Here is a 115,343-nt window from a genome sequence, read left to right as displayed (position 1 = left end):
CATCACCGTCCGCCTTGGTCAGAATGACACCGGTCAGCGGCAACGCATCGTTGAAGGCGCTGGCCGTATTCACGGCGTCCTGACCAATCATGGCGTCGATAACGAACAGGGTCTCGACCGGATCCAGCACACCGTGCAACTCGCGAATCTCGTCCATCAGCTGCTCATCGATGTGCAGGCGGCCTGCAGTGTCGACAATCAACACGTCAGCAAACTGCTTGCGCGCAGCATCCATGGCACCGCGGGCAATATCTACCGGCTTTTGATCCGCTTCAGATGGGTAAAATTCGGCACCCACCTCACCGGCGAGGGTTTCCAGCTGCTTGATAGCCGCGGGACGATAGACGTCCGCACTCACCACCATGACCTTTTTCTTCTCCCGCTCTTGCAGGTATTTGGACAGTTTGGCCACGCTGGTGGTCTTACCCGCCCCCTGCAGGCCGGCCATCAAGATCACCGCCGGCGGCTGCACCGCCAGATTCAGCGGCTCAGCCGCCTCCCCCATCACCTTGACCAGCTCATCTTGCACAATCTTGACGAACTGCTGACCCGGGTTGAGCGCCTTGCTGACCTTCTGACCAACGGCGGCAGTACGCACCTGCTGCACAAACGCTTTGACTACCGGCAACGCCACATCCGCTTCCAGTAGCGCTTTGCGCACTTCCCGCAGAGTATCGCGGATGTTTTCGTCGGTCAGCCGCGCCTTGCCTGTAACCTTCTTAAGCGCGGACGATAAACGATCACTCAGGCTATCGAACATATCTCATTCTCGGTCGAAATTTGATCTCTGAAACTTGATCTCTTGATCTCTTCTAAGGGACCTGGAGCCCCAAAAACGCGGCAGTATAGCTTAGTGTGATGCCAGGTACTAAGCCGATCTGCCCAAGACCCACATCTCCCCTCCGGTCTTGCCCGCGCTGCGGGCGTGCCCGGCTACACCCTTTCCAGCGCCGACGCGCTGTGACACACTCCCCGCCTCCACAATAAAGGATGGAAGTATCAATGGCGGCGCTTGCCCACTGGACGGCTATTGCCCTGTATCTCGCCACAACGCTGATGCTGGCGACCAACCTGATTCGCCACAAAAACACCTCCGGCGACCGCCTGGCGCTCGCCCTGCTGGCCTGCGCCCTGGTCGCCCACGGCATATCGCTCTTTTTCACCCTGCACACCGCTAACGGGTTTCGCCTCGACCTCCTGGCCATGATGTCCCTGATCAGCTGGTTGGTCACCCTGCTGCTATTACTGCTATCCGGCCGCCACCAGTTGACGCTGCTGATCCTCGCCATGGCGCCACTGTGTGCTCTCAGCGAGATCGCCGCCGCTCATACCGCGGGCGGGGCGATTCCCAGACAACAGATTTCAGCGGGTATCGCTGCGCATATTGTGCTGTCAATTACCGCCTACTCCCTGCTCACGCTAGCAACCCTGCAGGCGCTGTACCTTTACTGGCTCAACCAGCAGCTGCACAACCATCGACCCGGTGGCATCAGTCGTTTTCTGCCACCGCTGCAAACCATGGAAAGCCTGCTGTTTGGCCTTATCGCGCTGGGGCAAATACTGTTGACCGCGGCCCTGATCACCGGCTTTATCTTTGTACAGGATCTGTTTGGACAACACCTGGTGCACAAGACCGCGCTCTCCATCCTCGCCTGGCTACTGTACGGCGTGCTGCTCTGGGGGCACTGGCGCGAGGGCTGGCGGGGCAATACTGCGGTGCGCTGGACACTGTGCGCTTTTGCGGTACTGATGCTGGCCTTTTTCGGCAGCAAACTGGCACTGGAAGTCATTCTGCAGAAAGGCTGATTGCATCGCACAGCTTGCTAGCACTGACAATCTGATCCAATATCGCCCTGATTTCACAGAAAGAGCTTAGCTTTGAACGAGATACCGCCCGGCCTGCTGTTTGCATTGCTGGCTTTACTGATTGTCATTTCCGCATTCTTTTCCAGCTCCGAAACCAGCATGATGGCGCTCAACCGCTATCGCCTGCGCCATCAGGCGAAGAGTGGTCACCGCGGCGCCAAGCGCGCCATGTCGCTACTGGCGCGCCCGGACAAGCTGATCGGTGTCATCCTGATCGGCAACAATCTGGTCAACATTCTCGCCTCCGTAATCGCGGGGGCTGTTTTCACCAAGTTGTATGGAGATGCCGGCCTCGCCTACGCCACGATTGTGCTCACTCTGGTGGTACTGATCTTTGCCGAGGTCACCCCGAAGACCATCGCCGCCCTGCACCCGGAAAAAATTGCCTTTCCCGCAACACTGGTGCTGCGACCACTCCTGTGGCTGCTGGCACCGGTTGTCTGGCTGGTCAGCAGCATCTCCAACCTGCTGGCCAAGCTGGTGGGCGTGGAAACCTCGGATCAGGGTGGCGAGGCGGAACACCTCGCTCCGGAAGAGCTGCGTTCAGTGGTATTCGAATCCGGCGCCCTGCTGCCCACAAAACACAAAGGCATGCTGCTGAACGTGCTGGATCTGGATCAGGCCACCGTGGAAGACATTATGATCCCGCGTAATGAGGTAGTGGGTGTCGACCTGGACTGTACGGCTGAGGACATCCTCCAGCAGCTGGCGGAAAGCAGCTTCACGCGCCTTCCGGTGTTTCGTGGAGATATCAATCAGGTGGTGGGCATTCTCCACCTGCGCCGCGCCGCTCAGATCCTGCGGGACGGCCCGGAAGAGCTCACCGCAGAGACGCTGAAGTCCCACCTGATTGAACCCTACTTCGTGCCCGAGGCCACCCCTCTACCCACACTGTTGATGAACTTCCAGAAACAGAAGCGCCGTATGGGACTGGTAGTGGACGAATATGGTGAGGTTATGGGGATCGTGACTCTGGAAGATCTGCTGGAAGAAATTGTCGGCGACTTCACCGCCAGCCCGGTACCCAGCGAAGATGAGGAGATCATTGAGCAGGGGGATGACTGGTTCCTGGTGGAAGGCGGTACTTCGATCCGCGATATCAACCGCACACTGGACTGGGAGCTGCCCACCGACGGTCCCAAGACCCTGAACGGGTTGATCATGGAACACCTCGAAAGCATTCCCGAAGGCAATATGAGCCTCTACCTCAAAAACTACCTGGTGGAGATCATTGAGGTCTCTGACAAGATGATTACCCAGGCCCGGGTGAAGAAGATGGAGCGCTGAATGCGCTCCGGGGCGCACCTGATAAGACGCCCAAAAAGCCTGTAGCGATCAGATCAGCTCCAGCTGGCGCCGGACCGGCGCAAAACTCTTGCGGTGCACCGGACTCGGCCCCAGCGTCTCCAGTGCAGCCATGTGCGCCTTGGTGGGATACCCCTTGTGCCCGGCAAGGCCGTAACCCGGGTACTGCTGATCCAGCACCACCATCTCCCGATCGCGGGTCACCTTGGCAAGAATGGACGCCGCGGCGATGGCCGCAACCCGATCATCTCCCTTCACCACCGTATCGCAGGGATAATGCCACTGGGGCTTGCGATTACCATCCACCAGCACAAACTCCGGCTGCACCTGCAACGCCTCTACGGCGCGATGCATGGCCAGCAAGCTGGCATGCAGAATATTCAATTGATCGATCTCTTCCACCGTCGCACGTGCGACCGCGAAACTCAGTGCGTGCTCGCGAATTTCATCGAAAAGATAATCGCGTTTTTTTTCACTGAGCTTTTTCGAATCCGCCAGACCTGAAATGGGTTTCTCCGGATCCAGGATGACCGCTGCAGCAACCACATCCCCCGCAAGGGGGCCGCGCCCCACCTCATCGACACCGGCGATCAAATCACCGCGAAAAGGACAGATGTAGGGAGGGAGCTCTGCTTTTTTTGTCATGGAATACTCGGATAGACATACCGGGAATCACCCGAAGAAAAATTCTGATTTTAGGCGGGCGCTGCACCAATCAGGCGACAGACCGCTTCTGCGGCGCGCTCGGACGCGTCCCGTCGCAGCACCTGGTGCAATTCACGAAACTCCCGCTGCAATTGATCCTGCGCAAGCGGATCTTCGAAATAGTTCAACAGCGCAGCGCCCAGCGCCTCCGGTGTCGCATCATCCTGCAAAATTTCCGGCACCAGCTCTCGCTGCGCCAGCAGGTTGGGTAACGACACCCAGGGTGTATGTAACATGCGAGAGAATATCGCGTAGGACAGGGAAGCCATTTTATAGGCCACCACCATCGGCTTATTCATCAACATGGTTTCCAGAGTCGCTGTTCCCGAAGCAATAAGCACCGCATCAGCCGCTGCCAGCGCGGTCTGCGATTGACCATCCAGAACAGTCAGCGGCAATTGCTGCACGCCGGAAATTTCCTGTAGCTGCGCCTCAATCTGAGCCTTGCGCTCGGCATTCGCGGCAGGCAGCACAAATTTGATGGACGAATCGCGCTGATGGCACCACATCGCTGCACGTATAAACAGGGGGCCGAGCAACCGAACCTCACCACCGCGACTTCCAGGCAGCAACGCGATCACCCGATCATTGGTATCCAGACCTATTTCCCTGCGTGCAGAGTCCGTATCAACTTCCAGGGGAATATCATCAGCCAGGGGATGGCCGACGAACGTCACGGGAACATCATGTTCCCGATAAAAGTCTGCCTCAAATGGCAGAAGCGTCAGCATATGGTCTACGGCACGGGCAATTTTTTTAATACGCCCCCGACGCCAGGCCCAGACCGAAGGGCTCACATAGTGAACAGTGGGAATCCCCGCACCGCGCAGCGCTTCCTCCAGGCCCAGGTTGAAATCCGGGGAATCGATACCGACAAAAACGTCAGGTGGGTTCTCGATAAAATACTGACGCAGGCTACGTCGGATTTTCAGCAGTTCAGGCAGGCGCCTGAGCGGCTCAACAAGCCCCATAACGGACAGGCGCTCCATCGCAAACAGCGACTGTGCCCCCAGTGCCTGCATACGCGGACCGGCAATACCAACCACCTCAATCCGATCAAACCGCTGCTGTAGTGCAGCGATTAAACCCGCCCCCAGAATATCTCCGGAAGCTTCGCCGGCGAGCATCCCGATGCGCAGTGTTTTCTTTTCAGGTTCTGTCACAGAGCTATTGCCACCACCAGATCAGCGAACGATGCCACGGGAGGATGTACTGAGAGAATCAATCCAGGGCTGAATCACTGCGGACTCTTGACGCAGATCACGCAAAGATTCCAGCGCCTCCTCCGACGTCAGGCCGCGGCGGTACACTACCTTGTACGCGCGATTGATCAGGGCAATTTCCTCCCGGGAAAAACCGCGACGGCGCAACCCCTCCGCATTGATGGTTTTGGCTTCCGCCGGATTTCCGGCCACCATGACATAGGCCGGTACATCCTTGCCGATGCCCGCTCCCATACCGGTAAAAGCGTGCTCCCCAATGGTGCAGTGCTGGTGTACCAGGGTATAGCCGCTGAGAATGGCCCAGTCCTTCACATACACATGGCCCGCCAGTGCCACGTTATTGACCAGAATGGTGTGGTTACCGATGACGCTATCGTGACCGATATGCGCGTAAGCCATCAGAAGGTTGTCATTGCCGATGGTAGTCTCTCCGCGGTCCTGTACCGTCCCACGGTGGATGGTGACCCCTTCGCGAATCACATTGCCATCGCCTATGACCAGTGTTGTCGGCTCACCCTGATACTTCTTGTCCGGCGTATCCTGGCCAACACTCGAAAATTGATAAATCCGATTGTTTCTACCGATACGGGTCGGCCCGCTCAATACAACATGCGAAGCGATGTCACAGCCATCGCCAATTTCGACATCGGGACCAATAATAGTATATGGGCCGACCTTCACCTCGTCGCCGATGGTTGCCGAAGGATCGACAATCGCTGTTGGGTGGATATGGGTTGGCATTCTGTGACTCACTCCTTACCGGCCGACACTCGGAGAGGACAATTCCTGAATTTCAATCCTGGATGCCCCGCCCCGATCAATGACCCGGAGCGCTCCCCGGACCAAATAAAAGAACACCCCGAATCAGGGCTGCATTCAAACCTTTTTCACTGCACAGAGAATATCTGCCGAGGCAGCCAACTCCCCGTCCACACTCGCTCTACCGGCGAACTTCCAGATGCCGCGGCGCTCTGATACCACCTCGGATTCCAATACCAGCTGATCGCCAGGCACCACTTGACGCTTGAAGCGCACATTATCAATACCCGCAAACAGGTAGAGGTAACCATCTTCCGGCTTTTGCCCCAGGGTTTTGAAACCGAGGATACCCGACACCTGCGCCAGTGCCTCGACGATCATCACACCCGGGAAAATGGGCATCTCTGGAAAATGGCCATTAAACACCTCTTCATTTACCGAGATGTTTTTATAACCCTTGATCCGCTTACCCTCTTCCAGTTCAACCACACGGTCTACCAACAGGAAAGGATAGCGGTGTGGCAAATATTGACGAATTTCCCGAACGTCCATCATGGCGAATTATCCCCAGAAACCACTTCGGGGCGTAATAACGCCCCGAAACAACTAACATAAATTGTTTACGATTTTATTCAACCCGGACTATATATCATCCGAGCCGGAACCCTTGGTGTGCAGCTTGTGTTCCAACTTTCTCTCCAACTCTCTCAATTTGCGCGACATCTGATCAAGCTGGCCAAAGCGCACAGCATTGCGCCGCCAGGAACGACTATCAGAGAAAGGAGTACCACTGGAATAGGAGCCTGACTCCTCAATAGATTTGGTAACCAGGGTCCTGGCGGTCACATGGCTGAAATCGGCCACGCTCACATGCCCTACGATACCAACGCCGCCGGCGATGGTGCAGTGTTTACCAATGGTGGCACTACCTGCTACGGCCGAACATGCGGCCATGGCCGAATAGTCACCAACTTGCACATTGTGCGCGATTTGCACCATATTGTCGATCTTCACCCCGCGTCCGATCACCGTATTGCCAAGTGCACCACGATCAATACAACTACAGGCCCCGATTTCCACCTCGTCAGCAATCTCCACGCCCCCGAGCTGATGAATCTTGATCCACTTGTTGTCATGGGGGGCAAATCCGAAACCGTCTGCGCCGATGACTGTGTTGCTGTGCACCGTACAATCGGCGCCGATATAACACCCATGATAGACGGTGACACTCGGGAACAAGCGCGAGCGAGCCCCGATCTCACTTCCCGCACCAACAAAACTGTTGGCGCCGATCACCGCGTCTTCTGCCACTTTCACATCTGCTTCGATGACCACCCCAGGGCCAATGTGCACACTTTCATGCACTTCCGCATCGGGGTGCACATCGGCGCTGGGAGCAATGCCCGGAGCATATTGCGGTGCCGTCTGATAGATCGCGGTGGCGCGTGCAAACGCGTGGTAGGGATTGGAAACAATCAACGCCGAAACGGGGCAATCTTCTGCTGACTCAGAGGTAACAAGCACAGCGCAAGCCCGGGTATTTTTCAGAAATCGACGGTAATTGGCACTGGCGAGGAAGGAGACTTCGCCCACATCTGCATCCTGCAGGGTATTGAGACCGGATGGGACCTGAGCTTCACTGGCTCCCGGTGCCAGGCGCAACTCTGCACCCAGCAACCCAGCCAACTGTGCCAGCGTCGGCTGGGCACTCTTCATTTTCCAACCTGCCTGTTACTTGGCAGCGTTCATACGCTTGACCACTTCCGCGGTCAGGTCAGTGCTCGGGCCGGCAAACACTGCGGAGTTGGCATCCAGTACCAGATCAAGTTTGCGCTCTTTGATCACCTCTTCCATCGCTGCCTTGGCTTTCGGCACCATGGTTTTCTGGATTTCCTGAACTGCCTGGGATTCCATTGCGCGCAGCTTCTTGACAGCAGTTTCAAAGTCGGAGCGCTTGAACTGCATTTTGCGCTGATGCTCTGCTTTCTGTTCTTCGGACCAGGTTACGCCATTCTTCTGCGCATCTTCCGCCATTTTTTGCACTTCCGCGCGAATACCTTCCGCACTGCTCTGAAGTTGCGAGTACTCCGAGCTGGTTTTCAGTGCATTGATGCGGGTTTTGGCCTTTTCAGTGCTCATGATCGCAGCCTGAAAATTCACAACAGCTACTTTGGTCTGCGCCAGCGCCATTCCGGAAAACATCAGGCCGGCCAGCAGAACTGCGGTCACTTTTACTGATTTAAACACGTTCTTTCTCCGTATTTCTGTTTATACCCAGTGCTCGTCAGGAACACTCATTATTATCGTATGTGCGTTCACGTGATCAACGCGAAGCACAGTGATCAGAAGCTGTTGCCCAGTGAGAACTGGAACACTTCGATTTCATCATCTTCGTTTTCACGCAGCGCTTTCGCGAGACTGAATGTCAGCGGCCCAAACCCGGTTATCCAAGTCAAGCCGATACCGGCAGAAACGTTGATATGATCGAGGTCGACATCGTAACAGTTGAGCTGTGAAATGCCACAGTTCGTATCAAACACGTTACCCGCATCCACGAAGAAAGCAGACTGCATGGAGCGCTGATCCTTCACAAACGGAATAGGGAAAATCACTTCCGCACTCCCTTCGACCAGAATGTTACCACCGAACGGGTCTGGTCTTCTTCTGTTGGTAAGCTGCGTAGTTTTCAACTCACCGGTTTCCTCATCCAGTACATAGGAAGCGGTTACTTCACCATCATCTACAACGCCATTGTCGTTGGTATCCTGCCATGCAGAAGGCGCTACGTCATAGTCAACGGCTGGCGTAGACCGCGGCCCCAGAGAGTTGCGTTCAAAGCCGCGCACCGAACCGAAGCCACCGCCATAGAAGTTCTCAAAAAACGGCAACTGATCGAGATCACCGTATCCTTCCGCGTAACCAAGGCGCGTACGCAATCTCAGGGTCAGGCTTTTGGTCAACGGACGGAAATACTGCCCGGTGTAAATCAACTTGTAATACTCGAGATCACCACCCGGCAAGGCGACTTCGATAGATGCACGTTGCGAAGCGCCGCGAGTGGCGAGAATACCGCGGTTCAAGGTTGAGCGCGCGTAAGAGGCCGTTACAGAGAAGGTGTCAAACTCATCCCCGTAAAGGTCAACGAACCCGTCCGGATTGGTATTCAGCAAACCGGGGGGGATAGGCTGCTGAGTAAAGTCAAATTCAAGCGGGTCCGGTATCCGGGCACCATCTGGATCATCTGGATCCTTAACGGTATTCTTAAGAGCGGCATCTGCGGCAGCCACATCATCAGAATTCATAAAGGTGTCGATATTAGGGTCAGGAACCGGACTGCCCTTGATCTCTTGCACCGAGGTCCTGTGAGTACTCAGCTCCAGGTGATTGAAACCCAGGTTCAGGCCAACCCGGGAGATCTCAGAAATCGGGTAACCGAAACTCAATCCTGCACCATACGTGGTGGTGTTGTAATCAGACACACCCAGTTCGGAGTAATCGCGCTCCTGGTAGAACACGTTGAAACCGCGACTGACCCCATCCGGGGTAAAATAAGGATCGGTATAGGAGAAGTTCAGCACAGACTGGTATCTCGACGTATTTACCGCAAACCCTACGGACTTACCGGTACCCAACCAGTTGTTTTCCTGAACATTGGCGCCGAGTACGATGCCGCTATTCTGCGCATAACCAACGGTGCCGCCGATGGTACCGGAGGGCTGCTCTTCTACCGTGTATTCCACATCAATCTGATCCGAGGTGCCGGGCACTTCGGTGGTTTCCACCTGCACTTCCTTGAAGTAGCCGAGACGCTCGAGGCGCACCTTGGACTGTTCAATACGTGCAGAAGAGGCGGAAGCCGATTCCATTTGACGCATCTCACGGCGCAATACATCGTCAGAGGTACGTGTATTGCCGCGGAAGTTGATCCGGCGCACATAAGCCCGCTTACCCGGATCAATAAAGAAGGTGACTTTTACCGTTTTATCTTCCTCATTGGCTTCGGGCATACCGTTTACTTCGGCAAAGGTATAACCCTCATTACCAAGGCGCTTGGTAATGTAATCGGAAGTGGTGGTCATCAGTACCTGCGAAAATGTCTGCCCGTCGCGAACCAGCAGCAGGCGACGAATTTCCTCTTCGGAGACAACGGGATCACCGGCCAACTCAACATCGGAAACGGTATAGACATCCCCTTCACTGACATTGACGGTGATGAAAACGCTCTGTTTGTCCGGGCTCAGGGATACCTGGGTAGACTCGATCTGGAATTCCAGGTAACCGCGGTCAAGGTAGTAGGACTCCAAGCGCTCAAGGTCGCCGGTAAGCTTCTCTCGGGAGTACTTATCGTCACTGTTCAGCCACGACAACCAACCGGTGGTCTGGAGCTCAAAAATCTCCCCCAGTTCTTCGTCAGAAAACGCCTGATTGCCAACAATATTAATATGTTTGATGGCGGCGACGGAGCCTTCGTCCACTACGACTTTGAGCTCCACCTGATTGCGGGGCAGCTCATTGACTTCCGTACTAACGCTGGCACCGTATCGGCCTTGAGCCACATACTGACGCTGTAGCTCCTGCGCCAACCCTTCCAGAGTAGCGCGCTTGAAGATCTGCCCTTCCGCAAGACCGTTATCGTTCATGCCCTTAAGCAGATCTTCGGTCTTGATCGCCTTGTTGCCGGTAATTTCAATTTTTGAAATGGCGGGCCGCTCGCGCACGGTAATGACCAGCACGCCATTCTCACGACCGATCTGGATATCCTGGAAATACCCAGTACGAAATAGCGCGCGAGTGGCACTCTGGATGTCCAGACTCTCGATCTGGTCACCCACTCGAACCGGCAGTGCCGCAAATACAGAGCCGGCGGAGACTCTTTGCAATCCTTCTACCCGGATATCGTTGACAACAAACGATTGGGCATAGGCAGCAACCGGCAGGGCCAGGCCAAGCGAAGCCGCTTTGAGAAAATCTTTCATCTACTAAATCCGAGTTTTTATTCGCAATTCCAGTTGGGCCATCGGCCCTCGAGGCTGTACAGGTCAGACCGCAGAATGTCCGCGGCATTCCGTACTACAGTCGTAAAATGTCGTTATATAGCGCCAGCGCCATGATACAGAGCACCATCACCATCCCCACCTGCAGGCCGATCATCTGCACCCGCTCGGAAACCGGCGACCCTTTGACCGCCTCAATACCGTAGTAAAGGAGATGACCACCGTCGAGAACCGGGATGGGCAAAAGGTTGAGAACCCCGAGACTGATACTCAGCAGAGCCAGTAATGACAGAAATGACTGCCAGCCGGCGTCCGCCGAAGTGCCGGCCACTTTAGCAATGGTGATAGGGCCACTCAAGTTCTTGGTGGAGACCTGCCCGAACAGCAGCTTCTTCAGGCTACTGAGGGTAAAGAGCGTCTTGCTCCAGGTCTCCTGCAACCCCTTCACCAGGGCCGCGCCAATCCCATAGTGATAGCGGCGCACCATCTCTTCCGGCCAGGAAGCCCCAATCGGAGCAACGCCGATCCGGCCAATTTTCTCACCAGTATCGAGTGTAGTTTCTGCCGGCGTCACCGCGAGCGTCTGCCGCTGACCGTCGCGCAATACCGTGACATCGATCTGCTCACCGGCCCGCGCACGCACATAGGCAGTCCAGGCATCCCACGTCTCAAACGCCTGCCCGTCCGTTGCAACAACTTCGTCCCCGGCCGCAAACCCGGCCTCAGCAGCAGGGCTGCCCGGCACCACCTGCGAGAGTTTCATGCTCACCGGCGGCGTCCACAATTTGACCCCGATCTCTTCCAGCGGATCCGGCACTTCTTTGCCAGACAACCAGCGGTCGACATCTGCGTACATATGGTACTCAAGAGACGAGTCTGGATAGTGTACGGAGAATTTGATTTCACCGGAGTCGCCAAGGCGGTTAGCCAGGCGCCAGTTGAGCGCCTGCCAGGTTGGCGTCGGCCGATCGTCCACAGCAACGATCTCCTGGCCCGATTCCAGGCCAGCCATCGCCGCGAGACTGCCCGCCTCCACTTCACCAACCACCGGTACAGGGCCGGAAGTGCCGCCGAGGAATACCCCCCAGAACAGCACGATAGCGAGCAGAAAGTTGGCCACCGGACCGGCAGCAGCAATGGCCATGCGGGCCCACACCGACTTGCGGTTGAACGCCTGATCAAGCTCTTCCGGTGACACGTTCCCCTCGCGCTCGTCCAGAAACTTGACGTAGCCTCCGAGCGGAATGGCGGAGATAGTAAACTCGGTTCCATGGCGGTCGTAGCGGGAGACCAGCCGGCGCCCGAAGCCGACAGAAAAACGCAGCACCTTGACGCCACACAGGCGCGCCACCAGAAAGTGACCAAACTCGTGGAAACTTACCAGGACACCGAGTGCAACCAGGGCCCAAATCGCGGTCTGTAGAAAATCTAGCATGTGGTCCGTTTTATATTGATCTCGATTCGGAGCGTTGCCCACTCGCCGGCTGAGGCGAACCTGCCTGAATCCTCGCCAGTACCTGCTGAGCCAGGTCACGGGCATTCCGGTCAGCCAGTTCGACTGCTTCCAGGCCGGTCAGTTCAACAACTTCCGTGGATTTCATCACCTCATCGATGATGGTGGGAATTTCGGTAAATGCCAGCTCACCGCGCAAAAAGGCCTCCACAGCAATCTCATTGGCGGCATTGAGGCAGGTTGGCGCGCTGCCACCCGCTTCAACGGCTTCACGAGCGAGACGCAAGCAGGGAAAACGCGCCTCATCCGGGGCCTCAAAATCCAATCGCCCCTGGGCAATCAGGTCAAGCGCGGGCACTCCACTGTCTATGCGCTCGGGGAACGCCAGCGCATGGGCGATGGGCGTCCGCATATCCGGGTTGCCCATCTGCGCCAGCAGAGAGCCATCCCGGTACTGCACCATGGAATGGATAATGCTCTGAGGATGCACCACCACCTGAATTTCGGCTGGTTGAGCGTGAAACAGATAGCACGCCTCGATAAACTCCAACCCTTTGTTCATCATGGTGGCAGAATCCACGGAAATCTTGCGCCCCATGGACCAATTAGGGTGAGCACAGGCCTCATCTGGCGTGACCGCCCCCAGCTCTGAGACAGGACGAGAACGAAATGGTCCCCCGGAGCCGGTCAACAGAATACGCTCGACACCGGCGGCATTCAGGTCTTCGCAGGGAAACGGAAGGCACTGGAATATGGCATTGTGCTCACTGTCGATGGGCAACAACTGCGCATCGCTCTCTGCCAACGCGGACATGAACACCGGGCCAGCCATCACCAGTGACTCTTTATTCGCCAGCAGCACCTTTTTACCTGCCTCGACCGCCGCCAGTGTAGGACGCAGCCCCGCTGCACCAACGATGGCCGCCATTACCACATCCACCTGAGAGTCTGCCGCCACCTGGCAGAGCCCTTCAACCCCGGAAAGCACTTCAGTGGGTAACTCCGCCTCGGCGAGCAACCCCCGCAACTTTTCCGCTCGCCCCTCATCCAAAACCACCGCATATCGGGGAGTGAACTGCCGACACTGTTGTGCGAGCTCCGCAACCCGCTCGCGGGCAGTTAATGCAAATACTGAGTATTGCTGTGGGTGGCGGGCGAGGACATCCAGAGTACTCACACCGATAGATCCGGTGGAACCCAGCACACAGACGCGTTGCACGGAGGGGGTTTGCATGAATTTATTTACCTCAGAAAGCGGGGCACTGCGACCAACAACCCGTATCTGTCACAGGTTTCACAGAGGTCCCTCACAGATACTTGGGCAGCTCACTGGCCAATGCGGCCATGGTGAACACCGGTAACGCCGCGGTCAGGCTGTCCAGGCGATCCAGGATACCGCCGTGCCCCGGCAGAATTCGGCTGCTGTCTTTGATACCGCGGTGGCGCTTGAACATACTCTCCACCAGGTCACCAATCACCGATGCCAGTGCCGTCACCAACACGCCAAAGGAAAACAGCACCGTGTTTTTCATCGGCAGCTCAAACAGAATCGACACCGTCAGCGCCAGAACCAGGCAGGCGCCCAGGCCTCCGAAAAAGCCCTCCCAGGACTTACCGGGGCTCACTTCGCGCGCCAACTTGCGTTTGCCGAACTTGCGACCGACGAAGTAGGCCCCCACGTCGGCGAATACCACGACCGCAACCACGAACAGCACCAACCAGGCACCGTGATCGAGACCGCGCAGAATCACCACGGACAACCAGGCCGGTACCAGGACAACCAGGCCAATCAGGCCACGCACCCAACGATTACCCCACAGCATGGCACTGGCGGGATACCCCTGCACCCAAAGGAACGCGAGCGCCCACCAGCCACAGGCCACCGCCAGGATCTGCCGGGTATGGCCAATATCCGGATGGGCAAAATCCATCTGGAACACATAATCCGCAGATCCCACTAGGGCTGCACCGAGCACGGCAAGAAACACAAACCGCAACGCACGATTGAGATTGGAAAGGTTGGCCCACTCCCAACCACCGAGAAGAATGATGGCCGCTACCGCAATAGCGAACCATTGGATGGGCACCAGAAACAGCAACCCCAGAAAAAGGACTACCAACACCAGCGCGGTAATTATTCTTTGTTTTAGCACCGTTTTACCCTTATTCGTTCGCGCAGCCGCGGTTTCAGGCTTGCGCTTCCAGCCCACCCTCACTGCGCCCGCCCTCATCGCGACCGCCGTAGCGGCGATCCCGTTTGCGGTAGGCTGCCAGCGCGGCATCCAGTTCTTGTTCTCCGAAATCCGGCCACAGGGTTTCAGTAAAATAGAACTCGCTGTACGCCGCCTGCCAGAGAATGAAGTTACTGATACGCTGCTCTCCACTGGAGCGAATCAACAGGTCCACCGGTGGTAAATCCGCCAATTGCACCCGCTCGGAGAGCGCCATCTCGTCTATGGAATCGATGTCTCGCTCACCCGCGGCAACCTCGGCTGCCAGCGACCTGGCCGCCTCGGCAATATCCCACTGACCGCCATAGTCTGCGGCGATCACGAGGGTTCCGGCAGCGCCATCCGCGGTCATCTCCTCCGCTTCGGCAATGGCCCGCTGCAGCCGGGCAGAAAAGCGATCCCTGCGGCCGATCACACGCAATCGCACCCCCTGCTCTTTCATCTTGCGCGCCTCGCGGCGCAGATAAGAATGAAACAGGCTCATCAGCAGCTCTACTTCCTTCGGCGGCCGCTGCCAGTTTTCACTGGAAAATGCGAACAGGGTAAGCACTTCGATACGCCGACTCTTACACGCCTCAATCAGGTCGCGAATTCGCTCCACGCCGGCTTTATGCCCGGAGGAAGGTGGCAGCCCCCGGCGCGCCGCCCAGCGACCATTACCATCCATGATAATGGCAATGTGGCGCGGCCCTTGCGGTGCTGTCACACTACTACCTCCAGCACTCATCAGATTTCCATCAGATCCTTTTCTTTTGCCGACAGCGCTTTTTCAACTTCGGCTACGTATTTGTCAGTCAACTTCTGGATCTCATCTCCCGCGCGACGTTCGTCGTCTTCGGAGATTTCTTTGTCCTTGAGCAGTGCCTTGACTTCAGCCAGGGCGTCGCGGCGATTGTTGCGAATGGATACGCGCGCATTTTCCGCTTCACTTTTCGCCTGCTTAATAAAGTTCTTGCGGGTCTCTTCCGTCAACATAGGCATCGGAATACGGATCACCGCGCCCGCGGTGCTGGGATTCAACCCCAGATCGGATTTCATGATCGCTTTTTCGATTTCCGGCACCAGTTGCTTTTCCCACGGTGTCACCGTAAGAGTGCGTGCATCTTCCACGTTGATGTTCGCCACCTGAGAAAGCGGCGAGTCGGCACCGTAGTAGGAAATGTGGATACCGTCGAGAATGCTCGGGTGTGCCCGACCAGTACGGATTTTATTGAAGTTAGCGCCCAGGGCGTCCAGAGCTTTTTGCATGCGCCCTTCGGCTTCTTTCTTGATATCGTCAATCACTGATTCACATCCTCTTCAATAAGTGTGCCCTCTTCTCCACCCACTACGATGTTGAGCAGAGCACCGGTTTTATCCATGCGGAACACACGCACGGGCAGATTGTGCTCCCGGCAAAGGCAGATTGCAGTTAAATCCATTACACCGAGTTTTTTATCCAGCACCTCGTCGAAAGTGAGGCGGTCATAGCGGGTTGCATCCGGCACCAACACCGGATCCGCGGAGTAGACTCCGTCCACTTTGGTGGCCTTCAGAACCAGCTCCGCATCGGTTTCGATACCGCGCAAACAGGCGGCAGAGTCCGTAGTAAAGAAGGGGTTACCGGTGCCAGCGGCAAAGATCAGAACTTCACCACGCTCCAGATAACGGATCGCGGCGCGACGGTCATAGTGGTCGACGATACCGCTCATTTGAATAGCAGACATTACCCGGGAAGAGATATTCGAGCGCTCCAGCGCATCGCGCAGGGCCAGCGCATTCATCACCGTAGCCAGCATTCCCATATGGTCGCCGGTCACGCGATCCAGTCCTGCCGCGTGCAGCGCGGCACCGCGGAACAGGTTACCACCGCCAACTACCAGACCCACCTGCACACCGATCCCGACCAGCTGGCCGATTTCCAGTGCCATTTTATCGAGCACTTTGGGGCTGATTCCAAACCCCTGTTCGCCCATCAGCTCTTCTCCGCTGAGTTTTAGCAGGATTCTCTTGTACTTGCGGTCTTTAATACCTGGCATCCTTTGTTCCTCAACCATTCATGGGCCAATAACTGTGCTGAGACGGAACCACCAATCCGGTTCACGCCCGCCGAACATTACAACAAATTCGACGTTTTACCTAGCAGACTGCCGAATAACCCTGAGCACGCAAAAGGTTATTCAGCAGCCTCCTGTCCAGAAGGCCCCACCACTGTATATTCGACCTATCCATCAGCCGGTCGCACACTTTTTGTACAAAACAACATACAGATTTTACCGGAGGCCAGATACTACAGCGGGGCGCCCCGATGGCATTCCAGAGAACACACCGGGAGCACCCCGCTGAACCGACTGCGATGCAGCCGGTTATTGAGCATCAGGAGCTGGATTTGACCTGTGCTGCTACTTCTGCAGCGAAATCCACTTCTTCCTTCTCGATGCCTTCGCCTACTTCGAAGCGAACAAAACCGGATACGTCGGCACCGGCGTCTTTAACCAGCTTGCCGATGGTAACATCCGGATTCTTGACGAAAGGCTGTTCCACCAGGCTGTTTTCCTTCAGGAACTTCTTGATACGACCGCCCATCATCTTCTCGACGATTTCAGCAGGCTTGCCTTCCATGTCCGGCTGCGCCTTGATGATGTCTTTTTCTTTTTCCAGCACATCAGCAGGCATATCTTCCGGTTTGGTAACCTGCGGGTTAACCGCGGTTACGTGCATGGCAACATCACGAGCCACTTCGCCTTCACCGCCGCTCAGGGCAACAATGGCAGCGATACGGTTATTGGAGTGCACATATGCACCAACATTCGCCGCTTCAACCAGTTGAATACGACGCACACCGATGTTCTCACCGATTTTCTGAACCAGTGCTTCACGGGCATTTTCCAGCTCGCCTTCCATCAGCGCAGCGACGTCTTGCTGGCGATCAGCGAAAGCCTTGTCGACCACCTGGGCAACAAAGGCCTGGAAGTTTTCATCGCGGGCAACGAAGTCAGTTTCAGAGTTCACTTCAACCAACACGCCGTAGCTGCCATCTTCAGCAACTTTGGCTGCCACAACGCCGTCTGCGGCGGTACGACCAGCCTTTTTGGCAGCCTTCAGGCCGGAAGCCTTGCGCAGATCTTCGATCGCTTTTTCGATATCACCATCGGCCTCAGTCAGTGCTTTCTTGCACTCCATCATTGGCAGGCCGGTACGCTCGCGCAGTTCTTTTACCATTGACGCGGTAATCGCCATGATTAAATCCTCGGGTTCAAATTCTTTGTTGGATTTGAAAAAAAGGGGCCAGTATCACGGCCCCTTTTCCCTGCAGCGTAACTCAGAATTGTTACACCGCCAGCAGCCTGTGGCTGACACCTGAAAATCAGGAGTCCGCAGCTGCCTGGTCGTCTTCGTTGGCTTCAACGTATTCGCTCTGAGCAGCGCCGCCACCAGCTTCTGCAGTGCCCGCCACAACGGCGTCAGCTACGGCAGTGGTGTACAGCTTGATGGCGCGAATGGCGTCATCGTTGCCGGGAATAACGTAGTCCACACCTTCCGGGTTACTGTTGGTATCGACAACGCCGATTACCGGGATACCCAGTTTGTTGGCTTCCTGGATAGCAATACGCTCGTGTTCAACGTCGATCACGAACAGCGCGTCAGGCAGACCACCCATATCCTTGATACCACCGATAGAGCGCTCAAGCTTATCCATTGTGCGGGTGCGCATCAGGGCTTCTTTCTTGGTCAGCTTCTCGAAGGTGCCGTCCTGAGACTGCGCTTCGAGGTCGCGGTAACGCTTGATGGAAGCGCGGATGGTTTTGTAGTTGGTGAGCATGCCACCCAGCCAGCGGTTGCTGACGTAAGGCTGACCTGCACGCTCGGCCTGCTCTTTGATGGATTTCTGCGCAGCGCGCTTGGTACCAACAAACAGAATTTTCTTCTTCTGAGCGGCCATGCCCCTGATGATTTGCAGGGCATCATTGAACGCCGGAACAGTGTGCTCCAGGTTGATGATGTGAATTTTGTTACGGGCACCAAAGATGAATTGACCCATCTTCGGGTTCCAGTAGCGGGTCTGGTGACCAAAATGGACACCAGCCTGCAGCATATCGCGCATGCTGACTTGCGGCATAATTAACCTCAGTTTGTATCGGAAGTGACGCCAGATTGCGGCTGTCAACTTCCCGGGTTACATCCTCCACATACCCCATACGCCAATCCCCCGGAAGCGGCCTCTCGGGCCGGGTCACGGAAGACACCCAGGCGAATGTGCCGGTATATGTGCGGCATTTGTTTAGAGCGCGACCTGCGCCGGCTCCGGTTTGAATTTGCCCGGGACATGCCCGAGCGGCGCGCTTTATACCATATCACCGACCCCGCTGGAAGCCTCGCGCGCGCCACACGCCATACCTACCCCGCGCCGGGATCACCCCAAACCCACTGGGGTAATCGGCAGCCGCCCCCCGGCGTGAGTCGCAGCCGTGATGTCGCCGCAGCGCAATTCCGCTACAATACCGCGCCGCAAGAGCCCTCCGGCGCTGATTCAGCGCTGTGGCGGCCTCACAAAGAGCTTGTAAACCATCGACACAATCGGGACCCTTCATGAGTAACGCCGTAAAGACACCGGAACAAATCGCAAAAATGCGCACCGCGGGCCGCCTGGCCGCGGAAGTACTCGAAATGATCGAAGAGTACGTGGTTCCCGGGGTCACCACCGAAGAGCTCGACCGGCGCTGCCACGACCACATAGTCAATGCTCAGCAGGCAATCCCCGCCTGCCTCGGCTACCGGGGCTTCCCGAAATCCATCTGCACCTCGATCAATGAGGTGATTTGCCACGGGATACCGTCCGAGTCCAAAGTGCTGAAGAAAGGTGACATCATCAATATCGATGTCACCGTGATCAAGGACGGCTGGTATGGCGACACCAGCAAGATGTACTTCGTCGGCAAGGCCGCCCCCCACGCCAAGCGCCTGGTGCAGGTGACCCAGGAGTGCCTCTACAAGGCCATCGAAATCGTGCGCCCGGGCACCACTCTGGGAGATATCGGTCATATCATTCAGCAGCATGCCGAAAAGAACTACTACAGCGTGGTCAAAGACTTCTGCGGCCACGGCATTGGCGACGTCTTCCACGAAGAGCCCCAGGTTCTCCACTATGGCAAGCCGGGCACCGGCCAGGTGCTGGAAGAAGGTATGACCTTTACCATTGAGCCCATGATCAATGCCGGCAAACCCGGCAGTCGCGTACTGCGCGACGGCTGGACCGCGGTCACCGTGGACCGCCGACTCTCCGCCCAGTGGGAGCACACCATGGCAGTAACCAGTGACGGCGTGGAAGTGCTTACCGCGCGCAGCGAAGAATCCTTTTAACACTCCGGGGGACCGCTCCCACTGTCTGCAGCGGTGTTCGCGAGCAGGCAAAGCGGTACCCTAGCGAAACAGGCTCCCCATGCAGCTGGTCAATACTCCGCAATTCGAAAAACCACTGTTCTTTTTCGATCAATCGCGCTTTCGCCGCGCCCTGGCCGAGGCCGACAAGCCGGCACTGGAAGTATTCAAAGACGCGATTGGCGCCGCCGACACCCATATGGCGCGACGCTTCAGCGAGGGCGAAGACGTTCGCACCCTGGTCTATGAGCGGGCACTGTTCCTGGACTGCCTGCTGCACTATGCCTGGCACCAGTTTTCCTGGCCGGACAACATCAGCCTGCTGGCCGTTGGCGGTTACGGTCGCGGAGAGCTGCACCCCCACTCGGATATCGACCTGCTGATCCTCACCGGCGAACAGCCGGACGCGAACGCCATTGATAATATCGAGCGGCTGGTCGCCTTCCTCTGGGATCTGAAACTGGATATCGGCCACTCTGTGCGCACCATAGAACACTGCCTGGAGATGGCCGCGGAGGACATCACCGTGGCCACCAACCTGATGGAATGTCGCACGGTAGTGGGCAACCCCGCACTCGGAGAACAGCTCGCAGAGCGTATGACACCGGAAAACCTCTGGCCGGCGGAAGCGTTCTTCAGTGCCAAGTATGCGGAACAGCAAGAGCGTCATGGAAAGCAGCAAGGGGCCGAATACAACCTCGAGCCCAACATCAAGAACGCGCCTGGCGGCTTGCGGGATATCCAGACCATCAATTGGGTAGCCAAACGCTTCTTCCAGGTGCGTACCCTGAAGCAACTCCAGGGCAAGGGCTTTTTTACCGAAGAGGAGTTCGCCATCCTGCAATCCGGTGAGGACTTCCTGTGGCGCGTGCGCTACGGGCTGCACCTGCTCGCAGGTCGCCCCGAAGAGCGCCTGCTGTTCGACTACCAGCGCGAACTGGCGCGGAAATTCGGCTACAAGGACAACGACACCCACCTGGCCGTCGAACAGTTCATGCACACCTATTACCGCATCGTGATGGCGCTGCGGGAACTGAACGATGTGCTGCTGCAGTTTCTCGATGAAGTCATCCTGCAACGCGGCACTCACCTGCCCGTCACCCCCATCAATGAACGTTTCCAGTTGCGCGGCAATACCATTGAAGCCACCGTCACCCGCACCTTTACCGAACACCCCTCGGCACTGCTGGAAATCTTCGTACTGATGGCGCAGAACCCGAAGATCCAGGGTGTACGCGCCTCGACCATTCGCCTGATTCGCGAACACAAGCACCTGATCGACGATCAGTTCCGCACCAATCCGGAAAATACCAGTCTGTTCATGCAGTTGCTGCGCAGCCCCCGTGGCCTGTCCACGCAACTGACCCGCATGACTCGCTACGGCATCCTCGGGCGCTACCTGCCAGAGTTCGGTCGCGTTACCGGCCAGATGCAGCACGACTTGTTCCATATCTATACGGTGGATGCGCACACACTCCAGGTTGTACGCAACATGCGTAGCTTCCGCGGCGACGATGCCTGGGAGAAATACCCACTGGCGGCGGAAATCATTGCCCGCATGCGCAAACCCGAGCTGCTGTATATCGCCGGTCTCTACCACGATATTGCCAAGGGCCGCGGCGGGGACCACTCCAAGCTGGGGGTTGTCGACGCGGATGCCTTCTGTCGCCGCCACGGCCTGCCCGCACGGGATCGTCGCCTGGTGTGCTGGCTGGTGGAAAAGCATCTGTTGATGAGCGCGGTATCGCAAAAGCAGGACATCTCCGACCCGGAAGTGGTACACGAGTTTGCGCGCACGGTCGGTGATCGCGAGCATCTGGATTACCTGTACGCGCTCACTGTGGCCGACATCAATGCAACCAACCCCGACCTTTGGAACAGCTGGCGCGCCAGCCTGATGCGCCAACTCTACCAGCACACCCAACGCGCCCTGCGCCGCGGCCTGGAAAACCCCATCGATCGCGATGAGATCTACGTTGAAACCCAGGCCCAGGCACGCAACATGCTGCGCGCCATGGGGCTGCCCAGCAACGCGGTGGAAGATATCTGGTCGGAAATGGGCGAGGACTATTTCATTCGCGAGAGTGCCGACAATATCACTTGGCACACCGCCGCGATTTACCAGTTGCACGAGGACCCCCAACGCGACCCCGACCGCGACACGCTGGTACTGACCCGAAACTCCGGCCCCGGAGAACACGACGGCGCCACCGAAGTGTTTGTGTACACCCAGGACAGGCCCAATGTGTTCGCAGCCGTGGTGACCGGCCTCGACATGCTCAACCTGAACATTCACGACGCGCGCCTGTACAGCTCCGCCGGCGGGTACACCCTGGATACGTTTTACGTGCTGGACGAATCCGGCCAACCACTGCTGGACGAACCCCACCGCCTGGAGCAGATCCGCAATACCCTGCAGGAAGAGCTGGCACTGGTAGAAGACTACTCGAAGGTCATCAAGCGCCGCACACCGCGCCGCCTGAAAATGTTCCACCTGCCGAGCCAGGCGCATATTTCCACCGAGCCGGAGGACATCCACAGCACACTGGAAATCATCAGCGCCGATCGCCCTGGGCTATTGGCACGGATTGCGCGTATTTTCCTGACCCACGATCTGCGGCTACACAACGCCAAGATCTCCACGTTGGGCGAGCGGGTAGAAGATATTTTCCATATCACCGGGGCGGACGACGAACCCATTACCGATCCGCAGTTGATTGAAACCCTGGAACAGGCCATCTGTCAGGAACTGGACGCGCATCAGGCCACGTTGCCACCGCAACCCTGATCAACAACCGTACGGACACAGACCAATAATATGAATCCGAATTTGCAACAACTGCAGCCCTACCCCTTTGCCAAGCTGGCAAAACTCAAGGACGGACTGCAACCACCGGAGAGCCTCGAGCATATCGCCCTCTCCATTGGCGAACCCAAACACACGCCGCCGGCCTTTGTGCGTGACGAACTGATCGAAAACCTCGACAAACTCGCCGCCTACCCGGTGACCAGGGGGCTGGAAGCGCTGCGGGAGACTATTGCCCAGTGGCTGCAGACCCGTTTCAAACTGCAAACGATCGATGCCGAACGGGAAGTAATCCCGGTCAATGGTACCCGTGAGGCCCTGTTCGCCTTCGCCCAGGCAGTGGTTTCCCCCGGCGCAAAAGTGCTGATGCCGAATCCGTTTTACCAGATCTACGAGGGCGCCGCGTTTCTGGCCGGTGCCACCCCGCACTTTATCAACTGCAGTGTGGAAACCGGGTTCAAACCGGACTTCGCCGCCGTTCCAGAATCTGTCTGGCAACAGTGTGACCTGCTGTACCTGTGCACTCCCGGCAACCCTACCGGCGCATTGCTGGATATTGATGATCTGAAACACCTGATCGCACTGGCAGACCGCCACGATTTCACCATCGCCTCGGACGAGTGCTACTCCGAGCTCTATTTCGACGAGGACAATCCACCGGTGGGACTGCTACAGGCCTGCGCGGAACTCGGCCGCGACGATTATCGTCGCTGCGTGGTATTCCACAGCCTGTCCAAGCGCTCCAACCTGCCGGGTTTGCGCTCCGGTTTTGTCGCCGGTGATGGGGACATCCTGGAAAAATTCCTGCTCTATCGCACTTACCACGGCTGCGCCATGCCGGTACCGACCCAGTTCGCGTCCATGGCCGCCTGGCAGGATGAGCAGCATGTTAAAGAAAACCGGGCGCTCTACCGTCAGAAGTTCGACGCAGTGCTGGAGATTCTCGACGGCTGTCTCGAGGTAGAAAAACCACAGGCGAGCTTTTACCTTTGGCCCAGGGTTGGCGACGGTGAAACCTTTGCCCGCGAACTGTTCCGCCAGCAACACATCACAGTATTGCCCGGGGCCTATCTCGCGCGGGAATCGGAAGGCGTCAACCCAGGCTCTACCTATGTGCGTATGGCCCTGGTAGCCACCCTGGATGAATGTATTGAAGCGGCGAAGCGGATCCGCCGCTTTTGTCAATGAGACACAGCCCCGATGAGTGAAGTGCAAACCCCACCCAGAAATCTTCTCAAGGCCGAGCGCGTGGAATACGTGCTCAACCGGCTGGAAGCGCTGTACCCGGAGACTCCGGTCCCCCTGGACCATTTCGATGCCTACTCATTGCTGGTCGCCGTACTGTTATCCGCGCAGTGCACCGACGAGCGGGTTAACCAGATCACTCCCGGGTTGTGGGAGCTGGCAGACAATCCGCACGATATGGCAAAGGTGCCGGTGGAGAAAATTCGCGAGGTCATTCGCCCCTGCGGACTGTCACCGCAAAAATCCAAAGCTATCCAGAAACTGTCGGAAATCCTGGTCAACGAATACCATGGTCAGGTACCGGAAAATATGGCGGCACTGGAAACACTGCCCGGCGTCGGTCACAAGACCGCGAGCGTGGTGATGGCGCAGGCATTTGGCCACCCGGCATTTCCGGTGGATACCCACATTCACCGCCTCGCCCAGCGCTGGGGACTGACCTCCGGTAAAAATGTGGCGCAGACAGAAAAAGACCTGAAGCGCCTGTTCCCCAGAGATAAGTGGAACAAGCTACATCTGCAGTTCATTTTCTACGGCCGAGAGTACTGCTCGGCGCGCGGCTGCGATGGCACTGTGTGTGAGATTTGCACCACCTGCTATCCCGCACGTAAAAAACCCAAGAAAACCAGGAAGGCTTGAATCTATTCAGCCCGAACGCCAGTTTTACCCGAACAAGACTCACAGAAACAAGAATTACAGGAAGCACGATGATCACCCTTTACGGCATCAAGAATTGCGACACCGTAAAAAAGGCCCGCAAGTGGCTGGAGCAGAATGACGTGGCGTACACCTTTCACGATTTCCGCGAAAACGGTATGGAGAGTGTTCCCCTCGCCCAATGGCTCGAAGCATCCGGCTGGGAACAGGTATTGAATCGGCGCTCCACCAGCTGGCGCGCACTCAGCGACGAACAGAAAAATACTATGGACAATAGCAGCGCCCTGACACTCGCCACGGAAACGCCCACCCTGATCAAACGCCCGGTAATGACCAGGGGCAGCGAGACCCTGTTCGGTTTCAAAGCGGATCTCTACGCCGACTTTGTCCGGTAAGCGCGCCCGATAATTCCCTGAACAAATTCAGACTCACGACAAGGAAACAACATGAGTAACGTATACAGCATCGGCTTCGGCGTCGGCACCTGCAACAGCAAGGGCGAATGGCTGGAGGTCTATTTTCCGCAACCGCTGCTGAACCCGGCAGAAGAAATTGCCAGCGCCGTCACCGGTGCGCTGAATGTCAATGAGGGCAACCACGCCATCGCTCTGGAAGAAGCCCAGCTACAACCGCTGGCCGATCAACTGGAAAGCGCCGGTGCCAGTGAGCAAGCAACCATCCTGCGCCAGTTTGCCGGTAGCCAGCGCCCGCTGGTAGCCGTCGTACTGCACACCGATGATGCCCCTCAGTCCGTGCCAGAGGCCTACCTGAAGCTGCACCTGCTCTCGCACCGCCTGGTCAAGCCCCACGGCACCAAGCTGGACGGCGTGTTTGGTCAGCTGGCTAATGTAGCCTGGACCAACCAGGGCGCAATCGATCTGGAAGAGTTGCCGCAGCGCCAGCTGGAAGCCCGCCTGAAAGGCGAACTGCTGGAAGTTTCCTGCGTGGACAAGTTCCCCAAAATGACCAACTACGTCGTGCCCAAGGGTGTACGTATCGCCCATACCGCCCGCGTACGTCTCGGCGCTTACCTGGGTGAAGGCACCACCATCATGCACGAGGGCTTCGTGAACTTTAATGCGGGCACTGAAGGCCCGGGCATGATTGAAGGTCGTATTTCCGCGGGCGTTTTCGTGGGTGCGGGCTCCGACCTCGGCGGTGGCAGCTCCACTATGGGCACCCTCTCCGGCGGTGGCAATATCGTGATTTCGCTCGGTGAAGGCTGCCTGCTGGGCGCCAACGCCGGTACCGGTATTCCCCTGGGTGATCGCTGCACGGTGGAATCCGGTCTGTACATTACTTCCGGCACCAAGGTGGCGGTGCTGGATGACAAGGGTGAGGTTGCAGAATCCGTTAAGGCGCGCGACCTGGCCGGAAAATCCGACTTGCTGTTCCGTCGCAATTCCTCCACCGGCGCGGTGGAATGCCTGACCAACAAGAGTGCGGTTGAACTTAATTCAGAGCTCCACAAGAACTGAGTGGCACGCTAGGGTGGGTATGTGCCAGTGCATCCACCCTTTCCCCTGTAATACCTTCCCACCGGGCTCGCGGCATCCTCGCCCAGTGACGACAAAGCGCCAGGGGGAATATTTCGGAAACGCTGTGAATACATCCCTGTACGCTCCGGCGGCGACGTCCCTGTCGCCGACGGTTCCGAAACATTCCCCCTGGCGCTTTGTCTTTGCCCCGGCAATTTGGCTTCGGCCTCTACCACCGGGTCTGTACTAGCGAGACTGGAAAATAATGTGAAATTTAGCGCGAAGGTTTTGCTGGCGATGGCTTCTCGCGAGACCTTCTAAAACAGGGACGTTTTAGAAGAGCCCCCATGGATGGGTTCACGGCGTGTCTCGCGAGAAGCCATCGCCAGCAAAACCGCCCCCCAACAGGAACAGTGCTTCCCAAAACCTCAGGGCCATAGAATGACTCCAACAATAGAACTGACCAAAGAACTGATCCGCCGCCGCTCCGTCACACCGGAAGATGCCGGCTGTATGGAACTGATGCTAGAACGTCTGGAAAAAATCGGCTTCAAAACCGAGCACCTGCGTTTCGGCGATACCGACAACTTCTGGACCGTACGTGGCGAAGAAGGTCCCCTGTTCGCCTTCGCCGGCCATACCGACGTCGTCCCCACAGGCCCCGAAGAGAACTGGCAATACCCACCTTTTGAGCCACAAATCGTCGACGGCATGCTGTACGGGCGCGGCGCTGCCGATATGAAAGGTTCTCTCGCCGCCATGGTCGTCGCCTGCGAAGAATTTGTCGCCGCCCACCCCGACCACAAAGGCCGCATCGCCCTGCTGATCACCAGTGATGAAGAAGGCCCCGCAAAACACGGTACCGTGAAAGTCGTGGAATGGCTGGAGGAAAGAGGCGAGAAAATCGACTGGTGCCTGGTGGGCGAACCTTCCAGCACCACCCTCGCCGGCGACGTGATCAAAAACGGCCGTCGCGGTTCTCTGGGTCTCGAACTGACCGTATCCGGCATTCAGGGCCACGTGGCCTACCCGCACCTGGCGGAAAACCCCGTCCACAAGCTCGCGCCGGCACTGGCGGAACTCGCCGCAGAAGAGTGGGACCAGGGCAATGACTTCTTCCCCGCTACCAGCTTCCAGGTCTCCAACATCAATGGCGGCACTGGCGCTACCAATGTGATCCCCGGTGACGTAAAGGTAGTATGCAACTGGCGCTTCTCCACCGAAACCACCGCCGAACAACTGGAACAACGCGCCCGCGCCATCTTTGACAAGCACGGCCTGAAGTATGAAGCCCACTTCAATCTCTCCGGCCAGCCTTTCCTGACCGCAGAAGGGCCTCTGGTGGAATCCGCACAGGCCGCGATCAAAAAGGTCACCGGCCGCGATACCGAACTCTCCACCGCCGGCGGCACCTCAGACGGCCGCTTTATCGCCCCTACCGGCGCACAGGTGGTGGAGCTCGGCCCGGTCAATGCCACCATTCACAAGGTGGATGAGTGCGTAAAAGCCGAAGATCTCGACCTGATAAAAGACATGTATCGGGAGATACTCGCGGGTCTGCTGGCCGAGTAAACACAGCCAATCACCACAAACGTGAGATGTTTCACAAACTTGTCGCCCGTAGTATTCTCCAATGGGACACGGGCGGCATGGAGGCTATCCCCTTCCCGCCCATACCATTAACCAACGCCGTATTACATGGAGTGTTTATGCGTCTGGCCACAGTCCTCTGTTTCTTCTTCTCCCTGACCGTCACTGCAGTCGCCGCTGCTACGGTCCCCCTCGAAGACCTGATCCGCCACCCGGAAGTCCACCAGGTCAAAATTTCCCCAACCGGTACTCATCTGGCGGTACAGCGCAAGTTCGAGGGGGAGCGGGTGCTGGTCATCATGTCCCTGTCACCACTGAAAATTACCGGCCGCCTGCGCTTTCGTGGGCAAGAGGAAGTGGGCAATTTTTATTGGGCCAGCGACGACCGAGTGGTAGCGGAAGTCATTACCAAAAAAGCTGCGCTGGAAGCCCCGGTAAACTACGGGTCTCTATATGCCATCAATGCAGATGGTACCCGCGGCAAGAATATTTTTGGTTACGCCGCCGGGGAGCGGCAAACCGGTAGCCGTATCAAGAAAGCGGAAGACACCTACGCCCACGCCACCATCATCGACCCGCTGGCGGACGACAAAAACGAGATTCTGATATCCACCTATCCCTGGGCGAGAGACTGGGAAACCCATGGGGATGTCTATCGCCTGAATATCTACACCGGTGTGCGTCGATCCGTTATCGGGCTACCTCAGGTCGGAGGGCGCGCTTACACCGACGGCCGCGGCAACCTGCTGTTTGCCAATGGCACCAACCGCGAAAACGAGTACGAGCTCTACACCAAAGCGGAAAATGGCTGGGAGCAGGTTACGCACCCGGTTTTGCGCCACGGCGCGCCAGTCGGTTACGACCACGAGCGCGAGCTGGCCTACCTGGTGGCAGATATACCTGGCCAGACTGAAACACTGATTGCCTGGGATCGAGAAAAGCAGGAAGTGAAAAAAATTGTGCAGGATGAAATCGCCGATATCAGTGATGTAATTCTGCAACCGAGCAACCAGCGCCCTATCGGTGTTTACCTGAATCCCGACTACCCCACCGTTCAATTTTTTGATGAAGGCAATGGCTTTGCCCCCCTGTATCGCGGCTTGAAAAAAGCCTTTCAGGGTTACCATATCAACTTCACCAGCTTTACCCGGGACGGTAAAACCGGTGTTTTGCAGGTCTCGGGTGACCGCCTGCCCGGAGACTTTTTCCTGGTGGATATGGCGTCCAAAAAAGTCGACTTTCTGCTTTCATCGGCAGAGTGGCTGGATCCCGACAACCTGAATCCCATGCGCGCAGAGCACTTTGAATCCTCCGACGGCCTGCGTATCAGCACCTACCTGACCTTCCCCGCCAACACAGAGGATTCCGGCAAGCTGCCCATGGTGGTCATGCCCCACGGCGGCCCCCACGCGCGGGATTTCTGGGGCTACACCCGGGATGCACAGATACTCTCCCAGAATGGTTACCTGGTGCTCCAGGTCAATTTTCGCGGCTCCACCGGGTTCGGCGACCATTTTCTCGATGCCGGAAAAAATCAATGGGGCGGGAATATTCAGCGGGATATTGCCGAGGCGGTGAAATGGGCCGTGGCTGAGGGACATGCAGATCCAGAGCGGGTCTGTATCTATGGGGCAAGCTTTGGCGGTTATTCCGCGCTGATGAATCCCATCCGCTACCCGGATCTGTACCAGTGCGCCGCGGGCTATGTCGGTGTCTATGACCTGGAACTGCTCTACAAGGAAGGAGATGTTCGCCGCCGGGACCGCGGCATCGCCTACCTCAGTGACACCGTTGGCCAGGATCAGGAACATATGCGAGCCAATTCCCCGCTCTACCACACCGACAAACTCAACCTGCCGCTGTTTATCATTCACGGTGAGGAGGACGAGCGCGCGCCAGTGGCCCACGCCGAGGCATTACTGGAAAAGCTGGAAGAGAACGGCAAACCCGCACAATCCCTGATTGTGAAACACGAGGGACACGGCTTTTACAACGAGGACAACCGCAAACTGCTATATACCCAATTACTGGGCTTCCTCGATACACATATTGGTGTCGGTGCAGCGGAAAAATGATTTGCGGCACCGGGAAGCCGGAAAAGCCAGAGAAACCAAAACCAGAAAACGCGGTTTGCAAGCCGCGCTTTCTGGTTTTCAGCGATCCCGCTCAGTGCAACCTGCCGTGCCGGGCGGGAGCTACCGCTGGTTCACGCTCATCAAAACCATGCGCCATCACGAAGTAGTACAGCACCTGTTCTTCTCCATCGGCCTGCGCCATCAGATCAAAGATGGTGCCATCTTTATCTCCGGGAGAAATACGGACGGAAGTGACCAGATCAGGCTCCACAAACATCTCGCCCACCAGGCGTTTGCCGCGCATCAGCTGGACCAACAGGGTTTGTGGGCTTTCGTGGGTAAAGCGCCAGTAGAAATCGTCGTCATCGTAGAGAATGACATCGGGAGATCCCGCCCGCAGAATGCAGTTCGCATGCTCTGCAAGCCAGGGCCAGAAATCTTTGAGCGCCAGGGAGTCGGTCACAGGCATCAGTCCTCGAGTTGCTCGACGCCGTCCGCTCCGCCTTCGAGCCCGAACTCGTCGGCGATCTGACGACACCATTCGTTGAGACGCTTTGCCGTCATTTCTTCCTGCTGATCTTCATCAATGGCGAGGCCAACAAAGATGCCCTGCCCTTCCACTTCCGCCTTGGAGGCTTCGAAGTCATATCCTTCTGTCGGCCAGTGACCAATGATATTAGCGCCGTTGGCGACGATCACATCGTGCAGCATGCCCATGGCATCGAGGAAGTAGTCACCGTAGCCGAACTGGTCGCCCAGCCCGAACAAAGCCACGGTTTTTCCGGTAAAGTCGATTTCCTGCACATCTTCCCAGAAATCTTCCCAGTCAGACTGAATCTGCCCGAAGTCCCAGGTAGGAATACCGAAAATCAGCTGATCGTAGTCGGCGATTTCCAGCTGGGTCACATCCGCAATATCGTGGATTTCCACACGGTCTTCCCCCAGGCGCGCCACAATACGCTGGGCAACGCCTTCGGTATTGCCCTCGTCACTGCCGAAAAACAGGCCGATCTTGCTCACACTCACTCCTCAAACTGCCAGTCGACGGGCGCAGGCGGCCCGACAGGGGCCGGCATTTTCCCAACAAAGGGCGGGTGCGGCAAGCACTGGGGCAAGACGGGGACCCGACCTCAAGCGCTCCGACATAAAAAAGCCCCCGCAAAGCGGAGGCATCAGGGGTGAAAGCTTGCCGGGCGTTGGGGTAGATGCCGACGAGCGATCCGTGACTGACTGTTCAGCGGGAGGGCTTACTCGTCGCTGTCAGCGCGATCGCGCCAGCGCTGCTTGCGCTTTTGATGGCGCTCCATACGCTCCGCTTTCATCTCGTTCAGTGTCGCCTTTTGCTCATCGGTCAGGATGGCCTCAAACTGCGAACGCTGCTGTTCCATATCCTGGGCCCTCTGTACCGCGAGGGCGCCAATACGTGTACCGAGGCTATCCAAAGTCGCCTGGTCCGCACCCGAGCGCACCGCTTCATGCAATTCCTTTCGCAACTCTCTGGACTCCTGCCGGCGAGCCTTGTAGGCCTCTTTACTGGCATCCCGGTTCGCCTTCAATTGGGCTTTCTGGCCTTCCGTGAGATCCAGCTTCTCGGCGATATGCTCAAACATGCGGTGCTTGTGGTGGCGCGGGCCGTGATCGCCATGGGGGGGAAGCCATCACCATTGCCGGTGCAACCATCGCACCACTCAGTACCAGACTGCCTGCAAGCGCTTTCCATCGGTTCATAGATCTATCCTCTCGTGATGATGCCCGTCTCCAGGCGGTGTCGGGTTTCGGACTGACAAATTGTCAGGGCCCGTTTTCTGTTTCAGTAGGTGCATACTAGGCTCGCACTGTGTAAATAGGGGCTAAGGGTGGTAAACATTTGTTAAGAACGGTAAAAGCCGCCATTCTCATCCTCACGGAAGCGAAACCCCGCGCATATAATGCTGATCAAGCAATCCAAGGCGGCTGGAAGTGACCTGAGCCGGTACTTTTAAACTGCCATTGAATAACCTGATCCGAGAGACTCGCGCCCATGAGCCATATCCTGCTGGTAGACGACGACACAGAACTGACTGAGCTGCTGGAAGAATTCCTGGTGGGCGAAGGTTTTTCGGTTACCGTTGCCAATGACGGTGGCCGCGGGCTGGAGCTGGCACGCAGCCAGCCGTTCGATGCTTTAGTGCTGGATGTGATGCTCCCGATCCACAACGGGTTCGATGTATTGCGTAAGTTGCGTGAGGAATCCGGGGCAAACAGTCAGTCCCTGCCCGTGCTAATGCTGACCGCAAAAGGCGACACGGTGGACCGGATCGTCGGGCTGGAAATGGGGGCCGACGACTATCTGCCAAAACCCTGCAACCCCAGAGAACTGGCAGCGCGCCTGCGCGCGGTACTCAGGCGCGGGCGCTCGGAGGCGGAAGCCGTATCCGACAACCTGTCGTGCGGTCCCATCGTCCTGCTTCCCAGAGAACACCAATGCACCTGGGAGAGCCAGCCGGTCAACCTGACAGGGGCGGAATTTTCTGTACTCAAAGTCCTGGTCGAGCACGCCGGTGAAGTTGTCAGTAAAGAAGTGCTGACGGAAGAAGCCCTGGGTCGGAAACTGATGCCTTACGATCGCTCCATTGATGTACACGTCAGCAATATCCGCAAAAAACTCGCCGGGCACGGTGCCAGCCGGGAGTTGATCATCAACATCCGCGGCGCCGGCTATATGCTGACCAAGAGCCAGGGTTAAGCGGAATGAAGTTCATCAGCAGCCTGTTCGGGCGCATGTTTATCGGCGCCTGGCTGACAGCCATCCTCATGGTATTTCTGGCGGTTTACATTACCCACTTCCGCGAATTTGGCGATCCGCGCCAGAAAGACCGCTGGGAGGGCGCAGAGCTCTTTCGGGAGATTACCGACAACCTGCGTATTTCCCGCCGTCACGGCCCTGAGCATTTTCACCACTGGCTGGAGCGACTGCCAGCGGATTTACAAGAGCGCATCTACGCGCTGGATCACAGCGGCCACGAGCTGCTCAACCGCCCGATCCCCCAGTCCATGGCACCGCTGATCGCCGCCCTCAATTTCCGCAATCGCGAAGAGCATGCCCTGGTCGATAAAAAGCCCACCATTGGCTTTTTTGTTCCCCAGCGCGGCGGCGACAGCCTGCGGGTGGTTTTCATCGCCGGCAGAAGCAAGGAAGAGTTGCTGGTTCGCTTCCTGTTGAACAACTTCTGGCCGATTCTGGTGCTCGCCACCCTCGCATCCGGCCTCGCCTGCTATTTTCTGGCCCGCTACCTCAGCAAGCCACTGGATAACCTGCGCGTTGCCAGCCGGCGTGTCGCCGCCGGCGATCTGGGTTACCGGGTAACCCCGGTTTTGAAAGGCCATAGCCTCGAGCTGGGCGAACTGGCTGCCGACTTCGATTCCATGACAGCGCAACTGCAAGAGTCTATGGCGGAACAGCGCCGGTTGATCAAGGATGTGTCCCACGAACTGCGCTCCCCCCTCGCCCGCCTGCAGGTCGCGCTCGGCATCGCACGGCAGAAGAATGTTGGCGCTCTGGATCCGGAGCTGGACAAAATTGGCAAGGCGGCCGATTACCTGGAAGACATCATTGCCGATATCCTGTCGCTACCAGTCAATAGCAATGACGACCGACCGCTGGACGATGTGGTGGAAGTCAACAGCCTATTGCAGGCACTGACCGAAGAGTTGCAGGATGAAGCCCAGGCTCAGGGGGTGCAGTTTGCTCTCAGACAGGGCGAACGCGAATTCCTGGTCGCCACCCGGGGCAGCTCGTTGACCGCCGCGCTGGAGAACATTCTGCGTAACAGCATCAAATACAGCCCCCGAGGTAGCGCGGTCGAACTCACGGTGACGGCGCAGCCCGAACAGCGCTGCCGTATCCAGGTGATCGACGCCGGCAGCGGCGTGCCGGAAACGGAGCTGGAAGCCATATTCCGCCCCTTCTATCGTACCGATGAAGCGCGCACCCGGGAGAGCGGAGGGTTCGGCCTGGGACTGGCGATCGCCCAGCGGACGGTGGTGCAGCACGGCGGTGTCATCACTGCGTTCAATCCAAAACACGCGGGACTGGGCATTAGCATTGAATTACCCCTATTGGACGATGCCTTCTGACGCGGTTGGCACAGCCGACGCATACTCTTTTTCGCTGCGATACCCTAAACTGGCAACGGTCTTGCACTGACAAACTTTGCATAGACAGATTCTGCACAGACAAGCTCTACACAGATAAGGGAATACCATGCGCTGGATTCTGTACATTCTGATCTTCCTCGCCCTGCTGGTGCTGGCAGGCTTCCTGTTTCCCCGCGTCGCTACCACCGAGCGCAGTGTCTACATCGCGGAACCACCAGCGGTGGTATTTCCCTATGTGAATGATTTGCGCAAGTTCAATCAGTGGTCGCCGTGGTTCCAAATCGACCCGGAAACGCAGTACTCCTATGACGGCTTTGCCGAGGGTGTTGGCTCTTCCATGAAATGGAAAAGCGACGATCCCAATGTGGGTGCCGGGGCGATGGCAATTACCGCCAGCGAGCCCTATTCCCGGGTAGCGATGGATCTCGATTTCGGCTCCCAGGGAACCGCCAGATCGGAGTTCCAGCTGCAGCCTCAGGGCAGCGGTACCAATATCACATGGTCGTTCTCGTCCGAGATGGGAGCTGGCCCTATAGCGCGCTGGATCGGCTTGATGGTATCGAGAATGGTTGGCGCGTCGTACGAGCAGGGGCTGCAGAAACTGAAGACCGTGGTGGAAGATGCCCCGGGCAGTGCGCCATTATCCAGCGAGAACAGTGCCACGTCCTCTGATTCACAGCCCCTGCCCCAGGCTCCGGAAAGCGCCGACCCGGGCACCATTGAACCGGCGCCGGTAGACCCCGGAATGGAAAGTCCGATTCTGGACGACGAAGAGGCAGGCGAACTGCCCGGCAACGATGAAGATGCCCTCGAAGAGTTTGATTCAGAGCCGAACCCCGAATCGCACCGTGAATAAGCCCCCAAATCACACGCATTAAAAAGGCGGCCAACAACAGCCGCCTTGTCTTTGATGCGCCAGGACATTTACATCTGCGCCACAACAGCTCTACTTTCTTCCCTTCCGCGTGGGCCTGGTATTTCTCGCCTTGGCTCTCGAGGGCGCTGCCTTGGAAGGCGGCTTTGGGCTCGATTTCGGGGTTGGTTTACTCGGAGCAGTCTTAAGCGTCGCTTTCGAAGGCGCTTTTCGCAGCTTTCGACGCTGGCGTTGCAGAGTCTCTTTCTCCGACTGAGTCAGAGGTCGCTGACCCAGTTTCGGCAGCCCCGCAGTAATACAGAGGTCATCAATCTCTTTCGGTTCCATCTCTATCCACTGCCCCACACGCACATGAGACGGAATAAAGACACTGCCGTAACGCACGCGCTTAAGCCGGCTAACCCGCACGCCCTGGGACTCCCACAAGCGCCGAACTTCCCGGTTACGTCCTTCCATCACCACACAATAGAACCAACGATTGGTGCCTTCGCCACCGCTTTCCACAATATCGGTAAAGCGGGCCTGACCGTCATCCAGTAATACGCCGGAAGTCAGACGTTTCTTGACTTCATCGTCGACGTGCCCCTGGATTCGCACCAGATATTCCCGATCGATAACCGATGACGGGTGCATCAGTTTGTTGGCCAATTCGCCGCTGTTGGTAAACAGCAACAGGCCACTGGTATTGAAGTCGAGTCGGCCGACAGAAATCCAGCGGCCACTTTTCAGGCGCGGTAGACGATCATAGACCGTGGGCCGGCCCTCCGGGTCATGTCGGGAACAGATTTCCCCAATGGGTTTGTTGTAAAGGATGACCCGCAGGCGGTTCTCTTCAATACCCGGCAACCGGCGGCCATCAAATTCGATCTGGTCGTCATCGGTAACCCGCTCGCCCAATCCGGCGACTTCGCCATTGACGGTGACACGGCCAGCCTCGATGGCCCGCTCCATTTCCCGGCGAGAACCCATTCCCGCTCGAGCCAATACTTTCTGCAATTTTTCGCCCGCAGGCACGGATTCGTTACTCATGTATCCTGGCTTTCCCGCACTTGGGGTTCGTCGGCGTCTAAATCGCCGGATGGCGTTTGTTCGGATTCGGCAGTGGTTTCAGACTGCAACTCGCTCACTGGCGCGTCGTCATTTTCGGCTGTCTGCACTTCCTGCTCGTTCCGTTCCGCCAATTGATTAAAAGAATCGTGATCTGACTCGATGTCAGCTTCAGGGGTAGACTCTGCTTCAGCATAGTCCGCGTGGACGGCCGGCAGGCTGTCTTCGGCCTCCGCCGCCTGAGGCTGTTGCCCGTCATCGGCATCTTCGGCCGACAGGTCCGATGGCGCCTGTGATTCGTCGATCGGCGCTTCCGGGGCGCCTTGCCCCCCGCCGTACGCCTCATCACTTTGATCTGCCGTCGGTTCCTGATCTTCCGCGGCGCCCTCGCCCGCTGAACCATCGCCTGCTGTCCCCTCAGCCGAGTCGGTATTGGCCGCCTCTCCGAGATCCAGCGCCGCATTCAGGCTGTCGATATCGCGGATTTCCGCCAGGGTAGGCAGATCATCCAGGCTGCGCAGATTGAAATAGTCGAGAAACTCCCGGGTAGTCGCATACAGCGAAGGTTTACCGGGGACATCCCTCTGGCCAACAACTTTAATCCAGCCGCGCTCGGTCAGGCTTTTAACAATATGTGAGCTGACCGCAACGCCGCGGATCTCTTCGATATCGCCGCGGGTAATCGGCTGGCGGTAGGCGATGATCGCCAGTGTTTCCAGTGTCGCGCGCGAGTATTTCTGCGGTTTCTCTTCCCACAGCTTGTTAACCCAGGGCGCCAGGTCTTCCGGCACCTGAAAACGCCAGCCGCTGGCGACCTGCTTCAGTTCAAAACCACGTCCGGCACCATCTTCTATAATCTGCTCCAGTACTTCCCTGAGCAGGGCTTTTTCCGGCCGTTCCTCTTCATCAAATAGCGACAACAGACGATCTTCCGACAACGGCTGTGCCGCCGCCAGTAGCGCCCCTTCCACAACCCGGCGTAATACTTCCGGAGTAATACTCATTTCGTTCGGTTCACTCAATTAATTAACCCAGCGCCGGCTCTACATCGGCGGCGCTTTGCGTTGGTTCGTCTTCAGCTTCAGTGTCGTCCCACTCGCTTTCTTTGTTATGCGCCCGCCCATCTTCATTTTCTGCCGCCTGATCGGCATTCTCAGCCACGTCGCCCCGCGCCCGGATATGGATAGCGCTGAACGCATCGTTCTGGATCAGTTCCACCAGAGACTCTTTCACCAGTTCCATCACCGCAAGAAAGGTCACCACGACGCCCAGACGCCCCTCTTCCGCGCGGAAGAGGCTGACAAAGGGAACGAACTGGCGGTGGCGAATTTTGTCCAGTACCTCGGTCATACGCTCGCGGGTGGACAGCTTTTCTTTCTCCACCTGATGGCTTTCAAACATGTCCGCACGCCGCAGCACATCCGCCAGTGCCACCAACACTTCCTTCAGGTCCACCTCGGGTTCAGGGCGGGTAAGCTTGCGATCCGGACCGGTGGCATTGGCCTGGTGGATATCCCGCCCCACCCGGGGGAGTTCATCCATATCTTCCGCAGCGGACTTGAAGCGCTCGTACTCCTGCAGGCGGCGGATCAGTGCCGCGCGCGGATCCTCGCCCTCCTCTTCTTCCGCTTCCGGCGGACGTGGCAGCAGCATGCGGGATTTGATCTCCGCCAGCATCGCCGCCATCACCAGGTATTCGGCAGCCAGCTCGAACCGCATTGCGGTCATCATTTCCACATACCCCATGTACTGGCGGGTAATGTCGGAAACGTTGATCTCGAGAATATCCAGATTCTGGCGACGGATCAGGTACAGCAGCAGGTCCAGGGGCCCTTCAAAGGCCTCGAGGATGACTTCCAGCGCATCCGGGGGAATGTACAGGTCAGCGGGGAGATCGGTGAACGCCTTGCCTTCAACCAGAGCAAAGGGCATCTCCCCCTGTCGCGCGCCGTCGCCGGACACCGACTGGTCGGCACCCGATCCATCACTCTCGCCGGCTTCGGATGTAACGCTCTCGTCGTCGGACGCCTGAGTCGACGCTTCCGCCTTCAGGATCTCTTCCGCCGCGGCCGCTACATCATCCTCGGTGGCCGGCTCGCACCCGGTACTATCGGCAGCATTTTCGGGGTCTGCAGCCTCCTCTTCAGGGCCTGCAGACGCCATTACTACTTCTTCAAAATCGTCACTGGACACACGGCAGTCCTTCCGGAAATGCAAACGGGCGATTATACATCAGAGTCAGCCGATTATTTCATCAATTGTGCCGCATCCCTGACGCACCAGCTCGGGCTCGTCGCCAGTGAGATCCACCACCGTGGTCGCTTCCAGACCACAGAACCCACCGTCGATAACCAGCTCCACCTGGTGCTCCAGGGTGTCGCGGATATCGTAGGGGTCGGTGAGCGGCTGCTCCTCTCCGGGCATGATCAGGCTGCAGCTCATCAGTGGCTCGCCCAGGGCCTCGATCAGCGCCAGTGCGATGGCATTTTCCGGCACCCGCAGACCAATGGTCTTACGCTTGGCATGTGCCAGCCGACGCGGCACTTCCGAAGTGGCCGGCATGATGAAGGTGTAGGGGCCCGGGGTATGATTTTTAAGCAGGCGGAACATCTGATTGTCGACCTTGGCGTAGCTGGCCAGTTCCGACAGATCCCGGCACATCAAGGTAAAGTTATGATGCTTGTCCAGTTGCCGCAGCGCGCGGATACGCTCTACGGCGAGCTTTTCCCCAAGCCGACAGCCAATGGCGTAGGCTGAATCCGTGGGAAATACGATGATACCGCCGGCGGAGACGATCTCAGCGGCCTGATTGATCAGCCGTGCCTGCGGATTGTCCGGATGAATCTGGAAAAACTGTGCCACAAATACCCCCTGATACCCCGATAAAGTACTGTTACGACGGTCGCACCTCACTGGCAGCACGTAACCGCATGCCCAGAACTGTGTTTACCAGGATGACTGTCTGAAAGACGACGCACGGCCATGTGGCGCCAACACCACACGACCGCCCGGTCCAGACAGATACCTCTAACCTGAGACCATCTCTGCATCAGTTTGCCACAGATTCCAGATTGGCTCGACGCCCGCGGGCAGTCTTACCGAACCCAGTTCTCGCCAGGGCTGGTCCGGCTGGTGAAAATCACTGCCGAGGGAAGCCAGCAGTCCGCGCCCGTCTGCGGCCACCCGCTCGAGTAATGAGAGGACTTCCCGGGTCTGTACCGGGTTCTGGCGCCCGCAAACCACTTCTGCGCCCTGCCCACCGGCGTCGCGAAAGTCCGTCAACAAGCCCAGCAGGCGGGTGCGTGTCAAACCGTATTTCAGTGGATGGGCCAGAACCGCTGCGCCACCCGCTGCGCGGATAGTCGCCACAGTCTCTGTGAGATCGGGCCAGGCCACCGCCACATCACCGGTCTTCCCGGCACCCAGGTAACGCTTGAACGCTTTCGCGGTATCCGGCACATGTCCAGCTTCCACCAGCCAGCGCGCAAAGTGTGGGCGCCCGATCACCCCGTCGCCGGCAAAAGACCTGGCCCCTGACAGAGCGCCCGTAAAACCGCGTTTTTCCAATCGCAGGGCAATCTGCTCCGCGCGCTCGGCGCGCAATCGGTCACGGACTGCAACACCTTGCTGCAACGACATGGACGAGCAGTCTACGTTCAACCCGACGACATGTACGCTGCGCCGCCCCCAGCAGGCGGTAAATTCGATACCGGGTAAAATGGAGACCCCGTGCGCCTCTCCGGCGTGTTCAGCCTCGCGTACGCCAGCCACTGTGTCGTGATCGGTCAGCGCCAATAGCGTGACATCCTGTGCTTTCGCTCTCGACACCAGCTCGGTAGGGCTTAAAATACCGTCAGAGGCGGTACTGTGGCAGTGCAGGTCTATTTGCCCGGAGAATTGACCGGAAAATACTGTATCGGTCATTTTGCTAAACTTTCCGCCATATTGGTTGGATTTTGTTCACTTTACCGTCACTATTGAACCCATTACACCGGCCAATGTCTCAGGCCGACCAGTTTGCCGGACCAGCGTGCCGGTTTCAGGGATAAGGCCCCGAGCGCGGGGATCCATTTTCGCCGCTGACAGCTGTAGCGTCAGCCAGCGGGCATTATCACCGGAACAGACCATGACAGATACCGATCACCCCAAGGCCCAAGCGCCGGAAGCGATCAGCACTGAATCCACGGCAGACAACGCGGCCCAGACCGCGCCTGCGCAACAGCCTCACAAAGAGAGCCTGCTGGCCAATCTGCTGCTGAATATTGTCATCCCCACGGTGATTCTGACCAAACTGTCCGGCGATGACTGGCTGGGCACAAAGTGGGCCATTGTGGTCGCGCTCGCCTTTCCCATTATTTACGGTCTGCGGGATTTGCAGCGCTCCGGCAAGGTCAACTTTTTTTCCGCACTGGGCATCTTCAGCATCCTGCTCACCGGCGGTATCAGCCTGTTGGAGCTGGAAGCAAAATACATCGCCATCAAGGAAGCCGCGATTCCCGGCTTGCTGGGCATCGCCACTGTAGCTTCCCTCTACACGCGCTGGCCACTGGTGAAAACCCTCATTTACAACGACCGCATTCTCGATACCGGCCGCATCGCGCGCGCCCTGCGAACCAGGGGCAATGAGAGCGCGTTCGATCGCACCTTACTGCACGCCTCCTGGATGATTGCCGGTTCGTTTTTCATGTCTTCTGTATTGAACTACCTGCTTGCAGAGATGCTGCTGAAAAGCCCCCCGGGCACGGAAGCGTTCAATGCAGAGCTGGGCAAAATGACCGCGCTCAGTTTTCCGGTAATCGCTCTCCCCGCCACCATCATCTTGATGTTGGTGCTGGTGTTTCTGTTCCGCCGCATTACCACGTTAACGGGCCTGAAGCTGGAAGAAATCGTCAACGAGCAGTAATACAGCCGCCAAGCTGTCCCGGGTAAAGCACTTGAAGAGAACTACCTGAAAACAAGAACGCGCGAACAATAAACAACACACGTTAAGGAATCACGGATTTATGTGGTACGCCATCATCAGCGAAGATGTCGAAAACAGCCTGCCATTGCGCAAAACTGCGCGACCCGATCATATTGCCCGGCTGAACAGCCTGAAGGACCAGGGTCGCCTGCTGATTGCGGGCCCTCTGCCCGCCATCGACAGTGAAGACCCGGGGGAAGCGGGGTTCACTGGCAGCCTGGTGGTCGCGGAATTTCCATCGCTGGAAGCGGCAGAAAAATGGGCGGACGCGGACCCGTATGTTGCCGCCGGCGTTTATGCCTCGGTAATCGTTAAGCCCTACAAACGCGTTTTGCCCTGATTGCTACCGGCTTCACACCAGAAGCGGCAATTTTTCGCCATTATAACAACGATGTTTCAACCGATGTTTTGACCGAATGATGAAAGCACTGCTAAAAAACCTGACCGCCACCGCCCTGGCCTTTGCCGCTGCCAGCAGCCAGGCAATCAGCTCCGAACGCTATATTACCGACGAGCTGCATGTCCCCATGCGCTCCGGGCAGGGCAATGAATTTCGCATCCTGCACCGCGGCCTGCCCAGCGGCACCAAGCTGACATTGCTGCAGGATTCCCCCGATACCGGATGGGCCCAGGTTCGCACACCGGGCGGCGAAGAAGGCTGGATACGTCGCCAGTACCTGGAGTCTGAACCAGTAGCCAAGATCAAGCTGGAAAAAGCCGAAGCGCGGCTGCAGCATATTGAAAGTCTGCAGGGTAACCTCGGCGTAGAAGTTCGCCGCCTGGAAAAGGAAAACAATGAACTGACTGCAGCCCTGCAAGCCGCAAAGGAGCGTGCGGAAACACTGTCCAAAGAGCTCAAGGAACTGAAGACACTCTCTGCTGACGCCGTATCCCTGAACCAGCGCCACCAGAAGCTGCTCAACCAACACGAGCTGCTGAAACAGAAACAGGTTATGGACCAGGCTGAGATTCAGCGCCTGAGCAGCAGCGACACCCAGAAGTGGTATATGTATGGTGCGCTGTCGGTTCTGATGGGAGCGTTCCTGGCCATGGTCGCGCCACACTTCCGCCCACGCAAACGCAATTCAGAGTGGGCCAACTAACCCCCTCACTAACGACAGCGGTTTCCACCCTGCAAGGCTACCGTTAGAATCCTACATTCCGGAATCCAATCGCCCGGTCCCTGACCGGGCGATTGCGTTCTGCTGGCACCACCACTGCTGGTACAATTCCAGACACATAAATGCCATTTCGGAAACTTCTCCACGGATGAAGCCATACAGGTAACCGGAAGCTCATGAAGAAAGTTCACCAGCTATACACCATCATCTCCGCGCTTGTCCTCTGTGCCCTTGCCTCGCAATCGGCATTCGCCCTCAACGCCCCCCGCGTGGAGCTGGAAACAGATCTGGGCACGATTGAACTGGCCCTCTACCCTGACAAAGCCCCCGAGACCGTAAAGAACTTCCTCACCTATGTGGACGCCGGCTTCTATGACGGCACCATCTTTCACCGGGTAATTCCCGGTTTTATGGCGCAGGGAGGCGGTTATACCTTCGACTTTTCCGAGAAAACCAACCGCGATCCCGTGGTCAATGAGTCCGATAACGGTCTTTCCAACGAGCGCGGCACCATTGCCATGGCCCGCACCAGCGACCCGAACAGCGCCACATCCCAGTTTTTCATCAATCTGGCGGATAACAGCCGCCTGGACGGCAGCGCACAGAAACCCGGATACACCGTATTCGGCAAGGTTCTACTGGGAATGAGCGTGGTGCAACGCATTGCGGCGGAGCCCCGCGGACAATACAAAGCCTTTCCAGACGCACCCAATACGCCGGTGCGTATACTGAAAGCTCGCAGAAAAGAACTCGATACCGGAGGCGCCGGCCAGTGATCGCTCTCAGCGTCAATCTCAACAAAATTGCCCTGATTCGCAACTCCCGCGAAGGGAACTATCCGGACGTGGTCGCCCACGGCCGCACCTGTCTCGATGCGGGGGCCGACGGCATCACAGTCCACCCCCGCCCGGACCAGCGGCATATCCGCCCCGACGACGTGCGCGGCCTGGCTGCGCTCTGCGCCAGGCGCCAGGTGGAATTCAATGTAGAGGGGAACCCCTTTGCCGGCCCCCAGGGGAGCTACCCCGGCCTGCTGCCTCTGGTGTTGGAAACCGCGCCCCAGCAATGCACGCTGGTGCCGGACAGCAATGATCAGCTGACTTCCGACCACGGCTTTGACCTCGAGCGTGACGGCGCGCGCCTCGAGCCCATAATCCAGCAACTCAAAGATGCGGGTATTCGCGTCAGCCTGTTTATGGATCCGGACAAGGCTCAGATCACCCGCGCCCGCGAAGTCGGTGCCGATCGCATCGAACTCTATACTGGCCCGTTCGCAGACGCTGTCTTGCAACAGAGCCCCGAAGTAGATGATATTTTTGCCGCCCACTGTGCGGCCGCGGAACATGCACTGCAGTTGGGGCTGGGCGTCAATGCGGGCCACGATCTCAACCTGATCAACTTGCCGCGCTATCGCACCCTGCCCGGGCTACAGGAGGTCTCGATCGGCCATGCGCTGACAGTAGATGCCATCAGCATGGGGCTTTCCGATGCCGTTGCCGCCTACGTCAATTGCCTCTCCGGCAAATAATCGGGGCAATGAGCAGACAATGCCACCCCCAATACCACTCAGCCTCAATATCGTCGGCGCCGGCCGTTTGGGAAAAACCCTCGGCCGTCTCTGGCATCGCCGCCATTCTTTTGAAATTTCCGGCATCTGCAACCAGACCCTGCAATCCGCCAGGGCGGCACAAACATTTATTGGCGCCGGAGAAGCCTGTGCTTCCCTTGCAGACTTGCCCGCTGCCGATTGCTGGCTGATTGCAACCGCTGACGACCAGATTGAAGACGTCGCACGGCAACTGGGGCCACTTTTACCCACTGATCGAACCACACCGCCGATGGTGTTCCATTGCAGTGGCGCCCTGCCCGCAGCCGCACTGGCAGATTGCGCACCCGCACAGATCGCCAGCGCCCACCCGGTGCACAGCTTTGCAGAACCCGCACAGTCACTGGAAACATTCACCGGCAGTACCGTGGCTCTGGAAGGTGATAGCGGCGCTTGCGAACAGCTGCGGCAGGCATTCGTGCAGCTGGGGTGTAAAACGCTGACACTGACGGCCCCGCAAAAGGTGCTGTACCACAGCGGCTCGGTCATTGCCTGCAACTACCTCACCGCCCTGATGGACTTGAGCCTCCAGGCATTTTCGGGCGCCGGCATTGATGAAAAGACCGCGCGCGAATTGCTGGAACCCATCGTACTGCAAACCGCGCGCAACAACTTCGCCCTGGGCCCGGGGCGCGCACTGACAGGCCCCATTGCCCGCGGCGACAGTGAGACCGTGCGCAAACAGCTGGACGCCCTGACAGCGTTGCGCCCCCTTCTGGCAGATAATTACCGCGCTCTGGGCCTGGCGGCCGTCGATCTCGCCCAGCGTACCGGGCTCACCAATGCACAAGCACAGCGACTGCAAGCAGTGCTGAACCAACCTTCCAAGTGACAATGACACCGTGATCGATTCCCCCGAATACCTGAAAAAACGCGCCTTCTTCGACAGCCTGTTGACCATTTATGGACGCAAACCGGTGCTGGAGGCACTGGAAGATCCCGACTTACCAGTACACAAGCTGCACCTCGCAGAGAGCAACCGCAAAGATGCGCTGATCAGCCGAATCGAAGCACTGGCAAAAGAAAGAGCGCTGGAGATCGCCTGGTGGGACCGAAAGGGACTTTCACGAATTTCAAAGAATACCCGCCAGGATCAAGGAGTAGCGCTGGATCTGGCCCTACCCAAATACGGGCGTGCAGAAACTTATCTGCAGGAGCATCAGGGCAACAATTACCAGCTACTGGCGCTGGATGGCATCACCAATCCACAAAACCTGGGGATGATTATCCGCTCCGCATGCGCAGGCGGCATGGATGGCATCATCCTGCCACAAAAAGGCTGCGCCCAAATCGATCCACTGGTGATCAAAGCAAGTGTCGGCACTTTATTCAAGACCCGCATCCTGCGCTGTGAGCGATTGGCCCCGACCCTGAAAGCATTCGCCAAAGACGGTGCCAAAGTATGTGGCCTCTCTTCCCACGCCCGGGATACGCTGGCTGATATGGACAGCGATCGCGCCACTGTTTTTGTCTTGGGCAATGAAACCCACGGCGTCAGTGAGGCAACCGCCGCGGCCTGCACCCACAGCCTGCGCATCCCGATGCACAACGATGTGGAAAGCCTGAATGTGGCGGTAACCGCCGCACTGATCAGTTTCCGCAATCGTCTCTAAGTCAGCAGACCACTACATATGTAGCGCTGGGGAGATCTGCCCCCCAGCACCTCTTTCCGATTCCCCGCTACCCTTCCCGGTCCTCCCTTTCTTTACCTCTCTCCGAATGCTGATTTTCTATCGCGCCCGGTGACCAACGAGCGCTCCCTGCAGCCCGATATCGCCCATATTGATCACTCTTTATCCTCTCGGGCCCCAAAATGACAGGTGCCGGAGACTTTCGCGCCAACAATTATTCCCGCGACTGGAAAAGTCGCACAGATCAACTAAACACTATCGGGACAGCGCGTTTTCGGTGAACATTTAGAATTTCCACCCAATAACACTTTCATTCCAGGAAAACCTTTTTCAAAGTCGATTCCGCGGAAAAATAACGCAAAGGACTTGTTATGCAATCAATCAAATACTGGGGCATCCCCTTGATCGCCACACTGGCCGTCAGCACCCAGGTCCAGGCTCAGGAAGACCGCTACGTTGACGTGATGCCCTTCCTCACCCGAGTTGATAAAGACCGCAATACGGAACGCCAGGGAGCCGGCCTGCGCGGCACATATGGCTGGCAGACTGACGGAAACTGGTTTACCGAAGTTCAGCTGTTTGGCGCTCAACTGGATGAAGACAAAAACCTGGCCCGCTTTCCGGACTCCATTGTCACACCGGATATGGACACAATCTCAAACGGCGGTGTCATACACACCGGTGACGGAGCCTACGCCGCCAGCCCGTACCGGGAACCCAGTGGCGATGTGGAGCTCTCGGGCCTGGGGATGGACGTGGTCTATCACTTCAACGGCCGGAAAGGATACTCACCCTTCCTGCTTGGGGGCATTGGCGTTGCCCACAACAACACCAAGATCGATTACGATGGCCAGGACAACAACATGTTCATCAATGTCGGGGCCGGTATCGTCTCGGGTGCCATTGCCGACAATGGGCTCAAAGTTCGCGCGGAAGTACGCTATATGCGGGATTTCTTCGCCACCGACATGAACGACCTTCAGTTCGGCATTGGCTTGAGCATTCCCCTCTCCTGCCCTCCGGCGCCAGTTCAAGTTGCCGCCGCGCCACCACCCGAACCCAAACCGGAGATCATCAATACGGACGGGGATGGAGATGGCGTGCTCGATCGCAATGACAAATGCCCCGACACCCTACCCGGCGCGGAGGTGGACAGCACAGGCTGTGTGGTGAAGGCTCAGACCATTACCCTGGAAAACATCCAGTTTGAGTTCAATTCCGCACGGCTGACACCGAACGCGGAAATGGAATTGGATCAGGTGGTGCGCTCCCTGCGCTCCCAGCCGGGAAGCCGGGTCGAAGTGGCCGGCCATACCGACAGCAAGGGCAATGACGGATACAACCTGCGCCTGTCCAGGGAACGTGCGGAGTCTGTGCGCAAGTATCTGGTGCGCGGCGGTATCGACAGTGCCCGTATCAGTGCGCGGGGTTATGGCGAAACACAACCGATCGCCACGAACGCCACGGAAGAAGGTCGCGCAATGAACCGCAGGGTGGAAATGCGCTTCGAATAATCCACACTGATTCCGTATTTACGGGATTTGACCATCCCGGTAGCAGAAAACCCGGCTTTTGCCGGGTTTTTTATTCACAATTCACAGAAACTGTGGATATCTCTGTGCACAACCATCGGGAAAACGCCGCCAGGGCGCATGACACCGTTGTAACCCGTTTGTGAAGAAAATTTAACCAATTATATTTTCCCTTTAAAATCAAAAGATTAGAAAGGTTTTCAAAACGGTGTTGACAAATACCTGAGCTAAATGCAGGTGACAGCTTAAAAAGCCTTCGCTGTGGAAAGCTTTTTGCGATAGCCCTTTCTAGCCAGTGTTTCTGCGCGTCAACGGCTTGACAGAACCTCCAAAAAACACGTCAGCACCCATTCAGGACGCAGAATCGTCAGACTTCTCTGGAGAACGCTGCCAGTGGGTGCGTAGTCGTTATGGCCATATGTACGCGATCTCCGGGTCTCGCCCGCACTTCGTGACTGGCACGCACCTTCAGCTGTGCGCCGCCATCCACCGTCACCGCATACAGACGGGAGCAGCCTTCGTATCGCACCCAGTCGATCACACCATTTCCCGACGCCATTGGCGTGAGTGACAGATCGTCCGGGCGCAGCAAGAGGTCGACCTTCCCGCTGGCACCATTGATGGCAATCCCCGGTGCCGGGCCAAGGCTAGTGGAAACCTGCTCCTGTACCAGCTCTCCGGGCAGGAAACTCGCCTCACCCAGGAAACGGGCTACGAACCGGCTGGTGGGCTCGGAAAAACAATTCTCGGGGGTATCCAGCTGCTCCAGGCGTCCGCCATTGAGAATCCCGACCCGATCGCCTACCGAGAGCGCCTCCTCCTGATCGTGGGTCACCCAGATCGCGGGTACTCCAGCGGTTTTCAGTGCTTCGCGAATTTCCCAGCGCAAATTGTCTTTAAGTGCTGCATCGAGATTGGAGAGTGGTTCGTCCAGCAGGACAAATGCCGGCTCATGCGCCAGCGTTCGCGCCAGCGCGACACGCTGCTTTTGACCACCGGAGAGCCTTGCGGGCTTCGCTTCGCGAAACTGATCCAGCCCCAGCAGCTTCAGCCAGTGATCTGCCGGCGCCTTGTCGGCAAGCCGGAAACAGACGTTCTGCTCTACCGTCAGATGCGGGAACAAGGCGAAGTCCTGAAAAACCATGCCCACATTGCGCTTCTCAGGCGGCACAGTTTTAGTAGGCGTGGACTGCCAGCCCCCCAGCTGTATCTCTCCACCGGAAATCGGGATCAGGCCTGCCAGCGCTTGCAGGATGGTGGTTTTTCCGCAGCCGGTGGGGCCCACCAGCATCAGGATTTCGTCTTCCGCCAGTGCCAGATTGAGGCTATCTACCACGCGGGTGGAGCCGTAATTCACTGACAGGTTGCTAACTTTCAGCATTAACTGTGTTGATTCTCTGTTACATCGAATTCGCCCCGGCGCTCACCGGACAGCATCAGGGCGAGCCCCAGTGCCGACATCAGTACCAGCAACAGGCCGGGAATGGCAGCGCGGCCAAAATACCCTGCTTCGTACACCCGCCACAAGTAGGTAGCGAGGGTTTCAAACCCGGTAGGGCCCAACATCAGGGTCGCGGGCAACTCACGCATGGCCTCCAGGAACACCAGCGCCGCACCGGCAACCATTCCGCGCAGGGTCAACGGCAGAGTGACGCGCTGGAACGCCTCGCGGGGGCTGGCTCCCAAAACACGCGCCGCTTTGACCAGACTCGGATCCAGCCCCTCTGCGGTGGAGCGCACACTGCCAACCGCGAGCGGCAAGAAGCGCAACACGTAAGCCAGCACCAGCAGGCTCAGTGTCTGGTACAGAAACGGTAACTGCAGGCCGATATAAACCAGCGCGGTCCCCATGACGATACCGGGCACCCCAAAACCGAAATAGGTAACCCGCTCCATCAAGCGGCCGGCCTTGCCGGCAATCGCTGCGTGGGCTACGGGAATCGCCAGCACCACGGCCACCACGGCAGCCAGGAAAGAAGCGTGGGCTGAGTTCCACGCGTAACGGAAGTCAAATCCGCCGGTGCCTTCGCGTATCAGCCAGATCCCGAATACCGATAGTGGCAGTACAATCGCCAGGATGGTTACTGGCGCCACCGCCAGTCCCATTGCGACTTTCTGCCAGCGCTCAGGCCACAGGGTCAGATGTCGACCCGGTTTTTCCTGGCTGCCGCGCACGCGGGATTCCAGAAACAGGACCAATCCCACGATGACCAACAGCTGCAGCGACAGCATGGCCGCCTGGCTCAGACCGAAGGCGTTGTACTCCACGAATATCACACGGGTAAATGTATCCAGCCGCATAATGGCCGGAGTACCAAAATCTGACAGCGTGTACAGGGCCACCAGCAATGCGCCGGCAGCGATGCCCGTTACCACCCGCGGCAATACCACTCGCCACAGACTGACACCGAGCGTCATACCCAGCGTCCGCGCAGCATTGACCAGGCTGGCGTCGAGACTGAGAAGAGAGGCCCGGGTAGTAAGCATTACAAAGGGATAGGAGTAGAGCGTCATCACCAGGGTCGCCCCGGCCAGGCCATGTACCGCCGGCGTCGGCAACCCGATCAGGTTTTCGATCTCACCACCGGAACCAAAGGCAGCATACAGGGTAAAAGCACCGATATAGCTCGGAATCGCCAGGGGCGCGGCGAGGAGAATCAGCCACAGCCTGCGCCACGGCAGTTGTACATAAGCCGTGATCACCGCCAGCGGCACGCCGATCAATACCGCCCCGAGCACCGTAAATACCATCAACAACAGCGTATTGGTAAGCACCCTGAGGTTGTGGGCATCAAACAGTTCTGCGGTATCGGATGCCAGCGCAAACAAAACGCCCACCGGCACCAGTGCCACCAGCGCGATGACCAGCGCCAGTGGGTAGGATCGGGGCCAGCGGGACATGGCACTCAGACTCATAGAACGCCGACACTGCGCATCAGCTTCAGTGTCGGACGGAGATCGGCCAACTCGGTCAGATCGACTTTCGGGGGCGATATGCTACCCAAAGGTGGCAACCCCTGTGGCGGCTGCACACCGCTGACCAGGGGAATTTCATAGGCCTCAGAAGCCAGGTATGACTGTACCTCCCGGCTCAACAGGTAACGCATAAAGTTGATCGGCAGATCCCCTTCACTCAGCGCCAGAATGCCGGAAGCATTCACCAGGCAGCCCGCGTCGTTTCGCGTAAAGGCCAAATCCACACTGGCATCGGGCTTACCGTTTTTCAGCCGCAGAGTGTAGTAGTGGTTGGCGAAGCCCAGATCCACTTCTCCGCGCTCTACCGCCATGACCACACCCAGTTCACCTGCATAACTGGTGGCGTGCTTGCTCACACCACGCAGCCAGTCCGCCGTCGCTTTCTCGCCTTCCAGCAAGCGCATGGCAGTCACAAAAGACTGGAATGAGGCATAAGCCGGTGCCCAGCCGAGCGTCAGGTCACTGTCGGCCAGTGCCATCACGCTGTCCGGAATCTGCTCCGGGGTAACGCGCTCGGTATTGTAGGGCAGCGTCCTTATGCGACCGGTCACCGGCGCCCACCGGGGATACCGGAATCCGCTCTTGAGTTGCCCGGTAAGGTCTGCCGGCAGCGCCCGCGCCAACCCAGCGTCCGCAACCAGGCCGATTGCACCGGAGTCGACCGCCCAGAACAGGTCTGCACGACGCACACCGGCCTTGGCCTCCGCTACGATGGAATTGGCCAGTGCCGCGGTCGATCCACGTCGAACCTGCAGGTTCAGCCCGGGATTGCGCTTGCGGATAGCTTCGAGCACATTCTCGTAGAGCCCGCCCTCGCCGCGTCCCAGATAGAGCGTGAGATCCCCCTCGAGTGGGGGCAACTGATCCACCGACACCGCGCCGGAATTTACAGCGACGCGGCCTTGGTCAGCCGCTGCACCGGCCGCAAAACTGCGGCTGACAGAAAGCGGCAGGCTGCCCAATGCACCCACCGCCGCTAGAGCATTTAAAAAGTTTCTGCGCTGCACGTAATGTCCTTACTGCCTTAGAAGACATCCTTACGGTTTTTTTCCGCTTCCACCAACAGGGCCTTGGCTTTATCCAGCTTCACCTGCATGGCTTCCACAACTTTGCGCACACTGTCGACACTGGATTCACTTTCCAGCGCCTTGGGCAGGGTCACGTTGAAATCTTTCTCCAGATCTTCAACCAGTGCGGCATCCTGTTCGATCAGCGCACCTTCAACGCCTTCGAAGCGGTTCAGGTAAGTGTCATGCACGATAGTGGTGGCCGCCTCCGGCAGTCGCTCGGCGTACTTGGCCACAACGCGATCCAGGCGGTGTTTAATATCTTCGAGGGTTTCCGGCATGGTGGTGGGTTCTGCCTCGGTGGTCTGCACCTTGGCCAACAGCCCCTTCTCCTGGTACTGGGACGCCAGCTTTACCGCGCCCAGCGCCTGCCAGAATGCGCTGTTTAACTTTTCCTGCTCAGCGCGCACTTCGGCAGCCGGCTTGCCGGCTTCAATTGCCTGCTTGATACCGTAGATGCCCTGCCAGATATTGGCGTACACCGGTACATAGTTGGTTTCGATCGCGGAGTGGAAATCCACCTCTTCCCAGAAATCCACGAGATCCTGCGTATCAACCGCTTTCTGCCCCTGCTTCTCATAGGTACCAACGACACCGTCATACTTGCCGAGGAGCCAGTTGACCTCTTCGGAGTACTGCGCCAGATGCCCTTTCAGATCATTGACGTGGTCGCCGATTGCGCCATTGGCGGATACCTGCCCCGCAGCCAGCAGTGCAAACAAACCGAATACCAGTCCGAAACAACGAGGTTTTGGACCTTGAGATAAAGATTGCATAGAGATTCTCTTCAGTTCCTGAAAGCTTGAGCAAACGATACTCATTATCAACAACTTAGTAAAGCACCTGCCAGTCGGGTGGCCGCAAGCACTACGTAAAGTATCGTAAAGCGCTCGCACCAGGCTCAGGCAGAAAGACGTGGCGCAAATCCATCAAACTTTTACGCGCAGTCAGCTATATACCGGGGGGCGGGAATAGTTTCCCGTCAGGCGGCGCATGCTACCAGCACGGGGCCGGTTTTTCACTCTCGAGAACGGGAGGCCGGCAATAGCGGACGAGTGCTGTGCTCATGGCCTGACCAGACAGGCGCAGGCCCGGTCTTACCGGCGCGCAAGAGCTGGTATAGTTAGCCGATCAGCTTCCAGTTCCTGGATCACATTCTCGCGCTCACGCGCGAATCGGTGAATATTATCAAAATCAATGGAAAACCCCGCGTTGTCCAGTAAGACCACATCAAAGCCCAATCCGGATCTGCGGCACACCGCAGGCGGCCTGCAGCAGGGACTGACCAGGCTGATGCCCGACCACGTGCCTATCGCGTTCAAGCTGGCACTGGTCATGACCCTGCTACTGGTAGTGGGGATGGCGAGCCTGGGTCTGTTTATCAGCGACAACCAGAACCGCCTGATCCGCACGCAATTACACGACTTCGGTGACACCATGGCGCGACAGTTGGCCAAACTGGCCAGCGAGCCGATTCTGTCGGAGAACAGCCTGAACCTGCGCATGCTGACCACCAACCTGGGCCAGGATGACAAAGTTCTGGGCGCGGGCATTTATGCCCATGATGGCACCCTGCTATCGGCCACCGGTGTCCAACCGGAACTGGCAATGCCGCCATTGGAATCGGCCAAAATCATTTCCCAACCCTGGTTCCGGCACACAGCGGAAGATTCCTCCGAGCGACTGATCAGTTTTTTCGCTCCCGCAACTTATCAGGGAGTCCGGGTCGGATCCGTGGCAGTGACCCTGTCCGCTTCATTAATGGACCAGGCCGCCACCCGCGCGCGCAATGCCATTGTCTACGCCACCCTGGCCATGACCCTGTTGGCATCATTGCTGGCCTACTGGCTGAGTCGACGCCTGTCTCTCCCCATCCATCAGTTGATGGAGGCAACCCGGGCCATTGGCCGCGGCGACCTGGCGACCCGGATCGACAAACGGCGCAATGACGAGATAGGCCTGCTGTTCGAAGGCTTCAATGACATGGCAGCCGGACTGCTGAAAAAGTCCCAGGTTGAACAGGTATTTTCCCGCTACGTCTCAAAAAATGTCGCCGACAAGGTACTGGCCAATCTGGACGAAGTGCGGCTTGTGGATCGGCCTATCGAAGCCACGGTGTTGTTCGCAGACATCACTGGCTTTACCGCCATGTCGGAAAAGCTGGAACCGAGCCAGGTATCCGAACTGTTAAACGAATACTTTTCCTATATTTCCAGTGCCTGCTCACTGTATGGCGGGGTAGTCGATAAATTTATCGGCGACTGTGCGATGCTGGTATTCGGGGTTCTCGACGAGGATTCCGACCATGTATTCAATGCCGTCAGCTGCGCTGTTCTGATTCAGCAATTAGCCGCGCGGCTGAACGAAGAGCGCCGCGCCGACGGCCGGCCCGAAGTACACTTTCGTATCGGCATCAACAGCGGTGCAATGCTGGCTGGCAACCTGGGCTCCGATGAGCGGATGGAATACACCGTGGTCGGCGACGCCGTCAACCTGGCGTCCCGCCTGTGTTGCGAAGCCAAACCGGACCAGACTATTGTGCAGGAGCGCTTGATCACTGCGCTGCAATCGCGCGTGGTCGCGCAGGCCGGACAGTCCCTGCCCATCCGCGGCAAATCCCTGCCAGTGAGAATCTATTCGATTGAGAACATTCACCGCGACAACCAGGAGCAGCTTCAGGCGAACCTGAAAAAAATACTGAATACCCGGGCCACCCAAAAGAGCCGACGGACCGTTAGCCATGTATGACAGCCGGCGGTCACTTATCTGGCTCTTGCCATTCTTGCTACTCCTGCTACTGCCAGCCTGCAGTGTGATGCCGGTGCAACCGGCACTGGAAGGGTTTTCTAGCGGCGCACTGCAACAGGTTCGCCAGCAATCGGCTGAACTCGAGCGGCTCCAGAAGCTGGATGCTGCAACGCCCCCGCAACAACAGCACATAAAGCAACTGCGCAGTAACCTGCAACAGTTCGAGCGGGCGGTAATCCGGCGTGCAAACCGCCTGGAACAGCAGAATGACTGGCATGGCGCGGCGCAGACTCTCACTGGCGCCACACGGGTGCTGCCAGACAGCACAGCACTCAGCGCCGCCCAGCGTCAGTTGGCAGAGCGGCGACACGCAAGCGAAGAACGGGTGCGCATGGAGCTGGCGATTCATCGCGGCGAACAGCTACTGAACGATGTCGAGGCGTACCAGCGTTTGCAACAACTTCAGGGCCCCGGCCTGATGAGCTGGCTCGAACTCAAGAATTTCCACCGCAAGCGCCGTGCGTCGGCGGATGTATTGCAGGAGCATGCACAACGGGCAATGGAAAGAGAGGATTACCCGCTGGCACAACGCGCTCTGGAAGTAGCGCAGGGTCTGTACGGCGACGACCTGCAGCAGAACAACGAACTAAGGGAAGCGCTCGATCGCGACCTGGCACTGATCAGTCGCCAGCTTCGCAAAACGGCAGTACAACCGAAGAAGAAAGCGCAGACAGAGTCGGCCAAGGCCATCCGCGCACGCAAAGACAAGGCCGACATCACAGCGTTACATAAAGCGCTGGCCAACGGCGACCTGATCAATGCGCGACCATACCTGGACCGTCTGCGGCAGCGGTCGCCGCAACATCCCCAACTACCCTCCCTGCAAGCTCGGTTTCAGACGCAACTGAACACCCATATCAAAAGCGCACTCAAGCGGGGCAACGACTTATACAGTCAGGGAGAGATAGAGCGAGCTCTGGGCGTCTGGCGCGAGGCCAAAACCCTGGCTCCGTCCAATGTCGAGCTACTGGCAAATATCGCGCGGGCGGAAAAGGTACTGGAAAATCTGAAAGCCTTGTCGATGCCTGCCCGCACCTCACACTAGTGGTCCCGGTTATAACTCCGGGAGGATGCCCACGCCGAGGGTTTGCCCGTGTCATCGGTAAAACCTCATTCAGGCAGCGGGATGAATTCGGCTTCATCTCCAGGCACCGAGGGAAAACGCCGGGCTTTCCAGTCCGCCTTGGCTTCCTGGATACGCTTCTTGCGACTGGACACAAAATTCCACTCGATAAACCGTGGCGCCATCTTCTCGCCGCCAATGATACCAATGCGGGATTCGCTGACCGCCTCCAGCACCACTTCAGACCCTGAGGAAAAAACCACCATGGCGTGCTCGGGAACTACTGTACCCCGCGCCATCAGACTGCCGCTGGCCACGTAGACAGCGCGCTCTTCGGTATTGGGCAGTACCAGGGTATCTCCAGCCTGCAGGTGAGCTTCAACGTAAAGGGTATTTGCGAAGGTTTTCACCGGTGAGGTCACTCCATAGGCACTGCCCATCATCACACGCACCGGTACGCCCTCCACCGTGAGTGAGGGAATCTCCGCTGAGGGATAATGATAAAAAGCAGGGTCGCTTTCCTCATCACCTTCCGGGAGGGCCAGCCACAATTGCAGGCCATGTAAGTTGTGTGGCACAGCATTGACCTCTGGGCGTTCCCGCTCGGAATGCACAATCCCACGGCCCGCGACCATCAGATTTATGTCACCGGGGCGAATAACCTGAAGACTGCCCAGGGAATCCCGATGCAGGATCTCGCCCTCAAACAAGTAGGTAACCGTAGCCAGGTTGATGTGTGGGTGCGGTTTGACATTGATGCCCGCTCCCGCCGGAAACGTGGCGGGGCCCATATGATCAAAGAAAATCCAGGGACCAACCATTTTCCGCTCGACCGTAGGTAATAGGCGCCGCACAGAAAATCCCCCCAAGTATTTATCTCGAGGCTGTATGATCAGCTCTACGGCATCACAACCCACGGAACAATCACATTCCTGCTCCACAACTTTTGTCTCGATACTCATAGTGCTCTCCTGTCACGTCCTGCGCGACAGCCTCCCGATAGTGGCAGACCAGAATTTCAACTCAATCCAAAACTTTAAAAAACCCACATTATCACCGCTGGCCAGCGATCTCGAACGGCCGGTGCTTCAGGCGTTCGTAGACTCTCCGTTGCGGCTTGTCTCTCAGGTAAGGAGCCACGGGGTCCATGGCTGCGCGTGCAGATGGCCGCGGTGTGTACTGCTGTGTGACGGCGCCAGACCCTTGAAATCACCATTGCCGTAGACGATCGTGCCGTCGACCATGGTCAGCGCTGATGCGCTTCACTGAACTCACCGTCATCGATGGAGAGAATATAGCAGGAGGCGCGGCTCTGGTGCTGTGCGAAAGACGTGAGGTCGCCGTAACTGCCCCCCCCCAATACTTCCATCCCCTGCGCCTCTATCGTGGTCACCAGTGACCGGGTAGCAAACCCGGAGGAATTTTCCGAGCGGAAATTCTCGTGATCACGATAATGGGGAACCGGAAGCGCATGCTCTCTCTCCGGATGGATTGTAACGGGGCTTGTAAAGTAGCCTTAAAGGCGGCTTTTCGCCGCAAATTATTCGGCGGCGCTGTAGTCACGTGGAGCAGTCCAGACTCGATAGCGAGCGGCTTGGTGCCGCGCTCTAAAGACCGCCCACACAAGCATAAAAACCCATATATTTTTTAATTGTCACAAATTTCTACGGATTTTTGAGAAATTCTAAGCATATCCATCCAGCTTGCCGCTGGCATCCAATGACAATTGGGCGTATCTTCAATGGCGTACAAATGACAGCGCTATCAATTTTGGGTGACAGCGCTGTCCGTCATGACTGGTGACTTATGTGGCATTTGCCGCGACAGCATGGGAATGAGTCACCGCAGTATCCCGTCGAGAGGCCAGCACAACAATTTGTACGCTCGTGTGGACAATCTCGCTGTAGCAGTACGGAGAAAGCAGCAGTGAGGTCGCGGCGGGAGATTCGTGGGGTTTGCGCATTGATTCGCCGTTGGCCTTTTCGGTTTTAAACCAAGATGTTTCAAACCAGGATAACGGTGAACAATATGAAAATAACGACGTACTTACGGCTGGCGGCAACCGCGCTGCTCGGCCTATTGGCCGGGCAGACATACGCGTACGACTGTGGCGGCGTTCAGGTTTATGTGGACGGCAGCAGTTACAGCACTGGCGACATAGTGCAGAACAATTCTGTGGCCTACAGTTGCACGGTTGGCGGTTGGTGCACCGTCGGGGGTCCCTACGCGCCCGGTGAAGGCTGGGCCTGGACAGAGGCCTGGTCCGACCTGGGTGCCTGTACCGGCAGTTCATCGTCCTCGTCCTCTTCATCCAGCAGCTCTTCCTCCGGCGGTAGCTCCAGCGGTTCAACCAGCTGCGGCAACTTACCGGTATGGGATGCGGCGGCGGTCTATGTCGGCGGCAATGCCGTGCAGCACTCGAGTGTAAAATACACCGCCAAGTGGTGGACCCAGGGCGACAACCCGAACCAGAGCGGTGAGTACGGCGTGTGGCGCAACGACGGCGCCTGCTCGGGCGGTTCTTCCAGCTCCTCGGGTGGCTCCTCTTCCAGCGGCTCGTCCAGTGGTGCCTCATCCAGTGGTGGAAGCAGGCTCGGCGGTTACTTCGTGCAGTGGGGCGTTTACCAGCGCAATTACCATGTGAAAAACATCGTCACCAGTGGGTCTGCCGAGAAACTGACCCACATCTACTATGCCTTCGGCAACGTGCAGAACGGCCAGTGCACCATCGGCGACTCCTACGCCGATTACGACCGCTTCTACAGTGCCGCAGAAAGTGTGGATGGCCAGGCGGACACCTGGGATGCCGGTGCGCTGCGCGGCAGCTTCAATCAGCTGCGTAAGCTGAAGCAGATGTACCCGCACATCAAAGTGCTGTGGTCCTTCGGTGGCTGGACCTGGTCCGGCGGTTTCGGTCAGGCGTCGCAGAACCCGCAGGCCTTTGCGGACTCCTGTTACAACCTATTGCACGACCCGCGCTGGGACGGGGTGTTTGACGGTATCGACCTCGACTGGGAATACCCCAACGCCTGCGGCCTCAGCTGTGACAGCAGCGGCTATTCATCACTGACCAACGTGATGGCGGCGATGCGCGCGCGCTTCGGCAACGAGCTGGTCACTGCGGCCATCACCGCCGATGGTACTGCCGGTGGCAAGATCGATGCAGCGGATTACGCCGGCGCTTCCCAGTATGTCGATTTCTACAACGTCATGACCTATGACTTCTTCGGCGCCTTCGACGCGGACGGCCCCACCGCGCCGCACTCGGCACTGTACGACTATCCGGGAATTCCGAATGCCGGCTTCTACTCAGACCGCGCCATCCAGGCACTGAAGAACAAAGGTATACCCGCCAGTAAGCTCAACCTGGGTATCGGCTTCTACGGCCGCGGCTGGACCGGCGTCAGTCAGTCTGCCCCGGGCGGCACTGCAACCGGTGCCGCTGCTGGCACCTACGAGCCGGGCATTGAGGACTACAAGGTTTTGAAGAACACCTGCCCGTCAACCGGACTCGTCGCCGGCACCGCCTACGCGTTCTGCGGCAACAACTGGTGGAGCTACGACACACCATCCACCATCGCCGGCAAGATGCAGTACATCGCCGACCAGGACCTCGGGGGATCTTTCTTCTGGGAACTGAGTGGTGATACCGGTAATGGCGAACTGATTGAAGCCATGCACAGCAATCAATAAGTTGAAGTGAGGTACTGCTCTGCGGGATCGTATGACCCGCGGAGCAGATCGCTGCCCATGTAACATCGGGCATGCAGATAACACCTCAAGACAAAATCACAGGCTGGGCAGACAGGGCTGCACGCTGGAAAACCGCTGCGCCAAATGCAATCAATGCACTGCGAACACGCTCAAACCACGCCATGCGCACTGAGGTTGCAATATTGCCCTTTGAAATACAGCAGTGGCTGCGTAGCAGCCGCTTTTTGCAGGTTTAAGGCTTTCACTTCACCAATCACGATCAGATGATCACCTGCCGCGTGTTCGGCGTGAATTTCGCAATCAAGCCAGTGCAGGCTGCCGTCAATAACAGGATTACCCAGCGGCGACTCCCGCCATTCGACTCCCTGCCACTTATCCGCGCCCTGCCGAGCGAACCGGTTGGAAATCCTGACCTGCTCTCCTGACAGAATATTGACCGCGAACCGCCCTGCCCGGCGAATTTTCGGATAGCTGTATGAACTGGACATAACGCTGAATGACACCAGAGGCGGACTCATCGACACGCTATAGAACGACTGACAAGTGAAGCCAATCGGCTCGTCGTCAACATGTGATGTAATCACCGTGATACCGGATGCATAGTGCCCGAGCGCTTCGCGAAAGCGCACTGGCTCGATGGACGTCTCGATAGCAGTATTAGGAAGTGACATGATAAGTCCTGACTATTTGGTGCAGCTTCAAATTCTAGATCGAGAGTTCTTCCCGGACGATTTCTGCACCTGCACTCAAGGCATTCAGCTTGCCTCTTGCAACCTGACGAGATAAAGGCGCCATACCGCAGTTGGTACAAGGATAGAGCTTGTCAGCATCAACAAACTGAAGCGCTTTTCGTAGCGTATTGGCTACCTCCTCTGGAGTTTCAATGGTATTGGTTGCCACATCAATGGCCCCCACCATCACTTTTTTACCTCGAATGAGTTCAAGCAGATCCATTGGAACACGAGAGTTGTGACATTCCAGTGAGATCAGATCGATTTTGGATTTCTGCAGCTTTGGAAACGCCTCTTCATATTGCCGCCACTCTGAACCCAGAGTTTTTTTCCAATCTGTATTGGCTTTGATGCCATAGCCATAGCAAATATGCACGGCGGTTTCACACTTCAGCCCTTCAATGGCTTTTTCTAAAGTGGCAATCCCCCAATCATTTACCTCATCAAAGAACACATTAAACGCAGGCTCATCAAACTGGATAATATCAACACCTGCAGCCTCCAACTCTCTGGCCTCCTGATTGAGAATTTTGGCAAACTCCCAGGCAAGCTTTTCACGGCTCTTATAGTGACCATCATAGAGCGTATCGATCATCGTCATGGGACCTGGCAGGGCCCATTTGATAGGTTGCGTGGTTTGCTGACGCAAGAACCTGGCATCATCAACAAAAACCGGCTTTTGGCGAGACACTGCACCAATGACTGTTGGCACACTCGCATCGTAGCGATCACGAATCCTGACTGTCTCACGCCTCTCGAAATCAACGCCGTTTAGGTGCTCGATAAATGTAGTAACAAAGTGTTGGCGGGTTTGCTCGCCATCACTGACGATATCGATACCGGCCTGCTGTTGCTCTTGCAATGCCAAACGCAAAGCATCCTGCTTACCTTCAACCAACTGATCGCCCTGCAACTTCCAAGGTGACCAGAGTTTCTCAGGCTCTGCAATCCAGGAAGGTTTAGGCAAGCTGCCAGCGGTTGAAGTCAGAAATAATTTCTTCATAACAAACAATCTTATCTATATTGGCTATATCAAGCGGCGTAATTCGCAGCCCATTGTTCGAGGATATCTTTATATGGCTTGATGAACCGCTCTTCCGTAAATTTTCCTTGCTTGATTGCCAACTGGCTTCGCTCTTCTCGGTCGTAAACAACCTGGGTCAGCGAATAATCCTGATTTTTCAAACTCGGCCGATAGCATTTCCCCGCTGCAGAATTTGCATTGTAAATTTCAGGCCGATAGATCTTTTGAAAGGTTTCCATCGTGCTAATGGTGCTAATAAGTTCAAGATTCGTGTAATCGCCAAGTAAATCACCCTGAAAATAAAATGCCAAAGGTGCAACGCTATTGGGTGGCATGAAATAACGGACCTGCAAGCCCATTTTCGCGAAATATTCATCAGTCAAAGAATATTCATCTTGCTGGTACTCAACACCCAACACCGGATGCTGATTTTCTGTCCGATGATACGTCTTGCTACTTGAGACACTCAGACAAATAACCGGTGGTTTACTGAAATTATCCTGATAAGCCTTTGAGTTCAGAAAAGACTTAAATATCTTTCCGTGAAGATCTCCGTAGCCTTCCGGGAGGCTGAACTGAGACTGATTCTTGTTGTGCTCCAGCAGTAATACGCTGAAATCATAATCCCGCACATATGAGGAAAAATTGTTCCCCACAATACCTTCAATGCGCTTATTACTCTTGTGGTCAACAATATTCGTTTTCAATATTTCAATTGTGGGGAACGTCTCACCATTACCTTCAACATCAATATCAACAGATATGATTTCGAGTTCAACGGAATAGCGATCTGCCTTGGGGTTATCCCAGTGCACCAGGGTATTGAAACGATTATCGATCATCCGCAAGGCGTTGCGCAGGTTGTCTTGACGGCGCTCCCCTCTAGCCAGATTGGCGAAGTTGGTCGTAATGCGCGAGTCGTCCGATGGATGGTAGTTTTCGTCGAAACAAATGCTCTTGATGGTGAATGTAAACTCTTTACTCATTGCGATCCGGTATCCTGGTTCCTGCGATAAAACCTGAATTCATTTCTTGTCTTTCAGAGTTTTACAACGTTTCTGGCTTTCTCTTGGCAGCCTTTCGATCGGCCACCGCTAAGGGATGCGCATTCTATGCCGGGTAGTAGTTGAATAAAATTGAATATATCTCACACAATCATTAGTTATATTCATGATACAGAACCGCACTTTTTACAGAACGCTGCGATGCGGATGAGCGGCCCCTATTTCGCGGCTTAACGGCAAACCGCACCAGGTTGGCTGGTGTAACGAGATTAAGGGCTGTGCTGGCTGAGGATTACCGAAGAGCCGCCGATAACGACTCGCAACTGACTCTCCTCCCCCATCGCCAGTTGCCTGGCGTGCACCTGCAGCCCTTCCATTTCTCGCAACAGTGCATGTGCGCGGTGGTACAGGGAAGGGACGGGAGCAGATCTACTTGGCGCGTGGTCAATGGCACCACCGCTTGCAAATGAGAACAATTATCTTTAGAAATACGCACCCGATACATTGATACCATCACGAGAATATACGATGTCCACACCCCCTCGCCTCAGCAAGACACTGCTGTCCTGCGCGACATCTACCGCACTCTGGCTTTCCGTTGCCCAACAATCCCTGGCTCAGGAGGCGCCTTCGGCAATCGAGGAGATTAGCGTCACCGCCCAAAAACAGGCCTATCGCGGTGATATTCCCCTGGAATCCCTGCCCCAGCAACCCCAGGTGCTCTCAGGGGACACACTGGCTGAGCTGGGTGCAGTGGAACTGCAGGACGCGCTGGATATCGCCGGCGGCGTCGCCCGTCAAAACAACTTTGGCGGCCTGTGGGACAGCTTTGCCATTCGCGGCTTCGCCGGGGATGAAAACCTGCCCTCCGGCTACCTGGTCAACGGCTTCAGCGGCGGCCGCGGCTTCAGCGGCAATCGGGATGCCTCCAATATCGAGACCATCGAAATCCTGAAAGGGCCGGGCTCCGCCCTGTTCGGCCGCGGCGAGCCCGGCGGCACCATCAATATCGTCACCAGGAAACCGGGGTTCGAGCGCGAGGGGGAGGGCTACCTGCGCGCGACCGCCGGGCGCTACGATACTTACCGCGTCGAGGGCGATTACACGGACACCCTGAACGACCGGGTGGCTTTCCGCATCAACGGTGCCCGCCAGGACGGCGAAAGCTTCCGCGACACCGTGGAATCCGAAAAGACCGTGCTGACGCCGTCGTTCCTGGTTGCGCTCGCCGAAAACACCTCTCTCAGTTACGAAGCGGAATACCTGAAACAGGCGACGACGTTTGACCGCGGCATCGTCGCTATCGACGGGGACCCCGGAAAAGTGCCGCTTTCCAACTTTTACGGCGAACCCGGGGACGGCCCCAGTGAAGTCAATGCCGGTGGCCACCAACTGGTTCTGCAGCACGACCTGAACGACGACTGGTTTATCCTCGCCGGCGCCAACTACCGGGCGTCCTCCTTTGAGGACTGTGTCACCGAAGCAGAACTTGCCGCCCCCCGTCAGCCGCTCTACGTCGACGGCCAAACCCTTTCCCGCTGGCAGCGCTGCCGCGATTTCGATGCCGAGGACACATCCGCCCGCATCGAACTGTCCGGCTCCTTTGAAACCGGTGCATTCACCCACCACATGATCGTGGGGGGCGACACCTACGAATACGCACTCGAATCCCTGCAGGACCGCTGGCGCGTCGCCCCCGGGGACACCACCTACTCCGTGGACGTTTTCAACCCGGTGCATGGTCAGGTGGCCCCGGATCGCTCACCGATGGCGAACAGACAGGAAGAACAGAGCGCCTGGGGCCTGTACGTTCAGGACCAGGTGGACCTGGGTGAGCACTGGAAGCTACTGCTGGGCATGCGCTACGACGACTTCAGCCAGGACATTGATAACCGCCTGTCGGGAACGAAAAACCACCAGTCCCAAACGGCCACCAGTCCGCGCGCCGGCCTGGTATATGAAGCCAGCGACACCCTGTCCGTCTATGCGAGCTATTCCGAGGGCTTCAGCCCCAATAGCGGAGTGGATTTCTTCGGCACTGCCTTTGATCCGGAGGAGAGTAAATCCTACGAAGTGGGCACAAAACTGCTTGCACTCGACGGCGCCCTGAGCAGCACCATCGCACTCTTCAAGATGGAGAAATCCAATATTGTCGCCGCCGATCCCGCGCACCCGGGATCTTCCGCCGCCCTCGGCGAAGCGGAAAGCCAGGGCGTTGAAATCGATATCACCGGGGATTTGACGGATACCGTGCGGCTGCTGCTCAACTATGCCTATGTCGATGCAAAAACCGGTAACGACATCACCAACGCCGACTGGGGTGTGGACGTCCCCGCCGGAAGCCCGCTGATCAATATTCCGGAAAACAGCGCCAACCTGTTGCTGGTGAATAGTTTTACCCTCGGCAGCAAGGGCTCCACCTTCGGCATCGGCGTAAACTATGTGGACGACCGCTTGGGGGAGACCGTCGACCCAAGCTATATCCTGCCCTCCTATACATTGGTCAAACTGCTGGGCTCCTACCAGGCCACCGGCAAACTGAAGCTGACCATGAACGTCGACAATCTGCTCGACGAGGAATACTACGCGAGCTCCTACCACAAGCTTTGGACCATGCCGGGCGCACCACTGACCTGGACGCTGGGGGCCACTTATAGCCTTTGATGCAGGCGGGCAGGATACGGATGTAGCGAGCAACCCGAAGGCCGTGGCGCTGAATAGTTACGCCAGGCCCAAAATGAAAAAACCCAGCAGTTACGCTGGGTTTAGTGCGGTTTGGTACCGGGCGGTGCCAGTCAGGGCCAGACCTGGTATCACTCCCACTCAATGGTGGCCGGCGGCTTGCTGGACACGTCGTAGGTCACCCGCGAGATATGCTCGATCTCGTTGATGATACGGTTGGAGACCTTCTCGATCAGCTCGTAGGGCAGGTGCGCCCAGCGCGCGGTCATAAAGTCCACGGTTTCCACCGCGCGCAGCGCCACCACGTATTCGTAGCGGCGGCCGTCGCCCACCACACCCACGGACTTGACCGGCAGGAATACCGCAAATGCCTGGCTGGTTTTGTGGTACCAGTCCGCATTGTGCAGCTCCTCGATAAAGATGGCATCTGCTTCCCGCAGGATGTCCGCATACTCTTTCTTTACTTCGCCGAGAATTCGCACACCCAGCCCCGGCCCCGGGAAAGGATGGCGGTAAACCATGTCGTAAGGCAGCCCCAGTTCCAGACCGATCTTGCGCACTTCGTCTTTAAACAATTCACGCAGCGGCTCCACCAGCTCCAGCGCCATGTCATCCGGCAGGCCACCCACATTGTGGTGAGACTTGATCACGTGGGCCTTGCCGGTTTTGGCGGCAGCAGACTCGATCACGTCCGGGTAGATGGTGCCCTGAGCGAGGAACTTCACTTCTTTCAGCTCAGCCGCTTCCTTGTCGAAAATTTCGATAAAGGTATTGCCGATGATCTTGCGCTTGGCTTCCGGCTCGTCGACACCTGCGAGACGCGACAGGAACTGCTCTTCCGCATCAGAGCGGATGACCTTGACGCCCATATTATCGGCGAACATCTGCATCACCTGATCGCCTTCGTTCTTGCGCAGCAGGCCATTATCAACGAACACACAGGTCAGCTGATCGCCAATGGCCTTGTGCAACAGTGCCGCCACCACGGAGCTGTCGACACCACCGGACAGCCCCAACAGGACCTTGGAGCTGCCTACCTGTTCGCGCACTTTGGCCACGGAATCTTCGATGATGTTTGCCGGCGTCCACAGTTTTTCGCAGCCGCAAAGCCCCATCACAAAGTGTTCGTAAATTCGCATACCCTGCAGGGTGTGGGTGACTTCAGGGTGGAACTGCACACCGAAAAAGTTTTTCTCCGCGTGGTACATGCCGGCGATTGGACAGGACGGCGTAGAAGCCATCAGCTCAAAGCCTTCCGGCATCTGCACCACTTTGTCACCGTGGCTCATCCATACGTCCAGCAACGCGTTGCCGTTTTCGTCCAGATGGTCTTTGATGTCGTGCAGTAGCGCGGACTGCCCTTCCGCTTTCACCTGCGCGTAACCGAATTCGCGAATGTCACTGCCCTGCACCGCACCGCCCAGCTGATGGGCCATGGTCTGCATGCCGTAGCAGATACCCAGCACCGGCACTCCCAGCTCGAAAACCGCCTGGGGGGCACGAGGTGAACCTTCTTCCGGCACGGACTCCGGGCCACCGGCGAGAATGACGCCCTGCGGGTTGTACTCGCGGATTTCCTCATCGCTCATATCGAACGCGCGAATCTCGGAAAATACGCCCAGCTCGCGCACGCGACGGGCTATCAGCTGGGTGTACTGGGAACCGAAGTCGAGGATCAGAATTCGGCTGGAATGGATATCTTGGCTCATGGCTTACTCGTAACGGTTTTATAAACGGCAAACGGACCCTGAAGGTCCGTTTGCGGTTCACTTGAAGTGCACTTCTAACTCTTGCCTTCTCTCGCGGGTAAAGCGAGGAAAAGAAAGTCTATTAACGGCCACCGACCGGATAGTTGGGCGCCTCTTTGGTGATCTGTACATCGTGGACGTGGGATTCGCCCATACCAGCAGCGGTCACCCGGACAAACTGCGGCTTGCTGCGCATGGTGTCCATATCGACACTGCCGGTGTACCCCATGGCAGAGCGCAGCCCCCCCATCATCTGGTGCACGATGGCAGAAATCGGCCCTTTGTAAGGCACCCGACCTTCAATGCCTTCGGGAACCAGCTTTTCCGCACCCTTGCTGGCATCCTGGAAATAGCGATCCGAAGAGCCCTGGGTGCGGGACATTGCCCCCATGGAGCCCATGCCCCGATAGGACTTGTAGGTACGCCCCTGGAACAGCTCCACTTCACCGGGCGCCTCTTCGGTGCCGGCCAGCATGGAGCCCATCATTACAGAGTAGGCACCGGCCACGATAGCCTTGGAAATATCACCAGAGAAACGGATACCACCGTCGGCAATCAGGGGAACACCAGTACCGTCCAGTGCTTTCGCGACTTCGGCAATGGCAGTGATCTGAGGTACACCAATGCCGGTGACGATGCGAGTGGTGCAAATCGAGCCGGGGCCGATGCCCACCTTGACCGCATCTGCACCCGCTTCCGCCAGCGCTTTGGCCGCTTCCGCGGTCGCGATATTGCCGCCAATCACATCCACTTCCGGATGCATTTCTTTAATACGGCGCACGCGATCAATCACATTCTTGCTGTGACCGTGAGCAGTGTCGACGACCAGTACATCTACACCGGCCTCCACCAGTGCGGCAACGCGGTCATCCGTATCCGGACTGGTACCAACGGAAGCACCAACGCGCAGACGGCCATCACTGTCTTTACAGGAATTGGGGTACTGCTCGGCCTTGTTGTAGTCCTTGACGGTGATCAGACCACGCAGCTCGAATTTGTCGTTCACCACCAGCACTTTTTCGATACGATGCTTGTGCAGGAGTTCTTGCACTTCTTTCGGTGCAACCCCCTCTTCACAGGTAACCAGACGATCTTTCGGCGTCATGATCTGGGCAACTGTCTGGTCCAGATCAACCTGGAAGCGGACGTCGCGGCTGGTGACGATACCAACCAGGTTGCCCTTCTCCATCACCGGCACGCCGGAAATATTGTGATGGCTGGTGAGTGCGATCAGTTCGCGGATGGTGGCATCAGACTCGATGGTAATCGGGTCTTTCACGACACCGGCCTCGAACTTCTTCACGGCACGCACCGCAAGCGCCTGCTCCTCAATGGTCATGCTTTTGTGGATGATGCCGATACCGCCTTCCTGCGCCAATGCAATGGCCAGACGAGACTCGGTCACCGTATCCATCGCGGCAGAAACCAGCGGGATGTTCAGGGTGATATTGCGAGACAGTTTTGTTTTCAGGGAAACGTCTTTGGCCGTGACATCAGAATAGCCAGGCACAAGTAGGACGTCATCAAAGGTAAGGGCTTCGCGCGCAATGCGCAGACCGGATTCAGACATGGACACTCAAACCTCAAAAGAGCGGGGTTGGGTATCGGCGCGATTATAGCCGCAACAGCGCCGGAAACAAAAGCCTCTTTTTCATTTTCCCCCTACATTAGAGTCCCACCCCACCGCAGACTATGGATTCCCCGCCATTGGAGGCCAGCGGTTCACACCCTCCCTTTACCTACAGGCGCTTTTCCCTGCAATATTGGCCGCCCGAATCTGACCATCAAGAGACAGAAATGCAACAAAGACCCACCAGCAGCACCAGCGCCGGAGGCTCAGCCGGCAACCCGCTTCCTACGGATGGCCGTCCAGTCCTTTCTGTCAGCGAGCTCAATCGGGAAGTAAAGCACCTGCTGGAGGGCAATATCCCGCTACTGTGGGTCGGAGGCGAAATCTCCAACTTTGCCACCCCGACCTCCGGCCACTGGTACTTCACCCTCAAAGATGCCCGTGCCCAGGTGCGCTGCGCCATGTTCCGCGGTCGCAACCGCGGCGTACGCTTCCGCCCGGGCAACGGCGTCGAGGTACTCGCACGGGCCAGAGTCAGCCTGTATGAAGGTCGCGGTGAGTATCAGCTGATTATCGAACATCTCGAAGAAGCGGGATTTGGCGCCCTGATGCGCCAGCTGGAGGTTCTCAAGGCCAAATTGCAGGCGGAGGGACTGTTCGAACTCACGCGCAAAAAGCCCCTGCCTACCCTGCCGGCGACCATTGGCATTATCACCTCCCCCACCGGCGCCGCGGTGCGGGACATGATCCAGGTACTGGGACGCCGCTATCCAGCAGCAGACATCGAGCTGATCCCGGTTGCCGTACAGGGCCAGGGGGCGGCCCAACAGATCGCGGACGCCATCGCCCTCGCCGGCCGCCTGCGACGGCACGACCTGCTGATCGTGGGTCGCGGCGGCGGCTCACTGGAAGATCTGTGGTCTTTTAACGAAGAAATCGTCGCCCGCGCGCTCGCCGCCTGCCCTATCCCAACCATCTCTGCAGTGGGCCACGAGACAGACACCACGGTGGCCGACCTGGTAGCGGACGTCCGCGCCCCCACCCCATCGGCCGCAGCGGAAATTGCCAGCGCCAATGCAGCCGAGCTGCAGGAAACCATTCGCGGGCACCAATCGCGCCTACAACGCGGCATGGAACTGCAGCTCCGCCACCTGGACCAGCAAGTACAGCTCACCGTAAACCGTCTGCGCCACCCGCGGGAGCAACTACAGAACCATGCACAGCGGCTGGATCACCTCGAGCTGCGCCTTCGCCGCGCCACGCGCCAGAATACAGAAAATAATACAAAGCGCCTCGCCAGCGCCCTGCGCGCCTTCGATCGAGCACACCCCCATCAGCGCCTCGAGGCCACCCGTGACCAGTTATCCGAACGCGGCATACAATTGCGACTCGCCGTCCAGCGGCAGTTGAGAGAGAGCCAGGAAAAACTGGCTCACCTAAGCCAACTACTCCATAGCGTGAGTCCTCTGGCGGTGCTCGATCGGGGGTATGCCATCATCCAGGATGACCAACAACGAGTACTGCGCGACGCACAGCAAGTCAAGCCCGGACAGCGCATTCACGCGCGCCTCGCCAAAGGGGAGATCACCGCCATTACCGAGTAGCGGCAACCGACCCTCCTCCTAGCACACTAGAATCCGGGCTGTGTTCTACCCCGGAGAAAGGCATGGGTACACCTCCGCTTTCTGGTACTGATTGTGGCCACACGAGAAGCCATCGTCTCTCCTGCCCACGTATTCTGATTCCCCTTACTATTTGCCTGATGCTGATGCTTTGCGGCTGCGACCGCAGCGACAACGAATATGCACCATCAGGAGAGCAAATCCAGGGCGCGAACACCTCCCCAACAGAAAATACGAAAAAAACGCCGCGGAGAACCAAGACCCGCGATTACGATTTCGAAAACTATGTAGAAACCGGCGACCTCAAGGCGCTGAAAAAGCGGGGGGTCATCCGTTTTGTTGGCCTGTCAGCGGACGATGACGACATGCTACCGAGGTCGGCGGTCGTTACCATGAAGCACTTTCATCTGGCGACGGAGCTGGCAGAGCGCCTGGGCCTTGAACCCCGCTGGGTCCAGGCCAGCTCCCCTGAACACGCTTTGCAGCTACTGAACGAAGGCAAAGCGGATATTGTTGCAGCCAACCTCACCCGCACAAAGGAGAGGGAAAAAAACTTTGCCCTCTCACAAGCAATCGACGATACAAAGCAAGTGCTCGTCACCAGCAGGGAAAATGCACCCATTGACGAAATCAGTGACCTGGAAGGTAGAACGCTCTCTGTACTGGAAGGCAGCACTTATGCTGATACCGCCCGAAAGCTGAAGAAGAAAATCCCGAGTTTAAAGCTTGACTTCTGGGAGGTGCGAAAATCGGGCAACCTGGACCGCTTACTTGACAGAATCAACCAGGAAAAAGACTTCGTTACAATACTCGACAGTAACATGGTCGACAGTGTCGCCGACTACCGCCAGGATTTCCAGAGGGGTGCCATCTTAAGCGATACGGAAGAGATCGTCTGGGCGACGCGTAAAAAAAACCCAAATCTCAAGCACAAGCTGAACACTTTCCTCACCAGAAAGCTGGTATCCGCACCGGAAAGAACGGCCTCCGATTGGAAAAGTATCAGAAAATCCCGCGTACTGCGGCTGCTCACTTACAACGGCCCGACCAGCTATTTCATGTGGCAGGGCGCACTGATGGGTTTTGACTATGACCTTGCTTTGAAGTTTGCCAAAAAACACGATCTGGAATTGCAAGTCATTGTAGTGCCATATGACGAAAGCCTGATTGATTGGCTCAAGGCCGGAAAGGGAGATATCGCAGGCGCGTCCACAACGGTTACCGAGGAGCGAAACAAACAGGGCATCCAGTTCACCACGCCTTACCTGGAAATGCGTGAGCAAGTGATCAGTAACACGAAAAAGCCCAAAATAGAAACGCTGCAGGACCTCAACGGACGGACACTCACACTGCGTGCATATTCTTCATTTATCGAAACGGCCAGAGCACTGCAGAAGAGTGGCATTGACTTAAAGATAGAAATAGCCGACCCGGACGTAAGCTATGCGCAGCTCCTGAACATGGTTGCTGATGGAGAAATAGACGCCACCATAGCCGACGCCAGCGCAGTAAAAATCGCAGCCAACCTCCGCGACACCGCAACCGGCGGTGTGATGCTTTCCGACCCCCGCGCGCAAGCCTGGATGGTGCTTCCGGAAAACGGGAGACTGCTGGCACACCTGAACAACTTCATCGGCAAATACCGCAAGACCGACGACTACGCAATCAAAGTTCGCACTTACTTCGAACCCGATAAACGCTTCGCTAAAAAAATCGCGGCCCGGGTCCAACCGGGAGAAGATATATCACCGTACGATAACCTGGTAAAAAGCGCCGCCAGGAAACATGATATTGACTGGCTACTGGTCACCGCACAAATGTGGCAGGAAAGCAGCTTCAATCCCGAGGCGGAATCCCCGGTGGGCGCACAGGGACTGCTACAGGTCATGCCCAGAACCGCAGAGGAAATGGGCTATCCACCACCGCTGTTTGATCCCGAGCGCGGCGTTCACGCAGGAGTCAAGTATCTGGACTGGCTGCGGGATCGCTTCGACCCTGAAGTCGACCTGCAAAACAGACTGTGGCTTTCGCTCGCAGCATACAATGCGGGGATCGGACATGTTTACGACGCACAACGTCTGGCAGAGGAGCTCGGTCTCGATCGCAACGTCTGGTTTGACAATGTGGAAGTCGCGATGCTCAAGCTCTCGGAACCACGTTACTTCAAAAAAGCGCGCTACGGCTACGCACGAGGCGCCGAGCCAGTCGAATACGTACGCAATATCAGCAGGCTCTACCGGGCCTACAGCGATGTAAAATCAGAGGACGTCACCTCACTATTTCCACATGAGGCTCCACTCCTCGGATCCGGTTTCACACGGTCAAAACAATCTTGCCGATATGCGCACTGGACTCCATCAGACGGTGCGCCTCTACCACTTGCTCCAGAGGATAGGTGGCAGCGATCTGAGGACCTACTTTGCCAGCAACAACCAAAGGCCATACCTCCGCCTCAAGCTCAGAGGCAATCCCCGCTTTTACTTCAGCAGGCTGCGGACGCAATGTGGATCCCGTCAATACCAGGCGGTTCAACATTACCGGTAGCATATTGATTTCCACCTTGGGGCCATTCAGAAATGCAATGTTTACAATCCGCCCGTCCTTTGCGGCGACGCGGATATTGCGATCCACGTAATCGCCTCCGACCATATCCAGAATGACGTCCGCACCGCCATCCTCGGTAGCTTTGCGAACTACCTCGACAAAATCCTCTTCGCGATAATTGATAGCCCTTTCTGCACCCAACTGCTCGCACGCAGCGCACTTTTCGGCGGAGCCTGCCGTGGCAAACACCCGTGCACCGACGGTATGTGCCAGCTGGATCGCTGTCGTGCCAATACCAGAGGAACCACCGTGTACCAGAAACACCTCACCGGGCTTCAGCTGCCCCCGCTGGAACACATTGCTCCACACGGTAAAGAAGGTTTCCGGCAACGCCGCTGCTTCCACCATAGACAGGCCATCGGGAATCGGCAAACACTGATCCGCGGGCACCACCGCATATTCCGCGTAACCACCGCCGTTGGTAAGGCCACAGATACTATCCCCTACCCTCCAGCGCTCAACCTCCTCACCCACGGCCGCCACCTCACCGGCCACTTCCAATCCGAGGATCGGTGAAGCCCCTGGGGGCGGCGGATACAGCCCCAGGCGCTGCATCACATCCGGGCGGTTGACACCCGCCGCTTTTACCTGGATCAGCACTTCTCCCGCCGCGGGCTCGGGCGCAGGCCCATCCGCAAGGGTCATGACTTCGGGCGCGCCGAACTCCGGCAAATCGACATAGCGCATTGTGGCACCTCCTGAATCGTTTTCATCATCCTACAACTTTATCTATAGACAAAAAAAGCCCGGCAGAAGCCGGGCAACCGATAAAAACTGACGGAGAAGGATGAAGATCAGATCTCGTAATTCAACTCAAGTCCGATCACACGACCGCGATTGAGCGGGGTGAAACTGGCATTGGGGCCGAGTTCGAACAGGCCACCCATCACTTCCGGCAACTGGGTATCATTGCCTTCGCTGACTTCATTGAGCATGTTCTTGCCAAACAGTGCGAGACGATAGTTACCGCCATCCGGGGCAATGCCGATACTGAAGTCCACCATTTCCACTTCGCTCAGCATACCCAGGTTGTTATCGGTATACGCAGAAGCATCGCGGTGGTTGTAGTTGATACGGGAGGTCAATGCGCCCCAGCTGCCCAATTGCAGGTCGTGTACCATGCCCACACCGTAGGTCCACGGCGCCAGACGGGGGATCTCCAGATCGTAGTCAGCGCCATCCACTACGCCATCACCACTGATATCCAGCCACACATCATCGTACTCACCATCCACATAGCCCAGGTTCATGGTGAACAACAGGGAATCTGTAGCCGCAGCCATCAACTCAAATTCGGCACCGCGAATGGTGGCGTTGGCGGTATTGCGAATAAGCTGCGCCACACCGGCGGTTTCGCTAGGCAGGTTTACTTCCCGCTGCATGTCGTCGATGGTGTTGTGGAACAGGGCCATATTGGTTTTCACTCGGCCACCCAGCCACTGGGCTTTGGCGCCGATCTCAAAGCTGTTCTGCTCTTCCTGATCCGTGGGGCCCGGGGACTCGCCCGGTACGGTGTTGCGCATATTGTAACCGCCGCTGCGGAAACCTTTGGTCCACACCGCGTATGCCTGGGAGGAATCACTCATCAGCCACTGCAATCCCACCTTAGGCGTAAACGCACTCCAGGTTTCGCTGTCTACAAACTCCCAGTCCGGGCAGCTGTTAATATCGCAACCGCTGCCAGCGTCGACCGAGGAAATCTGAACGTCTTTATCCTCTTTGGAGTAACGACCACCCAGCGTCAGCACCCAGGATTCGTTCAGATCGATATCCGCCTGGGTAAACACACCTATAGCCTCATGCTCCTGTACGCCGCCCCCAATTTGATTTAAAGGAAATACCGGAGACAGCGGCGCAAGTACTCCCAGAATCTCGCGGCCTTCCATATATTTGAGATCCTGATTGAACCAGTACAGACCGGTGGTAATCGAGGTGGCGCCGAAACGACCGGCATAGCGCAGCTCATTACTGAGCTGATCCTGTTCGATCAGACTGGTGGAATGGAAAACCGGAACGGGCAATGAATCAACATCCCCGGTACCGAACATGTCGTAATCCCGGTAGGCGAGAATATTGGTAATAGTACCGTCACCAAAAGCGACATCCTGGTTATACTCGGTAATCACCTGGTTCCATTCCGTTTCGGCCATCCCCTCTTCGTCGATGGCCAGCTCAAAGGAGTCTTCGCTGTTGTCCCAATCAGTCACACCGACGCTGTCGGCAATCGCCTGGGCATAATCCCCCCGATTCTGCCCGACAATACCATCGGCATCCACTTTGCCGGATTCCATTTTTACCACCAGATCCGTGGAATCTCCCAGCTCGACGCTGAAGCTCGGACGGATAAACCAGGTGGTGGATGCACCCATATTGTCATTGCCGGTGTATTTGTTCTCGAACCAGCCCTGATCTTCGTTGTAGTAAGCGGTCAGGCGGCCGTTGACGTTTTCGCTGATCTGGCCGGAGATTACGCCGGCGAGGTTAGTTTCCTGTTGGGCAGTGGTGGAAACCCGCACCCGGCTGATGAACTCTTCCGTCGGTTTGGCTGTTTTCACCACCACCGCACCGCCGGTTACGTTACGGCCGAACAGCAGCCCCTGGGGCCCGCGCAGTACCTCGATACCTTCCAGGTCAAACAGATCGAGAATCACACCCGCGTTGATGCCCAGGTACATACCATCCACGAACACACCAACGGTGGGGTCGATTGAGGGAATGGAACTGTTTACACCGAGGCCACGCACGGTGAAATTGGCAGTACTCTTGATAGTACCCGCATCGTCCATCTGCACATTGGGCATTTTGAACGCGAGGCTTTCCAGATCCTGAGTCTGCAAGGCATCCAGCTGAGCGCCAGAGTAAGCCGTGGCTGCAACCGGCACGTCCTGCAGACGTTCACCGTCCGCGCGCTTGCGTGCCGTTACTTCCACTTCTTCGATCAGGGTATTGATAGAATTCTTTCGAGGTTCTGCGTCCTGCGCCTGCACCGTACCCACACCACAGGCGAGGGACAGGGCCGCGAAGGAACAGGCCGAAGCCAGAACCCGATTTTTATTGGTATATCCGGGGATTTTGGTTGAGCTTCCCATGTTTTCTCTCCATTGCACCGAGTTATTTTTATTTGTCTACAGCAACAGAATCACCGCAATCGGTACTGCCCTCCGCCTCTCGACGGACCCGATCAGTTACCGCGCTGACTGTGGCCGATTTATCCATTCGGCCACCGACAACGGGAAGACTACAGCAGCTTTTTCCGTCACAAAAGCCGAAAACCAGTCGGTTATCGGACTATTCGTGCCAGGCGGGATTATTTATCAAAAATGACTATTACGTCACCTTATTCTCCGCCGCATTTTGTTTCCGAACCGCCGCGAACATTTCCACCGGTATCGTTTGATTCCGAAAAATGCTCCCTTTGGTAACAATTCGCCTTTTCCTTCATTGCTGGAAAAAATAACGAGTATTTTTAACAACTATGGGAGATTGACGAATTTAGTTTGATATACCCCCCGGGCCTAAGCCATAACCTCGTCGGTAAAGTTTTTTCCCGTGGCTGCCAGAGACTCGATCAGCGCCGCGGGTTTCCAGCAGGGATCGCCGGTTTCCGCGTACAGCCCTCGCAGGCGCACCAGCACGGCTTCACCACCGAGCTGATCCGCAAAGTACATGGGACCACCACGGTATCGCGGGAACCCGTAGCCATTGGCATACACAACATCAATATCCGAAGCGCGCTGTGCGACCCCTTCTTCGAGAATACGCGCACCCTCATTGACCAGGGCGAGCAGCAGCCGGTTGCGGATTTCCTCATCAGACAGGGATCTCGGCGTAACACCCCGCTCTGCCGCCAGCTTTCTCGCCAGTGCCAGCACTTCGGCGTCCTCCTCTCGGGCGCGGGTTTCGGGATCATAGCGATAATAGCCAGCACCGGTTTTCTGCCCCAGCCGCCCCATTTCCACCAGTGCGTCCGGAAGACAGTATACGCGCTGGTGGTCTGGATTATCCGGCTCCGCCTGACGGGCCTTGTAGCCGATATCAAGCCCGGAGAGATCGCCCACTGCCAGGGGTCCCATGGCCATCCCCCAGGACTCCATGGCACCGTCAATCTGTGCAGGTGTTGCCCCCTCCATCAGGCACAGGTGTGCCTGTCGGAAGTACTGATTCAACATGCGATTGCCGATAAAGCCGTAACAGACACGGGACAGCACCGGCACCTTGCCAATCGCACGGGCCAACTGCATTGCAGTTGCCAGTACCGAATCCGAGGTTTGCGCTCCGCGTACCACTTCCAACAGTTTCATCACGTTCGCCGGACTGAAAAAGTGCAGACCAATGACATCTTCCGGGCGACGGGTAACGGCTGCGATCGCATCCAGGTCCTGGTATGAGGTATTACTGGCCAGAATTGCACCCGGCTTGCAGACCTCATCGAGCTTGCGGAAAACCTGCTGTTTGATTTCCAGGTTTTCAAATACCGCCTCAATCACCAGGTCCACCTGTGAGAGTTCCGCGTAGTCCGTAGTACCCTGAATACAGGCCATGGCGCGGTCCATTGATTCCTGGGTCAAACGTCCCTTCTTGACACTGGCGGCATAGTTGCGCTGAACGATGGCCAGTCCACGCGCCATTGCCTCATCATTGATCTCCAGCATCCTGACAGGGATTCCGGCGTTGGCGAAATTCATCGCGATTCCGCCGCCCATGGTGCCACCACCGATAATCCCCACAGAACGTACCGGTTTAGCGGTGACATCTTTCGCCAGGCCGACTACTTTCGTACATTGGCGCTCGGCAAAAAACAGGTGGCGCATGGCTGCCGATTCGCTCGAATGGAGGCAACGTTCAAAATGCATCCGCTCCAGTGCCAACCCCGCATCGATCGGCTTCTCTACCGCAGCCTGAATACAATCGGCAATAAGCTGCGGCGCCGGCTGTCCGCGATAGCGCCTGGCAAGTTGCTCGCGAGCTTTGTGGAAATAGTTCTCAGACACCGTGTCCGGAGGAATTTCAATATCCCGCACCCGGCGCAAGGGGGCGCTCTGCGAGAGCAATGTCTGCGCGTATGCTATTGCCGCATTGTCCAATGGTGTGACCGGAGATTTTTCGTCATCTAGTACGGCGTCAATTACCCCCAAAGTGTGAGCACGCTGCGCCGACACGGGGTTGCCAGAGGTGATCAGCTCCAGTGCGGCCTCAACGCCCGCCAGACGGGGCAGGTATTGTGTGCCGCCGGCGCCGGGCAACAATCCCAACTTTACTTCCGGCAACCCCACCTTTGCCGATGGCAATGCACAACGGTAATGGCAGGCAAGGGCCAGCTCCAGACCGCCCCCCAAGGCCGTACCGTGCAATGCGGCGATTACCGGCTTTTGTGATTGCTCAATACCCGCAACCACGTCCGGTAACGTTGGTAACACAGGAGGTTGATTAAATTCGGAAATATCCGCACCTGCGACAAACGTGCGCCCTTCGCAGATAATCAATATGGCCCGACTTTCGTCAGTCTGTGCCCGCTCAACCGCGGCCAGAATACCAGCCCGGAGCGCCTGCGACAGTGCGTTTACCGGCGGATTATTCAGCCGGACAATACCGATCTGATTGCGGATTTCGTAATCTACCACAGACATTCTGCCCTACCTTCCCTACTTGTTTTTAACAATGTTATTTGACTGAACCAGATCGTGACGGCTTACCTCCAGATCTGCCATTACCCCCCTGGTAGTGGAATCTATCGCGGTGTGAAGCCAATCTTGATCACCAGCAATCAGCCAAATTATTGATAGGACTAACAGGGGACCAAGAGCCGTGAACAGCGCATATACACCTGAGGAACAGGCGTTCCGAAGTCGGGTCAGGGAATTTATCCAGCAAAATCTGCCGGACGATATCCGCCGAAAAACACTATTGGGCATGCACCTGAATAGAGAGGATTCCGTGCGCTGGCAGAAGATTCTGCACAAGCAGGGGTGGGCCGCCGCCAACTGGCCTGTGGAGCATGGCGGTACCGGCTGGAGCGCAACGGAAAAGAATATTTTCGATACCGAGTGCGCCCTGGCAGGTGCGCCAGAGGTGGTTCCCTTCGGCATGAAAATGGTGGCCCCGGTCATCTTCACCTACGGCAACGAGGAGCAGAAACAGCGTTTTCTGCCAGATATCCTGGCCAGTAACGTGTGGTGGTGTCAGGGCTACTCCGAGCCCAACGCCGGCTCCGACCTCGCCTCCCTGAAAACCACCGCAAAGCGGGATGGTGAGCACTACATTGTCAACGGCACCAAAACCTGGACCACCCTCGCCCAGTATGCGGACTGGATTTTCTGTCTGGTACGCACCGGCGCGCCGGAAGAAAAGAACCAGACCGCCATCAGCTTCCTGCTGATCGATATGAAGACTCCGGGAATCACTCTCTCCCCCATCCTCACTCTGGACGGTTACCGGGAAGTCAACGAAGTGCATTTCGATAACGTGCGGGTACCGGTAGAAAACCGGATCGGCGAGGAAGGCAAAGGTTGGACTTACGCCAAAGTACTGCTTACCCACGAGCGGACCAATATCGCGCGGGTCGCCCAGTCCCGCTGTCAGTTACAGCGCGCACGCGATCTGGCGGCCGAGACGCAGGACGGTGACAGCACACTGCTGGACAACCCACACTTCGCGCACAAGCTGGCAGAGATCGAAATCGAGTTACTGGCCCTGGAGTACACCGAATTGCGCACCCTGGATGCCATCCGCACCGGTCAGGCACCGGGACCGGAATCTTCCATTCTCAAAATCAAGGGTACCGAAGTCGCCCAGGCCATTGACGAGCTGCATGCAGAGATCGCCGCATGCCAGGGGATGCCGTATGTGCCCTGGCAACTGGAAGACGACTTCGATGGCGAGAAAGTCGCTACCGATAACGCAGTCAACAGTTGGCTGCGCTACTTCAACAACCGTAAATCTTCAATTTACGGCGGCAGCAACGAAATTCAAAAAAATATTATCTGCAAGGCCGTGCTGGGCCTGTAACCGGAGAAACTGGTCATGGACTTTTCCTACAGTGAAGAACAACAGCTGCTGCGCGATAGCGTGGCCCGCTTTATCCGCCAGGATTATGCCTTTGAATCCCGCCAGCAAACGGTGACAGGCAGCCAACCATTTAATAGAAAGCACTGGCAACAATTTGCCGAGCTCGGCTGGTTGCTGGTGCCGTTTCGGGAAGAAGACGGCGGCCTTGGCGGATCCGCGGTTGACCTGATCGTGGTGATGGAAGAATTTGGCAAAGGTATGGTGGTAGAACCCCTGCTGGCGAGTGTGATACTTGCCGGTGGCCTGATCGCCGAAGCGGGTAACGAATCGCAAAAGAGTGACTGGTTGACGCCGTTAATAGAGGGCAGCCTGCAACTCGCGTTTGCTTACACAGAACCCCAGAGCCGATTTGATCTGAGCAGTGTGACGACTACAGCCAGTGAAGACGGGGATGCGTTCCTGGTCGACGGACACAAAACCGTGGTCATTAACGGCGCGGCGGCCGATACCCTGGTGGTCTCAGTGCGCACTGGTGGGCAGGGCCAGGAGGGCATCAGTCTGTTGCTGGTCGATGCGAATGCCGAGGGTGTGACACGCACCCACTACAAAACCGTGGACGGCCATAACGCCGCAGAGATCAAATTCAATCGTGTGCGGGTGCCCCGCGCCAACTTACTGGGAACCGAGGGCGACGCACTGGCGACGATTGAAAAGGTCATTGACCGCGCCACCCTCGCCGTCTGTGCCGAAGCGGTCGGCGCAATGGAAAGCGCGCTTGAGAAAACCCTCGAATACACCCGTACCCGCAAACAGTTTGGTGTCAGTCTCTCCAGCTTCCAGGCGCTGCAACACCGCATGGCCGATATGTTTATCGAATGTCAGCAGGCGCGTTCGATACTGATGATGGCAGCAATGCAACTGGATGAGAATGAAGGCTGTGCGCCCAGGGCGGTTTCGGCGGCCAAAAGCCGTATTGGAAAGGCAGCGCGCAAAGTAGGACAGGAAGCGGTACAGATTCATGGCGGTATCGGCGTCACCGATGAACTGGACGTGGCCCACCTGTTCAAGCGGCTGACCAGCATCCAGTATCTTTTCGGCAGCACCGACTACCACACCCAGCGGTTTATTCGGGCTTAGGTTACTCAGGCTTGACGAGGATCAGGGGCTCAGGCGTTCGATCTGCCACTTTCCATCGTCCAGCGCGCGGTAGACAAAGCGGTCGTGCAGACGTGACGCACGCCCCTGCCAGAACTCCACCGCGTGCGGCACTATTCGATAGCCACCCCAGAATTCCGGCCGCGGCACGTCCTGCCCCTCAAACTGTGCCTGAAAGGTCTCGAACTGTTTTTCCAATACCTCGCGGGAAACGATGGCATCACTCTGGTGGGAGGCCCAGGCGGCAATCTGGCTTTCCCGCGGGCGCGAGGCAAAATACTGATCGGCCTCAGCGCCATCGAGGAGTGTGGCCTGGCCGCGCACAATGACCTGGCGGTCCAGAAAGTGCCAGGGGAACAATAGCGATACCCTGGGGTTGGCGGTGATATCCCAGGCTTTCTGGCTTTTCAGGTTGGTGTAAAAAACAAACCCGCGCGCGTCGAACCCCTTCAGCAGCACGATGCGCTGGGAAGGCTGCCCACTGGCATCGGCTGTACTGAGGCACATGGCACTGGGGTCTGAAATATCCGCTTTAACGACCTCCTGCAGCCACAGGTCGAATTGACTGATCGGATCTGCCGACAAATCACTTCGCTGCAGACCACCATGTAAGTACTCGCGGCGCCACTGATCAATTTCCATCGCTGTCTATCCTTTAAAACTGTTCTATCATGCAGGGGAAGTTTACGCAGTTACGCAACCAACCCCAATGCCTCGTCCCTCTATAGGGTATTTTAAGCCTCAGGGTATTTTCACGTTAACCTGGTGATTTTCCCCAACTCAGATCGCCAACTCAGCTCCCCACAACTACTTCTGTCGACGCAGATATTCCTCGCGGCTCTTACGATAATTGATGACATAAGTTCGACTCATACGGTCATGTAACAGGTTGCCGCTGAGAAAGCAGTTGATCAGCCATCCGATCTTGAACGTAGGTACAATCAGGGTAAAACTGAGGGTGCGCCAAAGGCCATGCAGATACCCCACCCGCTGGAAGTTCTTGTCCGTCACCCGGTAACCGAGTAACCATTTCCCCGGCGTTGTCTGCCAGCTTGAGCACTCTGCCAACCAGGTAGCCACCAGGAAAATGCTCCCGGAAACCAGAAAGCCGGTGAAAGTGGCATCAGTTTCGGACTGCCCCGAGACTCTCATGATCACTGCAGTGGCCACCACGCCGATCATCAGGTGAATCAGCGCGATATCCAGTACCACAGCCAATGCACGTCCCAACAGGCTGCCAAAAAAGTACTGTTCCAGTCGATCGGTAACCACTTTCGGCTTTTGCCGCACCAGCTTGCTACCACCGCGAATGCCCGCGGTGGGATCGTGCTCGGAAGACTCCTCCTGGACGGCATCAAAGATGCGATCGGCGAGATCTTCGTCAAATTCCCGATAATACGCCGCCGCGTTGCCGGTCCAACCAAACAACTGGTCGCAGTAACCGATGATGTTATCGGTGATACAGGTTTGATATTTTCCCTTGCGCGCCGCGGCAGCTTCATTGAACCGGGCAAACCGTTCAAAGACCGCGAGCCCCAGGTTCCAGTTGTACTCGTCTTCCAGCATATAGGGCGACTCAGCGAGAAAATGCCACCGCGCTTCCTGATTAAGTTGTAGCCGCTTTTCAAGCAGTGCATCGACCTGTGCCAACACCCGGCGGTATTCGTCGATCCGCAGCTGCCGTGCCGCGTCTTCTCTGACACGAATAGCTTCTTGCTCTACGCTGTCGGTGTCTTGTTGCAGACTGTCGGCATTTTTCGGCTCGCTGATGGCACTTTTCGGCTCGCTGATGGCTCCTTCGTCGTTGATCACCTCCTGGTGTGTGTGCCCAGTGCGCCGGGCGTCGGGTTCAGTTACCTCTACCGCATTTGGCGGTAACTCCGCTGTACTGACTTCCACCGCTTGCGGCTCGGCTACGGGTTCGGCTGCCGGTTCTGCCACCGCTTCCCGTTGCTGAGCGCGGGAACGCGCCATGTGCAGCGCCTGCTTGTAGGCGGTGTGCAGCTGCTGGAAGGCCTCTGGCTTTTCATCCGGTCGGTTTTGCTTCAGTTGCTTGGCATAGGCCCGCTTCACCGCGCGCGGATCATCACAGGCCTCAATGCCCAGTACCTGCCAGGGGTTCATCAGATCCAGTCCTCACCGTCGAATTGATCGAGCAGCTCTCCCAGGCGAGTGCGGGCCTTGACGATTTCTGCGGGGTTCTGACCGTCCAAAACTTTGTCGAACTCACCCAGTGCGCGGGCAATAAATTCCCGCTGATCGCCAAGACTGGCTTCGTACAGGCGCTCGCCGCGGGCTATCAGCGCCCGGTTGGCCTCATCGTCGCGGGGGTGGAATTTCAGCGCCGCCAGCTTTTCCAGCGCCTTGGCTTTTTCCGACGCATTCAGGGCGCCAGGAGTGAATTCAATCAGCTTGTTGTAGGTTTTACCGGTGGAAACCACAGTGACATCCACTTCCAGCAGACCATTCATATCGTAGCTGTAGCGGATATCCACGGTTTCTTTACCGCGCGGGCCTTTGGGTACCGGAACGCTCAACTCTCCCAGGTACACATTTTTCTTCACCAGGCGATTCTCGCCCTGGTAAACATCCACCCGCAGTTCGGTCTGATTGTCACTGGCCGTGCACACCTGGCGCACCACACTGATCGGCACCACGGTATTGCGCTCGATGATGGGCAGGAAATACTCGCCCTGACCGGGGCTGTCTTCGTTGATGATGCCCGTGCCCAGGGTGTAGGGACACACGTCGGTGAGTACGATATCGTCCAGCGCCGCGTCGCGGGTTTTCAGTCCCGCCTGGATCGCAGCGCCCATGGCTACCACCGTATCCGGGTCCAGATGGCAGGAAGGCAGGCGGCCGAACATCCGCCCTACTACCGAGCGGAACAGCCCCATGCGGGTCGAGCCACCCACCAATACCACTTCATCGATCGTCTGCGGCGGCATGTCTGCATCGCGCATGGCCCGCTCGATCGGGCGTTTGGCACGCAACAGCAACGGCGTCGCAATTTGTTCAAACCAGGCCGCAGTCGCCACCCATTGGACCTTATCTTTCCCCAGTTCCAGCTCCACGCGCTGTTCCGGTTGCTGACCGATCCGGCGTTTAACCGACTCCATCTGCATATACAAGCTCTGCTGCTGGCGCGGCGACAGAGCGGTCTTTTCAATTTCCAGCTCTTTCAGCACGCCATCCATCATGGCCTCGACGAAATCCTCGCCGCCGAGGAAGTTATCGCCGGCACTGGCGTGCACTTCCATGATGCCGTCAAAAAATTCCAGGATGGAGACATCGAAGGTACCGCCCCCCATATCCAGAATCAGGAAGTTGCCCTCGCGTTTTTCATGCAGGCCATAGGCTATCGCCGCCGCCGTGGGCTCATTGATCAAGCGTTCGACTTTCAACCCCGCCAGTTCGCCGGCAAGCTTGGTAGCATGGCGCTGGTTATCATTGAAATAGGCGGGCACGCTGATCACCGCCTCGGTAACCGCTTCTCCCAGCAGGGCCTCCGCATCTTCTTTGAGAGAACGCAGCACCAGCGCAGAGAGTTCGGTTGCGCTGAATAACTGTTTACCGAGCTTGATCTTGTGATCGGTGCCCATCAGACGTTTGAAAGCCGCAACGGTGCGATCACTGTGGTTGATCAGACGCTGCTTGGCCGTCTTGCCGACGACCAGTTCCCCGGTGTCATCCAGGCCAACTACCGAAGGTGTAAGCACATCCCCAAGACGGTTGGGCACCAGTTTTACGCCGTCGTCGGTCAAGATGCCGCAGGCACTGTTGGTGGTGCCCAGATCGATGCCAATAATCGCCATTGTTCCCCCTGAACATAAAGAGATTTATTGTTTGAATTGCCGCCATTGAATCACATTTTTGCCGACTGGAACCACGGCACTTGGCAAACCCGCAAAACTCAGCCTGTCACCGCCCGAAAAATTTTACGGCCAGATTGCAAATTTCCTGTGGCGACACTGCCGGCATCTCAATTTTCCTGCGTTTTTACCCGCCAGGGAGCAGACTCTGCGGGCGCTTGCGGCGCCGATCGTGGCCGGCTAGCCTCCGATCACCAGATTGAACTACAACTTGGAGACCGGGCCTGCCCACCGGGCCCCGCACAACAGGAACAACGAATGTCTTCTGTACAGACTGGCAACCGCCCCAGCTGCGCCCAGGTACTGATGCACCTGCTGCGCCAGTACGATGTGGATACCGTATTCGGTATTCCCGGTGTACATACCATCGAACTCTACCGCGGCCTGCCCGGCAGTGGCCTGACCCATATCACACCGCGCCACGAACAAGGTGCCGCATTTATGGCTGACGGCTATGCCCGTGCCAGCGGCAAGCCCGGTGTCTGCTTTTTGATCACCGGTCCCGGCGTCACCAACGCCGCCACCGCTATGGCTCAGGCGTATTCCGACTCCATTCCCATGCTGGTCATCAGCGCGGTCAACCGTCGCGAAGATCTGGGCATGGGCCGCGGCCGTTTGCACGAGTTGCCGCGCCAGCAGGATGTCAGCCGCGGCTTCTGTATCTGGCAGCACACCCTGAGCAGCGCCGAACAGCTACCGGAAGTACTGGCGCGCGCCTTCCAGATGATGCGTGCAGGCCGTCCCGGCCCGGTACATATCGAAATTCCCATCGACCTGTTCCCTGCGGAAATGCCCGGCAACCTGAAGGATTACAAAGCGGCCCCAGCACCGGCGTTGCCGGGGTGCAATGGCGACACCATCGCCACTGCAGCCCAGTGGCTGGGAGAAGCACAACGCCCGGTCATTCTCCTCGGCGGTGGCGCCCAACATTGCGGCGACCAGGCTACTGCGCTGGCGGAAAAGCTCTCCGCCCCCGTTTTCCAGTCGCTGGCGGCCAAGGGCATTGTCGATGAACGCCACCCCCTCTGTGGCGGCGCCAACCTGAGCTTTTCCGGTGTGCGCGAGCGCATCGAGAATGCCGACGTGGTGATCGCCATAGCCACGGAGCTGGCAGAAACCGATCGCAACCTGGCGCGGGAAAATTACCGCTTTGGCGGCCGCCTGATCCGGGTAGATATTGATCCCGCACAACTGGTGTGCAACGCCAATCCCGACCTGGGGATCTGCGGCGATGCAAAGGCCGTTCTGGAACAACTGAACCTGACCCTGCCGGAGGCCAATCCGCAGAAAAACCAGGCTACCAGTGACGAACTGGCGCAGATAATCGACGGCTGTCGCCAGGAGTGGTGGCCGGGATCCGAAGCGCGCTTCCCCTGGGTACAGGCGCTGCGGGAGGCGCTGCCGGAAGACGGCATTCTGGTCACCGACTCTACACAGTTGGCCTACAACACCAACCATGCCCTGCCCCTGTACCAACCGCGCAGCCATATTACCTGCACAACCGGCTATGGCACCCTGGGGTTTGCCCTGCCCGCCGCCGTCGGTGCCGCCCTTTCCGGTTCCCGCCCGGTCATCGGGCTGATCGGTGATGGCGGTATCATGTTCACACTGGGAGAACTGGCCGCGGCAGTGGAACAGAAACTCGCACTGCCGATCCTGGTGTGGAATAACAGCGGTTACGGAGAAATTCGCGACTTTATGGACGAGGCTGCCGTGGCACAGGAAGGTGTCAACCTGCAGACGCCGGACTTCGTTGCGCTGGCGAAAGCCTTCGGTGCAGAGGGATGTCGGATTGATAAACCGGAACAGCTGGGCAGCGCCGTTGCTGGGGCCTGGAAACGCACCACGCCCACGGTCATCGAAATCACGGTGCCCTGAGCGATTACGTTATATAGACAGTCAAGAATCTGTCATTTCCCCCGACCTGAAATCAGGGCCGGGGAAACCCAACGACCAATGAACACAACCATGCAATGGAAACAACCATGGATTTGAGCAAACTCCACACCCAAAAACTCTACATCAACGGCGAATGGCAAGGCTCAAAAGGCGGCGAGCTGCACCCGGTCATCAACCCCGCCACTGAAGAAACCCTGTGTGAAGTGGTACAGGGAACCGCGGCTGACGTAGACAACGCCGTCGCCGCCGCCCGGGCCGCTTTCAAAGATTGGGGTAAAAGCCGCGCGGCAAAACGCCAGGCACTGATGCACGCCATTGCCGATGGCATGGAAGCACGCAAGCAGGATCTGATTGAAGCCGTATCCCTGGCACTGGGCTGCCCCGCACATATTACCGAATGGCTGCATGTGGACGGCCCCATTTATGCCATGCGCTACTACGCCGACCGCGCCGAGCAGATGGAAAAGACCGAGAAAGCCGCACACTCGGTGGTACTGCGCGAGCCGGTGGGCGTCTGCGGTTTCATCACGCCCTGGAATTACCCGCTGCACCAGTTCGTCGGCAAGGTCGCCCCGGCGCTGGCCGCAGGCTGCACCATGATCCAGAAGCCCTCTGAAATCACGCCGCTGCAGGATTACGTGATGGCAGAAATTATTGACGCCGCCGGCTTGCCCGCCGGTGTATTCAACCTGGTACCGGGCCCCGGGCCGATCGTGGGTGCGGCGCTGTCTGCCCATGAGGATATCGACATGGTCTCCTTCACCGGCTCTACCCGCGCCGGTATCGAAGTCGCGAAAAATGCCGCTCCCACCGTCAAACGGGTCACTCAGGAGCTGGGCGGTAAATCTCCCTTCATCATCACCCCCGACGCAGACCTGGAAGCCGCAGTACGCTGGGGTTGCGAAGACGTATTCATCAATAGTGGCCAGACCTGCACCGCGCTGACCCGCATGCTGGTGCCCGCCGATCGCTACGAAGAAGCCGTCACCATCGCCAAACAGGTGGCCGAAGAAACCGCCATCGGCACCGGTGCCGATGATTTTATGGGTCCCCTCAGCTCCGCCCGCCAGCGCGACATCGTGCGCGGGTACATCAACAAGGGCATCGAAGAAGGTGCACGCCTGGTCACCGGCGGTGACGAGACCCCGGAAGCCTTCCCCAAAGGCTTTTACGTCAAACCCACAGTATTCGCCAACGTCACCAACGACATGACCATCGCCCGCGAAGAAATCTTCGGCCCCGTCACCTGCATGATCCCCTACAAAGACATGGACGAAGCCATCGCCATAGCCAACGACACCGAATACGGCCTCTCCAGTGGCGTCTGGGCCAAGGATACCGACAGCGCCATGCTCGTCGCCCGCCGCATCGAAGCCGGTCTCTGCTTCGTCAACGGTGGCGACTTCAATTACGAAGCCCCCTTTGGCGGTTACAAGCGTTCCGGCAACGGGCGCGAGTTCGGCGAAGCCGGCCTGGACGAGTTTATTGAACTGAAATCCATTCAGCTGCCCGAATAAAGTTCTGACGCGCCGCCGCCCCCGGCGGCGCGGTTGACTGCCCGTTCCTCCACCGTTATCTTTGCTCCCGACATCAAGAGAGTGGCTGACGCCAACGCCAACCTGCCTACCGGGGCAAGGTGGTCTCCCTTCATAGAACGTTCTTGGTAACGTCTACGCAGGGGATGGGGCTCTCGCTGGAACAATGACCCAGCGACGCAATCCAACCGGAACCCGATGTATTTGGCATTTGCCAGACACATCGCCTCTTCCGCCGTCAGCCCTCCAGTAATTTTTGGAGGGAACATGTCCGAACCAAAGCTATCCAGCACCGACGTTATCGAAATAGAAATCGCCCCCCAGCGCCGCCGAACGGCCGTGCGGGCGGTCAAACGCAATGATCGACAACTGTTGTGGCAATTGCTGTTCGACTCGACGGAAGAAGCGCTGGCCTTCGCCACCCATTGCCGAGCCAGCGACGCCCCGGTCACGGCCCATAAGGCCTGTGAATTGGTGGGATGACACTACACTAGGCACGATTGATCCCGGTTGTCTGGTGGATGCGCTTACGCTTATCCACCCTACTGTAAAGAATACCTGCGGAGTCTCTGCGAAGGTGCCGCTATCGGGTATGGCTTTGTGAGACCGTCTGCGGCCAGGACGGCCGCAGCCGAGCCCCCATGGATGGGTTGAGGGGGGGCGCCTAGCTCGTGTCTCACAAAGCCATACCCGGTAGTGGCACCGCCACAACGGCCATTAAGATTCGCCAATAGACAGCCCCTTTGCCAAAAGCACTACAGGAGCCAATAACAACGTCATGTCCAAGCCCGAGCAATTTTTCCAGCACCTGCGCGACGAACTGAAACAGATTGAGGCCGACGGCCTCTACAAGCGCGAGCGCATCATCACCTCCCAGCAGAGCGCCGAGATCGAAGTCAACAACGATCAGGTACTGAACTTCTGCGCCAACAACTACCTCGGGCTCGCCAACCACCCCGACCTCATCAAAGCCGCCAAAGACGGCCTCGACCAATACGGCTTCGGCATGGCCTCCGTGCGCTTTATCTGCGGCACCCAGGACATCCACAAAGCACTGGAATCCCGCCTGTCAGAATTTCTGCAGACCGAAGACACCATACTTTACACCTCCTGTTTCGACGCCAACGGCGGCCTGTTCGAAACCTTGTTAGGCCCGGACGATGCGATCATCTCCGACGCCCTCAACCACGCCTCCATCATCGACGGCGTGCGCCTGTGTAAAGCCAAGCGCTTCCGCTACGCCAACAACGACCTCGCCGACCTGGAAAAGCAACTCAAGGCCGCCGACGCCGCCGGCGCAAAAACCAAACTCATCGCCACCGACGGCGTCTTTTCCATGGACGGCGTCATCGCCGACCTGCGCGGCATCTGCGACCTCGCCGACAAATACAACGCCCTGGTGATGGTGGACGACTCCCACGCCGTCGGCTTCCTCGGCCAACACGGTCGCGGTACCCACGAATACTGCGGCGTGATCGACCGCATCGACATCATTACCGGTACCCTCGGCAAAGCCCTGGGCGGCGCCTCCGGCGGTTTCACCTCCGGACGTAAGGAAATCATCGACCTGCTGCGCCAGCGCTCGCGCCCGTATCTGTTCTCCAATTCCGTAGCTCCGGCCATCGTCACCGCCTCATTGAAAGTGCTCGACATGCTGGTAGCCGGCGGCGAACTGCGCCAACAACTGGAAGAGAACTCGGCCTATTTCCGCGAGCGGATGCGTGAAGCGGGTTTCACCCTCGCCGGCGCCGACCACGCCATCATTCCGGTAATGATCGGCGATGCCGCCCTGGCCCAGAAAATGGCCGACAAGATGTTGGAAAGAGGCATCTACGTCATCGGCTTCTTCTATCCGGTGGTGCCCAAAGGGCAGGCCCGCATCCGCACCCAGATGTCTGCCGCGCACACCCGCGAGCAACTGGACCGCTGTATCGACGCGTTTATTGAAGTCGGCAAAGAACTCGAGATTATCTAAGCAGTTTTATGAAAGCACTATCCAAACTCAAATCCGAACCCGGCATCTGGATGACCGATGTCGAGGTACCGGAACCGGGTCACAACGACCTGCTGATCAAGATCCGCAAGACGGCGATTTGCGGTACCGATATGCATATCTACAACTGGGACGAGTGGTCGCAGAAGACCATTCCGGTACCCATGGTTGTGGGCCACGAATACGTGGGCGAAGTGGTCGGCATGGGCCAGGAAGTGGCCGGCTTCAAACTCGGCGACCGCGTTTCCGGCGAAGGCCACATCACCTGCGGCCACTGCCGCAACTGTCGCGCCGGCATCCGCCATCTATGCCGCAACACCTACGGTGTGGGTGTCGATCGTCAGGGCGCATTTGCAGAGTACCTGGTGATTCCGGCACTCAACGCATTCAAGATCCCGGACAATATTTCCGACGAGCTCGCATCCATCTTTGATCCATTCGGCAATGCTGTACACACCGCTCTGTCCTTCGACCTGGTGGGCGAAGATGTACTGATCACCGGTGCCGGCCCCATCGGCATCATGGCCGCAGCAGTGGCCCGCCACGTGGGCGCACGTCACGTGGTAATTACGGATATCAACGAATACCGCCTTGAGCTGGCGCAGAAGATGGGCGCCACCCGAACCGTCAACGTGAGCAAAGAGAAGCTCTCGGATGTGATGGCAGACATCGGCATGACCGAGGGCTTCGATGTGGGCATGGAGATGTCCGGTGTTGGCGTGGCCTTCCGGGATATGCTCTCTGCCATGAATCACGGCGGCAAGATTGCCATGCTGGGGATCCCCCCGGGTGAGATGGCCATTGACTGGAGCCAGGTGATTTTCAAGGGGCTGGTATTGAAAGGTATCTACGGGCGCGAGATGTTCGAGACCTGGTACAAGATGGCCAGCCTGATTCAGTCCGGCCTCGATCTGACACCGATGATTACGCACGAATTTCCGGTGGATGAATTCCAGAAAGGATTCGATACCATGGGTTCCGGAGAGTCGGGCAAAGTTATCCTTAACTGGCAGTAACACTCACCGGCAGAGTATACCGCACCCGCCCCCTGGTCCTCATTCATCCCCATTAGCAGCCCCGCAAGACGCGGGCTGCTTTTCACCGTCAGAAAAAGCCCGGCGCCAACTCAAACCCGACCCCCAGAGTCCGCACACGGACCGAATAATCAATAAGGCTTTCACCGTAACCATCAAAATAGTTTACGACGCCTCGCACCCGGTTGGAGATGGGAAACTTCCAGCTCAACTCCACCGCGCCGTAGTTCTCCGAACTCAGATTGTTGCGTAACTTTACCGATGAAGTGTAATCGCCCGAGCGATACCCGCCGGTTATTTCAAAGTTGCCAAAGTGTGCATCCAGGTCGGGCCCTCTGCCCGCACTGGAATCTGGGGACAGGCGGTACCAGGGCTTAAGACCAACAAAATAGCCGCCATTTTCAAAGGTGAGATCCACAAATACGCGATTCCAGCCTCGCGAATACGCGCCAACGCGACCATTTTACTGGTGGCTGATCCCGACTTGTGAGACAACATTTCGGAAACCCAATACATGCCAATCACTCGCCCAGGTTGTCAACAACTCCACTTCGTGATTGATTTCCCTGATCGGTGCGGATCGAGCGTACGCCTGCCAGAAACCTCGACTGGTATAGGCAAAACTGAGAAACGAATCATCCCCCAGAAAGCCACTCCAGACAGGCACTTGGAGCGACAGCTGAAACTGCATCTCCACCGGATCAACCTCTTGCATCCCGTACCGGTTTTCCGCCACCGAACGCTCTTCAGACAAATCCCGATATGCTATCGGCAACACATAGTTTGCTCTATGAGAAACGAGAGAAAACGGATTATCTACCGCCTCGCGGACAGCCTCGACTCGATCACTACCAGAAGGCTTCGAATCTGGATAGACGAATGGTGCTTTGCCTTTCTGGGCTTCCGATACCTCGTCCATCAACGGACCTTCATCCACCTGCGCAACATCAGGCCCAATACCTGACAAGCCAGAGGCATCACCGGTATAAGAGGCATCACCGGTATAAGAGGCATCACCGGTCCCAGAGGCATCCCCCGTATCAGAGACTTCACCCGAACCAGATTCCAGAATCGCGGATCCTTCCGCCATTGCCTGCGACACCAGCGCGGCGCTCAACACAGCCAACACAACAATCTGCAACTTCGTAACAGCAGATTTCCGCCACACACAGGACATGTTTCTTACTCCCTGAACATTTCTGCTGAACTAGCTTAGTTCGGGGAACACACACCTGCCTAGTGACTGATCAAATAGACGAAACGGATTTATCGGGTAGCGGATCCCGTTCGCGTAAAGGGACACCGCCTTGTATTGACTTAACTGAATCGTCGCCAGATTCAGTGTGTCACTACAGCGGCCGCCCAACTAACCACAGCGCGGACCTGCCGCCCTGCCCAGGTACCACTCACACGGTCCGCCGCACTAAACATCCGCATTGCCCATTTGCACTTTAATGCACCGTCCTGTAATTTCTGGATCAGATAGAAATGACCAACTAGCGCGATCCATTTTTAACACAGCCACCCCCCCTATTGAGTTTCCCTGAAACAGGATTCGATGCATGCAATTTTTTGTATTCCTGCGCCGTTACTTGCCCGCACTATTGTTTCTGTGGCCATATGCAACTTTTGGCGAATCCATCAATTGGGAAGGAGCCAAGAAATCATTATTTGATGCCAAGTACGAAATCGGTGCGGTGACCGGAGGAATTACATATCTTGGCGTGAAAGAGTGGAACTGGGGAAGTGCATCATTCAAGTTTAATGAGGAAGGTTGGTTCGGTATGGATACCGGCAGTGGCGGTATGGACAAGCTCGGCCACATGTATTCCTCCTATCTCATCGCTGAGGCAATCGGTAACGGCCTGTCCAAGGAAAATGACGCTGATTTTGCCGCCACGTACAGCGCCCTCTGGGCCAGCAGCCTAATGCTCTACGTGGAAATTTTCGACGGCTACTCTGAGGATCACGGCTTCTCCTACGAAGACGTGATATTTAACTCGACCGGGATTGCATTCTCCTACCTGAGAACCCGCAATCCCCAACTCAAGGAGCTGCTCGATTATCGCCTGGACTATCGCCCCTCCAAAGGCATGAAAGGCTTCCACCCGGTAACTGATTACAGCGGTATGCGGTACCTATTGGCCCTGAAAGCAGCTGGCATACCAGGATTGCGTAATACTCCACTCAAATACCTGGAGCTGAACCTGGGGTATATGGCGCGAGGGTTCAAAGCGACCGATGCACCGTTTTTTCCAGAGCGAAGCTCCGAAGTCTTTGTAGGTCTCAGCTTCAATCTGGATGAACTTTTATTCAAACCATACTCGGAAAGTTTGGGAAGCTTCGGGAAGTATGCGTCCACCGTATCGCACTACTATCAACCCCGCGGGAGCTATATCAAAACAACACTGGATAAACGGAATCACTGTGTAAGCGCAGCTTGCGCGCGATAGTTAAAACCAACATCAGCCTTTTTCTTTTTGTCTTACCCAACTCTCCGCACGGACCACTAGCGGTCCATGCCCACCAGGCGGGTACTTGTCATGCCCTGTACCAACAACGAAAATAAAACTACGCCGAACACCATCGACTGTATCGTCCACCAATAGGGCAGTTCAGTCGGCAGAGAAAGTACCAGCGCCACCGCAATCACGCCGCGCAGGCCGCCCCAGCTCAGAATCAAACGCCAATTCTTTGGCACTGGTGGGCCCACGAATCGGGCCAATGGCGATACCAGAAATACCGCCAGTCCGCGCGCGCCGATGGCCGCTACAATTCCGATCAGCATGGCCAGCCATTGATCAGAGATCATCTCCCAATTGATCACCAGCCCCATGATCACAAAGATCAACGCCGTAAACAGCAAACTCAACCATTCCAGCGTTGGCTCCGCATGAGTCAGGTAAGTTTCCCGCTGCTCACGCAGGCAGGCGCGGGCCACCATTGCACAGATCATTACCGCGATAATGCCCGATACCCCGACCACGTGTTCGGCGAGATAGAAACTGCCAAAGGCCGCCAGTACCAAAACCATCAGCGCAGCGCCCGCCGCCCCCAGAAACAGGATCACAATGGCCGTCACCAGCCCACAGATCCCGCCCACAGCCAGACCACCGAGAAATATCACCGCAAAATACAGCGCGTATTCCGCTGCACTGGAAACAACTTCTTCCGTCGCCACAGCCCCTTCCATGACACTGTGCGTGGCAATACTCAGGGTAAAAGTAAACAGAACGATAGCCACCGCGTCGTTGAACAGGCTTTCTCCTTCCACCAACGTCAGTAATTCCTCGTTCGCATCACTCTGGCGCAACCGTGTGACCACGGATATGGGATCCGTTGCAGCGAGAATAGCGGCCGTGATCAGTGCGGCAATCCAGGGAAACCCGGACGGGTGGTGGATGCCGTAATACACCAGCACCGCGGTAATCAGCGCACAAATCGCTACGCCGACCGTAGCAAACAGCAGAATGGGCCCCAACCAGCGAAACAGGATATCCGGATCGATTTTCCAGGCGGATTCAAAAATCAGCACCGGCAAGATGACAAAGAACACCAGCTGATGCAGATTCTCCGCTCTCAGGCCGGTGTCATAATCCAGCACGGGTAAAAGCCCACCGGCAAGCACCCCCGCAATCAGGCAGCCGAGGGTATTATCGCGCTTCAGAATACGGGCAATGCCAAGGCCAATGACTGCCGCCACGGCCATGTACAAGCCCTGCCCCACCAGTGTGGTTACACCTTCCATAGGCATCCCCCCGCTAAATCAGTCGTGTCCACGATCAGAGGCAATGACCGATTCAGGCTTCACCGCCCGCACCAGTTCTGGCAGCGGTACCGGTTGCCCGCGCTCGTTGATCACCTCCACATGGGAGCGTCGAAGCCCCCGTGGCTCCGACACGCCGCAGGAGTGCGCGATGGTGCCTACCTCGTATTCCATATTGCGGGCGTAGTTGTAAACCCGCTCGGACTTGTCCATGGGATCCAGCCCCTGCTGTAGGTCGGGGTTATGGGTGGTGACACCGGTGGGGCAGGTATTTCTGTTGCACTGCATGGCCTGGATACAGCCCAGGGCAAACATGAAGCCGCGGCCGCAGTTGATAAAATCCGCGCCCATGGCCAGGGCCCAGGCCACCATAGATGGGGTAAGCAGTTTTCCCGCGCAGATGACCTTGACCCGCTCCCGCAGGCCGTATTCTTGCAGCAGATCCACCACCAGCGGCAGGCTGCGATTCAACGGCAGTCCCATATAGTCCATCAGGCTCTGGGGCGCGGCACCACTGCCGCCATCGGCACTGTCGATGGTGATGAAATCCGGCGCGGATTCCTCGCCGCGCTCAAGAATGGCTTTGCACAATGCATGCAGCCAATCACTATTGCCCACCACACATTTGAATCCGGTGGGTTTGCCGGTAACGTCGCGGATATGGTTGATCATATCCAGCAACCCCTCCACATCCTTGAATTCCGGGTGGCCGTTGGGGCTGATGGAATCCATGCCGGCAGGAATGCCGCGCACATGGGCTATCTCCGGCGTCACCTTGACGCCGGGCAGAATGCCTCCTTTACCGGGCTTTGCCCCCTGAGAAAGCTTGAGTTCAAACATTTTAACCGGCTCGTGCGCCGCAACTTCTCGTAACTTTTCATCGGAGAGATTGCCTTCCGCATCCCGCACACCGTACTTGGCAGTGCCGATCTGGAACACGATATCGCAACCACCGGACAGGTGATGGGAGGACAGGCCACCCTCGCCGGTATTGAGCCAGATACCCGCCTTGGCGGCGCCCTTTGACAGGGCCGTCACTGCCGGCACCGACAGTGCGCCAAAACTCATCCCGGATATATTGAAGAAGGCGCCAGTGGTGTAGGGCTTGCGGGCCACCCCTTCCCCTACCGTCACCTCACGGGCAGGCACCGCATCTTTCGCCAGAGTGGGAAAAGGATGGTTCAGAAATATGATGTCGCCCGGCTGATTCAACGGCCGGGTGGAGCCGAACGCCAGGGTGGAATCCACGTTTTTCGCCGCGCGATACACCCAGCTGCGCTGGGCGCGATTGAACGGCATCTCCTCGCGGTCCAGTGAAAAAAAATACTGACGGAAGAACTCCCCCAGGTGCTCAAACTGGTAGCGGAATCGTCCCAGCACCGGGAAGTTACGCCGAATGGCCTGCTTGGTCTGACTGATGTCAGACAGGTACATATACACCACATACAGCACCAGCAAAACCAGTGCGAAGGCGAACAGCATCGCGAATACTTGCAGTACCTGCAGGGCAAATGCATGAATTGCCGACAGGGCGTCCAGATCCATTCCCACCTTTCCTTGTGATTGTTGGCTTAGCAGTCATTGTATGTGCTCCGCTGCGGTATTGCACAGCCGCCGCCGGCGCCATGAACTGTACATTCATACAGCCAATTATGTACAGGCTATCTCCGTGGTGAACGAAGCCCCCAATTCTCCCCTGCAAAAACACAGAAGATGTATCTAGTGGCACACTGAATTTGGCCACCAGCACTGCGACAGCCACGACACTAATATCGTGCTCCTTGACCGGGGGGGCGTACGATTTGTACGCCGAGTGACGTCACAAAAATTCGGCGTATCCAGATTAAGTGGTTGATTTATGAATTCAAAGTCGGGACACAGACTAAACCCACACCTGAATTTTGGTTGAAGTCGCCAAACTTCTAGCGCAAATCGGCGGTTTGGAAGCGATTACTCTGATCCGGATTTTATCGTCTTCGCGAAGTCTTACTTTAGGTACCAACAGGCGCATACTCAGCGCTCCTCTGCATACCTATGCCGCTCCAGATCGTTCGATGAACCACTCAGTAAACGACAGCCCCACGGCACAGCCAATCAGACCAATCCCAACCATCAGCGGGATGCGAACATCCCATCCTGTCATTGCGCCACCGTCAGCTGTGCGCGCCAATGCTGCGGCCATGACATAGTGAATCAGGCCCGACCTCCCGGTCGAATTCCAGCGCCCCGTTTCCATGGAAGCAACAGCTCTCCATTCCAATGGCTCACATCTCCGATAACAGGCCCGGTGCGATGTGGCCCATCAGGCCAGCTCAAGCTCGTCAAGTAGCACGGCGAGCTGTTGCCTGCCGGTTCCGTCCAATGCCTTGAGCGGCAGCGGCAAGCAGGGATGTTCTACCACCCCTTGCAACTCCGCCGCGGCCGCGACGACACGCAGGCTGCCCCCGTGTTGGTCGAACAGTGCCCACAGAGGTTGCAGCCGTTCGGAAAGGCGCGTGGCCGCCTTCATATCACCGGCCTGTGCGGCGCGGGTGATGGCCAGCGCAGTTTTGGGGAACAGGCCGCCGATTACCGAATACCAGGCTTCGCATCCGGAATTCAAGCCCATTGCGGCGGAGGCGTCCCCGCTGACGCCGAGTGTCACGTGCGATGGGATCAGGGCGCGTAGGCTCTCAATATGCGCTTTGGCCGCTGCGGGGTTTGCCGGAACGCCTGGGATCTTAATGGAACGCACGTTCGGTAGCTGAGCAATCCGGCCATATAGTTCGGAGCTGAACTCAAAATGCGTCGTGCCAGGGTTGTCGTACACGCACAGCGGCACGGATAGAGAGCGGGTCACGGTTTCGTAGAGGCCGAAGACTTCATCGGCGGACAGCTGCTGGTACGACATCGGAGCCAAGAGCACCGCGCTCGCCCCAGCTTTCTGGGCATCGTCTGACAGGGCCTGCACATCGCTCGTGCGCAAGGCACCGATGCCGGCTATCACCGGCACGTTGCCGGCATGTTCCACCGCCAGTTTTACGACGCGGGCACGTTCGGCTCGCGAGAGATAGGCATAGCTGCCCGTCGACCCCAGGGCGCCGATGGAATCGACGCTGGCATCAGCCAGGCGCTCGATAAGGCGGACGAATGCTGCTTCGTCAATGCCGCTCTCATTCATGGGAGTCAAGGGAAATGCGCTGAGGCCGGAAAACATGATTGATTGTCCTCGTGTCAATGGCAGTGAAGAGGCCACCATTTTTCTTCATCTGAGCATAGGGTAACATCGTCTTATGTTTTTATATATATTGTCATAGGACAAAAATGAAGATAGCAGGAAAGACCGCTCAGGAGATATCCAACTGTATCCGCGCGCTGGTGCAGAATGGCAACCTGCAGCCCGGTGATTCACTGCCGCCCGTGCGAGCGTTGGCGGAAACGCTCAACGTGAACCGCAATACGGTCGCGGCGGCATACAAGCGTTTGGCCAAAGCAGGTATTGCCGTCACCCGTGGACGCTTGGGCACCACCATCTGCGCGCCGCCCCGGGCAGGTGAGCAGGAGGGATTGAGTTTCGGAACAGCATTGATCGATCTCGCCCACGGCAACCCTAATCGGCAGTGGCTGCCCGAGCCACAGTCGTTACTCGCCGGCGGCCTGCCCAGGCCGTTTCTGTATGGGGAGGACACCATCCTTCCTGAGTTGCGCCAGCTGGGACGTAGCTGGTTCAACCTGGATTGTCCGTCCGATCACGAGTTGGAGTTAACAAATGGCGCCGTGGACGCAATCGAGCGCCTGGCGGTTGCACACTTGGTGCCCGGCGACCAAGTGGCCGTGGAAGATCCTTGCTTCCTGGGTACTATCAATGCCCTACGTTTGGCCGGTATGCAGGCAGTAGGTATTGCAATTGACGACGAGGGAATGTGTCCCGAGGCATTAAAAAGGGCTTTGGACAAGGGCGTGCGGGCAGTGCTGATCACGCCCCGTGCTCACAATCCGACGGGGTGCAGCATGTCCAAGCTTCGCGCGAATACATTGAAGGAAATTCTCGCGGCACATCCGAATGTGCTGATCATAGTCGATGACCACTTTGCCCTGCTGGCTGAGACGCCGTATCACTCAATCATCCCCGCCACAACGGCTCGCTGGGCTCTGGTACGCTCTGTTTCCAAAGGTTTAGGTCCAGACCTACGCCTTGCCTTCGTGGCCTGCGATCCGGCAACTGCGGCCCGGCTGCGAACCCGACTGGCACCAGGTATGACGTGGGTCAGTCATATTCTTCAGGCGCTCGTTGGCACCTGCTTGTCCTCAGAGGATGTTCGCAAGCGACTCGACAAGGCGCGCAGCGAGTACGCGCGCCGACGTGAAGAATTATGCAACGCGCTGCAGGCCAAAGGAATTGAAGTGTCACCTTCCACAGGAGGTTTTAATGTATGGGTGCCGCTGCCCAAGGACGCGAAAGATGTGGCCTACGATCTCGCCAAAAAAGGCTGGCTGGTTCGGCTGGGAAGCGCTTTTGAGGTGCAAGACTCGATTCAAGCAATCCGGGTCACAGTATCCGAGCTTCAGGACGGTCAGGCACAACGCTTTGCTGAGGATCTGGGATCGAGCCTCGCGCATTCGCCATAACGCCAGAAGAACAGCACCTGTCCGCCCAACCACTCCGTGATTGTTGGTTTCGCAGTCATTGCATGTGCTCCGCTGCGATATTGCATAGCCGCCGACGGCGCCATAAACTGTACATTAATACAGTACACTTATGCACAGGCTATCTCCGTGGCGAACGAAGACCCCAACTCTCCCCCGCAAAGACACAAGGGCCGCGGTGCCGTCAGCAACCTCGCCGGCCGCTTTGTGGATCAGGTGAGCACCCGGGAGAGCGATGGCTGGCTGACGGAGATGGAGCCTCTCGAGCGCATTCCCACGATCGCCATCGAGGAAAAAGCGAAGTCCATCATCGCCAGCAACAACTCTCCGGATCTACCCTTCAGCCAGTCGATCAACCCTTACCGAGGCTGTGAGCATGGTTGTACCTATTGCTATGCCCGCCCCGCCCACGCTTATATGGACCTGTCCCCCGGGCTCGATTTCGAGACCCGGCTGTTCTACAAGCCCAATGCGGCGGAATTACTGGAGCAGGCGTTACGCAAGAAGAGCTATCAGTGCAGCCCTATCGCGCTGGGCACCAACACCGACCCCTATCAACCGCTGGAAAAAGACAAGCGGATCACCCGGCAGATTCTGGAAACCCTGCAGCGATATCAGCACCCGATCACCATCGTCACCAAGAGTCAGCTGATTTTACGCGACCTGCCGATTCTGCAGGAGATGGCAGAAGACAATCTGGCCCACGTGGCCATCAGTGTGACCACGCTGGATAACGACCTGAAACGCCGCCTGGAGCCCCGCACTGCTGGCCCCGCGGCGCGGCTGCGCACCATTGAGGCCCTGAGCAGCGCGGGCATTCCCACGGCGGTAATGGCTGCACCAGTGATTCCGGCACTGAATGACAGTGAGCTGGAAGGCATTTTGAGTGCTGCCAGCAATGCCGGCGCAATTCACGCAGCCTACATTTTGCTACGCCTGCCATTCGAAGTGGCGCCGCTGTTTCGACAGTGGCTGAGGGAACACTACCCGCAACGGGCAGAGCATGTGATGAGTATCGTGCAGCAAAGCCGCGACGGTAAGGACTACCAGAGCGGCTTTGGAGAAAGGCAACGCGGTACCGGTGTATTTGCCCAGTTGCTGCAGCAACGCTTTCGCGTGCACTGCCGCAAACTGGGCCTGAACCAGCGCAAGCTGGATCTGGATTGCGCGCGGTTTACCCTGCCACCCCGGGCCGGGGATCAGCAGAGCCTGTTTTAAAGGCTTGCATCAAAGGTTTGAATCAGGAAGCGTTCATTCACATCGAACGCTGATCAATCCGCTTGCGAAACGCCTCCGCGCTTTCCTTGCGCTCGGAGTAACGATCCACCAGATAGTCTTTACGATCCCGCAATAGCAATGTGAACTTCACCAGCTCTTCCATCACATCCACCACACGATCATACAGCGACGAAGGTTTCAGACGGTCGTTGTCGTCGAACTCCAGCCAGGCTTTGGGAATGGACGACTGATTGGGGATAGTGAACATCCGCATCCAACGGCCCAGTACCCGCATCTGATTCACCGCGTTGAACGACTGCGAACCACCGCTGACTTCCATCACGGCCAATGTCTTGCCCTGAGTGGGACGAACGCCCTGCAGAGCCAGCGGAATCCAGTCGATCTGCGCTTTCATGATAGCGGTCATGGCACCGTGACGCTCCGGACTACACCACACCATACCCTCACACCACTGCGCCAGTTCGCGCAACTCCTGCACCTTCGGATGCTGGTCATCGGCGTCGTCCGGCAACGGAAGACCGGACGGATTGAAGGTACGGGTTTCCGCACCGAAAAACTCCAGGATACGGGCAGCCTCTTCAGTGGCCAGACGGCTGAACGAGCGCTGTCTCACTGATCCGTACAACAGCAGGATTTTAGGACGCGTCTGCACACGCTCACCACCAAACAGTTTTTCACCATCAATCGGCTGCAGGCTTTCTACATCGATATTTGGCATATCTTCCAGAGACATCATTACTCCTCAAAATAGTGACGGGTGCGATTGGCAAAGGCCACCAGACTCAACATCACCGGCACTTCCACCAATACGCCGACCACCGTCGCCAATGCGGCGCCGGAGTTGAGACCGAACAGTGAAATGGCCACCGCCACTGCCAGTTCAAAGAAATTGGATGTGGCAATCATACAGCCCGGTGCAGCGATATTGTGCGGCAGCTTCATCGCCCGTGCCGCCCCATAGGACACGGCAAAAATACCGTAGGTCTGGATCAGTAGCGGAATCGCAATCAGCACAATGGCCAGCGGATTACCAAGAATGGTCTCCGCCTGAAACCCGAACAGCAGCACCACCGTAGCCAGCAAACCACCAATGGAAATCGGTTTCACCGTTTCCAGAAAATGGTTCAGTCGGGAATGATCGTTGCGTGAATCCAGCGCACGTCGCGTAAGGACACCGGCAATCAGGGGAATCAACACATACAGCACTACAGACAGCAGCAACGTATCCCAGGGCACGGTGACATCACTCACCCCCAGTAGAAATGCGGCAATGGGGGCAAACGCGAAGATCATGATCACATCGTTCACCGAGACCTGCACCAGGGTGTAGTTGGCATCACCGCGGGTCAGCTGACTCCAGACAAATACCATGGCAGTACAGGGCGCAACACCCAGCAGGATCATGCCGGCGATATATTCTGTGGCTGTTTGTGGATCTACCAAGTCGGCAAAAATCACCCGGAAAAACAGCCAACCCAGCGCCGCCATGGTGAACGGCTTGATCAGCCAGTTCATCACCAGGGTCAGCATCAGCCCCTTGGGTTTTTTGCCGATATCGCGGATGGAGGTGAAATCCACCTGCACCATCATCGGGTAGATCATCAGCCAGATAAAAATGGCCACTGGAATATTGACGTGCGCCACTTCCAGCGAGGCGAACCATTGGAACAGCCCCGGAAAAACAACACCGAGGGTCACACCGGCGACAATACAAAGCCCTACCCACACGGACAGGAAACGCTCAAAAAAACCCACTCTTATTGCACCTCTTTTATTTATTGCGCCTTTTGTTTATTGCACCGCGGCGATTTTTTCCAGCTCCGCCCGCAATTGCTCAGGGGAAAGACTGCCCAAATCCAACGACAACAAGCCTTCCACCCGGCGCTCGATGGTGTCCATCACCCGATAGAACGCGGCTTCGATTTCTTCTTCACTGCCTTCCAGTTTCGATGGGTCCGGCAGCCCCCAGTGCACCTTGAGCGACTCACCGAGCCAAATCGGGCAACTTTCATTGGCCGCGCTGTCACAGACCGTCACCACCACATCCAGCGGCTCCGTTTCAAATACATCCCAGGATTGGCTCTTCAGGCCGGCGGTATCAATGCCCCGCTCCTGCAGGTAACGGATCGACAGTGGATGTACTTCACCACTGGGCTGGCTGCCGGCGCTGAAAGCCTGAATACGCCCTCCTCCAATATCATTGGTAATGGCTTCACTCAGGATGCTACGGCAGCGATTGTGGGTGCAGATATAAAGAATGTTCATGGTGTACTTTTTCCCTTTTATATTCAGCCGTATTTTCAGCAACAGACCGGGCGATCAGGCATGGCCTTCAGGTTGCTTCGCAACTGTTTCAAACGCGCCGGATCGGCGTCTGTAGATGCATTCAGGACGGCACTTGCCCAATCGGGCAGATCTGGATGAAGGGCGTAGTACACCCATTGGCCGCGGCGGTTATCCTGCAGCAGACCGCAGTTGCGCAACTGCGCCAGGTGCCGGGAAATTTTCGGCTGGGATTCCTCCATGGCGGCCACCAACTCACATACACAGAGCTCCCCTTCGGCCTGCATCAGCATTACCAGCTGCAGGCGGGTTTCATCGGCCAGGCACTTGAACAATTGAACTGGGGTAACCAAGAGATCTCCAGGTGGCTTCACATTGACCAGTAATTAGTCCTGCACATTATATATGGATATCCATATATGTAAATCTACAGATACAGATAGGCAAGCCAGACCAACTGGTACAATGTCGAGCGCACATGAACTTGAGGTGAAAAGTGTCCTGCTGGTTTGTCTATCTGATCCGCACCAATAGCGGCGCCCTGTATACCGGGATCACACGGGATGTGGAGCGCCGCTTTGCCGAGCACAGCAGCGGCGGCCCCAGGGCCGCCAAGGCCTTGCGCGGTCGCGGACCATTGACGCTGGAATTCCAGCAGGCTGTAGGCAGTCATTCCACGGCGTTGAGACTGGAGCTATTGATAAAGAAATGGCCCAAGGCACGTAAAGAAGCACTCATCGAAGGCAGGCTCACCCTGCCCCGTGACAATCAGGAGACAGCGACCGTAAAACAGGCGATAAACCAGACCTTGCCCCAGGAATAAGCCATCGCGGTTTTTTGCGCCGCTACCGCTTACTCCACAGTCGCCGACATCAACCGGGGCGCCATGATTTCTGCGAGCCACAACATAAATACCCGCACCCGCCTGGGTAAGTGACGGCGATTTGCATAGATCAGAGAAACCGGCATCGGTGCCGGGCGGTATTCAGGCAGCACCTCTTCCAGCTCGCCGGACGCCAGCAGATGTCGCACTCCCGGTTCCGGCACCTGGATAATACCCAAGCCCGCAAGACAGGCCTGCTGGTAGGCCGCTGTATTGTTGACGGTCATCACCCCCTGCATCGCAATGGACTTTTCCGATCCCGGCTCTGCGGGATCCACATATTCAAACCCCGCTGGTTTGGCACCCATGACGTGCACATAGTGCACCATTCGGTGTCGCGATAGATCCTCCAGACTGCGGGGCCGGCCGTACTCCGCCAAGTAATCGGCACTGGCACAGCTTACGGTCCGGTAACACCCCAGCGTTCTGGCGATCAGGCTGGAGTCCTCCAACTCACCCACCCGCAACACACAGTCAAACCCTTCGCGCACTACATCGACAAAGCGATCCGTACTCGACAACTCGATTTCCAGCCCCGGATGCCGACGCAGAAACTCCGGCAATAGCGGCATCACCAGGTCCCGGGCGATGGGCTGCGGCATATCCACCCGCAGCCGCCCGTGAAGATTCGCACTATCCTCCCGAAACAGGTTTTGCAGCTCGTCCATGTCTGCCAGCAGATCGCGTCCGCGCTCGTAAAACACCTGTCCGTCCTGGGTCATGCGCACACTGCGGGTGGTGCGGTGCAACAGGCGCGTGCCCAGATGTTGCTCCAGCTGCTGCACTAACGCCGACACACTCGCACGAGATACGCCCAGGCTCTCTGCAGCAGCGGTAAAACTGCCGAGCTCGGCCACGCGAAAAAAGCCCTCCATGGATTCCAATAATTTCATACTTAGAACCTATTGTTCAGGATTACCGAACAGTCTAAACAGAAATACCCAGTTTATCTAATGAATAACAACCAATAAGCTGGAACAGGATCGAGAATGATCCAAACCCGGAAATCACGCCAATCGACATGAGAGGTTACCCATGGCAGAACAGAAAATTGCACTAATCACCGGCGGCAGCCGCGGGCTGGGCCGCAACACCGCCCTACACCTGGCAGACAGGGGCGTTGATGTGGTCCTCACCTACCACAGCCGTGCGGAGGACGCGGAAGCCGTAGTGAACGAGATTGAACAGCGCGGTGCCCGCGCTGCCGCCCTGCAACTGGATACGGGCAATACCGCGGCTTTCGCCGACTTCGCCGCGCAATTGGGCGAGCTGTTGCAGACCAGATGGAACCGCAACCACTTCGATTTTCTGGTCAATAACGCCGGTATTGGCATCAATGCGCCGATTGTGGACACCAGCGAAGAACAGTTTGATCAGCTGATGAACATTCACTTCAAAGGCGTTTTTTTCCTGACCCAGAAGCTGCTGCCGCTGATTGCCGACGGTGGTCGTATCGTCAATCTTTCCAGCGGCCTGGCCCGTTTCTCACTGCCGGGATACGGCGCTTACGCCGCAATGAAAGGCGCCGTGGAGGTGCTGTCGCGCTACCTGGCAAAAGAACTGGGCCCGCGCGGGATCGCCGTCAACACCGTGGCGCCGGGCGCAATAGAGACGGACTTCAATAGTGGCGCGGTGCGCGACAACAAAGCGCTGAATGACGGTATTGCGGCACAAACTGCACTGGGTCGCGTGGGCCTGCCGGATGATATCGGTGGCGCCATCGCATCACTGTTGTCTGACGACAACCGTTGGATCAATGCACAACGTATCGAGGTCTCTGGGGGTATGTTCATCTAAAAATTTGTGCTTGGCGGTCGCGCCGTTGTGAAGGCAAAATGGCCGCCCCTTTACCGCCGCCGGAGTTGTATCAAATGGACCTGACGTTAACGCTGTTGTTGATTTTATTTGCAGTAGCCATGCTGGCAGGTTGGGTAGATACACTCGCCGGTGGCGGAGGGCTGCTGACGGTGCCGGCGTTGCTGCTCGCCGGTCTGCCGCCGGTCAGCGCGTTGGCTACCAACAAAAGTCAGGCCATACTCGGGACCTTCACCGCCACGGCCACACTGTTTTCCAAGGGACATTTGCGCGAGCGCACCTTGATCCTGCCGGTGGTGACCGCCGGAATCGGCGCGGGGATCGGCGCCTGGCTGATTCAGCGGGTGGATACCAGCTGGCTCAACTGGGTGATTCCGCTGTTGCTATTGGGTGTAGCACTGTATGTGTGGCTGACCCCCAACATGGGCAGCAGCGAACGCGAGGGAAAAATGACTGAAAAGCAGTGGGCGCTCACCAGTGTACCCGTGGTCGGTTTTTATGACGGCGCTTTCGGCCCCGGCACCGGCACCTTTTTTGCGGCGTCCGGTGTGGCGTTTCGCGGGCAGACACTGCTGACTGCCACTATTCGCGCCAAACTGTTCAATCTCACCACCAATGTGGTTTCCCTGGCCCTGTTTGCCGCCGGCGGCAAGGTAATCTGGGTCATTGGCGGCACCATGATGGTCGGCCAGATGCTGGGGGCGTTTATCGGCAGCCATACCATGCTGGCGGGCGGCACCCGCCTGATACGCCCACTGGTGATCACCATGTGTATCCTGATGTCACTGAGCCAGATTGCCCAGCATCTGGGGCTGGTGCAGATCCCATAAGGTATTCACCCGCCCACGAGGCTTTCCCTTACCAGGGAATTTCACTGCCGTCGTAATTGTAAAAGTGGCCGCTGTGCTCGGGTCCGGCTTCCAGCAACCGTTTTTTCAGCCCGGCCACACTTTCCTCGGCGGAAATCAGCGCGTTGGGCCCGCCCATGTGTGTTTTCACCCAGCCTGGATGCAGCGCCAGCACGGCAATGCCCTGATCTGCCAGATCCACGGACAGGCTTTTGACCACCTGATTCACGGCGGTTTTGGAACTGCGGTAGATGTAGCCTCCACCGGAGCTGTTGTCATTGATGCTGCCCACCTTGCTGCTGAGCACACCGATCACCCGATTTTCTCCCGCGGCGACATTGTCGAGAAACGTTTCCACCAGTTTGTAGGGGGCGATGGTGTTGACCTCCAGCACCTGACGCCACGCCTCCAGGTCCACACTCCCCAACGTCACACCTTTGGGACCGTAATAGCCGGCACCGCTGAGCAGGATATCCAGTGGCCTCTCCCCGAGCTCCTCCTTGAGCGCTGCCATCTGCTCGTAATCGGTCACATCCAGCGCGTGGATCTCGATATTGTCCCACTGATCCGCCAGCTCACTCAGCTCCCAGGCGGCCGACGGATTGCGGCAGGTGGCGATCACCAGCCAGCCATCGGCGCTGAACTGGCGGGTGAGCTCAAGACCGATGCCGCGGTTGCAGCCGGTAATCAGAATGGTTCCGGGCATAGTTTTTCCTCCAGTGTTATTCTTGCGCGTTCGAAGAATATCAAGTGTAGCGGCTATGTATTACTCAATGACCGACCTGATCTGGCTGTTTCTACTGGCGGTGGTCGGCTATTACCTCTGGTCCGGTATGGCGGCCAAAGACCGCGTGCGCAGGATCGTCAAGGCCCACTGTGCCGAGACCGGCGTCCAACTGCTGGACGACACCGTGATGCTCGTGCGCACACGGATCAAGCGCGATACCCGCGGCCAGGTGCGCCTGCTGCGCCAATACGAGTTCGAATTTACCTCCACCGGCGAGCGCCGCTACAGTGGCATCGCGGTACTGCACGGCCAGAAGGTCCGTCAAATTCAGCTCTCCCCCTACCACCTCGCCTGAGAATACCGGAACCCACCATGCAGAAAGGCATATATCGCCACTACAAAGGCAACCTCTACCACCTGATGGAAATTGCTACCCACAGTGAAACCGGGGAGCAACTGGCCATTTATCGCGCGCTGTATGATGAATTCGGCGTGTGGGCCCGCCCGCTGACGATGTTTGCGGAAACCGTTGAAAAAGACGGCCAGACAATCCCCCGCTTTGCCCTGGAAAAGCCGCTGGACTGAACCCGCCACACGCTGAGCAACGGCGATCACCTACGACCGATCAACCACAAGCGATCAACCACAAAAGCAACAACAACTGACAAAAGGTTATCTGTGAACAACCAACAGATTATGATTTACGGCGCCTATGGCTATACCGGCGAACTGATCGCCCGCCAGGCCGTTGCCCAGGGCCTGAAGCCCATCCTTTCCGGCCGCAGTGCCGCCAAGTTGCAGCCTCTGGCCAACGAACTGGATTTGCCTGCGATTGCGGTCAGCCTCGACGACGAAGACGCCCTGGCGCGTACACTGCGGGATGTGGCGGTGGTGATTCACTGCGCCGGCCCGTTTTCAGCCACCGCCGAGCCCATGATGCGCGCTTGCATCGCCAGCGGTACTCATTACCAGGACATCACCGGTGAAATGCAGGTATACCAGACCGCCCACGATCTGGATGCAGAAGCCAAAGCCGCCAACGTGGTGCTGTGCCCCGGCACCGGCTTTGACGTGATTCCCACCGACTGCCTGGCCGCCGCGCTACACAAGCAGATGACCAGCGCCACCCATCTCACCCTTGGTTTTGACTCCGATTCCGGCCTCAGCCCCGGTACCGCCAAAACCTCCATCGAAAGCCTGGGCGTCGGTGGCGCGGTGCGTCGCAATGGCAAGATCGAGATTATTCCCCACGGCGAGCTGACCCGTGAGATCAACTTCGGCCGCGGCGAGAAGTTTGCCGTTTCCATTCCCTGGGGCGACGTCGCCACCGCCTATTACTCCACCGAGATCCCCAACATCGAGGTGTACATCCCCATGAGCCCGCGACGAGCGAAAAAAATGCAGCGGCTGAACAAGTTCCGCTGGTTGCTGCGCATGAACTGGGTACAGAACTGGCTCAAGGGCAAGGCGGAACAGAAAGTCAAAGGACCCAGCGAAAACCAGCGCTCGGAACAGCAGACCTGGGTCTGGGGCGAAGTGCGCAATGATCGTCGTGGCGAACGCCGGGTTGGCCGGGTAGTGACATCCAACGGTTACGACGTGACCGTTCACGGTTCCTTGGCGGTGATGCAGCACCTGCGGAAATACGACGGTCCCGGGGGCTACTACACACCCTCCAAACTGTGCGGGCCCGAGCTGGTGGAGCAGCTGCCGGGTTCAGGCAAGATCAAGATCGGGATTGACTGAATCGAAGCTCACCATGCCTGACGCGAAGGTGCCGATACCGGGTGCAACTTTGTGAGACCTTCAAAAACAGGGATGTTTTTGCAGAGCCCCCATGGGCCGAAGGCGCCGCGCTGAAGCGGCCGGACTGGGTCCACGGCGTGTCTCACAAAGTTGCACCCGGTAGCGGTGCCGCCACTTGGCCTGTCAGAGCACCGAGTAGATTTCACAGTTCTGACATAATTCATTCAAGTCTCCGCAACAATAGCTTCGTACTTTTACCCCATGCGAAGCTTACCCATTACCTTGAAAACGGTGGATGTGTCTCTGGTGCTGCGAATGGCAGAACGGGCGACGCGACCGGCCTCCCGCAGAAACTATCTGCTGCTGTCCCGATCCGCCGATGGCTGGCTCTACCTGATGTCACCGTTACTGGTGGCCATGGTCAACGCCGCAGCCGCCATGCAGTTCCTGTTTACCTGCGGTGCTGCCTTCGCCATTGAACGCTCCCTCTACTGGACGATCAAAAACACCACCAAGCGCAACCGCCCCCCCGAGGCCATTCCCGGTCTTCGCTCCATCATCATCGCCAACGATCGTTTCAGCCTGCCCTCGGGCCATACCTCCGGCGCCTTCCTGTTTGTCACCATGTTGACACAATGTCTCAATCCGCTGTGGGCGGTTGGATATTTCTGGGCTGCGGGCGTTGGCACCTCTCGTGTAGGTCTGGGCGTGCACTTCCCCACCGATGTCTGTGCAGGTGCTTTACTTGGCACCAGTGTCGGACTCGCAGTGAGCGGTGCCCTGCTGTAACTCTCAAGTGAACCCCGACCCTCAAATGAAACAAAAGCGTCACAAAATTCGGGGCATTCGCCCGCACACACAAGCATGCATTACGGAGTAAACGATTGAAAATTCTCTACGGTGTACAGGGAACCGGTAACGGTCATATTTCCCGCGCGCGGGCCATGGCGGAAGCCTTTCAGCAATTTCCCGAACTGGAAGTCCAGTGGCTCTTCTCCGGCCGCCCGCCGGAGAAGCTGTTCAGCATGGAAATCTTCGGAGACTTCTGGTGGCGCGAAGGCCTCACCTTTGTGCACCGGGAAGGCAAAATCGATCAGTTCGCCACCATGCGTCAACTGAACCTCGGCAAGCTCCTGAAAGACATCCGCGAACTGCCGGTGGATGATTACGACCTGATCATCAGCGACTTCGAGCCGGTCACCGCCTGGGCCGCCAGAAAGCGCAAACGACCGAGCCTCGGGCTGGGGCACCAGTATGCGTTCAATTACTCGATCCCCATGCCCGCCTTCGGCTGGAAAGCGCGCGCGATCATGAAGGCCTTTGCCCCGGTACAGATGAGTCTGGGCATGCACTGGCACCACTTCGGTTACCCGATTTTACCGCCCATTGCCCAGGCCCACACCGGGCCGACCACCACGCAAACCAGTGACACGGAAGCGTTTGTCCTGGTTTATCTGCCATTCGAGAACCATGCACCGCTGCTCAGGGAGCTTGGCCAGCTATCGCAAAACTTTGTTGTTTACGGCCTGCCCACCGATATGGACGCCGCAGACAATATCACCCTGAAAGCCCCCAGCGTGGAAGGTTTCCGTAGTGATGTAGCAAATTCCCGCGCGGTAATCTGCAACAGCGGCTTTGAGCTGATCGCGGAAACCCTCACCCTCGGCAAGCCAATTCTGACCCGCCCGCTGAAAGGCCAGTTTGAACAGGAAGCCAACGCCCTCGCCCTGCAGGAACTGCAACTGGCGAAGGTCGTGGATGCGATCAATACCAAAAGTATTGGCGAGTGGCTGGCCAGTATTCCACGCGGCGTACGGATTGACTGGCCGGATGTCGCCGCGGGTATCGTCCAATGGGTCGCCCAGGGACGCAAAGAGTCCCCGGCGGAGCTCTCCAGATCCCTGTGGGATCGGGTCGCTCCGGCAGCTGCGTACCACCCACAGAAGCCCGAGCAGGTCGATCCCCCCGAGTCCCGGGATGAAGACACCAGAGACAATCGCGGCAGTGCAGCGGCGGAGCCCTGAGATCGCCCACAGAGATTTGGTCGTTAGCCATTACCTGATATGTCATTGACCCCTTGTGAGGGGCTCCCTACTCTGCTCTGATCGAAAAAAAGCCGCGACCGGTTGGTTGCCGCAAAGCGCATAAACGAGAGCAGAGGTAGGGGAGTATCGCCATGAGCGAATTATTGTTGCGGGATCGGGATATCGAGTTTCTGTTGTACGAATTTCTCGATTCAGAGCAGCTGTTGCAGCGGCCCCGCTATCAGGAACACTCCCGGGAAATCTTCAACGCGACCCTGGATACCGCCAGAGCCATCGCCGACCGCTTTTTTGCCAACCACTACACCAAGGGCGATACCTGTGAGCCACAGTTTGATGGCGAAACGGTCACCCTGATCGAAGAAACCCGGCAGGCCTGGAACGCGTTTGCCGAGGCCGGATTCCTCGCCGCCCACGGCGATTTCGACGAGGGCGGTATGCAGCTGCCTGAAGTGATCCTGCGCGCCGCCATGGCCTACATCAATGCCGCCAACGTCGGCTCCGCGGCCTACCCTTTCCTGACGCTCGGTGCCGCCAACCTGGTGCGCAGTTTCGCCAGTGAAGCCCTGCGCGAGCGCTACCTGCCGCCGATGATGGACGGCCGCTACGCCGGCACCATGGCGCTCACCGAGCCGGACCAGGGTTCCGCCCTGGCCGACATCCGTACCACCGCCGTGCCTGCCGGGGACGGCAGCTACCGTATTAGCGGGCAGAAAATGTTTATCTCCGGCGGCGACCAGTCCCTCACAGAAAATATCGTGCATATGGTGCTGGCGCGGATCGAAGGCGCGCCCGCGGGCACCAAGGGGATTTCCCTGTTCCTGGTACCGAAAATGCTGGATGCCGAAGACGGCACCCTGAAGTCCAACGACGTCAAACTGGCGGGCCTGCTACACAAGATGGGGTACCGCAATACCACCTCCACCGTGCTGAGTTTTGGCGAAAACGGCGGGGCCGTGGGTTATCTGGTGGGCGACGAGAACCGCGGCCTGGCGTGCATGTTCCAGATGATGAATGAAGCCCGTATCGGCGTGGGCAGCGGTGCCGCAGTCCTTGGTTACCGCGGTTACCTGAATGCACTGCAATACGCCAAAGACCGCCCCCAGGGACGACACCCGTCCAATCGCGACCCCCTGTCCAGACAGCTGCCCATTATCGAGCACGCGGATGTCCGTCGATTGCTGTTGATGCAGAAAAGCTATGTGGAGGGCGGCCTCGCGCTGTGTTTTTACGGCTCCGCCCTGCATGAGGATTGCCAGACCGCGGAAACCAGTGAAGACCGGGAACAGGCGCAGTTACTGCTCGACCTGCTCACCCCCATCATCAAATCCTGGCCCTCGAAATACTGTCTGAAAGCAAACGACCTGGCGATCCAGGTACTCGGCGGCTCCGGATATATCCGCGAATACCCACTGGAGCAGCTGTACCGGGACAATCGCCTGAACCCGATTCACGAGGGCACCGAGGGCATTCAGGCCATGGACCTGCTGGGACGCAAAGTGCCGGCGGCGCAGATGGCGGGCTACCGGCTGTTGCGGGAGCACATCCTGCACAGCTGCCAACAGGCCGAAACCCAGCAGGCACTTGCGCCGCTGGCGACCGCCCTTTCCGATGCGCTGAAGCAACTGGATGGTGTCAGTGAAAACCTGATGAAACAGCTGATGCAGGACGCAGACCGCGGCCTCGCCAACGCCAGCCTGTATCTGGATGTATTCGGGCGTGTCGTCGTTTCCTGGATCTGGCTGCGTCAGGCATTGATCGCAGATCAGGCATTGGAAGCCGAAGATTCGCTGGCACAGGAAGAAGGGGATTTCTACCGCGGCAAGCTGCAGGCCGCGCGTTTTTATATCGAATGGGAACTGCCGGAAATCGGTCCGCAAATCCGGTTATTGAACGATGCCAGCCCCGTTACTTTTGACATGCAACGGGACTGGTTCTAACAGACTGCCAGCCGTTTATTGCTGTAGTGCTTTAAGATAAGTCACCGCATCCGTTACCGTCGCCACCCAGTATACCTCCGGGTGTGCGGCGAGATGCGCCAGCAATGCCTGATGACTCTCCGCAGAAGTTGTCAGGTAATCACCGCCTACACCGTGAAACAGAAACCCGACCATGCTGTGTTCAGCACGGGCCGCTTCCGCCACCGCAATCAACTCCTCACCACTTTTTTTCAGGCTGTCAAAAGATGCCAGCTGATAGAAATTGTCATCGTCAATCGCATGCTGACCGTCGGCAGACCCGTGGCGGGCGGCGGTGACATAGGGTTTTAACGCTTCCACAATATCCTCGCCCCCGGCCTGCATATCGCCACAGGGATAGGCAAAACTGCGCTTCTGTTCACCATCGATGGCCGACAACAGACTGTTGGTGGTCCGCAGCTCATCGATAAATTGCGCCAGGGTGTAATCGTCCAGGTCGTGCCAGGGTTGTACCCAGTCGCGCCCGGGCAGGGACTTGCGGCACGGGTGGTAGAGCATGTGGTTGCCCAGCTCGTGGCCCTGCCCTGCCGCATTTCGCCACTCCCGGTGTCGATCTCGAATGGAGGAACGCGCACCGCTCAGGTAAAAAGTGCCCGGCAGATCCAGCTTGTTCAGCTGCGGAATGGCGATATCCAGGTGAGAGTCCAGGGAGTCGTCGTAGGTAAGAATGACCGCGACTTCCGCCCCACCCGGCCAGGGGCCTGTGTTGTTGCCTTCATTGCCCGCCTCCTCACTACTTGCTGTCGCACACGAAAGTAGAGTCAGGACAACGATCGCCATCCATCGAGCATTAGTCAAAAGCATTTTTACACTCCATCGTCTTGTTATTTTTCAGCTCGCAATACGGTCAAAGGCAGATCGTAATCTGCGCCCCCTCCCACGGGGAAGTTTCCACCCCGATGGTACCGCGATAATTCTCCACAATATCCACCACCACCGCGAGACCGATCCCCTGCCCGTGTTGCTGCTGATCCGCGCGCACCCCACGCTGGATCACCTGCTGCCACTGCTCCTGGGTCAGCCCCGGTCCGTTATCGGCCACGACTATACGCAGTTCGTGCTCACCGCGGGTATTCTCGATTTCCACCAGCAACTTGCCATTGCCGTACTTGTAGCCGTTATCCAGCAGGTTACCAAGCATCTCCATCAGGTCGCCCTCGTCGCCGTGGAAGATCACACCGTCTTCGCACAATAACTCCGCGTCCACGGTTTTATCCCGGTAAACCTTGTCCAGTGCAGACAGGATTTTCTCCGCCAGCGGCTTTACCGCGACGCCGCGCAGAATCGACTTGGGCGAGCTGGCAACGGCCTTCTGCAGCTGGTAGCTGATGATACTGTCCATCCGCTGTACCTGCTCCGACAGCACCATCTGGTTGTCGGCCGGGTTGCCGCGCAGGTCCATGCCCTTGAGGACGGCCAGCGGTGTTTTCAAGCTGTGGGCCAGGTCTGCCAGGGTGTGGCGGGTCTTCTCCCGCTGGCGGCGCTCGTTTTCTATCAGCAGGTTGAGGTTGTCAGTAAGCGGTACCAGTTCGCGGGGGAAGTTACCCTGCAAACGGTCGCTACCCCCCTGCTGCATATCTTTCAAAGCACGCGCCACAGAGCGCAGCGGCGCCAGCCCCCAGCTCAGAACCAGCAACTGCACTGCAATCAAAGCCAACGCCCCCAGCCCGAGCCAGCGCCACAGGGTACTGCTGAACTGCTCCACCTGTGCGAGTAGCGGCGTCGCATCTTCCAGTATCACGAACGTGAACAGCAGTTCATTGTCGAGCCCCCAGGCAATGCCCTGGCGGAAACTGCTGTAGGGGGCGCTGAGATCTGGCAGATGGATTTCGGCAAACACTTCCTGCCCCTGGCGCAGCGGCAACGGCAGCGGAAGCGCGGAAAAGTTCGGCAGGCTGAGGGCGGACTGGGAACGCCAGATCACCCGCCCTCGGGCATCCATTACTGCGCCGATAAGACCGGAGTCCGGCTGGTTGAAACGCTGCTCAGGCAGGTTCAGAGGAAGATGCAGACTATCCCCATCCGGTTCCGCTACCGCCAGCAGGGTGTAAATATGCAGCTGCAATTCGCGCGCCTTGGCCTCATCCAGAGAGGTGCGGTACGCCTTTTCCAGTACACCGGACAGCACTGCCAGAAATACCAGCAGTACCAGGGTGGCCATCATCGACAGACGGCCAGACAGGGAGTGCAACCAGCGGCTCAGCAAGGGCTCAGCCCGCCGGGCTGAAGCGATAGCCCCGACCGCGCAGGGTCTCGATGGGTTTTACCCCGCCGGCGGCATCGAGCTTTTTGCGCAAGCGGCCGATAAAGACCTCAATCACATTACTGTCGCGGTCGCAGTCCTGCTCGTAGATATGATCTGTCAGGGTCGTTTTCGAGACCACTTCGTCCGGGTGCAACATCAGGTATTCCAGTACCTTGTATTCGAACGAGGTCAGGTCCAGCTCACCGCCGGAGACCGTCACCCGCTGCGAGCTGGTATCCAGCACGATGCTGCCGGCGGTAATGGTGGGAGACGAGAAGCCGGCGGAGCGGCGCACCAGGGCGTTCAGCCGCGCCAACAGCTCTTCGGTATGAAAGGGCTTGGTCAGGTAATCGTCACCGCCGGCTTCCAACCCCTGTACCCGCTCCTGCCAATGGCCGCGGGCAGTCAGAATCAGGATCGGGAAATGACGGGCCTCGCCGCGCAGAGTCTGGATCACCTTAATACCATCGATTTTCGGCAACCCCAGATCCATCACCGCTACGTCGTAGGGAAATTCACGGCCCAGGTACAGAGCCTCTTCGCCATCAGGTGCCTCATCGACGGTATAGCCTGCGCTGCGCAGGGATTCGGCCAGCTGATCGCGCAGGACCTGTTCGTCTTCTACCAGCAGTGCGCGCATGGAAATTCCTCTTTATCTCGGGCAGTCAGTACCCTGCTTTTGAAGCCATCAACGAGAGATTCGACCGCTCTGTTTATCGACATACACCACATAGACCTGACTTTTTCTGGAAAGTCCCTTGACCCGGTACATGGCGCGGCCGTTTTTATTCACCTCCTTGATCGCCAGAATTTTGCCGCCGTAGGCTTTCTTGACGATGGCAGCTGCCTGGTCCCGGGAAATGCTCCGGTTCTGCATACGCCAGTGCACCGACGCAGATCCATCCCTGAAGGCAACCGACGGCGCGGGTTGCTGGCCGGCCAGCAGCGGCGCTGAGGCCAGGCCGATCACGAGGGCGGTGACAAGCGGTAATGCACCGGAGGATTTCACTATGCAGCTCCTGTTGTTCTGTTCCAGCCACCGGCCAACATGAATTACCAGACCGGCGTTACATCCACACGAACCCGGATTTTATCCCCCGGGTGCCGGTCAGTGCGAGTAAGAAATTCCTGACCGTTGTAGCGGTAGTTTACGTCATATCCTACCAGTTCCCGGCGCCTGGTCACCTCTTCCACTACCCGGCAGTGTTGCTGGGTGCCGTGTTGTACCGGTGCGGCACTGCGGCTGATGACCCCACCGATCACCGCACCCACTGCAGCGCCAGCCACCGTACCAGCGGCTTTGCGACCTCGGTTGTAGCGACGGTAGTGATGCCGATGATAGCGGCGGTGGTGGCGATGTCCTTTCGCGGCATTGCGCCCCA

General features: G+C 57.4%; 100 protein-coding genes and 2 pseudogenes (2 of these 102 only partly in view). 46 read left to right on the top strand and 56 right to left on the bottom strand.

The features are described from left to right. On the bottom strand, window positions 1-760 hold the 5' portion of the coding sequence (gene ffh / locus LPW13_RS05020; protein WP_230438339.1) for a signal recognition particle protein. The gene continues 674 nt to the left of window position 1, outside the view; only the first 760 of its 1,434 coding nucleotides appear in the window; the start codon lies at window positions 758-760; its stop codon lies off the left edge, out of view. A 242-nt stretch (window positions 761-1,002) separates the two neighbouring features. On the opposite strand from ffh, the gene LPW13_RS05015 reads away from it, so the two are divergent. Both LPW13_RS05015 and LPW13_RS05010 read left to right on the top strand, forming a co-directional pair. Next, window positions 1,003-1,806: a cytochrome C assembly family protein gene (locus LPW13_RS05015; RefSeq protein WP_230438338.1), complete on the top strand. Its 804-nt coding sequence runs from the start codon at window positions 1,003-1,005 to the stop codon at window positions 1,804-1,806. A gap of 72 nt (window positions 1,807-1,878) precedes the next feature. Continuing rightward, window positions 1,879-3,153 (top strand): HlyC/CorC family transporter, encoded by a 1,275-nt coding sequence (locus LPW13_RS05010; protein WP_230438337.1) that lies wholly within the window; start codon window positions 1,879-1,881, stop codon window positions 3,151-3,153. 48 nt (window positions 3,154-3,201) lie between these two features. On the opposite strand, the gene rnhB is transcribed toward LPW13_RS05010, so the two are convergent. From rnhB to rpsB, 15 genes are all read right to left on the bottom strand, one after another. Next, window positions 3,202-3,816, bottom strand: a complete 615-nt coding sequence (gene rnhB / locus LPW13_RS05005; protein ID WP_230438336.1) for a ribonuclease HII — start codon at window positions 3,814-3,816, stop codon at window positions 3,202-3,204. A 50-nt stretch (window positions 3,817-3,866) separates the two neighbouring features. Further along, window positions 3,867-5,003 carry a lipid-A-disaccharide synthase gene (gene lpxB / locus LPW13_RS05000; protein ID WP_230439150.1) on the bottom strand — a complete coding sequence of 379 codons (1,137 nt, stop codon included), beginning with the start codon at window positions 5,001-5,003 and terminating at the stop codon, window positions 3,867-3,869. A gap of 57 nt (window positions 5,004-5,060) precedes the next feature. Beyond that, the gene (lpxA, locus tag LPW13_RS04995) at window positions 5,061-5,840 is read right to left on the bottom strand and encodes an acyl-ACP--UDP-N-acetylglucosamine O-acyltransferase (RefSeq protein ID WP_230438335.1); all 780 of its coding nucleotides are present in this window, start codon (window positions 5,838-5,840) and stop codon (window positions 5,061-5,063) included. 135 nt (window positions 5,841-5,975) lie between these two features. Then, window positions 5,976-6,413: a 3-hydroxyacyl-ACP dehydratase FabZ gene (gene fabZ, locus LPW13_RS04990; RefSeq protein ID WP_230438334.1), complete on the bottom strand. Its 438-nt coding sequence runs from the start codon at window positions 6,411-6,413 to the stop codon at window positions 5,976-5,978. A gap of 87 nt (window positions 6,414-6,500) precedes the next feature. Next, window positions 6,501-7,574, bottom strand: a complete 1,074-nt coding sequence (gene lpxD, locus LPW13_RS04985) for a UDP-3-O-(3-hydroxymyristoyl)glucosamine N-acyltransferase (protein WP_230438333.1) — start codon at window positions 7,572-7,574, stop codon at window positions 6,501-6,503. 15 nt (window positions 7,575-7,589) lie between these two features. Next, the gene (locus LPW13_RS04980) at window positions 7,590-8,105 is read right to left on the bottom strand and encodes an OmpH family outer membrane protein (protein WP_230438332.1); all 516 of its coding nucleotides are present in this window, start codon (window positions 8,103-8,105) and stop codon (window positions 7,590-7,592) included. 95 nt (window positions 8,106-8,200) lie between these two features. Further along, a complete protein-coding gene (gene bamA, locus LPW13_RS04975) occupies window positions 8,201-10,834 on the bottom strand; it encodes an outer membrane protein assembly factor BamA (protein ID WP_230438331.1) in 2,634 nt (877 codons plus the stop codon). Window positions 10,835-10,928: 94 nt separating this feature from the next. Further along, window positions 10,929-12,287 carry an RIP metalloprotease RseP gene (rseP, locus tag LPW13_RS04970; protein WP_230438330.1) on the bottom strand — a complete coding sequence of 453 codons (1,359 nt, stop codon included), beginning with the start codon at window positions 12,285-12,287 and terminating at the stop codon, window positions 10,929-10,931. A gap of 10 nt (window positions 12,288-12,297) precedes the next feature. Beyond that, window positions 12,298-13,539 (bottom strand): 1-deoxy-D-xylulose-5-phosphate reductoisomerase, encoded by a 1,242-nt coding sequence (gene ispC / locus LPW13_RS04965; protein WP_230438329.1) that lies wholly within the window; start codon window positions 13,537-13,539, stop codon window positions 12,298-12,300. A gap of 73 nt (window positions 13,540-13,612) precedes the next feature. Further along, window positions 13,613-14,458 (bottom strand): phosphatidate cytidylyltransferase, encoded by an 846-nt coding sequence (locus LPW13_RS04960; RefSeq protein WP_230438328.1) that lies wholly within the window; start codon window positions 14,456-14,458, stop codon window positions 13,613-13,615. A 34-nt stretch (window positions 14,459-14,492) separates the two neighbouring features. Continuing rightward, window positions 14,493-15,263 carry a polyprenyl diphosphate synthase gene (gene uppS / locus LPW13_RS04955; RefSeq protein WP_230438327.1) on the bottom strand — a complete coding sequence of 257 codons (771 nt, stop codon included), beginning with the start codon at window positions 15,261-15,263 and terminating at the stop codon, window positions 14,493-14,495. Beyond that, window positions 15,263-15,820: a ribosome recycling factor gene (frr, locus tag LPW13_RS04950; RefSeq protein WP_230438326.1), complete on the bottom strand. Its 558-nt coding sequence runs from the start codon at window positions 15,818-15,820 to the stop codon at window positions 15,263-15,265. The genes uppS and frr overlap by 1 nt, the downstream gene beginning before the upstream one ends. Beyond that, entirely contained in the window at window positions 15,817-16,554 is a 738-nt protein-coding gene (pyrH, locus tag LPW13_RS04945; RefSeq protein WP_230438325.1) for a UMP kinase, read from the bottom strand. Before pyrH ends, frr begins: the two co-directional genes overlap by 4 nt. A 337-nt stretch (window positions 16,555-16,891) precedes the next feature. Then, on the bottom strand, window positions 16,892-17,755 hold the full coding sequence (gene tsf, locus LPW13_RS04940) for a translation elongation factor Ts (RefSeq protein WP_230438324.1): 864 nt from the start codon (window positions 17,753-17,755) through the stop codon (window positions 16,892-16,894). Window positions 17,756-17,882: 127 nt separating this feature from the next. After that, window positions 17,883-18,635, bottom strand: coding sequence for a 30S ribosomal protein S2 (rpsB, locus tag LPW13_RS04935; protein WP_230438323.1), 753 nt, complete (start codon window positions 18,633-18,635; stop codon window positions 17,883-17,885). A gap of 470 nt (window positions 18,636-19,105) precedes the next feature. Between rpsB and map the strand changes: the two genes are divergently transcribed. The 8 genes from map to LPW13_RS04895 all read left to right on the top strand — a co-directional run bounded on the left by map (window position 19,106) and on the right by LPW13_RS04895 (window position 29,745). Further along, entirely contained in the window at window positions 19,106-19,876 is a 771-nt protein-coding gene (map, locus tag LPW13_RS04930; RefSeq protein WP_230438322.1) for a type I methionyl aminopeptidase, read from the top strand. 79 nt (window positions 19,877-19,955) lie between these two features. Then, on the top strand, window positions 19,956-22,682 hold the full coding sequence (locus tag LPW13_RS04925; protein ID WP_230438321.1) for a [protein-PII] uridylyltransferase: 2,727 nt from the start codon (window positions 19,956-19,958) through the stop codon (window positions 22,680-22,682). Between the two features lie 30 nt (window positions 22,683-22,712). Beyond that, window positions 22,713-23,888 (top strand): succinyldiaminopimelate transaminase, encoded by a 1,176-nt coding sequence (gene dapC, locus LPW13_RS04920; RefSeq protein ID WP_230438320.1) that lies wholly within the window; start codon window positions 22,713-22,715, stop codon window positions 23,886-23,888. 12 nt (window positions 23,889-23,900) lie between these two features. Continuing rightward, window positions 23,901-24,584, top strand: coding sequence for an endonuclease III (gene nth, locus LPW13_RS04915; protein ID WP_230438319.1), 684 nt, complete (start codon window positions 23,901-23,903; stop codon window positions 24,582-24,584). Window positions 24,585-24,652: 68 nt separating this feature from the next. Next, entirely contained in the window at window positions 24,653-24,997 is a 345-nt protein-coding gene (locus tag LPW13_RS04910) for an ArsC family reductase (RefSeq protein ID WP_230438318.1), read from the top strand. 51 nt (window positions 24,998-25,048) lie between these two features. Then, a complete protein-coding gene (gene dapD, locus LPW13_RS04905) occupies window positions 25,049-26,080 on the top strand; it encodes a 2,3,4,5-tetrahydropyridine-2,6-dicarboxylate N-succinyltransferase (RefSeq protein ID WP_230438317.1) in 1,032 nt (343 codons plus the stop codon). Window positions 26,081-26,521: 441 nt separating this feature from the next. After that, on the top strand, window positions 26,522-27,652 hold the full coding sequence (gene dapE / locus LPW13_RS04900) for a succinyl-diaminopimelate desuccinylase (protein WP_230438316.1): 1,131 nt from the start codon (window positions 26,522-26,524) through the stop codon (window positions 27,650-27,652). Between the two features lie 137 nt (window positions 27,653-27,789). Next, window positions 27,790-29,745, top strand: coding sequence for an alpha/beta hydrolase family protein (locus LPW13_RS04895; RefSeq protein WP_230438315.1), 1,956 nt, complete (start codon window positions 27,790-27,792; stop codon window positions 29,743-29,745). Between the two features lie 91 nt (window positions 29,746-29,836). Here the strand turns inward: LPW13_RS04895 and LPW13_RS04890 are convergent, their stop codons facing one another. From LPW13_RS04890 to LPW13_RS04880, 3 genes are all read right to left on the bottom strand, one after another. Next, the gene (locus LPW13_RS04890) at window positions 29,837-30,214 is read right to left on the bottom strand and encodes a hypothetical protein (protein WP_377563554.1); all 378 of its coding nucleotides are present in this window, start codon (window positions 30,212-30,214) and stop codon (window positions 29,837-29,839) included. Next, complete coding sequence (locus tag LPW13_RS04885) at window positions 30,214-30,765, bottom strand: flavodoxin (protein WP_230438313.1); 552 nt, start codon at window positions 30,763-30,765, stop codon at window positions 30,214-30,216. The genes LPW13_RS04890 and LPW13_RS04885 overlap by 1 nt, the downstream gene beginning before the upstream one ends. Window positions 30,766-30,992: 227 nt before the next feature. Beyond that, window positions 30,993-31,355, bottom strand: coding sequence for a Spy/CpxP family protein refolding chaperone (locus LPW13_RS04880; protein ID WP_230438312.1), 363 nt, complete (start codon window positions 31,353-31,355; stop codon window positions 30,993-30,995). 410 nt (window positions 31,356-31,765) lie between these two features. Between LPW13_RS04880 and LPW13_RS04875 the strand changes: the two genes are divergently transcribed. From LPW13_RS04875 to LPW13_RS04865, 3 genes are all read left to right on the top strand, one after another. Then, on the top strand, window positions 31,766-32,470 hold the full coding sequence (locus tag LPW13_RS04875; RefSeq protein WP_230438311.1) for a response regulator transcription factor: 705 nt from the start codon (window positions 31,766-31,768) through the stop codon (window positions 32,468-32,470). A gap of 5 nt (window positions 32,471-32,475) precedes the next feature. Continuing rightward, window positions 32,476-33,861 (top strand): ATP-binding protein, encoded by a 1,386-nt coding sequence (locus LPW13_RS04870; protein WP_230438310.1) that lies wholly within the window; start codon window positions 32,476-32,478, stop codon window positions 33,859-33,861. A gap of 127 nt (window positions 33,862-33,988) precedes the next feature. Beyond that, a complete protein-coding gene (locus LPW13_RS04865; RefSeq protein ID WP_230438309.1) occupies window positions 33,989-34,738 on the top strand; it encodes an SRPBCC family protein in 750 nt (249 codons plus the stop codon). Between the two features lie 90 nt (window positions 34,739-34,828). Here the strand turns inward: LPW13_RS04865 and rluB are convergent, their stop codons facing one another. From rluB to LPW13_RS04840, 5 genes are all read right to left on the bottom strand, one after another. After that, window positions 34,829-35,785 carry a 23S rRNA pseudouridine(2605) synthase RluB gene (rluB, locus tag LPW13_RS04860; protein ID WP_230438308.1) on the bottom strand — a complete coding sequence of 319 codons (957 nt, stop codon included), beginning with the start codon at window positions 35,783-35,785 and terminating at the stop codon, window positions 34,829-34,831. After that, the gene (scpB, locus tag LPW13_RS04855; RefSeq protein WP_230438307.1) at window positions 35,782-36,825 is read right to left on the bottom strand and encodes an SMC-Scp complex subunit ScpB; all 1,044 of its coding nucleotides are present in this window, start codon (window positions 36,823-36,825) and stop codon (window positions 35,782-35,784) included. The genes rluB and scpB overlap by 4 nt, the downstream gene beginning before the upstream one ends. Window positions 36,826-36,829: 4 nt before the next feature. Then, window positions 36,830-37,858 carry a segregation and condensation protein A gene (locus LPW13_RS04850; RefSeq protein ID WP_377563746.1) on the bottom strand — a complete coding sequence of 343 codons (1,029 nt, stop codon included), beginning with the start codon at window positions 37,856-37,858 and terminating at the stop codon, window positions 36,830-36,832. Window positions 37,859-38,041: 183 nt separating this feature from the next. Beyond that, window positions 38,042-38,665 (bottom strand): L-threonylcarbamoyladenylate synthase, encoded by a 624-nt coding sequence (locus LPW13_RS04845; protein ID WP_230438306.1) that lies wholly within the window; start codon window positions 38,663-38,665, stop codon window positions 38,042-38,044. Between the two features lie 165 nt (window positions 38,666-38,830). Next, window positions 38,831-39,727, bottom strand: a complete 897-nt coding sequence (locus LPW13_RS04840) for a PHP domain-containing protein (protein WP_230438305.1) — start codon at window positions 39,725-39,727, stop codon at window positions 38,831-38,833. 202 nt (window positions 39,728-39,929) lie between these two features. Between LPW13_RS04840 and LPW13_RS04835 the strand changes: the two genes are divergently transcribed. The 8 genes from LPW13_RS04835 to LPW13_RS04800 all read left to right on the top strand — a co-directional run bounded on the left by LPW13_RS04835 (window position 39,930) and on the right by LPW13_RS04800 (window position 46,638). Further along, window positions 39,930-40,706 (top strand): VC0807 family protein, encoded by a 777-nt coding sequence (locus LPW13_RS04835; RefSeq protein WP_230438304.1) that lies wholly within the window; start codon window positions 39,930-39,932, stop codon window positions 40,704-40,706. A gap of 100 nt (window positions 40,707-40,806) precedes the next feature. Next, on the top strand, window positions 40,807-41,106 hold the full coding sequence (locus LPW13_RS04830) for a YciI family protein (RefSeq protein WP_230438303.1): 300 nt from the start codon (window positions 40,807-40,809) through the stop codon (window positions 41,104-41,106). A gap of 76 nt (window positions 41,107-41,182) precedes the next feature. Next, window positions 41,183-41,869 carry a TIGR04211 family SH3 domain-containing protein gene (locus LPW13_RS04825; RefSeq protein ID WP_230438302.1) on the top strand — a complete coding sequence of 229 codons (687 nt, stop codon included), beginning with the start codon at window positions 41,183-41,185 and terminating at the stop codon, window positions 41,867-41,869. Between the two features lie 194 nt (window positions 41,870-42,063). Beyond that, window positions 42,064-42,663: a peptidylprolyl isomerase gene (locus tag LPW13_RS04820; RefSeq protein WP_230438301.1), complete on the top strand. Its 600-nt coding sequence runs from the start codon at window positions 42,064-42,066 to the stop codon at window positions 42,661-42,663. Beyond that, on the top strand, window positions 42,660-43,415 hold the full coding sequence (locus LPW13_RS04815; RefSeq protein ID WP_230438300.1) for a pyridoxine 5'-phosphate synthase: 756 nt from the start codon (window positions 42,660-42,662) through the stop codon (window positions 43,413-43,415). Before LPW13_RS04820 ends, LPW13_RS04815 begins: the two co-directional genes overlap by 4 nt. 19 nt (window positions 43,416-43,434) lie before the next feature. Further along, on the top strand, window positions 43,435-44,325 hold the full coding sequence (locus tag LPW13_RS04810; protein WP_230438299.1) for a Rossmann-like and DUF2520 domain-containing protein: 891 nt from the start codon (window positions 43,435-43,437) through the stop codon (window positions 44,323-44,325). Between the two features lie 10 nt (window positions 44,326-44,335). Then, the gene (locus tag LPW13_RS04805; RefSeq protein WP_230438298.1) at window positions 44,336-45,106 is read left to right on the top strand and encodes a TrmH family RNA methyltransferase; all 771 of its coding nucleotides are present in this window, start codon (window positions 44,336-44,338) and stop codon (window positions 45,104-45,106) included. Between the two features lie 389 nt (window positions 45,107-45,495). Next, window positions 45,496-46,638, top strand: a complete 1,143-nt coding sequence (locus tag LPW13_RS04800) for an OmpA family protein (RefSeq protein WP_230438297.1) — start codon at window positions 45,496-45,498, stop codon at window positions 46,636-46,638. A gap of 385 nt (window positions 46,639-47,023) precedes the next feature. On the opposite strand, the gene LPW13_RS04795 is transcribed toward LPW13_RS04800, so the two are convergent. The 4 genes from LPW13_RS04795 to LPW13_RS04780 are packed head-to-tail and all read right to left on the bottom strand — an operon-like array spanning window position 47,024 to window position 51,421. Then, window positions 47,024-48,037, bottom strand: a complete 1,014-nt coding sequence (locus LPW13_RS04795; protein WP_230438296.1) for an ABC transporter ATP-binding protein — start codon at window positions 48,035-48,037, stop codon at window positions 47,024-47,026. Continuing rightward, window positions 48,037-49,557 (bottom strand): ABC transporter permease, encoded by a 1,521-nt coding sequence (locus LPW13_RS04790; protein WP_230438295.1) that lies wholly within the window; start codon window positions 49,555-49,557, stop codon window positions 48,037-48,039. Before LPW13_RS04790 ends, LPW13_RS04795 begins: the two co-directional genes overlap by 1 nt. Before the next feature lie 11 nt (window positions 49,558-49,568). After that, window positions 49,569-50,639: a substrate-binding domain-containing protein gene (locus LPW13_RS04785; RefSeq protein WP_230438294.1), complete on the bottom strand. Its 1,071-nt coding sequence runs from the start codon at window positions 50,637-50,639 to the stop codon at window positions 49,569-49,571. A 17-nt stretch (window positions 50,640-50,656) separates the two neighbouring features. Further along, on the bottom strand, window positions 50,657-51,421 hold the full coding sequence (locus tag LPW13_RS04780) for a hypothetical protein (protein WP_230438293.1): 765 nt from the start codon (window positions 51,419-51,421) through the stop codon (window positions 50,657-50,659). Window positions 51,422-51,911: 490 nt separating this feature from the next. Between LPW13_RS04780 and LPW13_RS04775 the strand changes: the two genes are divergently transcribed. Continuing rightward, window positions 51,912-53,447, top strand: coding sequence for an adenylate/guanylate cyclase domain-containing protein (locus LPW13_RS04775; RefSeq protein WP_230438292.1), 1,536 nt, complete (start codon window positions 51,912-51,914; stop codon window positions 53,445-53,447). 67 nt (window positions 53,448-53,514) lie between these two features. After that, window positions 53,515-54,552, top strand: coding sequence for a hypothetical protein (locus LPW13_RS04770; RefSeq protein WP_230438291.1), 1,038 nt, complete (start codon window positions 53,515-53,517; stop codon window positions 54,550-54,552). A 65-nt stretch (window positions 54,553-54,617) separates the two neighbouring features. On the opposite strand, the gene LPW13_RS04765 is transcribed toward LPW13_RS04770, so the two are convergent. Together LPW13_RS04765 and LPW13_RS04760 are read right to left on the bottom strand one after the other, a co-directional pair. After that, window positions 54,618-55,532 carry a pirin family protein gene (locus LPW13_RS04765; RefSeq protein ID WP_230438290.1) on the bottom strand — a complete coding sequence of 305 codons (915 nt, stop codon included), beginning with the start codon at window positions 55,530-55,532 and terminating at the stop codon, window positions 54,618-54,620. Between the two features lie 284 nt (window positions 55,533-55,816). After that, window positions 55,817-55,963, bottom strand: a complete 147-nt coding sequence (locus LPW13_RS04760) for an Orn/Lys/Arg decarboxylase N-terminal domain-containing protein (protein WP_230438289.1) — start codon at window positions 55,961-55,963, stop codon at window positions 55,817-55,819. Window positions 55,964-56,598: 635 nt separating this feature from the next. Here LPW13_RS04760 and LPW13_RS04755 point away from each other — a divergent pair. After that, window positions 56,599-58,263 carry a glycosyl hydrolase family 18 protein gene (locus LPW13_RS04755; protein WP_230438288.1) on the top strand — a complete coding sequence of 555 codons (1,665 nt, stop codon included), beginning with the start codon at window positions 56,599-56,601 and terminating at the stop codon, window positions 58,261-58,263. A 170-nt stretch (window positions 58,264-58,433) separates the two neighbouring features. Here the strand turns inward: LPW13_RS04755 and LPW13_RS04750 are convergent, their stop codons facing one another. The 3 genes from LPW13_RS04750 to LPW13_RS04740 are packed head-to-tail and all read right to left on the bottom strand — an operon-like array spanning window position 58,434 to window position 61,025. Then, window positions 58,434-58,955, bottom strand: a complete 522-nt coding sequence (locus LPW13_RS04750; RefSeq protein WP_230438287.1) for a flavin reductase family protein — start codon at window positions 58,953-58,955, stop codon at window positions 58,434-58,436. A gap of 34 nt (window positions 58,956-58,989) precedes the next feature. Next, window positions 58,990-60,018, bottom strand: a complete 1,029-nt coding sequence (locus LPW13_RS04745) for a methionine synthase (protein WP_230438286.1) — start codon at window positions 60,016-60,018, stop codon at window positions 58,990-58,992. Window positions 60,019-60,047: 29 nt separating this feature from the next. Beyond that, window positions 60,048-61,025: a DUF1852 domain-containing protein gene (locus LPW13_RS04740; RefSeq protein WP_230438285.1), complete on the bottom strand. Its 978-nt coding sequence runs from the start codon at window positions 61,023-61,025 to the stop codon at window positions 60,048-60,050. A gap of 546 nt (window positions 61,026-61,571) precedes the next feature. On the opposite strand from LPW13_RS04740, the gene LPW13_RS04735 reads away from it, so the two are divergent. Further along, the gene (locus LPW13_RS04735; protein ID WP_230438284.1) at window positions 61,572-63,707 is read left to right on the top strand and encodes a TonB-dependent siderophore receptor; all 2,136 of its coding nucleotides are present in this window, start codon (window positions 61,572-61,574) and stop codon (window positions 63,705-63,707) included. Between the two features lie 149 nt (window positions 63,708-63,856). Here the strand turns inward: LPW13_RS04735 and guaA are convergent, their stop codons facing one another. Further along, complete coding sequence (gene guaA / locus LPW13_RS04730; RefSeq protein ID WP_230438283.1) at window positions 63,857-65,434, bottom strand: glutamine-hydrolyzing GMP synthase; 1,578 nt, start codon at window positions 65,432-65,434, stop codon at window positions 63,857-63,859. 121 nt (window positions 65,435-65,555) lie between these two features. Next, window positions 65,556-67,043, bottom strand: coding sequence for an IMP dehydrogenase (guaB, locus tag LPW13_RS04725; protein WP_230438282.1), 1,488 nt, complete (start codon window positions 67,041-67,043; stop codon window positions 65,556-65,558). Between the two features lie 227 nt (window positions 67,044-67,270). Here guaB and xseA point away from each other — a divergent pair, with 227 nt between their 5' ends. Both xseA and LPW13_RS04715 read left to right on the top strand, forming a co-directional pair. Then, complete coding sequence (gene xseA, locus LPW13_RS04720; RefSeq protein ID WP_230438281.1) at window positions 67,271-68,647, top strand: exodeoxyribonuclease VII large subunit; 1,377 nt, start codon at window positions 67,271-67,273, stop codon at window positions 68,645-68,647. A 62-nt stretch (window positions 68,648-68,709) separates the two neighbouring features. Further along, window positions 68,710-70,743: pseudogene (locus LPW13_RS04715) on the top strand (transporter substrate-binding domain-containing protein); the annotation flags it as partial. A 235-nt stretch (window positions 70,744-70,978) separates the two neighbouring features. Here LPW13_RS04715 and LPW13_RS04710 read toward each other — a convergent pair. From LPW13_RS04710 to LPW13_RS04700, 3 genes are all read right to left on the bottom strand, one after another. Then, entirely contained in the window at window positions 70,979-71,956 is a 978-nt protein-coding gene (locus LPW13_RS04710) for an NAD(P)H-quinone oxidoreductase (protein WP_230438280.1), read from the bottom strand. Between the two features lie 107 nt (window positions 71,957-72,063). After that, window positions 72,064-74,358, bottom strand: coding sequence for a TonB-dependent receptor (locus LPW13_RS04705; RefSeq protein WP_230438279.1), 2,295 nt, complete (start codon window positions 74,356-74,358; stop codon window positions 72,064-72,066). 426 nt (window positions 74,359-74,784) lie between these two features. Beyond that, window positions 74,785-76,896 (bottom strand): 3-hydroxyacyl-CoA dehydrogenase NAD-binding domain-containing protein, encoded by a 2,112-nt coding sequence (locus tag LPW13_RS04700; protein ID WP_230438278.1) that lies wholly within the window; start codon window positions 76,894-76,896, stop codon window positions 74,785-74,787. Between the two features lie 178 nt (window positions 76,897-77,074). On the opposite strand from LPW13_RS04700, the gene LPW13_RS04695 reads away from it, so the two are divergent. Together LPW13_RS04695 and LPW13_RS04690 are read left to right on the top strand one after the other, a co-directional pair. Then, the gene (locus LPW13_RS04695) at window positions 77,075-78,274 is read left to right on the top strand and encodes an acyl-CoA dehydrogenase family protein (protein ID WP_230438277.1); all 1,200 of its coding nucleotides are present in this window, start codon (window positions 77,075-77,077) and stop codon (window positions 78,272-78,274) included. A gap of 15 nt (window positions 78,275-78,289) precedes the next feature. Continuing rightward, window positions 78,290-79,411, top strand: coding sequence for an acyl-CoA dehydrogenase family protein (locus LPW13_RS04690; RefSeq protein WP_230438276.1), 1,122 nt, complete (start codon window positions 78,290-78,292; stop codon window positions 79,409-79,411). Between the two features lie 21 nt (window positions 79,412-79,432). Here the strand turns inward: LPW13_RS04690 and pdxH are convergent, their stop codons facing one another. From pdxH to LPW13_RS04675, 3 genes are all read right to left on the bottom strand, one after another. Further along, window positions 79,433-80,071: a pyridoxamine 5'-phosphate oxidase gene (gene pdxH / locus LPW13_RS04685; RefSeq protein ID WP_230438275.1), complete on the bottom strand. Its 639-nt coding sequence runs from the start codon at window positions 80,069-80,071 to the stop codon at window positions 79,433-79,435. Between the two features lie 165 nt (window positions 80,072-80,236). After that, window positions 80,237-81,553: an RDD family protein gene (locus LPW13_RS04680; RefSeq protein WP_230438274.1), complete on the bottom strand. Its 1,317-nt coding sequence runs from the start codon at window positions 81,551-81,553 to the stop codon at window positions 80,237-80,239. Beyond that, window positions 81,553-83,244, bottom strand: coding sequence for a molecular chaperone HscC (locus tag LPW13_RS04675; protein WP_230438273.1), 1,692 nt, complete (start codon window positions 83,242-83,244; stop codon window positions 81,553-81,555). The genes LPW13_RS04680 and LPW13_RS04675 overlap by 1 nt, the downstream gene beginning before the upstream one ends. A gap of 315 nt (window positions 83,245-83,559) precedes the next feature. On the opposite strand from LPW13_RS04675, the gene LPW13_RS04670 reads away from it, so the two are divergent. The 5 genes from LPW13_RS04670 to tdh all read left to right on the top strand — a co-directional run bounded on the left by LPW13_RS04670 (window position 83,560) and on the right by tdh (window position 89,744). Then, the gene (locus tag LPW13_RS04670) at window positions 83,560-85,179 is read left to right on the top strand and encodes a 5-guanidino-2-oxopentanoate decarboxylase (protein WP_230438272.1); all 1,620 of its coding nucleotides are present in this window, start codon (window positions 83,560-83,562) and stop codon (window positions 85,177-85,179) included. A 107-nt stretch (window positions 85,180-85,286) separates the two neighbouring features. Continuing rightward, window positions 85,287-86,717 carry an aldehyde dehydrogenase family protein gene (locus LPW13_RS04665; protein WP_230438271.1) on the top strand — a complete coding sequence of 477 codons (1,431 nt, stop codon included), beginning with the start codon at window positions 85,287-85,289 and terminating at the stop codon, window positions 86,715-86,717. A gap of 285 nt (window positions 86,718-87,002) precedes the next feature. Further along, entirely contained in the window at window positions 87,003-87,218 is a 216-nt protein-coding gene (locus LPW13_RS04660) for a hypothetical protein (protein WP_230438270.1), read from the top strand. Window positions 87,219-87,513: 295 nt separating this feature from the next. Next, complete coding sequence (locus tag LPW13_RS04655) at window positions 87,514-88,710, top strand: glycine C-acetyltransferase (RefSeq protein WP_230438269.1); 1,197 nt, start codon at window positions 87,514-87,516, stop codon at window positions 88,708-88,710. An 8-nt stretch (window positions 88,711-88,718) separates the two neighbouring features. Beyond that, window positions 88,719-89,744, top strand: a complete 1,026-nt coding sequence (gene tdh / locus LPW13_RS04650; RefSeq protein ID WP_230438268.1) for an L-threonine 3-dehydrogenase — start codon at window positions 88,719-88,721, stop codon at window positions 89,742-89,744. A gap of 88 nt (window positions 89,745-89,832) precedes the next feature. On the opposite strand, the pseudogene LPW13_RS04645 reads toward tdh, so the two are convergent. Continuing rightward, window positions 89,833-90,681, bottom strand: a pseudogene (locus tag LPW13_RS04645) (phospholipase A). Between the two features lie 643 nt (window positions 90,682-91,324). On the opposite strand from LPW13_RS04645, the gene LPW13_RS04640 reads away from it, so the two are divergent. Beyond that, complete coding sequence (locus LPW13_RS04640; protein ID WP_230438267.1) at window positions 91,325-92,215, top strand: DUF2279 domain-containing protein; 891 nt, start codon at window positions 91,325-91,327, stop codon at window positions 92,213-92,215. A gap of 56 nt (window positions 92,216-92,271) precedes the next feature. Here LPW13_RS04640 and LPW13_RS04635 read toward each other — a convergent pair whose 3' ends face one another. The 3 genes from LPW13_RS04635 to LPW13_RS04625 all read right to left on the bottom strand — a co-directional run bounded on the left by LPW13_RS04635 (window position 92,272) and on the right by LPW13_RS04625 (window position 96,724). Continuing rightward, on the bottom strand, window positions 92,272-93,510 hold the full coding sequence (locus LPW13_RS04635; RefSeq protein ID WP_230438266.1) for a cation:proton antiporter: 1,239 nt from the start codon (window positions 93,508-93,510) through the stop codon (window positions 92,272-92,274). An 18-nt stretch (window positions 93,511-93,528) separates the two neighbouring features. Further along, the gene (locus LPW13_RS04630; protein WP_230438265.1) at window positions 93,529-95,073 is read right to left on the bottom strand and encodes an FMN-binding glutamate synthase family protein; all 1,545 of its coding nucleotides are present in this window, start codon (window positions 95,071-95,073) and stop codon (window positions 93,529-93,531) included. Between the two features lie 757 nt (window positions 95,074-95,830). Beyond that, window positions 95,831-96,724, bottom strand: a complete 894-nt coding sequence (locus tag LPW13_RS04625; RefSeq protein WP_230438264.1) for a dihydrodipicolinate synthase family protein — start codon at window positions 96,722-96,724, stop codon at window positions 95,831-95,833. A 107-nt stretch (window positions 96,725-96,831) separates the two neighbouring features. Here LPW13_RS04625 and ptsJ point away from each other — a divergent pair, with 107 nt between their 5' ends. Beyond that, complete coding sequence (gene ptsJ / locus LPW13_RS04620) at window positions 96,832-98,136, top strand: MocR-like B6 salvage transcription factor PtsJ (RefSeq protein ID WP_230438263.1); 1,305 nt, start codon at window positions 96,832-96,834, stop codon at window positions 98,134-98,136. A gap of 147 nt (window positions 98,137-98,283) precedes the next feature. Then, entirely contained in the window at window positions 98,284-99,372 is a 1,089-nt protein-coding gene (locus LPW13_RS04615; RefSeq protein WP_230438262.1) for a PA0069 family radical SAM protein, read from the top strand. A gap of 37 nt (window positions 99,373-99,409) precedes the next feature. Here LPW13_RS04615 and arsH read toward each other — a convergent pair whose 3' ends face one another. Genes arsH through LPW13_RS04595 form a run of 4 tightly spaced genes read right to left on the bottom strand, consistent with a single transcriptional unit; the run spans window position 99,410 to window position 101,969 of the window. Then, window positions 99,410-100,126: an arsenical resistance protein ArsH gene (gene arsH / locus LPW13_RS04610; RefSeq protein ID WP_377563534.1), complete on the bottom strand. Its 717-nt coding sequence runs from the start codon at window positions 100,124-100,126 to the stop codon at window positions 99,410-99,412. 2 nt (window positions 100,127-100,128) lie between these two features. Then, window positions 100,129-101,148: an ACR3 family arsenite efflux transporter gene (arsB, locus tag LPW13_RS04605; protein WP_230438261.1), complete on the bottom strand. Its 1,020-nt coding sequence runs from the start codon at window positions 101,146-101,148 to the stop codon at window positions 100,129-100,131. A 36-nt stretch (window positions 101,149-101,184) separates the two neighbouring features. After that, entirely contained in the window at window positions 101,185-101,658 is a 474-nt protein-coding gene (locus tag LPW13_RS04600) for an arsenate reductase ArsC (RefSeq protein ID WP_230438260.1), read from the bottom strand. 35 nt (window positions 101,659-101,693) lie between these two features. Continuing rightward, window positions 101,694-101,969, bottom strand: a complete 276-nt coding sequence (locus LPW13_RS04595; RefSeq protein ID WP_230439147.1) for a metalloregulator ArsR/SmtB family transcription factor — start codon at window positions 101,967-101,969, stop codon at window positions 101,694-101,696. Window positions 101,970-102,172: 203 nt separating this feature from the next. Between LPW13_RS04595 and LPW13_RS04590 the strand changes: the two genes are divergently transcribed. Beyond that, a complete protein-coding gene (locus tag LPW13_RS04590; RefSeq protein ID WP_230438259.1) occupies window positions 102,173-102,499 on the top strand; it encodes a GIY-YIG nuclease family protein in 327 nt (108 codons plus the stop codon). 29 nt (window positions 102,500-102,528) lie between these two features. On the opposite strand, the gene LPW13_RS04585 is transcribed toward LPW13_RS04590, so the two are convergent. Then, on the bottom strand, window positions 102,529-103,452 hold the full coding sequence (locus LPW13_RS04585; protein ID WP_230438258.1) for a LysR family transcriptional regulator: 924 nt from the start codon (window positions 103,450-103,452) through the stop codon (window positions 102,529-102,531). Window positions 103,453-103,594: 142 nt separating this feature from the next. Here LPW13_RS04585 and LPW13_RS04580 point away from each other — a divergent pair, with 142 nt between their 5' ends. Then, window positions 103,595-104,356 (top strand): SDR family NAD(P)-dependent oxidoreductase, encoded by a 762-nt coding sequence (locus tag LPW13_RS04580; RefSeq protein ID WP_230438257.1) that lies wholly within the window; start codon window positions 103,595-103,597, stop codon window positions 104,354-104,356. 74 nt (window positions 104,357-104,430) lie between these two features. Next, a complete protein-coding gene (locus LPW13_RS04575; protein ID WP_230438256.1) occupies window positions 104,431-105,204 on the top strand; it encodes a TSUP family transporter in 774 nt (257 codons plus the stop codon). A 28-nt stretch (window positions 105,205-105,232) separates the two neighbouring features. On the opposite strand, the gene LPW13_RS04570 is transcribed toward LPW13_RS04575, so the two are convergent. Then, the gene (locus tag LPW13_RS04570) at window positions 105,233-105,928 is read right to left on the bottom strand and encodes an SDR family oxidoreductase (RefSeq protein WP_230438255.1); all 696 of its coding nucleotides are present in this window, start codon (window positions 105,926-105,928) and stop codon (window positions 105,233-105,235) included. Between the two features lie 55 nt (window positions 105,929-105,983). On the opposite strand from LPW13_RS04570, the gene LPW13_RS04565 reads away from it, so the two are divergent. From LPW13_RS04565 to LPW13_RS04540, 6 genes are all read left to right on the top strand, one after another. Further along, entirely contained in the window at window positions 105,984-106,304 is a 321-nt protein-coding gene (locus LPW13_RS04565; RefSeq protein WP_230438254.1) for a DUF3301 domain-containing protein, read from the top strand. A 17-nt stretch (window positions 106,305-106,321) separates the two neighbouring features. Continuing rightward, complete coding sequence (locus LPW13_RS04560; protein WP_230438253.1) at window positions 106,322-106,534, top strand: DUF1653 domain-containing protein; 213 nt, start codon at window positions 106,322-106,324, stop codon at window positions 106,532-106,534. Window positions 106,535-106,627: 93 nt separating this feature from the next. After that, window positions 106,628-107,695, top strand: a complete 1,068-nt coding sequence (locus LPW13_RS04555; RefSeq protein ID WP_230438252.1) for a saccharopine dehydrogenase family protein — start codon at window positions 106,628-106,630, stop codon at window positions 107,693-107,695. 261 nt (window positions 107,696-107,956) lie between these two features. Next, window positions 107,957-108,484 carry a phosphatase PAP2 family protein gene (locus LPW13_RS04550; RefSeq protein WP_230438251.1) on the top strand — a complete coding sequence of 176 codons (528 nt, stop codon included), beginning with the start codon at window positions 107,957-107,959 and terminating at the stop codon, window positions 108,482-108,484. Between the two features lie 95 nt (window positions 108,485-108,579). After that, window positions 108,580-109,719, top strand: a complete 1,140-nt coding sequence (locus LPW13_RS04545; RefSeq protein ID WP_230438250.1) for an MJ1255/VC2487 family glycosyltransferase — start codon at window positions 108,580-108,582, stop codon at window positions 109,717-109,719. A 152-nt stretch (window positions 109,720-109,871) separates the two neighbouring features. After that, complete coding sequence (locus LPW13_RS04540) at window positions 109,872-111,677, top strand: acyl-CoA dehydrogenase (protein WP_230438249.1); 1,806 nt, start codon at window positions 109,872-109,874, stop codon at window positions 111,675-111,677. A 15-nt stretch (window positions 111,678-111,692) separates the two neighbouring features. Here LPW13_RS04540 and LPW13_RS04535 read toward each other — a convergent pair whose 3' ends face one another. The 5 genes in view from LPW13_RS04535 to LPW13_RS04515 are tightly spaced (at most 48 nt apart) and all read right to left on the bottom strand, a layout consistent with a single transcriptional unit that may run on beyond the window. Beyond that, window positions 111,693-112,520 carry a polysaccharide deacetylase family protein gene (locus LPW13_RS04535; protein ID WP_230438248.1) on the bottom strand — a complete coding sequence of 276 codons (828 nt, stop codon included), beginning with the start codon at window positions 112,518-112,520 and terminating at the stop codon, window positions 111,693-111,695. 43 nt (window positions 112,521-112,563) lie between these two features. After that, a complete protein-coding gene (locus tag LPW13_RS04530) occupies window positions 112,564-113,922 on the bottom strand; it encodes an ATP-binding protein (RefSeq protein WP_230438247.1) in 1,359 nt (452 codons plus the stop codon). A gap of 4 nt (window positions 113,923-113,926) precedes the next feature. Next, window positions 113,927-114,601 carry a response regulator transcription factor gene (locus LPW13_RS04525; protein ID WP_230438246.1) on the bottom strand — a complete coding sequence of 225 codons (675 nt, stop codon included), beginning with the start codon at window positions 114,599-114,601 and terminating at the stop codon, window positions 113,927-113,929. A 48-nt stretch (window positions 114,602-114,649) separates the two neighbouring features. After that, window positions 114,650-114,970: a PepSY domain-containing protein gene (locus LPW13_RS04520; RefSeq protein ID WP_230438245.1), complete on the bottom strand. Its 321-nt coding sequence runs from the start codon at window positions 114,968-114,970 to the stop codon at window positions 114,650-114,652. A gap of 44 nt (window positions 114,971-115,014) precedes the next feature. Then, on the bottom strand, window positions 115,015-115,343 hold the 3' portion of the coding sequence (locus tag LPW13_RS04515; protein WP_230438244.1) for a glycine zipper 2TM domain-containing protein. Its footprint extends 274 nt past the window's final position; 329 of the gene's 603 nt are visible here — the last part of the coding sequence; the start codon falls outside the window, past its right edge — the gene reads right to left on this strand; it ends in the stop codon at window positions 115,015-115,017.

The organism is Microbulbifer celer, assembly GCF_020991125.1.
Taxonomy (GTDB): Bacteria; Pseudomonadota; Gammaproteobacteria; order Pseudomonadales; family Cellvibrionaceae; genus Microbulbifer; species Microbulbifer celer.
The sequence above is the reverse complement of the archived record's forward strand: the minus strand, read 5'-3'. Positions and strand labels throughout refer to the sequence as shown.

What these genes read in the sequence shown, in the direction of transcription:
- LPW13_RS04625 (WP_230438264.1), bottom strand. Translation starts at nt 96,724, where the DNA reads ATGTTTTCCGGCCTCAGCGCATTTCCCTTGACTCCCATGAATGAGAGC.
- LPW13_RS04880 (WP_230438312.1), bottom strand. Translation starts at nt 31,355, where the DNA reads ATGTTTGAGCATATCGCCGAGAAGCTGGATCTCACGGAAGGCCAGAAA.
- LPW13_RS04630 (WP_230438265.1), bottom strand. Translation starts at nt 95,073, where the DNA reads ATGGATCTGGACGCCCTGTCGGCAATTCATGCATTTGCCCTGCAGGTA.
- LPW13_RS04875 (WP_230438311.1), top strand. Translation starts at nt 31,766, where the DNA reads ATGAGCCATATCCTGCTGGTAGACGACGACACAGAACTGACTGAGCTG.
- LPW13_RS04865 (WP_230438309.1), top strand. Translation starts at nt 33,989, where the DNA reads ATGCGCTGGATTCTGTACATTCTGATCTTCCTCGCCCTGCTGGTGCTG.
- LPW13_RS04820 (WP_230438301.1), top strand. Translation starts at nt 42,064, where the DNA reads ATGAAGAAAGTTCACCAGCTATACACCATCATCTCCGCGCTTGTCCTC.
- LPW13_RS04830 (WP_230438303.1), top strand. Translation starts at nt 40,807, where the DNA reads ATGTGGTACGCCATCATCAGCGAAGATGTCGAAAACAGCCTGCCATTG.
- rluB (WP_230438308.1), bottom strand. Translation starts at nt 35,785, where the DNA reads ATGAGTAACGAATCCGTGCCTGCGGGCGAAAAATTGCAGAAAGTATTG.
- tsf (WP_230438324.1), bottom strand. Translation starts at nt 17,755, where the DNA reads ATGGCGATTACCGCGTCAATGGTAAAAGAACTGCGCGAGCGTACCGGC.
- LPW13_RS04660 (WP_230438270.1), top strand. Translation starts at nt 87,003, where the DNA reads ATGTCCGAACCAAAGCTATCCAGCACCGACGTTATCGAAATAGAAATC.
- LPW13_RS04585 (WP_230438258.1), bottom strand. Translation starts at nt 103,452, where the DNA reads ATGAAATTATTGGAATCCATGGAGGGCTTTTTTCGCGTGGCCGAGCTC.
- LPW13_RS04540 (WP_230438249.1), top strand. Translation starts at nt 109,872, where the DNA reads ATGAGCGAATTATTGTTGCGGGATCGGGATATCGAGTTTCTGTTGTAC.
- ptsJ (WP_230438263.1), top strand. Translation starts at nt 96,832, where the DNA reads ATGAAGATAGCAGGAAAGACCGCTCAGGAGATATCCAACTGTATCCGC.
- rpsB (WP_230438323.1), bottom strand. Translation starts at nt 18,635, where the DNA reads ATGCCGCAAGTCAGCATGCGCGATATGCTGCAGGCTGGTGTCCATTTT.
- LPW13_RS04910 (WP_230438318.1), top strand. Translation starts at nt 24,653, where the DNA reads ATGATCACCCTTTACGGCATCAAGAATTGCGACACCGTAAAAAAGGCC.
- LPW13_RS04595 (WP_230439147.1), bottom strand. Translation starts at nt 101,969, where the DNA reads ATGCTGATGCAGGCCGAAGGGGAGCTCTGTGTATGTGAGTTGGTGGCC.
- LPW13_RS04825 (WP_230438302.1), top strand. Translation starts at nt 41,183, where the DNA reads ATGATGAAAGCACTGCTAAAAAACCTGACCGCCACCGCCCTGGCCTTT.
- tdh (WP_230438268.1), top strand. Translation starts at nt 88,719, where the DNA reads ATGAAAGCACTATCCAAACTCAAATCCGAACCCGGCATCTGGATGACC.
- guaB (WP_230438282.1), bottom strand. Translation starts at nt 67,043, where the DNA reads ATGTCTGAATCCGGTCTGCGCATTGCGCGCGAAGCCCTTACCTTTGAT.
- LPW13_RS04840 (WP_230438305.1), bottom strand. Translation starts at nt 39,727, where the DNA reads ATGACCGATACAGTATTTTCCGGTCAATTCTCCGGGCAAATAGACCTG.
- LPW13_RS04705 (WP_230438279.1), bottom strand. Translation starts at nt 74,358, where the DNA reads ATGGGAAGCTCAACCAAAATCCCCGGATATACCAATAAAAATCGGGTT.
- lpxD (WP_230438333.1), bottom strand. Translation starts at nt 7,574, where the DNA reads ATGAAGAGTGCCCAGCCGACGCTGGCACAGTTGGCTGGGTTGCTGGGT.
- LPW13_RS04750 (WP_230438287.1), bottom strand. Translation starts at nt 58,955, where the DNA reads ATGTCACTTCCTAATACTGCTATCGAGACGTCCATCGAGCCAGTGCGC.
- LPW13_RS04770 (WP_230438291.1), top strand. Translation starts at nt 53,515, where the DNA reads ATGCCGGTGCAACCGGCACTGGAAGGGTTTTCTAGCGGCGCACTGCAA.
- LPW13_RS04740 (WP_230438285.1), bottom strand. Translation starts at nt 61,025, where the DNA reads ATGAGTAAAGAGTTTACATTCACCATCAAGAGCATTTGTTTCGACGAA.
- LPW13_RS04870 (WP_230438310.1), top strand. Translation starts at nt 32,476, where the DNA reads ATGAAGTTCATCAGCAGCCTGTTCGGGCGCATGTTTATCGGCGCCTGG.
- ispC (WP_230438329.1), bottom strand. Translation starts at nt 13,539, where the DNA reads ATGCAAACCCCCTCCGTGCAACGCGTCTGTGTGCTGGGTTCCACCGGA.
- dapC (WP_230438320.1), top strand. Translation starts at nt 22,713, where the DNA reads ATGAATCCGAATTTGCAACAACTGCAGCCCTACCCCTTTGCCAAGCTG.
- LPW13_RS04675 (WP_230438273.1), bottom strand. Translation starts at nt 83,244, where the DNA reads ATGGCGATTATTGGCATCGATCTGGGCACCACCAACAGTGCCTGCGGC.
- LPW13_RS04680 (WP_230438274.1), bottom strand. Translation starts at nt 81,553, where the DNA reads ATGAACCCCTGGCAGGTACTGGGCATTGAGGCCTGTGATGATCCGCGC.
- arsH (WP_377563534.1), bottom strand. Translation starts at nt 100,126, where the DNA reads ATGTCTCTGGAAGATATGCCAAATATCGATGTAGAAAGCCTGCAGCCG.
- LPW13_RS04810 (WP_230438299.1), top strand. Translation starts at nt 43,435, where the DNA reads ATGCCACCCCCAATACCACTCAGCCTCAATATCGTCGGCGCCGGCCGT.
- guaA (WP_230438283.1), bottom strand. Translation starts at nt 65,434, where the DNA reads ATGAGCCAAGATATCCATTCCAGCCGAATTCTGATCCTCGACTTCGGT.
- LPW13_RS04765 (WP_230438290.1), bottom strand. Translation starts at nt 55,532, where the DNA reads ATGAGTATCGAGACAAAAGTTGTGGAGCAGGAATGTGATTGTTCCGTG.
- uppS (WP_230438327.1), bottom strand. Translation starts at nt 15,263, where the DNA reads ATGAGTGCTGGAGGTAGTAGTGTGACAGCACCGCAAGGGCCGCGCCAC.
- LPW13_RS04700 (WP_230438278.1), bottom strand. Translation starts at nt 76,896, where the DNA reads ATGTCTGTGGTAGATTACGAAATCCGCAATCAGATCGGTATTGTCCGG.
- lpxB (WP_230439150.1), bottom strand. Translation starts at nt 5,003, where the DNA reads ATGCTCGCCGGCGAAGCTTCCGGAGATATTCTGGGGGCGGGTTTAATC.
- nth (WP_230438319.1), top strand. Translation starts at nt 23,901, where the DNA reads ATGAGTGAAGTGCAAACCCCACCCAGAAATCTTCTCAAGGCCGAGCGC.
- LPW13_RS04690 (WP_230438276.1), top strand. Translation starts at nt 78,290, where the DNA reads ATGGACTTTTCCTACAGTGAAGAACAACAGCTGCTGCGCGATAGCGTG.
- LPW13_RS04560 (WP_230438253.1), top strand. Translation starts at nt 106,322, where the DNA reads ATGCAGAAAGGCATATATCGCCACTACAAAGGCAACCTCTACCACCTG.
- rseP (WP_230438330.1), bottom strand. Translation starts at nt 12,287, where the DNA reads ATGCTAGATTTTCTACAGACCGCGATTTGGGCCCTGGTTGCACTCGGT.
- LPW13_RS04895 (WP_230438315.1), top strand. Translation starts at nt 27,790, where the DNA reads ATGCGTCTGGCCACAGTCCTCTGTTTCTTCTTCTCCCTGACCGTCACT.
- LPW13_RS04575 (WP_230438256.1), top strand. Translation starts at nt 104,431, where the DNA reads ATGGACCTGACGTTAACGCTGTTGTTGATTTTATTTGCAGTAGCCATG.
- LPW13_RS04795 (WP_230438296.1), bottom strand. Translation starts at nt 48,037, where the DNA reads ATGCTGAAAGTTAGCAACCTGTCAGTGAATTACGGCTCCACCCGCGTG.
- LPW13_RS04600 (WP_230438260.1), bottom strand. Translation starts at nt 101,658, where the DNA reads ATGAACATTCTTTATATCTGCACCCACAATCGCTGCCGTAGCATCCTG.
- LPW13_RS04670 (WP_230438272.1), top strand. Translation starts at nt 83,560, where the DNA reads ATGTCTTCTGTACAGACTGGCAACCGCCCCAGCTGCGCCCAGGTACTG.
- LPW13_RS04745 (WP_230438286.1), bottom strand. Translation starts at nt 60,018, where the DNA reads ATGAAGAAATTATTTCTGACTTCAACCGCTGGCAGCTTGCCTAAACCT.
- LPW13_RS04640 (WP_230438267.1), top strand. Translation starts at nt 91,325, where the DNA reads ATGCAATTTTTTGTATTCCTGCGCCGTTACTTGCCCGCACTATTGTTT.
- LPW13_RS04655 (WP_230438269.1), top strand. Translation starts at nt 87,514, where the DNA reads ATGTCCAAGCCCGAGCAATTTTTCCAGCACCTGCGCGACGAACTGAAA.
- LPW13_RS04665 (WP_230438271.1), top strand. Translation starts at nt 85,287, where the DNA reads ATGGATTTGAGCAAACTCCACACCCAAAAACTCTACATCAACGGCGAA.
- LPW13_RS05015 (WP_230438338.1), top strand. Translation starts at nt 1,003, where the DNA reads ATGGCGGCGCTTGCCCACTGGACGGCTATTGCCCTGTATCTCGCCACA.
- LPW13_RS04710 (WP_230438280.1), bottom strand. Translation starts at nt 71,956, where the DNA reads ATGCGCTATGTCGATTTGCCGGAGTTCGGCGCGCCCGAAGTCATGACC.
- LPW13_RS04570 (WP_230438255.1), bottom strand. Translation starts at nt 105,928, where the DNA reads ATGCCCGGAACCATTCTGATTACCGGCTGCAACCGCGGCATCGGTCTT.
- bamA (WP_230438331.1), bottom strand. Translation starts at nt 10,834, where the DNA reads ATGAAAGATTTTCTCAAAGCGGCTTCGCTTGGCCTGGCCCTGCCGGTT.
- LPW13_RS04580 (WP_230438257.1), top strand. Translation starts at nt 103,595, where the DNA reads ATGGCAGAACAGAAAATTGCACTAATCACCGGCGGCAGCCGCGGGCTG.
- LPW13_RS04835 (WP_230438304.1), top strand. Translation starts at nt 39,930, where the DNA reads ATGACAGATACCGATCACCCCAAGGCCCAAGCGCCGGAAGCGATCAGC.
- fabZ (WP_230438334.1), bottom strand. Translation starts at nt 6,413, where the DNA reads ATGATGGACGTTCGGGAAATTCGTCAATATTTGCCACACCGCTATCCT.
- LPW13_RS04525 (WP_230438246.1), bottom strand. Translation starts at nt 114,601, where the DNA reads ATGCGCGCACTGCTGGTAGAAGACGAACAGGTCCTGCGCGATCAGCTG.
- LPW13_RS04755 (WP_230438288.1), top strand. Translation starts at nt 56,599, where the DNA reads ATGAAAATAACGACGTACTTACGGCTGGCGGCAACCGCGCTGCTCGGC.
- lpxA (WP_230438335.1), bottom strand. Translation starts at nt 5,840, where the DNA reads ATGCCAACCCATATCCACCCAACAGCGATTGTCGATCCTTCGGCAACC.
- pyrH (WP_230438325.1), bottom strand. Translation starts at nt 16,554, where the DNA reads ATGCCAGGTATTAAAGACCGCAAGTACAAGAGAATCCTGCTAAAACTC.
- LPW13_RS04800 (WP_230438297.1), top strand. Translation starts at nt 45,496, where the DNA reads ATGCAATCAATCAAATACTGGGGCATCCCCTTGATCGCCACACTGGCC.
- rnhB (WP_230438336.1), bottom strand. Translation starts at nt 3,816, where the DNA reads ATGACAAAAAAAGCAGAGCTCCCTCCCTACATCTGTCCTTTTCGCGGT.
- map (WP_230438322.1), top strand. Translation starts at nt 19,106, where the DNA reads ATGAGTAACGCCGTAAAGACACCGGAACAAATCGCAAAAATGCGCACC.
- LPW13_RS04635 (WP_230438266.1), bottom strand. Translation starts at nt 93,510, where the DNA reads ATGGAAGGTGTAACCACACTGGTGGGGCAGGGCTTGTACATGGCCGTG.
- LPW13_RS04565 (WP_230438254.1), top strand. Translation starts at nt 105,984, where the DNA reads ATGTATTACTCAATGACCGACCTGATCTGGCTGTTTCTACTGGCGGTG.
- xseA (WP_230438281.1), top strand. Translation starts at nt 67,271, where the DNA reads ATGCAACAAAGACCCACCAGCAGCACCAGCGCCGGAGGCTCAGCCGGC.
- LPW13_RS04535 (WP_230438248.1), bottom strand. Translation starts at nt 112,520, where the DNA reads ATGCTTTTGACTAATGCTCGATGGATGGCGATCGTTGTCCTGACTCTA.
- LPW13_RS04735 (WP_230438284.1), top strand. Translation starts at nt 61,572, where the DNA reads ATGTCCACACCCCCTCGCCTCAGCAAGACACTGCTGTCCTGCGCGACA.
- dapD (WP_230438317.1), top strand. Translation starts at nt 25,049, where the DNA reads ATGAGTAACGTATACAGCATCGGCTTCGGCGTCGGCACCTGCAACAGC.
- dapE (WP_230438316.1), top strand. Translation starts at nt 26,522, where the DNA reads ATGACTCCAACAATAGAACTGACCAAAGAACTGATCCGCCGCCGCTCC.
- LPW13_RS04550 (WP_230438251.1), top strand. Translation starts at nt 107,957, where the DNA reads ATGCGAAGCTTACCCATTACCTTGAAAACGGTGGATGTGTCTCTGGTG.
- LPW13_RS04925 (WP_230438321.1), top strand. Translation starts at nt 19,956, where the DNA reads ATGCAGCTGGTCAATACTCCGCAATTCGAAAAACCACTGTTCTTTTTC.
- LPW13_RS04790 (WP_230438295.1), bottom strand. Translation starts at nt 49,557, where the DNA reads ATGTCCCGCTGGCCCCGATCCTACCCACTGGCGCTGGTCATCGCGCTG.
- LPW13_RS04890 (WP_377563554.1), bottom strand. Translation starts at nt 30,214, where the DNA reads ATGCCTGTGACCGACTCCCTGGCGCTCAAAGATTTCTGGCCCTGGCTT.
- pdxH (WP_230438275.1), bottom strand. Translation starts at nt 80,071, where the DNA reads ATGGAAATTGATCAGTGGCGCCGCGAGTACTTACATGGTGGTCTGCAG.